The sequence below is a fragment of the Pseudomonas sp. FG36 genome, assembly GCF_057809275.1.
The window spans coordinates 1-115343 of record NZ_JBMDJQ010000010.1; the positions used below are offsets into that span (position 1 = coordinate 1).

Sequence of the window (115343 nt, forward strand, 5' to 3'; positions counted from 1 at the left end):
CCCCCCCCCCCCCCCCCCCCCCCCCCCCCCCCCCCCCCCCCCCCCCCCCCCACGGTACTATCAATACCAGCGAGGCTCACCCGCCGGGCGCTTCTTGAAGCGCTTCATGCTCCACATGTACTGGCTCGGGTACTCGCGCACATAACGCTCGACCACCTTGCTCATGGCTGCCGCCGATTCATTCACATCGGTGCTGTACATGGCCTCTGGCGCCGCCTCCAGGAACACCTTGAAGCCCGAACCATCGGGCAGGCGCAGGGCGTGCAGGAACACCCCGACCGCCTTGCCGCCGGCGAGCATGTTCGGCACGAACTTGCTGGTCAGCGCCTGGGTCCCCAGGAACGGCACGAACACGCCTGCCGACTCGGCCGGCTCCGGGTCCGCGGGAATCCCCACCTGACCACCCCGACGCACTTCCTTGATCACGCTGAGAATGCCTTCCTTGGTCGAAGGCGCCACGCGGTTGCCCATTTGCACCCGCTGTTCACGCAGCAGGTCATCCACCGCCTTCAACTTGGGCGGGCGGTAGAAGATGATCGGTTTGCACTGGTTGCAATAGAAGTGGTTGAGCACTTCCCAGTTGCCCAGGTGGCTGGTGATGCCGACCACGCCCTTGCCCGAGGCCAGGGCCTGCTCCAGCACTTCCAGGCCGTGCACTTCCTTGACCAGGTCGAGCGAGCGCTGCGGCGGCCAGATCCAGGCGCAGGCGCTTTCGACGAACGACTTGCCGATGTCCTTGAGCGCGCGGCCGACCAGTTGCTCACGCTCGGCCGGGTCCATCTCCGGGAAGCACTTGGCCAGGTTGATGCGCACGACATTGCGCGAGCCGTTGGGGATTTTCCACATCAGCCAGCCGATACCGGCGCCGACGCGCTGCACGGCGCCCCAGGGCAGCTTGGCAAACAGGCGCAGCACCCCGACCATCAGGGCGCCCTTGAACTTTTCCACAGGCGAATTCCTTATTTCAGCAAGGCGCGCATTGTACCCCGTCAGCGCACCAGCGCGGCGTAGCGATCGCAGTCGGTGGTGTGGTCCATGACCATGCCGGTGGCCTGCATGAAGGCGTAGCAGATTGTCGGCCCGACGAAAGTGAAGCCAGCCTTCTGCAAGGCCTTGCTCATCGCCTTGGCCTCGTCGGTGACCGCCGGCACGTCGCCACGCCCCTGGAAATGGTTGATCTTCGGCGCGCCGCCGACGAACGACCATAGCCACTCGGCGGGGTTATCCACAGCCAGCCAGGCCTGGGCATTGCGGCGCACGGCCTTGAGCTTGAGGCGGTTGCGGATGATGCCAGCATCCAGCATAAGCTCCTCGATGCGTTCATCGCTGAGCTGCGACAGTTTCAGCGGATCGAAGCCGTGCAGCACCTCACGATAGCGCTCGCGCTTCTTCAATACCGTGATCCACGACAACCCCGCCTGGAACCCTTCGAGCAAAAGCATCTCGAAGAGCAACGCCGGGTCGCGCTGCGGCGTTCCCCACTCGTGGTCGTGATAGGCCTGATACAACGGATCGTCGGAACACCAAAAGCAGCGTGGCATAAGGCTCCAATAACGTAGAGGGCGAGGCGAATCGGGTATACTCCCGCTCTTTACATCCGCATCCCCAGATACAGGTGAATTTCGTGAGCCAGCCTACGCCAGCCGTGCGTACCTTCCAAGACCTGATCCTCGCCCTGCAGAACTACTGGGCAGCTCAAGGTTGTGTGGTGCTTCAGCCCTACGATATGGAAGTAGGCGCCGGCACTTTCCACACCGCTACCTTCCTGCGCGCCGTGGGCCCGGAGACCTGGAACGCCGCCTATGTGCAGCCCAGCCGTCGCCCTGCCGACGGGCGGTATGGCGAAAACCCCAACCGCCTGCAGCACTACTATCAGTTCCAGGTGGTGCTCAAGCCAAACCCGGCGAACTTCCAGGAGCTGTACCTCGGCTCGCTGAAGGCCATCGGCATCGACCCGCTGGTTCACGACATTCGCTTCGTCGAAGACAACTGGGAATCGCCAACCCTCGGCGCCTGGGGCCTGGGCTGGGAAATCTGGCTGAATGGCATGGAGGTGACTCAGTTCACCTACTTCCAGCAAGTCGGCGGTATCGAGTGCTACCCGGTCACTGGTGAAATCACCTACGGCCTGGAGCGCCTGGCCATGTACATCCAGGGCGTGGACTCGGTCTACGACCTGGTGTGGGCCGACGGCCCGTTCGGCAAGGTCACCTATGGCGACGTGTTCCACCAGAACGAAGTGGAGCAGTCGACCTACAACTTCGAGCACGCCAACGTCGAGAAGCTGTTCGAACTGTTCGACTTCTACGAAAGCGAAGCGAACCGCCTGATCAAGCTGGACCTGCCGCTGCCGACCTATGAAATGGTCCTGAAGGCCTCGCACACCTTCAACCTGCTGGACGCCCGCCGCGCCATCTCGGTGACCGAGCGCCAGCGCTACATCCTGCGCGTACGTACCCTGGCCCGGGACGTGGCGCAAAGCTATCTGCAAGCTCGCGCACGCCTGGGCTTCCCGATGGCCACCCCTGAACTGCGTGACGAAGTGTTGGCTAAGCTGGAGGCTGCACAATGAGTGCTCAAGATTTCCTGGTTGAACTGGGCACCGAAGAGCTGCCACCCAAGGCCCTGGCCACGCTGGGCGACGCTTTCCTCGCCGGCATCGAGAAAGGCCTGCAGGCCGCCGGCCTGAACTACACCGGCAAGCAGGTCTACGCCGCGCCGCGCCGCCTGGCCGTGCTTATCCGCCAGCTGGATGTGCAGCAGCCGGACCGCAGCATCAACATCGACGGCCCGCCCGTGCAGGCCGCATTCAACGCCGAAGGCCAGCCGACCCAGGCCGCCCTGGGCTTTGCCAAGAAGTGCGGCGTCGAGCTGTCGGACATCGACCAGAGCGGCCCGAAGCTGCGCTTCTCCCAGCACATTCCGGGCAAGGCCACCGCCAGCCTGCTGCCTACCATCGTCGAGGATTCGCTCAACGACCTGCCGATCCCCAAGCGCATGCACTGGGGCGCCAGCCGTGAAGAGTTCGTGCGCCCGACCCAGTGGCTGGTGATGCTGCTGGGCGATCAGGTCGTCGACTGCACCATCCTGGCCCAGAAAGCCGGCCGTGAATCCCGTGGCCACCGCTTCCACCACCCGGAAAACGTACTCATCACCACCCCGGCCAACTACGTCGAGGACCTGCGCAAGGCCCACGTGCTTGCCGACTTTGCCGAGCGTCGCGAACTGATCAGCAAGCGCACCGCAGAGCTGGCCATGCAGCAGGAAGGCACCGCCATCGTGCCGCCGGCGCTGCTGGACGAAGTGACCGCCCTGGTCGAGTGGCCGGTGCCGCTGGTTTGCTCGTTCGAGGAGCGTTTCCTCGAGGTGCCGCAGGAAGCGCTGATCACCACCATGCAGGACAACCAGAAGTACTTCTGCCTGCTGGACAGCGAAGGCAAGCTGCTGCCGCGCTTCATCACCGTGGCCAACGTCGAGAGCCGTGATCCCAAGCAGATCGTGCAGGGCAACGAGAAGGTCGTGCGCCCGCGCCTGACCGACGCCGAGTTCTTCTTCAAGCAGGACAAGAAGCAGCCCCTGGAAAGCTTCAACGAGCGCCTGAAGAACGTGGTGTTCCAGGCTCAGCTGGGTACCGTGTTCGAAAAAGCCGAGCGCGTCTCCAAGCTGGCCGCCTTCATTGCCCCGTACATCGGTGGCAGCGCCGCCAACGCTGGTCGTGCCGGCCTGCTGTCGAAGTGCGACCTGGCCTCGGAAATGGTCGGTGAGTTCCCTGAAATGCAGGGTATTGCCGGCTACTACTACGCCCTCAACGATGGCGAGCCACAAGACGTCGCCCTGGCGCTGAACGAGCAGTACATGCCGCGCGGCGCTGGCGCCGAGCTGCCGCAGACCCTCACCGGTGCCGCCGTGGCCATCGCCGACAAGCTCGACACCCTGGTCGGTATCTTCGGCATCGGCATGCTGCCCACCGGCAGCAAGGACCCATACGCCCTGCGCCGTGCCGCCCTCGGCGTGCTGCGTATCCTGATCGAGAAGCAGCTGGACCTGGACCTGAATGTCGCGGTCGAGTTCGCGGTCAAGCAGTTCGGTGCCAAGGTCAAGGCCGCCGGCCTGTCCGAGCAGGTACTGGAGTTCGTCTTCGACCGCCTGCGCGCACGCTACGAGGACGAAGGCATCGACGTCTCCACCTACCTGTCGGTGCGTGCCCTGAAGCCGGGCTCGGCGCTGGACTTCGACCAGCGCGTGCAGGCCGTGCAGGCCTTCCGCAAGCTGCCGGAAGCCGAAGCCCTGGCCGCGGCGAACAAGCGTGTGTCGAACCTGCTGAGCAAGGCCGAAGGCGCCATCGCCGATCAGGTCGAGCCGAAGTACTTCGACAACGCCAACGAGTTCTCCCTGTACTCGGCCATCCAGCAGGCCGACCAGGCCGTGCAACCGATGGCGGCCGCCCGCCAGTACAGCGAAGCACTGGCCCGCCTGGCTGCCCTGCGTGACCCGGTCGACGCCTTCTTCGAGGCGGTGATGGTCAATGCCGAGGACGCCAAGGTACGCGCCAACCGTTATGCCCTGCTCAGCCGCCTGCGCGGTCTGTTCCTGGGCGTGGCCGATATCTCGCTGCTGGGGTAAGTCGTTGAAACTGCTGATTCTTGATCGAGACGGAGTGATCAACCACGACTCCGACGCCTACATCAAGTCGCTGGAGGAGTGGATCCCCATTCCCGGCTCGATCGAGGCCATCGCGCAGTTGAGCAAGGCGGGCTGGACGGTGGCCGTGGCCACTAACCAGTCCGGTATTGCCCGCGGCTACTACCCGCTGGAAACCCTCGAGGCCATGCATGCGCGCCTGCGCGCGCTGGTGGCCGAGCAGGGCGGCGAGGTCGGCCTGATCGTGCATTGCCCGCACGGCCCGGACGAGGGCTGCGAATGCCGCAAGCCCAAACCCGGCATGCTGCGGACCATTGCCGAGCATTACCAGGTGCCCCTGGCCGGCGTGTGGTTCGTTGGCGACAGCAAAGGTGACCTGGAGGCGGCCCTGGCCGTCGATGCACAACCCGTGCTGGTAAAAACCGGCAAGGGCGAGAGGACCCTGGAAAAAGGCGTCCCGCAAACTACACTGATTTTCGACGATCTGGCAGCCATCGCCAGAGAACTTATTTAAATGAGTGCGCCAGGAACGGCGCACTTTTCATTAGGCGGGCACGCCCCGCAACGGTACATGCCACTATGTCGATCCTGCAGGCGATCAGAATCTTTCTTTTTTACCTGCTGTTGGGCACCAGTTCGCTGCTGTGGTGCTCGCTGAGCTTCTTCGTCGCGCCCTTCCTGCCGTTCCCCAAGCGCTACAAGTTCATCAACGTGTACTGGTGCCGCTGTGCGTTGTTTTTGGTGCGCACGGTCCTGGGCATCGACTACAAGATCACCGGTGCCGAAAACGTGCCGAAAGTACCTTGCGTGATCCTGTCGAACCACCAGAGCACCTGGGAAACCTTCCTGCTCTCCGCGTATTTCTCGCCGCTTAGCCAGGTGCTCAAGCGCGAACTGCTATACGTGCCGTTCTTCGGTTGGGCCATGGCCATGCTGCGGCCGATCGCCATCGATCGCAAGAACCCCAAGGAAGCGCTGCGCCAGGTCGCCAGCCAGGGCGACGAGCTGCTCAAGCAAGGCATCTGGGTGCTGATCTTCCCCGAAGGCACCCGCGTGCCCCATGGCCAGATCGGCAAGTTCTCCCGCGGCGGTACCGCCCTGGCGGTCAACGCCGGCCTGCCGGTACTGCCGATTGCCCACAACGCCGGCAAGTTCTGGCCGCGTGAAGGCTGGGGCAAGCGCCCGGGAACTATCGAGGTGGTGATCGGTGAACCGATGTATGCAGTGGGCACTGGCCCACGTGCCATCGCCGAGCTGAACGACCGCGCCCAGGCCTGGAACGAAGCGACCCAGCGAGCCATGGGTTCACTGCCGCCGCTGGCGGAAAACCCGGAGCAGCAGCCAGCCTGACGATCTGTGGATAACTTGTTAGCAAGTTTTGCATGGATGATCGTGAATACATGCTAAGTTGTTGAATTAGCTGTTTATTTCCATGTATGACGTTTTTGCTAAAATCGTGCATAAGTTTTTTCGCGCTATAAAAAAACCGGCTTTTACGCCGGTTTTTTTGTGCGCTTCTCAGACGCATGGGAGCGGGCTTGCCCCCAGAGCAATCCTCACACCTTGTCGATATCCACGTCCTTGGTCTCTTTCAGGCAGAAGATCCCCACCACCAGGCTCACTCCGGTGATCAGCACCGGATACCACAGTCCATAGAAGATATCCCCGGTGTACACCACCAACGCGAACGACACCGTTGGCAGGAAGCCACCGAACCAGCCGTTGCCGATATGGTAGGGCAGGGACATCGAGGTATAGCGGATCCGCGTCGGGAACAGCTCGACCATGACCGCCGCCAGTGGCCCGTAAGTCATGGTGGCGATCAGGATCATGGCAACGATCAGCACCACCACCATCACCTGGTTCACATGCGCCGGGTCGGCCTTGGCCGGATAGCCAGCCGCTTCGATGGCGCTGCGCATGGCCGCCTCGTCGAAGCCGTTGATGGTCTTGTCACCGATGCTCACCTGCACTTCGCTGCCGGCAGCCTCGACCGAGCTGTAGGGCAGGCCCTGTTTGACCAGGAAGGTCTTTACCTTGTCGCAGGGGCTGTCGAAACGGGCCTTGCCCACCGGGTCGAACTGGAAGGTGCAGCCTTGCGGGTTGGCGCTGACGACGATGGGCGCTTCCCGGCTGGCGGCGTCGATCTGCGGGTTGGCGTAATGGCTCAGCGCCTTGAACATCGGGAAGTAGCACACGGTGGCCAGCAGCAGGCCGACCATGAGGATTGGCTTACGCCCGATACGGTCCGACAGCCAGCCGAAGAACACGAAGAACGGCGCGCCGATCACCACGCTGATGATCAACAGGGTATTGGCCTGGGCCGGGTCCATCTTGAGCATCTGGGTCATGAAGAACAGCACATAGAACTGTGCGGTGTAGAAGGTCACCGCTTGCCCGGCGTTGATGCTGAACAGCGCGGTCAGGACCACCTTGAGGTTCGGCCAGGAGGTGAACGATTCGCGGATCGGCGACTTGCTTATCTTGCCCTGGGCTTTCATTTTCACGAACGCCGGCGACTCGTGCATGCTCATGCGGATCCAGGTGGAGATCGCCAGCAGGACGATCGATAGCAGGAACGGCAGACGCCAGCCCCAGGTCTCGAACTGATCGCCGCTGATGTAGCGACTGGCCAGGACCACGATCAACGACAACAGCAGGCCGAGTGTGGCGGTGGACTGTATGAAACCGGTGTGGAAACCGCGCTTGCCGGGCGGGGCGTGTTCGGCCACGTAAGTGGCCGCACCGCCGTATTCACCGCCCAGCGCCAGTCCCTGGAGCATGCGCAGTATGACGAGGATGATCGGCGCGGCGATACCGATGCTGGCATAGGTGGGCAGCAGACCGACGGCGAAGGTCGAGAGGCCCATCAGTACGATGGTCACCAGGAAGGTGTACTTGCGCCCGATCATGTCCCCCAGACGGCCGAACACCAAGGCGCCGAACGGGCGCACCAGGAAACCGGCGGCGAAGGCCATCAAGGCAAAGATGAACGCGGTGGTGTCGTTGACCCCTGCAAAGAACTGCTTGCTGATCACCGCCGCCAAGGCGCCATAGAGAAAGAAGTCATACCACTCGAACACTGTCCCGAGGGATGACGCGAAAATGATCTTGCGTTCCTCACGGCGGCTCGGGCTGCTCGCCACCGCACCCTGTTCCTGGATGTAATCCGACATCGTTGCTGTCCTCGGCCCTTGGGGCCACAGTGATTATTCTTGTTGTTCCACTGCCGGCAGCCGCTGACCGCGCTGCCGCTGTTGCACACACCCGGGTCAGGGCGTCGGTATCGCGTTGCTGTCGCTGAGGTTGGTCTGGGTGTTGGCCCCCTTGAGGATCAGTTGTGCCGCCTTTTCGGCAATCATCAACGTGGGTGAACAGGTATTGCCGGAGACTATCTGCGGCATGATCGAGGCATCCGCCACACGCAGGCCCGGAATACCGTGCACGCGCAGCTGGTTATCCACAACATCGAGCGCACCACTGCCCATGCGGCAGGTACCTACCGGATGGAAGATGGTGGTGCCGATCTGGCCGGCGGCCTGGTGCAGGTCTTCTTCGCTCTGCAGGGCAGGGCCTGGCAGGTACTCGCGGGGTTCGAAGGCAGCCAGGGCAGGGGCCTGGACGATGCGCCGGGTAAGGCGGATGGCATCGGCGGCCACGCGCAGGTCCTCGGGGGCGCTGAGGTAGTTGGGGTCGATCAGCGGCGCGGCATTCATGTCCGCCGAGCGGATATCGATCCGCCCCCGGCTGGCCGGGCGCAGGTTGCATACCGACGCGGTGAAGGCCGGGAACCGGTGCAGCGGCTCGCCGAAGCGCTCCAGCGACAAGGGCTGGACGTGATACTGAAGGTTGGCTGTCTCTTGCTCTGGGCTCGAACGGGCGAACGCACCCAACTGACTCGGCGCCATGGCCAGTGGTCCACTGCGGTCGTATGCATAGCGCAGGCCCATGCCCAGCTTGCCCCACAGGCTGTTGGCCATCTGGTTGAGGGTGCGCGTGTTCTGGATCTGGTAGATCAACCGCAGCTGCAGATGGTCCTGCAGGTTGCCGCCGACACCAGGCATATCGTGACGCACGGCGATGCCCAACCCTTCGAGCAGTTTGCGTGGGCCGATCCCCGAGCGCTGCAGGATCCCGGGCGAACCGACCGAACCTGCACAGAGAATAATCTCGCGGCGTGCCGCGAACTCATGCCATGCACCTTGCCACAGCGCCCTTACAGCCCGGGCGCGGGTGTTGCCGAGCAACACCTGGTCGACCTGCACGCCGGTCAGCACGGTCAGGTTCGGGCGCTTGAGAATGGGCCTGAGAAATGCCTTGGCCGAGTTCCAACGCACACCGCTGCGCTGGTTGACCTGAAAGTATCCACAACCGGCGTTGTCGCCTGTATTGAAGTCGTCGATCCTGGCGATGCCGCTCTGTTCGGCCGCATCGCGAAAGGCATCGAGGATCGGCCAGCTGTAGCGCTGCTGCTCGACCCGCCATTCACCGTCTGCGCCATGGCTATCGCTGGCACCGGCATAGTGGCTCTCGCTGGCCTTGAACAGCGGTAGCACATCCTTCCATGCCCAGCCTTCGTTGCCTTGCTCGGCCCAACGGTCATAGTCGGCGGCCTGGCCGCGCATGTAGATCATGCCGTTGATGGATGAACAGCCACCCAGCACCTTGCCCCGCGGATAGCCCAGGGCACGCCCGTTCAGCCCAGGCTGGGCCTCGGTCTTCATGCACCAGTCGGTACGTGGATTGCCGATGCAGTAGAGGTAACCGACGGGGATATGAATCCAGGGATAGTTGTCACGGCCACCCGCCTCGAGCAGCAACACGCGGCAGGATGGATCGGCGGACAAGCGATTGGCCAGCAGGCAACCGGCGGGACCGGCACCCACGACCACGTAGTCGTAGACAGAATCGGCTGATGGCATGTGCAACCTCGCGCCTGATTATTATTCTTGTCCCGATCCATCTTATTGATTAATTTCGCGGAGGAAACACGAGATTTCGCGCAGCCGTTGTGCGTTTTAGCACAGCGACTATCCGATTGTGGGAGCGGGCTTGCCCCGCGATGGCTTCGACAGCCAGCACATCCAAGGACGCCCATGTTCGACTGGAACGATCTGCGGTTTTTCCTCGAGTTGCAGCGCAGCGGCCGCCTGCTTAGCGCCGCCAAGCGCCTCAACACCACCCACAGCACCGTGGCCCGGCATATCGAGAGCATCGAAAAGCACCTTGGTACCGCGCTGTTCGTCCAGCACGCCCAGGGCTACGAGCTCACCCCCTCGGGCCAGGCCCTGCTCAAGCATGCCGAAGCCATGGAGAACGTCGCCTTGCTGGCTCAGGAAGAGATCACCCAGGCCATCACGCCGCTGGGCAAGATCCGCCTTGGCGTGACCGAAGGCATCGGCATCATGTTCTTCACTCCGCGCATGAAGGCACTGTTCCAACGTTACCCGGGGCTGGAAGTGGAACTGGTGGCGGTGCCTCGGTTCGTGAGTATCCTCAACCGCGAAGCCGAGATCAGCATCCACCTGGAACGACCCAACGCTGACCTGCTTATCACTCGCAAGCTCACCGACTACCGTCTCGCCCTGTACGCCAGCCAGGAATACCTGAATCAAGCGCCACCGCTCGACACGCGTGAAGATCTGGCCCGGCACAACTGGATCGGTTATGTCGACGACCTGCTGTTCAGCCAGGAACTGCTGTTCCTCAACAGCTTCTGCCGAGCGCCGAACGTGGTGTTCCGCAGCACCAGCGTGATCGCCCAGCAGCACGCCGCCCAGGCCGGGCTGGGTATCGCCGTGCTGCCCAACTATATGGCCCGCCACGATCCCAAGCTGGTACGCGTGCTGCCCGGCGAGACCATCCAGCGCAGCTACTGGATCTGCACTCGCCGCGAGCTGCACAAGTCAGTGCGCCTGCGCGTGGTGTGGGATTACCTGCTGGCGCTGTGCGCCGCCGAACAGGATGAGTTGCTAGCCGAGTAGCGCCTTGCCGGCGAGCAGCACGGCAGCGCCGCAGCCCACCACGGCGAACAGCTGCTGCAGGCGCGGACCGGCAAGCTTGCTAGCCAATGGCCGCGCCAGCAGCAAGCCCAGCACCGCCCCTGCGGCGAACGGTGCGCCGACCCACCAATGCATCACACCCGCCACGCTGGCGCTGACCACACTGCCAGTGGACACCAGGGCGATCACCGCCAGCGAGGTGGAGACGATACTTTGCATGTTCAGGTTGGTGTAGCGGTTCAAGGCAGGAATGATCACGAAGCCGCCACCGACGCCCAACAGGCCAGACAGCAACCCCGACAGCATCCCGGTGAACGCCAGTGCCCGGGCGCAGGGCAGGGTCCAGCGCAAGCGCCCCTGCAGCGGGTTGAGCACGCAGGGCATGATCTCCCGTTCGCCGCAGGGTGACTCGCCACGCAGCTCACGTGCTGCCTTGCGCCATATCCGCAAACAGGCGTACACCAGCACCCCGGCGAAGACCAAGGCCAACGGTGTGTTGGACACACGGTGAGCGAGCATCAAGCCGAACGGCGCACAGGCAATCCCGATCAGCGCGATGAACAGTGCCGCCCGATAACGCACCAGCCCCTGGCGCAGGCCGAGCACCGCACCGACTGCCGCCGCCAACCCCACGGCCAGCAGGCCGATCGGAGCCGCCTCGACCATGCTCAGACCCAAGCCGAACACCAACAGCGGCACCGCGAGGATGCCGCCACCGGCGCCAGTCAGCGCCAACACCGCACCAATGATCGCGCCGAGCCCGGCGCCCAGCAGTTGGTGCTCGATCACTGTTGCGCCTCGACCACCAGAGGTTGCGGCCGGGCCAGCCACTCGCGGCCCTTGAGCATGGCCTTCCAGTACAGCGGCGGCAGGATCTGCGCCTTGAGCAGCCAGGCCAGGCGAGTTGGCTTGCGGCCATCGAGCAGCCACCGCGGGAAGCTCGGTGCCAGCTTGCCGCCGTAGGTGAACTCGGCCAGGACGATCTTGCCACGCTCCACTGTCAGCGGGCAGGAGCCATAGCCATCGTATTGCGCGAGGGTCGCGAGCCGACCAAGCGCGACCAGCACATTGTTGGCCACCACCGGTGCCTGCTTGCGGGCGGCGGCGGCGGTCTTGGCGTTGGTGGTATTGGCCACGTCGCCCAGGGCATGGATATTGCCAAACTGGCGATGGCGCAAGGTGTGCGGGTCGACGTCCACCCAACCCGCCGCGTCGGCCAGCGGGCTCTGACGGATGAATTCAGGCGCCACCTGGGGCGGAACCACATGCAACATGTCGAAGGCTTCGACGCGGGTCTCGGTAGTGCCGTCGGGGAGGGTGCGCACGAACGTAGCGCGCTTGTTCGCGCCATCCACCGCCGTCAGGCGATGCTGATAGTTCAGGTCGATGTCGTACTTGTCGATGTAGCTCATCAGCGCCGGTACATAGTCCGGCACACCGAACAGCACCGCGCCGGCATTGAAGAAACTGGCCCTCACGTTGCCCAGGTGGCCGCTGCGCAGCCAGTGGTCACATGACAGGTACAGCGCCTTCTGCGGCGCCCCGGCGCACTTGATCGGCATCGGCGGCTGGGTGAAAAGGGCGCGCCCCTGCTTGAGGTCCTGCACCAGTTGCCAGGTATAGGGCGCCAGGTCATAGCGGTAGTTGGAGGTGACGCCGTTGCGCCCGAGGGTCTCACTCAAGCCTTCGATGGCATTCCAATCGAGCTTCAAGCCCGGGCAGACCACCAGCTGTTCATAACTGACAGCGCGACCACCCTCGAGCAGCACCAGTTGGCCCTGGGGATCGAAGCCGTCCACCCGCGCCTTGATCCAGCGCACACCGCGGGGCAGGGTGGCGGCCATGGTCTGGGCGGTACTCGACGCCTTGAACACACCGGCACCGACCATGGTCCAGCCGGGCTGGTAGTAGTGCACATCGGCGGGGTCGATCAGGGCAATATCCAGCGAAGGATCACGGGCGATCAGGCTGGAGGCGGTGGCGATACCGGCGGCACCGGCGCCGACGATCACCACCTTGTGGTGGTCGGCACGGGAGGAATCGGCAGGGGGCAGGGCAGGCATGGCAGTGTTCCTTGGAAATCTCGTTATGGGTACGGCGTGACTTACAGCTTGTTCAGCGGGATCTTCAGATAGCTCACACCGTTTTCTTCAGGTTCGGGGAATTGCCCGCTGCGCATGTTGATCTGCACCGACGGCAAGATCAGCACGGGCATGTCGAGGGTCTTGTCACGGGCTTCGCGCATCTGCACGAAGCTGTCTTCGCTGACCCCTTGATGAATATGGATGTTGTCGGCGCGTTGCTCGGCCACGGTGGTGACGAAGCACAGCTCACGGCCACCAGGCAGGTAGTCGTGGCACATGAACAGCCGGGTCTGGTCCGGGAAGGCGAGCAGGCGACGGATCGACTTGTACAGGGTTCTTGCGCTGGCGCCCGGGAAGTCGCAACGAGCGGTGCCATAGTCGGGAGTGAACAATGTGTCGCCGACGAACACGGCGGTCTCACCCGCATCCTCGATCATATAGCTCATGCACGCCGGGGTATGCCCAGGGGTGTGCAGGGCACGGGCATGCAGGTTGCCGATGCGGAATCCTTCTTCATCTTCGAACAGCACGTCGAACTGACTGCCGTCCCGAGCAAAGCCCGGTTCGGCGTTGAACAGGGTGCCGAAGACTTTCTGTACCTGGGTGATCTGCGCACCGATTGCGATGCTGCCGCCCAGCCGCGCCTTGAGGTAGGCCGCCGCGGACAAATGGTCGGCGTGCACATGGGTATCCAGGATCCATTGCACCTTGGCATCCAGCGCCTCGACGCGGGCGATCAGCTTATCCGCCGAATCGGTGCAGGTGCGCCCGGACTTGGGGTCGTAATCCAGCACGCTGTCGATCAGCGCGCATTGCCGCGTCTCGCCATCCATGACCAGGTAGCTGATGGTCCAGGTCGCCTTGTCGAAGAACTCTTCAACGTGAAGGTTGTTGCCGATGATCATTGCACTCTCCAGTTGTCCCAAGCCTCCTTGAAGGCATAGGCAGTGGGAGGTGCTTTATCAAGATGCATGCCAGCCTTTCAGATAGACGCCTTCCCCCCGTAGGAACGGTCTCGAGCCGCGAAGGGCGCGCAGCAGCCCTCATTCCAGCAACCCAAAGGTGACAGTTCCTGGCAGTCGACTGTCAGCCGATGGCAGTGTTTGGCAGTCCTTGTTACGCTCGCCAGGTCCTTCCTCTGGTGCTGTCATGCTAGCCGCTTCCCATCCCGCGATCCTCGCGCTGGTGTCCTACCTCGAACACGATGTGCTGCCCAGCATCGTGCTGGACACCGACTACAACATCCTCGCTGCCAACGCGGCCTACCGTCGCCAGTTCGGCAATGAGGAGCACGCGCCAATCGGCGATAAGTGCCATCGGGTTTCCCATCACTATGCCGTTCCCTGCGACCAGGCGGGTGAACACTGCCCGCTGCGCAAGTCGCTGGACAGCAAGGTGCCCGAGCGTGTGCTGCACATCCATCACACTCCACGCGGGCCTGAACATGTGGATGTAGAACTGCGTCCGATCCTCGACGACGAGGGCAGGGTGGTGGCGTTCGTCGAGCGGCTGACCAGCGTCACCCTGGCATCGGCACAACCTCAACAACAGGGTTTGGTTGGCCGGGCTCCGTCCTTCAAGAACGCCGTTTCCAGTCTGCAGCGTGCCGCCCCCGCGCAGATTCCGGTCTTGCTCCAGGGTGAATCCGGGACGGGCAAGGAGCTGTTCGCCCGGGCCTTGCACCTGGGCAGTCCCCGAGCCAATGGCCCTTTGGTGGTGGTGGACTGCACCGGGTTGACCGAGTCGCTGTTCGAAAGTGAACTGTTCGGCTATGAGAAGGGCGCCTTCACCGGCGCGACTCAGCGCAAGATCGGCCTGGCAGAAGCGGCTCACGGTGGAACCTTGTTCCTCGACGAGATCGGTGAGGTGCCGCTGGCCATGCAGGTGAAGTTGCTACGTCTGATCGAGTCCGGAAGCTTCCGTCCGGTCGGCAGCACGCGCACAGTCCATTCAGATTTCCGTCTGGTCTCGGCCACGCACAAGCCATTGAAAGAGATGGCCGCCGAAGGGACATTCCGCGAAGACCTGTATTACCGCATCAGCGGATTTCCGATTCGCCTGCCGTCACTACGTGAGCGAGTCGAGGATTTGCCGTTGCTCTGTGAGAGCCTGCTGCAACGCATGGCCGGCAAGCACGCGCCCAAGGTTAGCCCTGAGGCACTCGAACGCCTCGTTCTTCATACCTTCCCAGGCAATATTCGCGAGCTCAGAAACATACTGGAGCGGGCGCGATTGTTTGCGGATGATGGATTGATTCGTCCCGAGCATCTTCCGGAGGAGCTCCATCCGACTACAACGCAACCTGTTAACCGGGGACGCGGAAGGAACAAGATGGCCGATCTGGCCCATGCCTTGGAAACCTTTAACGGCTCTCGCAGTGAGCTGGCTGACCACCTTGGGATGAGTGAACGTACGCTGTACCGTCGACTAAAGGACTTGGGGATTTCGTAGTTCCACGTGGAACATTCGTGAGCGTAAAAAAAAAGCCAATCCCTGGGGATTGGCTTTTCGTTACTGCCCGCTTATCAGAAGTCCAGGTTGGACACCGACAAAGCGTTGCTTTCGATGAAGTCGCGACGTGGCTCGACCGCATCACCCATCAGGGTGTTGAACAGTTGGTCGGCGGCGATAGCGTCCTCGATGGTTACCTTGAGCATGCGGCGCACGGTCGGGTCCATGGTGGTTTCCCACAGCTGATCCGGGTTCATCTCACCCAGCCCTTTATATCGCTGGATAGTGTGGCGCTTGGTGCTCTCGTTCATCAGCCAGTCGAGGGCTTCCTTGAACTCGGTGACCGCCTTGCGACGCTCACCGCGCTGAACGTAGGCACCTTCGCCCAACAACGTACCGAGGTTTTCGCCGAGGGCGACGACACTGCGGTAGTCATTGCTGCCGAAGAAATCACGGTTGAAGGTGACGTAGCTGGCCAAGCCGTGGGACGTGGTTTCCACCACTGGCAGCCAGATATTACGTTCCTTGTCCTCGTGCAAGTCAGCCTTGTAGGCCAAACCAGAACGCTGGCTGTTGTCCAGGCGCTGCTGGAACGCTTTGAGCCAATCATCCATCTGCGCCTTGTCAGCCAATTGCTCGACGGTAACTTTAGGCAGGTAGATGAAGTTCTCGGTCAGCTCTTCCGGATACAGACGTGACAGACGCTTCAGCGTTTTCATCACACCGCGGAACTCGTTTACCAGTGCTTGTAGCTGGACACCAGATACTGCTGGCGCTGCTTCATCCAGGTGCAGGCTGGCATCTTCGAGGGCCGATTGGGTCATGTATTCTTCCATGGCCTCGTCGTCCTTGATGTACTGCTCCTGCTTGCCTTTCTTCACCTTGTACAGCGGTGGCTGGGCGATGTAGATGTAGCCGCGCTCGACCAGCTCCGGCAGCTGACGGAAGAAGAAGGTCAGCAGCAGGGTACGGATGTGCGAACCGTCGACGTCAGCATCGGTCATGATGATGATGTTGTGATAGCGCAGCTTGTCGATGTTGTACTCTTCGCGGCCGATGCCACAGCCCAGTGCGGTGATCAGCGTGCCGACCTCCTGCGAGGAGATCATCTTGTCGAAGCGTGCCTTCTCGACGTTGAGGATCTTGCCCTTCAGCGGCAGGATCGCCTGGGTACGACGGTTGCGGCCTTGCTTGGCCGAGCCACCCGCGGAGTCACCCTCCACCAGGTACAGTTCGGAAAGGGCAGGGTCCTTCTCCTGGCAGTCGGCCAGTTTGCCCGGCAAGCCAGCGATATCCAGGGCGCCTTTGCGACGAGTCATCTCGCGCGCTTTACGCGCCGCTTCACGGGCACGTGCGGCATCGATCATCTTGCCAACCACGGCCTTGGCTTCGTTGGGGTTTTCCAACAGGAAGTCGGCGAAGTATTTGTTCATCTCCTGTTCCACGGCGGTCTTCACCTCCGAGGAAACCAGCTTGTCCTTGGTCTGCGAGCTGAACTTCGGATCCGGCACCTTGACCGAAATGATCGCGGTCAAGCCTTCACGGGCGTCGTCACCGGTGGTGGCAACCTTGTTCTTTTTCGCCAGGCCTTCCTGCTCGATGTAGCTGTTCAGGCTACGGGTAAGCGAGGAGCGGAAGCCGACCAGGTGGGTACCACCGTCGCGCTGGGGAATGTTGTTGGTGAAGCACAGCAGGTTTTCGTTGAAGCTGTCGTTCCACTGCAGGGCAATCTCAACACCCACGCCATCTTCACGCTGGACGTTGAAGTGGAAGACCTGGGAGTTGACCGGAGTCTTGTTGGTATTCAGGTACTCAACGAAAGCACGCAGGCCGCCCTCGTACTTGAAGAACTCTTCCTTCCCGCTGCGCTCATCCTTCAACAGGATACCGACGCCGGAGTTCAGGAACGACAGCTCGCGGATACGCTTGGCGAGGATGTCCCAGCTGAAGTGGATGTTCTTGAAAGTTTCAGCCGAAGGCTTGAAGTGAATGTGGGTACCGGTGGTTTCGCTGTCACCCACCACAGCCATCGGCGCTTGGGGCACACCATGGACGTAGGTCTGTTCCCAGATCTTGCCGCTACGACGAACGGTGAGCACCAGCTGTTCGGACAGAGCATTCACTACCGATACACCTACACCGTGCAGACCGCCGGACACCTTGTAGGAGTTATCATCGAACTTACCGCCGGCGTGCAGCACGGTCATGATGACCTCGGCCGCAGAAACGCCTTCTTCTTTATGCACATCGACCGGAATACCACGGCCGTTGTCACGGACGCTGATGGATTCGTCCGGGTGAATGATGACGGTGATGTCATCACAGTGTCCGGCCAGGGCTTCGTCGATCGAGTTGTCGACCACCTCGAATACCATGTGGTGCAGGCCGCTGCCGTCATCGGTGTCGCCAATGTACATGCCGGGACGTTTGCGTACGGCATCCAGCCCTTTCAGCACTTTGATGCTGGAGGAGTCGTACGTTTGATTTTCGCTCATGCCTTCACTCCCGATGGTCGTGGGTCTGGGTGATACGGCCTTGTTCCACGTGGAACAAGGCAACTGGCGTTTCCGTTTGCCAGCCTTCCCTCAGAAATTCGTGGTCTACACAGGTGATGAACACCTGGCAGTTCAATTCTTCAAGCAAGCGGCACAGGGCGCGGCGGTGTTGCTCGTCCAGCTCGGACGGCAAGTCATCCACCAGATAAATACACTGACCGCGACGAACCTGGCTGACCAGGTGCCCCTGTGCAATGCGCAGGGCGCAGACCACCAACTTCTGCTGCCCACGCGAAAGAATGTCGGCCGCATTGTTCGCGCCCAATCGAAGGCGCAGATCAGCACGCTGTGGCCCGGCCTGGGTGTGGCCCATCTGCTGATCGCGAAGGAGGGAGGCGGCGAGAACTTCATTGAGTTCCCGGTCCTTGTCCCAGCCTCGGTAGTAGCTCAGGGTCAGCCCGTCCAGTTCGACCAGTTCGCTCAGGGTCTGCTCGAAGACAGGCTTCAAGGCCTTGATATAGTTGCGACGGTATTCATCTATCTCCGCACTGGCGAGACATAACTCTCGATCCCAGGCGGCTTGCGAAACGGCGTCCAGTGTACCATGCCGCAGCCATGAGTTCCGCTGCCGCAGGGCCTTCTGCAGGCGCTGCCAGGTAGCCATGAAGCGGGGTTCCACGTGGAACACGCCCCAATCGAGGAACTGCCGGCGCACTTTGGGCGCACCTTCGAGCAGCCGGAAACTGTCCGGATTGATCAACTGCAAAGGCAGCATCTCTGCCAGTTGCGCGGCGCTGCGCGCGTTCTGTCCATCGATGCGAATGGTGAAATCCCCCTGGCGCTCCCGCGACACACCAAGGTTGCTCAAACCGCCCTCAGCCAATTCGACCTGGCCGAACACCGTGCAGGTCGGCTGATCGTACTGGATCACCGGGTTTAACCGGGTGCTGCGGAACGAACGCGCAAGACCGAGCAGGTGCACAGCTTCGAGCACGCTGGTCTTGCCGCTGCCGTTGGCGCCGTAAAGGATGTTGATGCGGGGGGAGGGTGAGAGGGTCACCGGGTGCAGGTTGCGCACCGCGGTGACCGAGAGACGTCGAAGGGACATGTCGCCTGCTACGGGTTACAGACGCATCGGCATGACAACGTAGGACGAGTCGTCATTGCCGGCTTCCTGCAACAGGGCGCTGCTGTTGGAGTCCGACAGAATCAGGCGCACCTGCTCTGTAGTCATGACACCCAGCACGTCCAGCAGGTAGCTGACGTTGAAACCGATCTCCAACGAGCTGCCGCTGTAGTCGACGCTGATTTCTTCTTCCGCCTCTTCCTGTTCCGGGTTGTTGGCCTGGATCTTCAGCTGACCGGCGGCCAGTTGCAGGCGAATGCCGCGGTACTTCTCGTTGGACAGGATCGCGGTGCGGCTGAACGCTTCGCGCAGTGCCTGACGGTCGCCGATTACCAGCTTGTCGCCACCTTTAGGCAGAACGCGCTCGTAGTCCGGGAACTTGCCGTCCACCAGCTTGGAGGTGAAAGTGAATTCACCGGTGGTGGCACGAATGTGATGCTGGCCCAAAACGATGCTGACCATGCCTTCCGGGTCTGTCAGCAGGCGCGCCAGCTCCAGGATACCTTTGCGCGGCACGATGACCTGATGACGATCAGCTTGATCGATCGGTGCCTGCATGGCGCACAGCGCCAGGCGATGGCCATCGGTGGCCACGGCACGCAAGGTGCCGGGGGATACTTCCAGCAGCATGCCGTTGAGGTAGTAACGCACGTCCTGTTGGGCCATGGCGAAGCTGGTGCGCTCAATCAGGCGGCGCAGTTTGCTCTGCTCAAGCTGGCAGGTCAGCGAGCCTGGGCCTTCTTCCACGGTCGGGAAGTCATTGGCCGGCAAAGTGGAAAGGGTGAAACGGCTGCGGCCGGCCTTGACCAGCAACTTCTGCTCGTCGACCTTGATGTCGATCAGCACATCGCTGGGCAGGCTCTTGCAGATGTCCATCAGCTTGCGCGCCGGGACGGTGATCTCGCCCGGTTCAGCCGGTTCTTCCAGCTGTACGCGGCCAACCAGTTCGACTTCCAGGTCGGTACCGGTCAACGACAGCTGCTGGCCTTGCACGACCAGCAGGACGTTGGACAGAACCGGCAAGGTCTGGCGGCGCTCGACGACGCCTGCGACCAGTTGCAGGGGTTTCAACAGGGCTTCGCGTTGAATGGTGAAATGCATGGTCTAGTCCCTTGCCTTCAAATAGCTGCGCAGACGGCCATCAGGTCGTCAGTGTACGCAGCAGGTTCTTGTAGTCCTCGCGGATGTCCGCGTCGGATTCCTTCAATTCATTGATCTTGCGACAGGCGTGCAGCACGGTGGTGTGGTCGCGGCCGCCGAACATGTCGCCGATCTCCGGCAGACTGTGGTTGGTCAACTCTTTCGACAACGCCATCGCCACCTGCCGTGGCCGCGCCACCGAGCGCGAGCGACGCTTGGACAACAGATCGGAGATCTTGATCTTGTAGTACTCGGCCACCGTGCGCTGGATGTTATCCACACTGACCAGCTTGTCCTGCAGCGCCAACAAGTCCTTGAGCGACTCGCGGATCAGCTCGATGGTGATGTCGCGGCCCATGAAGTGCGAGTGGGCAATCACCCGTTTCAGGGCGCCTTCCAGTTCACGCACGTTGGAGCGGATGCGCTGGGCGATGAAGAAGGCGGCATCGTGCGGCAACTCAACCTTGGCCTGGTCGGCCTTCTTCATAAGGATGGCAACGCGGGTTTCCAGCTCCGGCGGCTCGACGGCGACCGTCAGTCCCCAGCCAAAACGCGACTTCAGACGCTCTTCCAGGCCTTCGATTTCCTTCGGGTAGCGGTCACTGGTGAGGATCACCTGCTGGCCGCCTTCGAGCAGGGCGTTGAAGGTGTGGAAAAACTCTTCCTGCGAGCGCTCCTTGCGGGCGAAGAACTGAATGTCATCGATCAACAGCGCATCGACCGAACGGTAGAAACGCTTGAACTCGTTGATCGCGTTCAACTGCAGCGCCTTGACCATGTCGGCCACGAAGCGCTCGGAATGCAGGTAGACCACCTTGGCATTCGGATTCTTTTTCAGCAGGTGGTTACCCACAGCGTGCATCAAGTGGGTCTTACCCAGGCCCACGCCCCCATAAAGGAAGAGCGGGTTGTAACCATGCTTGGGGTTGTCGGCGACCTGCCAGGCCGCGGCACGGGCCAGCTGGTTGGATTTACCCTCGACGAAGGTCTCGAAGGTAAAGGTACGGTTCAGGTAGCTGGTGTGCTTCAAGGCACCTTCGACCTGCACCGTGCGCTGCTCGGTACGCCCGTTGACCTTCGGCGCCGTGGTGGTGTCGCTCATGCTGTCGAAGCTGTCGCGACTCGAAGGCTCTTCGACCTCGGCGACCTGCGCAGGCTCAGCCACTGGAGCATTTGCATGCTGCACCGCAGCCATCGACGGCTGCGCCTGCGTCTGCTGCGCAAGGGTCGCGGCAACGGCAGCGCTGACAGGTGCGTTGGGGGCAGCACGTGCTGCGGAGCTACGACGGCTACCGATCAACAAGGAAAGCGCAGGGGCAATGCCGCTGCCCTGTTCACCCAGCAGTTCGAGCAGGCGGCCAAGGTACTTCTCGTTGACCCAATCAAGCACGAAGCGGTTGGGCGCATAGACGCGCAACTCGTCGCCTTCGGCTTCGACCTGTAGCGGACGGATCCAGGTGTTGAATTGCTGGGCAGGCAGTTCATCGCGCAGAAGCTCCACGCACTGCTGCCAAAGTTCCACTGACACGGATATCCCCTGAGTTGAAAGCCGGATGAGGCAAAACAAACCGCCATTGTACCGGGCAGGCGGCCAGTTATCCACACGTGGTGGCGACCGCGATCACGGTAAATCTGCCAAAAACTGACGCTTACATCACTCAAGCGGTGTTGATAAGCCCTGTGGATAACGGCACCTGTGGGCTATGCACAACCCCGGGTTGAGCTCTGTGGATAAAACCTCTGTGGATAAACACCCATTCAGCCCACAGGTTGTCCTCATGGCCCGCACAGACAGAGCACCCTTTACCGACAAGGTTGTGAAGCTCTGTACAGCTTGTAAAACGTGGCCTTGGCAGGCTTATCCACAGAAGGTTGTCCAGCTAAGATCTATAAGTTCTTCAAAAAAGCTTTTTATATGCCTCTTTGTTTTTTCTGTTTGCCTGTGTTTTGTCCCCGGGTTAACGGTCATCGTTCGAGGGAGATTCGATCTACCCTGATTCGACCTTCCATAAGGAATGGCTGGTTGGAAATTGACCTATTGCCTTGCTTTCTCTAGAATCGCCGATCTCTTAAAAAGGGGGCCCTTCCGGCCCGTTGTCGACCAACCCAGGTAACACGCCATGAAACGTACTTTCCAACCAAGCACCATCAAGCGCGCCCGCACCCACGGTTTCCGTGCCCGTATGGCTACCAAGAACGGCCGTGCCGTTCTGTCGCGTCGCCGTGCCAAAGGCCGTAAGCGTCTGGCAATTTGATTTTTCGGCACAGGTGGTGAGTCAGGACTTCAGTCGGGAAAAGCGACTGCTTACACCCCGGCATTTCAAAGCGGTCTTCGACTCCCCAACCGGCAAGGTTCCAGGGAAAAACCTGCTTATCCTTGCCCGCGAGAACGGCCTCGATCATCCGCGCCTTGGCCTGGTGATCGGCAAGAAGAGCGTCAAGCTCGCCGTTCAACGCAATCGCCTGAAACGCCTGATGCGCGATTCGTTTCGCCTGAACCAGCAGCTGTTGGCTGGCCTGGACATCGTGATCGTCGCGCGCAAGGGGTTGGGCGAAGTGGAAAACCCAGAATTGCACCAACACTTTGGCAAGCTCTGGAAGCGACTGGTCCGCAGTCGGCCCTCTCCAGCGGTCGCCAATTCCGCAGGGGTAGACAGTCACAATGCGTAAACTGGCCCTCGTTCCGATCCAGTTTTACCGTTACGCCATCAGTCCACTGATGGCCAGTCACTGTCGTTTCTATCCCAGCTGTTCCTGTTACGCCTATGAAGCCATTGAAAAGCATGGCCTCTTGCGTGGTGGGTGGCTGGCCGTTCGTCGCCTGGGGCGTTGTCATCCGTGGAACGACGGCGGTTTCGATCCCGTTCCACCTGCTCCTTCCTCCCGAACTTCTTCGATAGCCGAGTAATCATGGATATTAAACGCACGATCCTGATCGTCGCCCTGGCAATCGTGTCCTATGTCATGGTCCTCAAGTGGAACCAGGACTACGGCCAGGCTGCCCTGCCGACTCAGAATGCTGCTGCCAGCAATGCTGCCCCGGCCCTGCCGGACACCGTGCCGGCTGGCAACTCCGGTGCAAGTGCCGATGTGCCGAGCGCCAATGCTGAATCCAGCCCAGCCGAACTGGCGCCAGTGGCGCTCAGCAAGGACCTGATCCGGATCAAGACCGACGTCCTGGACCTGGCTATCGACCCGGTCGGTGGTGACATCGTCCAACTGACCCTGCCGAAGTACCCTCGTCGCCAGGATCATCCGGATATTCCGTTCCAGCTGTTCGATAACGGTGGCGAACGTGTGTACCTGGCCCAGAGTGGCCTGACCGGCGCCAACGGTCCGGACGCCCGTTCCACGGGTCGCCCGCTGTACGCCGCAGAACAGAAGAGCTTCCAGCTGGCCGACGGCCAGGACCAACTGTCGGTCGACCTGAAGTTCAGCGAGAACGGCGTCAACTACATCAAGCGCTTCAGCTTCAAGCGCGGTGAGTATGACCTGACCGTCAGCTACCTGATCGACAACCAGAGCAGCCAGGCCTGGACCGGCAACATGTTTGCCCAGCTCAAGCGTGACGCCAGCTCCGACCCGTCGTCGAGCACCGCCACCGGTACCGCCACCTACCTGGGCGCGGCCCTGTGGACAGCTTCCGAGCCGTACAAGAAAGTGTCGATGAAAGACATCGACAAAGGTAGTTTGAAAGAAAATGTGACCGGCGGCTGGGTCGCCTGGCTGCAGCACTACTTCGTGACCGCCTGGATCCCGGCCCACTCGGACAACAACGCCGTCCAGACCCGCAAGGACAGCCAGGGCAACTACATCATCGGCTACACCGGCCCGGCGCTTAACGTCCCTGCCGGCGGCAAGGTCGAAACAAGCGCCATGCTGTATGCCGGTCCGAAGATCCAGTCCAAGCTCAAGGAGTTGTCCCCAGGCCTGGAACTGACCGTCGACTACGGCTTCCTGTGGTTCATCGCCCAGCCGATCTTCTGGCTGCTGCAACATATCCACAGCCTGCTGGGCAACTGGGGCTGGTCGATCATCGTCCTGACCATGTTGATCAAGGGCTTGTTCTTCCCGCTGTCGGCCGCCAGCTACCGCTCGATGGCGCGCATGCGTGCCGTGGCGCCAAAACTGGCCCAGCTCAAGGAACGCTTCGGTGACGATCGCCAGAAGATGTCCCAGGCGATGATGGAGCTGTACAAGAAAGAGAAGATCAACCCGCTGGGCGGCTGCCTGCCGATCCTGGTGCAGATGCCGGTGTTCCTGGCCCTGTACTGGGTACTGCTGGAAAGCGTCGAGATGCGCCAGGCCCCGTGGATGCTGTGGATCACTGACCTGTCGATCAAGGATCCGTTCTTCATCCTGCCGATCATCATGGGTGCCACCATGTTCATCCAGCAGCGTCTGAACCCGACCCCGCCCGATCCGATGCAGGCGAAGGTAATGAAAATGATGCCGATCATCTTCACCTTCTTCTTCCTGTGGTTCCCGGCTGGTCTGGTGCTGTACTGGGTTGTGAACAACTGCCTGTCGATCGGACAGCAGTGGTACATCACTCGTCGTATCGAGGCTGCGACCAAGAACGCAGCCGCTTGACGGGCTGCTACGCTAGCCTGTGAACAAAAACGCCCCCCTGGGGCGTTTTTGCTATCTGTCGTATTCGTTGTAGAGGTTCGAGCATGAACACAGTGCGTGAAACCATTGCCGCCATCGCCACCGCCCAGGGCCGTGGCGGGGTAGGCATCGTCAGATTGTCCGGCCCGCTGGCCCGCCAGGCCGGGCAAGTCATCACCGGGCGCAATACGCTGACCCCGCGGCATGCCCATTACGGCCCGTTCCGCGATGACGATGGCCTGGTGCTGGATGAAGGGATCGCGCTGTTCTTCCCCGGGCCTAACTCGTTCACCGGCGAAGATGTGCTGGAGCTGCAGGGCCATGGCGGCCCGGTAGTCATGGACATGCTGCTGCAACGTTGCCTGCAGCTCGGTTGCCGCCTGGCACGTCCGGGCGAATTCAGCGAGCGAGCGTTCCTCAACGACAAGCTCGACCTGGCCCAGGCCGAGGCTATCGCCGACCTGATCGAAGCCAGCTCCACACAGGCTGCGCGCAATGCCCTGCGTTCCCTGCAGGGGGCGTTCTCCAAGCGTGTGCATGGCCTCACCGAAGCTCTGATCGCCCTGCGCATCTATGTCGAAGCCGCCATCGACTTCCCAGAGGAAGAGATCGACTTTCTTGCCGATGGCCATGTGCTGCGCATGCTCGATGAAGTACGTGACACGTTATCCACAGTTCAGCGCGAAGCAGGGCAAGGCGCATTGCTTCGCGACGGCATGACCGTGGTCATCGCAGGTCGGCCGAACGCGGGTAAATCGAGCCTGCTCAACCAGTTGGCCGGACGTGAAGCGGCAATCGTCACCGATATCGCCGGCACCACCCGGGATATCCTCCGCGAACATATCCACATCGACGGCATGCCGCTGCATGTGGTCGACACCGCAGGCTTGCGCGACACCGATGACCATGTGGAAAAGATCGGTGTGGAACGGGCGCTCAAGGCCATCGGTGAGGCCGACCGTGTGCTCCTGGTGGTCGATTCGACGGCACCGGAAGCCAGTGATCCGTTTGCCTTGTGGCCAGAGTTTCTCGATCAGCGCCCTGACGTGGCCAAGGTCACCCTCATTCGCAACAAGGCGGATCTCAGTGGTGAGGTCGTGGGCCTGGAGCAAAGCGACGATGGGCACGTCACCATCACCCTCAGCGCCCGAGACAATGACATGGGCCTGGATCTGCTGCGTGAGCATCTCAAGGCTTGCATGGGCTATGAACAAACCGCCGAAAGCAGCTTCAGCGCTCGTCGCCGGCACCTGGAAGCGCTACGCCAGGCCAGTGCCCACCTCGAGCATGGCCGTGCGCAGCTGACCCTCGCCGGTGCCGGTGAGCTGCTGGCAGAGGACCTGCGCCAGGCACAGCAAGTGCTGGGTGAAATTACCGGAGCATTCAGCTCGGATGACCTGCTGGGGCGGATCTTCTCCAGCTTCTGCATTGGCAAGTGATCCCACAGGGTTCGATTCGCAACAAAGCCGCTCTCTGGAGCGGCTTTTTTTTGCCTGCGATTCGTGTCGGTACGGGTCATTGCAAGCAGGCCAGCGACCACGGACGACAAGCGCTGCGGAAAATATTTCATCAACAGCGTTCCGAACGCCTGGCTAAGCTCTGTGGAAAACTCGACCTCAGCTCCGTTGATAACCAGGCTTTTTTTCTGAGGACAAACCTGCTTGTGGGTAACAGCACGATTCATCCACAGGTTAAACAGCGGTATCCAGAGCCCCCAGGGCTACCTGGACACAGGGTTATGATTCTCTGTACACATTGAAATATATGGGCTGTAGAGACTTATGCACAGACAGGTGGGTGCATAAACATAAACATAAAAACAAAGCTTTTTTAAATTTTTCCTCTTTGTTTTCTTTTACCTGCCACTCATCCACAGCCTGGTCAAATTTTGCTCAGAAGGTTTCTTTGGAGGGCGGGAAGTCCCTATACTTGTCCGCTTACCTTCTCTATTCGCAAAAACAGGCACGAGGTGCGTGGTGGATTTCCCTTCCCGTTTTGAAGTGATCGTCATCGGCGGCGGCCATGCCGGTACCGAGGCTGCGCTTGCGTCCGCACGCATGGGTGTAAAAACCCTGCTGCTGACCCATAACGTGGAAACCCTCGGTCACATGAGCTGCAACCCGGCCATCGGTGGCATTGGCAAGAGCCACCTGGTCAAGGAAATCGATGCGCTCGGCGGCGCGATGGCGCTGGCCACCGACAAGAGCGGCATCCAGTTCCGCGTTCTGAACAACCGCAAGGGCCCGGCGGTACGCGCCACCCGTGCACAGGCGGACCGCGCCATCTACAAGGCGGTGGTACGTGAAATCCTGGAAAACCAGCCCAACCTGTGGATATTCCAGCAGTCGTGCGATGACCTGATCGTCGAGCAGGACCAGGTCAAGGGCGTGGTTACGCAAATGGGCCTGCGATTCTTCGCCGACTCCGTGGTACTGACCAGCGGGACTTTCCTCGGAGGACTTATCCACATCGGTTTGCAGAACTATTCCGGTGGCCGCGCGGGTGATCCGCCCGCCAATGCCCTGGCCAACCGCATGCGTGAATTGCCGCTGCGTGTCGGCCGGCTGAAAACCGGTACCCCGCCGCGCATCGATGGCCGTTCGGTGGACTTCTCGGTGATGACCGAACAACCGGGCGATACGCCGATCCCGGTAATGTCGTTCATGGGCAATGCCGAGATGCATCCGCGCCAGGTGAGCTGCTGGATTACCCACACCAACGCCCGCACCCACGAGATCATTGCCTCGAACCTTGATCGTTCGCCGATGTACTCGGGAGTGATCGAAGGCATCGGCCCGCGTTATTGCCCGTCGATCGAGGACAAGATCCACCGCTTCGCCGACAAGGAAAGCCACCAGGTGTTCATCGAGCCGGAAGGCCTGACCACCCATGAGCTGTATCCCAACGGCATTTCCACATCGTTGCCGTTCGACGTGCAGCTCGAGATCGTCCGCTCGATCCGCGGCATGGAGAACGCGCACATCGTGCGCCCGGGCTATGCCATCGAGTACGACTACTTCGATCCACGCGACCTGAAGTACAGCCTCGAGACCAAGGTCATCGGCGGCCTGTTCTTCGCAGGCCAGATCAACGGCACCACCGGCTACGAAGAAGCTGGTGCCCAAGGCCTGCTGGCCGGGACCAACGCGGCGCTGCGCGCCCAGGGCCGTGAAAGCTGGTGCCCGCGCCGCGACGAGGCGTACATCGGCGTGCTGGTCGACGACCTGATCACCCTCGGCACCCAGGAGCCGTACCGCATGTTCACTTCGCGAGCCGAGTACCGGCTGATCCTGCGCGAAGACAACGCCGACCTGCGCCTGACCGAGAAAGGCCGCGAACTCGGCTTGATCGACGATGAGCGCTGGGCGGCGTTCAGCGCCAAGCGCGAAGGCATCGAACGTGAAGAGCAGCGCTTGAAGAGCACGTGGGTGCGCCCGAACACGCCGCAAGGCCAGGCCATTGTGGATAAGTTCGGCACGCCATTGGCGCACGAGTACAGCCTGCTCAACCTGCTTGCCCGCCCTGAAATCGACTACGCTGGCCTGATCGAGGCAACCGGCGGCGAGAACATCGATCCACAGGTCGCCGAGCAGGTCGAGATCAGGACCAAGTACGCCGGCTACATCGACCGCCAGCAGGAAGAGATTGCCCGCCTGCGCGCCAGCGAAGACACGCGCCTGCCTGTGGATATCGACTACACGACCATTTCCGGGCTGTCCAAGGAGATCCAGGGCAAGCTCGGCGACACCCGGCCAGAGACCCTGGGCCAGGCTTCGCGTATTCCCGGCGTCACCCCGGCGGCGATTTCCCTGTTGCTGATTCACTTGAAAAAACGCGGCGCAGGCCGCGAATTGGAGCAAAGCGCTTGAGTTCCCCGGTCACCCCGCAACATGCCGAAGAGTTGTCCACAGGTGCGCGTCAGCTTGGTGTCGAGCTGACCGCGCAGCAGCACGAACTGCTGCTGGGCTACCTGGCCCTGTTGATCAAATGGAACAAGGCCTACAACCTGACCGCCGTGCGCGACCCCGACGAGATGGTCTCGCGTCACTTGCTCGACAGCCTCAGCGTCATGCCGTTTATCCACAACGACACCCAGCGTTGGCTGGATGTCGGCAGTGGCGGCGGCATGCCGGGTATTCCGCTGGCCATCCTGCACCCGCACAAGCAGGTGACGGTGCTCGACAGCAACGGCAAGAAGACGCGCTTCCTCACCCAGGTGAAGATGGAGCTGAAACTGGACAACCTCACGGTTATCCACAGCCGGGTGGAAGAGGTCCAGCCCGAGCAGCCGTTCTGCGGGATCGTCTCCCGGGCCTTCAGCAGCATGGAGAATTTCACCAACTGGACCCGCCACCTGGGTGACAGCCGCACGCAATGGCTTGCAATGAAGGGGCTGCATCCTGCCGATGAACTGGTAGCATTGCCCGCAGACTTCACAGTGGAAAGCGAGCAGGCCCTGACCGTTCCAGGTTGCCAGGGCCAGCGCCATCTGCTGATACTGCGCCGCAAGGCATGACTGGGAACACGAGCAACAATGGCTAAGGTATTCGCAATCGCGAACCAGAAGGGTGGTGTGGGCAAGACCACCACCTGCATCAATCTCGCCGCATCGCTGGCCGCGACCAAGCGTCGCGTGCTGCTGATCGACCTCGATCCACAGGGCAACGCCACCATGGGCAGCGGTGTGGATAAGCACGAGCTCGAGCATTCGGTGTACGACCTGCTGATCGGGGAATGCGACCTGGCCCAGGCCATGCACTACTCCGAGCACGGTGGTTACCAGCTGTTGCCGGCCAACCGCGACCTGACCGCCGCCGAAGTGGTCCTGCTGGAAATGCAGATGAAGGAGAGCCGCCTGCGCAACGCGTTGGCGCCGATCCGCGAGAACTACGACTACATCCTCATCGACTGCCCGCCGTCACTGTCGATGCTGACGCTCAATGCGCTGGTCGCCTCCGATGGCGTGATCATCCCCATGCAGTGCGAGTACTACGCGCTGGAAGGGTTGAGCGACCTTGTGGATAACATCAAGCGTATCGCCGCCCGGTTGAATCCGGAGCTGAAGATCGAAGGCCTGCTGCGGACCATGTACGACCCGCGCCTGAGCCTGAACAACGATGTTTCGGCGCAGCTCAAGGAGCACTTTGGCGAGCAGCTGTACGACACGGTGATTCCGCGCAACATCCGCCTGGCGGAGGCGCCGAGCTTCGGCATGCCGGCACTGGCCTACGACAAGCAATCCCGTGGCGCGCTGGCGTATCTGGCGTTGGCCGGGGAACTGGTCCGTCGTCAGCGCCGTCCATCACGCATTGCACAAACAACTTAAGGAATCCGCATGGCCATCAAGAAACGCGGTCTCGGACGTGGGTTGGATGCACTGCTCAGTGGTCCTTCCGTCAGCGCGCTCGAAGCGCAGGCTGTCAAGATCGACCAGAAGGAACTGCAACACCTGCCGGTCGAGCTGATTCAGCGCGGCAAGTACCAGCCGCGTCGCGACATGGATCCCGAGGCGCTGGAAGAACTGGCGCACTCGATCCGCACCCATGGCGTCATGCAGCCGATCGTGGTTCGCCCGATCGGTGACAACCGCTACGAGATCATCGCCGGTGAGCGCCGCTGGCGCGCCACCCAGCAGGCTGGCCTGGATACCGTTCCGGCCATGGTCCGCGAAGTACCCGACGAAGCCGCCATTGCCATGGCGCTGATCGAGAACATCCAGCGCGAGGACCTCAACCCGCTGGAAGAGGCGCTCGCCCTGCAGCGTCTGCAGCAGGAGTTCGAACTGACCCAGCAGCAGGTGGCCGATGCCGTCGGCAAGTCGCGGGTCACCGTGGCCAACTTGTTGCGGCTGATCTCGCTGCCCGAGGCGATCAAGACCATGCTCGCCCATGGCGACCTGGAGATGGGCCACGCCCGCGCCTTGCTCGGCCTCGAGGAAGATCGGCAGGAAGAAGGGGCGCGTCATGTTGTCGCACGCGGCCTCACCGTGCGCCAGACCGAGGCACTGGTGCGTCAGTGGCTCAGTGGCAAACCTGAGCCGGTCGAGGCGAGCAAACCTGATCCGGATATCACGCGTCTTGAACAGCGTCTGGCAGAGCGCCTGGGCTCGGCGGTACAAATTCGCCATGGCAACAAGGGCAAAGGCCAGTTGGTTATTCGCTACAACTCCCTGGACGAGTTGCAAGGCGTGCTTGCTCACATCCGCTGAAACAATTCCTGTTGTAGCGCGCAGTCGGAAATCACTACCCAAGAGTTGAATAGGGGTTAATCCACCCCTATACTCTGCGCGCATTTTGTCGGCACAAATTATGCCAAGTCATTGTTGACGAGGCGGTCGACTTTCGAGGAGCAGTTGTGATGGAAATCCGCACGCCAAACCGCCTGCCTTTCCATCGCTGGGCGGTTTTTCCGGTACTGCTGGCTCAATTTGTCGTACTGCTGCTGGCAACGCTGGTGTTGTGGCAGTGGAAAGGGGTGGTCAGTGGATATTCAGGCCTTTGCGGAGGTTTGATTGCCTGGCTGCCCAATGTGTATTTCGCCTGGAAGGCTTTTCGCTTCAGCGGAGCCCGGGCGGCGCAGGCCATCGTCAAGTCGTTTTACGCGGGCGAGGCAGGCAAGATGATTTTGACGGCAGTGCTGTTTGCACTGACCTTCGCAGGAGTGAAGCCATTGGCGCCGTTGGCAGTATTCGGCGTCTTCGTGCTGACCCTTTTGGTCAGCTGGTTCGCGCCCCTGCTGATGAATAAAAGACTTTCGAGACCTTAGGGCGTTTGAGGCAACCATGGCAGCAGAAACCGCTTCGGGCTATATCCAGCACCACTTGCAGAACCTGACCTACGGTCAACTACCAGACGGCAGCTGGGGCTTGGCCCATTCGGCTGCAGAAGCCAAGGCAATGGGCTTCTGGGCGTTCCACCTGGACACCCTGGGCTGGTCCGTTGCGCTGGGTCTGATCTTCCTGTTCATCTTCCGCATGGCGGCTAAAAAGGCCACTTCCGGCCAGCCTGGCGCCCTGCAGAACTTTGTCGAAGTGCTGGTGGACTTCGTCCACGGCAGCGTGAAGGATTCCTTCCACGGCCGCAGCCCGGTGATCGCCCCGCTGGCGCTGACCATCTTCGTCTGGGTATTCCTGATGAACGCCATCGACCTGGTACCGGTCGACTGGATTCCTCAACTGGCCATCCTGATCTCCGGTGATCCGCACATTCCGTTCCGCGCGGTGTCGACCACCGACCCGAACGCCACCCTGGGCATGGCCCTGAGCGTGTTCGCGCTGATCATCTTCTACAGCATCAAGGTCAAGGGCATCGGCGGCTTTATCGGCGAGCTCACCCTGCACCCGTTCGGCAGCAAGAACATCTTCGTGCAGATCCTGCTGATCCCGGTGAACTTCCTGCTCGAGTTCGTCACCCTGATCGCCAAGCCGATCTCGCTGGCCCTGCGTCTGTTCGGCAACATGTACGCCGGCGAGCTGGTGTTCATCCTGATCGCGGTGATGTTCGGCGCCGGCATCCTCTGGCTCAGTGGCCTGGGTGTGGTGCTGCAGTGGGCGTGGGCTGTGTTCCACATCCTGATCATCACCCTGCAAGCTTTCATCTTCATGATGCTGACCATCGTCTACCTGTCGATGGCTCACGAAGATAACCATTAAGACCGCCTGGCGTGTCTGATAGCCTTCCCCGCCGGTTTGGGGGGAGGGCTTAAAAAGTCCGCAAGGGCATGCTGTACCAAACGATTTGTTTTACCGCTTCAAACTAAAAACCTAACCAATACGACGTAAAAGTCGGGAGGAAAGATGGAAACTGTAGTTGGTCTGACCGCTATCGCTGTTGCTCTGCTGATCGGCCTGGGTGCTCTGGGTACCGCCATTGGTTTCGGCCTGCTGGGCGGCAAGTTCCTGGAAGGCGCTGCTCGCCAGCCAGAAATGGTTCCGATGCTGCAGGTCAAAATGTTCATCGTTGCCGGTCTGCTCGACGCCGTAACCATGATCGGTGTTGGTATTGCTCTGTTCTTCACCTTCGCGAACCCCTTCGTTGGTCAGATCGCCGGCTAATCACTCGTTCCTACGAGTTGATTGGTGTGATGGACAAAGACCGAGCGAGGTGTTGGCGTGAACATTAATGCAACCCTGATTGGCCAATCCGTTGCTTTTCTGATTTTTGTACTCTTCTGCATGAAGTACGTATGGCCTCCGGTCATCACTGCCCTGCAAGAGCGCCAAAAGAAGATTGCCGACGGTTTGGACGCTGCCAACCGCGCAGCTCGCGACCTGGAGCTGGCCCAAGAGAAAGCGGGTCAGCAACTGCGTGAAGCGAAGGCACAGGCAGCCGAAATCATTGAGCAAAGCAAGAAACGCGCTGCTCAGCTTGTCGAGGAAGCCCGTGAACAGGCTCGCGTCGAAGCTGACCGTGTGAAGGCTCAGGCTCAAGCCGAGATCGAACAGGAACTGAACAGCGTCAAAGACGCCCTGCGTGCCCAAGTGGGTGCCCTGGCTGTTGGCGGTGCTGAAAAGATCCTTGGCGCCACAATCGATCAAAACGCGCATGCGGAGCTGGTTAACAAACTGGCCGCTGAAATTTAAGCGAGGGCGATCATGGCAGAACTGACCACGTTGGCCCGACCTTACGCTAAGGCTGCCTTCGAGCATGCCCAGGCCCATCAGCAACTGGCCAATTGGTCAGCCATGCTCGGCCTGGCTGCTGCGGTGTCGCAAGACGACACCATGCAGCGCCTGCTCAAGGCCCCGCAACTGACTAGCGCAGAAAAGGCCGCCGCATTCATTGAAGTGTGCGGTGACAAGTTTGACGCCAAGGCACAGAATTTCATTCATGTTGCCGCGGAAAACGAACGTCTCCTGCTTCTGCCGGAGATTTCGACTCTGTTCGACCTGTACAAGGCCGAGCAAGAGAAGTCCGTGGACGTGGAAGTCACCAGTGCTTTTGCGTTGAACCAAGAACAGCAAGACAAACTCGCCAAGGTTCTCAGTGCACGGTTAGGCCAGGAAGTGCGCCTGCACGCGTCGGAGGATGCCAGCCTGATCGGCGGCGTCGTCATCCGCGCTGGCGACCTGGTAATCGACGGTTCGGTTCGCGGGAAAATCGCGAAACTGGCCGAAGCCTTGAAATCTTGAGTTTGAAGGGGCAGCAGAGCAATGCAGCAACTCAATCCTTCCGAAATTAGTGAAATCATCAAGGGCCGCATCGACAACCTCGATGTCGGCTCCCAAGCCCGTAACGAAGGTACCGTCGTTTCGGTTTCCGACGGCATCGTGCGGATCCACGGTCTGGCCGACGTCATGTACGGCGAAATGATCGAGTTCCCTGGCAGCGTATTCGGCATGGCCCTGAACCTGGAGCAAGACTCCGTAGGTGCAGTGATCCTGGGTGCCTATGACACCCTCGCCGAAGGCATGAGCGCCAAGTGCACTGGCCGCATCCTGGAAGTTCCGGTTGGTAAGGAACTGCTGGGTCGCGTCGTCGACGCACTGGGTAACCCGATCGACGGCAAAGGTCCTCTGGGCAACACCCAGACCGACGCGGTCGAGAAAGTAGCTCCAGGCGTGATCTGGCGTAAGTCGGTAGACCAGCCTGTACAGACTGGCTACAAGTCCGTCGACGCCATGATCCCTGTCGGCCGTGGCCAGCGCGAGCTGATCATCGGTGACCGTCAGATCGGCAAGACCGCCATGGCCATCGACGCCATCATCAACCAGAAAGACTCCGGTATTTTCTGTGTTTATGTTGCAGTCGGCCAGAAGCGTTCCACCGTTGCCAACATCGTTCGCAAGCTGGAAGAAGCCGGCGCCCTGGCCAACACCATCGTGGTCGTTGCCAGCGCCTCGGAATCCGCCGCACTGCAGTTCCTGGCGCCTTACGCCGGCTGCACCATGGGCGAGTTCTTCCGTGACCGCGGTGAAGACGCCCTGATCGTTTACGATGACCTGTCCAAGCAGGCCGTTGCCTACCGTCAGATCTCCCTGCTGCTGCGCCGTCCACCAGGACGTGAAGCGTACCCAGGCGACGTGTTCTATCTCCACTCCCGTCTGCTGGAGCGTGCATCGCGCGTTTCCGAAGAGTACGTCGAGAAGTTCACCAACGGTGCCGTAACTGGCAAGACTGGCTCGCTGACCGCTCTGCCGATCATCGAAACCCAGGCTGGCGACGTTTCCGCGTTCGTTCCGACCAACGTGATCTCGATCACCGACGGTCAGATCTTCCTGGAATCGGCCATGTTCAACGCAGGCATCCGTCCTGCCGTTAACGCCGGTGTGTCGGTATCCCGTGTTGGTGGTGCCGCCCAGACCAAGATCATCAAGAAGCTGTCCGGTGGTATCCGTACCGCCCTGGCCCAGTACCGTGAACTGGCGGCCTTCGCCCAGTTCGCTTCGGACCTGGACGAGGCTACCCGCAAGCAGCTGGAGCATGGTCAGCGCGTTACCGAGCTGATGAAGCAGAAGCAGTACGCGCCAATGTCGATCGCCGACATGGCCCTGTCGCTGTACGCCGCTGAGCGTGGTTTCCTGACCGACGTAGAAGTCTCCAAGGTTGGCAGCTTCGAGCAAGCTCTGATTGCCTACTTCAACCGTGATCACGCCGAACTGATGGCCAAGATCAACGTGAAGGGTGACTTCAACGACGAAATCGACGCTGGCATGAAAGCCGGTATCGAGAAGTTCAAGGCCACCCAGACCTGGTAAGCCGCAGCGGGGGCTCCGGCCCCCGCTTGCTAACCTGATAGGTGATACATGGCAGGCGCAAAAGAGATTCGCAGTAAGATTGCGAGCATCAAAAGCACGCAAAAAATTACCAGCGCCATGGAGAAAGTGGCGGTCAGCAAGATGCGCAAGGCACAAATGCGCATGGCTGCTAGCCGTCCTTACGCGGAGCGTATCCGCCAGGTGATCGGTCATCTGGCCAACGCCAACCCGGAATACCGCCACCCGTTCATGATCGAGCGCCCTGTAAAGCGCGCCGGTTATATCGTGGTGAGCAGTGACCGTGGTCTGTGCGGTGGCTTGAACACCAACCTGTTCAAGGCCCTGGTCAAGGACATGGGCGAAAACCGCGAACAGGGCGTTGAAATCGACCTGTGCGTGATCGGCAGCAAGGGTGCGACTTTCTTCCGCATCTTTGGCGGCAACGTCGTAGCCGCGATCAGCCACCTGGGCGAAGAGCCATCGATCAACGATCTGATCGGCTCCGTCAAAGTGATGCTGGACGCCTACCTCGACGGCCGTATCGATCGCCTCTCGGTGGTTTCGAACAAGTTCATCAACACCATGACCCAAAAACCGACGGTCGAGCAATTGGTACCGTTGGTGGCAACCCCGGATCAGGAACTCAAGCACCACTGGGACTATCTGTACGAACCCGACGCAAAAGAGCTGCTGGACGGCTTGATGGTGCGTTACGTGGAGTCGCAGGTGTACCAGGCGGTGGTCGAGAACAACGCTGCTGAACAAGCGGCCCGGATGATCGCCATGAAGAACGCCACAGACAACGCCGGTGATTTGATCAAAGAGCTTCAGTTGATCTACAACAAGGCGCGTCAGGCTGCGATCACCCAGGAGATCTCGGAAATCGTCGGCGGCGCTGCCGCGGTTTAACGGTTCAAAAATTCAGAGGATCCAGCTATGAGTAGCGGACGTATCGTTCAAATCATCGGCGCCGTCATCGACGTGGAATTCCCACGTGATGCCGTGCCGAGTGTTTACAACGCGCTGAAAGTACAAGGCGCGGAAACCACCCTGGAAGTTCAGCAGCAGCTGGGCGACGGCGTGGTTCGTACCATTGCGATGGGCTCGACCGAAGGTCTGAAGCGTGGTCTGGATGTCGTCGACACCAAGGCTGCCATCTCGGTACCTGTCGGCAAGGCAACCCTGGGCCGTATCATGGACGTCCTGGGCAACCCGATCGACGAAGCCGGCCCGATCGGCGAAGAAGAGCGTCGCGGTATCCACCAGCCAGCGCCTTCGTTCGCTGACCAGGCAGGCGGCAACGACCTGCTGGAAACCGGCATCAAGGTTATCGACCTGGTCTGCCCGTTCGCCAAGGGTGGTAAGGTTGGTCTGTTCGGTGGTGCCGGCGTCGGCAAGACCGTTAACATGATGGAACTGATCCGTAACATCGCCATGGAACACAGCGGTTACTCCGTGTTCGCTGGTGTGGGTGAGCGTACTCGTGAGGGTAACGACTTCTACCACGAGATGAAGGACTCCAACGTTCTCGACAAGGTAGCGCTGGTCTACGGTCAGATGAACGAGCCACCAGGAAACCGTCTGCGCGTAGCGCTGACCGGCCTGACCATGGCTGAGAAGTTCCGTGACGAAGGTAACGACGTTCTGCTGTTCGTCGACAACATCTATCGTTACACCCTGGCCGGTACCGAAGTATCCGCACTGCTGGGCCGTATGCCTTCGGCAGTAGGTTACCAGCCGACCCTGGCCGAAGAGATGGGCGTTCTGCAAGAGCGTATCACTTCGACCAAGGAAGGTTCGATCACCTCCGTCCAGGCCGTATACGTACCTGCGGACGACCTGACCGACCCGTCGCCAGCGACCACCTTCGCCCACTTGGACGCCACCGTCGTTCTGTCCCGTGACATCGCTTCCCTGGGTATCTACCCAGCGGTCGACCCACTGGACTCGACTTCGCGCCAGCTGGACCCGAACGTGATCGGCACCGAGCACTACGACACCGCTCGTGGCGTTCAGTATGTTCTGCAGCGCTACAAAGAGCTGAAGGACATCATCGCGATCCTGGGTATGGACGAACTGTCCGAAGCCGACAAGCAACTGGTTGCCCGCGCTCGTAAGATCCAGCGCTTCCTGTCGCAGCCGTTCTTCGTGGCCGAAGTCTTCACCGGCTCGCCAGGCAAGTACGTTTCGCTCAAGGACACCATCGCTGGCTTCAGCGGCATCCTCAAAGGTGACTACGACCACCTGCCAGAACAAGCGTTCTACATGGTCGGCAGCATCGACGAAGCGATCGAGAAAGCCAAGAAACTGTAATCCCGGCGCCCCGCAAGGGGCGCTAATCAGGTTGAGGCAAGCAGATGGCTATGACAGTCCATTGCGATATCGTCAGCGCGGAAGGAGAGATCTTCTCCGGCCTGGTCGAGATGGTAGTAGCGCACGGCAACCTGGGCGATCTGGGTATCGCTCCAGGCCACGCGCCGCTGATCACCAATCTCAAGCCTGGTCCGATCACGCTGACCAAGCAAGGTGGCGATCGTGAGGTGTTCTACATCTCCGGTGGCTTCCTCGAAGTGCAGCCGAACATGGTCAAGGTTCTTGCCGACACCGTGCAGCGCGCTGCCGACCTGGACGAAGCTCAGGCTCAGGAAGCCCTCAAGGCTGCTGAGAACGCGCTGAACGCGAAAAGCTCGGACTTCGACTACGGTGCTGCTGCCGCACGTCTGGCCGAAGCTGCAGCTCAGCTGCGTACTGTCCAGCAATTGCGCAAGGGCAAGTAACCTGGCCTTGGCCGGTCACTTCCAATGCGATTGAGTTAAAGGGTAGCCTCGGCTACCCTTTTTCTTTTCTGAATTTCCCCTTTGGTCACGTCCCTGACCGCCCAGGATTGGTAGCCAGTCAATGTCCCTCGATATCGTCATTCTCGCCGCAGGCCAAGGCACCCGCATGCGCTCCGCGCTGCCCAAGGTGCTGCATCCGGTTGCCGGCAACTCCATGCTCGGCCACGTTATCCACAGCGCACGCCAGTTGCAGCCCAAGGGTATTCACGTGGTTATCGGCCACGGCGCGGAGCTGGTGCGCGAACGCCTGGTAGCGGACGATCTGAATTTCGTCCTGCAGGACAAGCAATTGGGTACCGGCCATGCGGTGGCCCAGGCGCTGCCGGCGATCACTGCCGACACCGTGCTGGTGCTGTACGGCGATGTGCCGCTGATCGAGGTGGAAACCTTGCAGCGCCTGCTGGCCAAAGTCAGCGAGCAACAGCTCGGGCTGCTCACGGTGACCCTGCAGGACCCGACCGGCTACGGTCGCATTGTGCGTGACGCGGCAGGCAAAGTGACCGCGATCGTCGAGCACAAGGACGCCAGCGAAGCGCAAAAGGCGATCAAGGAAGGCAACACCGGTATCCTCGCCATGCCGGCCGCACGCCTGGCCGACTGGATGGGCCGCCTGTCCAACAACAATGCCCAGGGCGAGTACTACCTCACCGACGTGATCGCCATGGCCGTGGACGATGGCCTGGTGGTCGCCACCGAGCAGCCCCACGACTCGATGGAAGTGCAGGGCGCCAACGACCGCCGTCAGCTGTCGGAACTTGAGCGTCACTACCAGCTGCGCGAAGGCCGTCGCCTAATGGCCCAGGGCGTCACCCTGCGCGATCCGGCGCGCTTCGATGTACGCGGTGAGGTGACTGTTGGCCGCGATGTGCTGATCGACATCAACGTCATTCTCGAAGGCAAGGTGTTCATCGAGGACGACGTGCAGATTGGCCCGAACTGTGTGATCAAGGACAGCACTCTGCGCAAGGGCGTGGTCATCAAGGCCAACAGTCATATCGAAGGCGCGGTGATGGGCGAGGGCAGCGATGCCGGCCCGTTCGCCCGCTTGCGTCCAGGCAGCGTGCTGGAGGCCAAGGCGCATGTGGGTAACTTCGTAGAGCTGAAGAACGCCCACCTGGGCGAGGGCGCCAAGGCCGGACACCTGACCTACTTGGGCGACGCCGAGATCGGCGCCCGCAGCAACATCGGTGCCGGCACCATCACCTGCAACTATGACGGTGCCAACAAGTTCCGCACGGTAATGGGTGAGGACGTGTTCATTGGCTCCAACAACTCCCTGGTTGCCCCTGTGGAAATCCAGGCCGGGGCCACTACCGCAGCGGGCTCGACCATCACCCAGACGGTTGAAGCCGGACAGTTGGGCGTTGCGCGTGCACGCCAGCGCAATATCGAAGGCTGGAAGCGTCCGGAGAAAATCAAGAAGAGCTGAGTTATCCACAGCGATTTTTGCACAGGGCCGGCTTATGTGAATAAGTCGGCCTTTTTATTTGCCGGTTAATGCCCGACTTGACGAATCGATCGACTTAGGTTTTGATTGCAACACTTATCTTTCGAATCGAAACTTAAATCGACATGTCGAAACGAAATACACCACAACGGCGCCACAATATCCTGGCCTTGCTCAATGAGCAGGGCGAGGTCAGTGTCGACGCCTTGGCCAAGCGTTTCGAAACCTCCGAAGTGACAATCCGCAAGGATCTGCACGCCCTGGAGGCTAACGGCCTGCTGCTGCGCCGCTACGGCGGCGCGGTGACCATGCCCCAGGAACTGCTGGCCGACACGGTCCAGCCGGTGTCCCTCTACAAGCAGGCCATTGCCCGGGCGGCAGTGGAACGCATCCGCGAACACGCGCGCATCATCATCGACAGCGGCAGCACCACGGCGGCGATGATCCCGCAGCTCGGGCGCCAGCCAGGCCTGGTGGTGATGACCAACTCGCTCAATGTGGCCCGGGCTATCAGCGAACAAGAGCATGAACCCGTCCTGCTGATGACCGGTGGTACCTGGGATCCGCACTCGGAGTCCTTCCAGGGCCAGGTGGCCGAGCAGGTACTACGCTCATACGACTTCGACCAGCTGTTCATCGGTGCCGACGGCATCGACCTGGAACGTGGCACAACCACCTTCAACGAACTGCTGGGGTTGAGCCGGGTCATGGCCGAAGTGGCCCGCGAGGTGATCGTCATGGTCGAGTCGGACAAGGTCGGCCGCAAGATCCCCAACCTCGAGCTGCCCTGGGGCAGCGTGAACACCCTGATTACTGATGATCGCCTGCCCGTCGAGGCACGCGACCGGATTCAAGCCCGCGGCATCACCCTTATCTGCGCCGCTATCAGCTAGGAGCAACATCTTATGTGTGGAATCGTCGGTGCCGTTGCTGAGCGCAATATCACAGCCATTCTCATCGAAGGCCTCAAGCGTCTGGAATACCGTGGTTATGACAGCGCCGGCCTGGCTGTCCTGACCCAGCAGGGCGCGCTCGAGCGTCGCCGCCGCATCGGCAAGGTCAGCGAACTTGAAGGCGCGGTTGCCGCCGACCCGCTGGCTGGCCAACTGGGCATCGCCCACACCCGTTGGGCCACCCATGGCGCGCCTACCGAGCACAATGCGCACCCGCACTTCTCCGGCCATGAAGTGGCGGTGGTGCACAACGGCATCATCGAGAATCACGAGGAACTGCGCGAAGAGCTCAAGGGCCTGGGCTACACCTTTGTCTCGCAGACCGACACCGAGGTGATCGTGCACCTCATCCACCATCTGCTCAAGACTATCCCCGACCTCACCGATGCGCTCAAGGCCGCGGTAAAACGCCTGCATGGCGCCTATGGCCTGGCCGTGATCAGCGCCAGCCAGCCTGACCGTCTGGTGGCTGCCCGCAGTGGTAGCCCCCTGGTGATCGGCCTGGGCCTCGGTGAAAACTTCCTGGCCTCGGATCAACTGGCCCTGCGCCAGGTCACCGACCGCTTCATGTACCTGGAAGAGGGCGATATCGCCGAGATTCGCCGCACTCAGGTGCAGATCTGGGACCAGGCCGGTCAGCCGGTCCAGCGTGAGACGGTGCAGTACCACGAAGGTGCGGAAGCCGCCGAGAAGGGCAACTACCGCCACTTCATGCTCAAGGAAATCCATGAGCAACCCGGCGTGGTGCAGCGCACTCTGGAAGGTCGCCTGGGCAATGACCATGTGATGGTGCAGGCCTTCGGTCCACAGGCCGCCGAGCTGTTCGGCAAAGTGCGCAATGTGCAGATCGTCGCCTGCGGCACCAGCTATCACGCCGGCATGGTCGCCCGTTACTGGCTCGAAAGCCTCGCCGGCATCCCTTGCCAGGTGGAAGTCGCCAGTGAGTTCCGCTATCGCAAGGTGGTGGTGCAACCGGACACCCTGTTCGTCTCGATCTCGCAATCCGGCGAGACCGCCGACACCCTGGCGGCCCTGCGCTATGCCAAGGAGTTGGGCTTCCTCGGCAGCTTGGCCATCTGCAACAAGGGCATCAGCTCGCTGGTGCGTGAATCCGACCTGACCCTGCTGACCCTGGCCGGGCCGGAGATCGGCGTCGCCTCGACCAAGGCCTTCACCACCCAGCTGGTCTCGCTGATGCTGCTGACCCTGGCCCTCGGCCAGGTGCGCGGTACCCTTGAGGCCGGTGTCGAAGCCGAGCTGGTGGACGAGCTGCGCCGCCTGCCGGCACGCCTGAGCGAAGCGCTGGCGATGGATGGCGTGGTCGAGAAGATCGCCGAGCTGTTCGCCGACAAGCACCACACCCTGTTCCTTGGCCGCGGTGCCCAGTACCCGGTGGCCATGGAAGGTGCGCTCAAGCTCAAGGAAATCTCCTATATCCACGCCGAAGCCTACCCGGCCGGTGAGCTCAAGCATGGTCCTCTGGCGTTGGTGGACAACGATATGCCCGTGGTGACCGTGGCGCCTAACAACGAGCTGCTGGAAAAGCTCAAGTCGAACCTGCAGGAAGTTCGCGCCCGTGGTGGTGAGCTGGTGGTCTTTGCCGACGAGCAGGCTGGCATGAGCAACGGCGAAGGCACCCATGTGATCAACGTCCCGCACATCAACGATGCGCTGGCGCCGATCCTCTACACCATCCCGCTGCAACTGCTGTCGTACTACGTCGCCGTGCTCAAGGGCACCGACGTCGACCAGCCGCGCAACCTGGCCAAGTCGGTGACGGTGGAGTAACGCGACTGTTGTTGCAAAGGGAGGGCGCCGCACAGGCGCCCTCCCTTTATGTTGTCTTCCTTCCTCTCAAAGCCTCCCCCGCAACCTGTCCAAGCTCCATCGGGCTGAAGAGGCGTTGGTTGCGCAGACATTGCGCTCCCGTGGGATCAGCCGTTGACAGCACTGTTTACTGTTGCGACAACATGAGACCGCACCGGTCTCGTTCCCGGTGCGGTTTAAGCTCACAAGCGAGTGGGTGAGTGAGCAGGTTCAAAAACTGGCAGGGCATGACCCATCTAAGGGGAAGGAAATGGAAGAAACGATTAAATCCACGGCCGCAGACTCGCGACGCGCATGGAGCTACAACGGGGCTGTGGACGCAGGTTTTGAGCCTAATTCCTACTCTTGGAAGGATGTTCCTACCGGAACCTGGACTGCTCAACTCGACTTCAAAGTCTGGGCAGATAAACCAGCTCCAGGCTGTCTTGGATGCTACTTCACATCCCTTGCGGATGGGCGGCGCTATCTACTCTCCGCATACCGTCCCCATAGATCGGCTTCGCGGCGTTATTCTCCCGCGGATGACGGTATCGATTTTTCACAACCTGGACTCGATGGGCTGACCTTTTTGTTGGAGGTAGGAACATCGGCCACTGGGAAAACAAAATGGCTCTCTGCGGAACTCGCCACATTAGAGACTCAAGATCGGTGATTCTTGAGGTAGGCATCTGGTGCACTCAGCTACTGAGCCTTCCAGATAGGCGTGATTTATGCCGACGTCGACAGATTTCGGTTGAGCCGGCAAAAGACTGGATGGTCTGTTACAAGCTTATTTAGGAAACAACAAGGGCGCCGCACAGGCGCCCTCCCTTTATGTTGTCTTCCCTCCTCTCAAAGCCTCCCCCGCAACCTGTCCGAACAGGTAAAAACGCATATTGGATATGCAGCGCTGACGCATCGCTTAATCGAGAAACGTCATATCCTTCTGCTGCTCGATGAAGCCGTGCCTTGCGGCCTAGCGATGCAGTAACACACTGGTCGACCCAGGATGGGCGATCCGACAACAAGAACAAGAGAAGTCATCGACATGGATGTGAGATGTGATCAGCTCAAGACGCTGACGGGCACGCTGTGCCTGGCATTTGCCAGCGGCCTGCCACTGTCGGCTGCGGCGGCCTATCAGGACACTGGCCGCCTGGGCGACCCCGCCAGCTGGCGCTCGGTCGAATACCAGCAGGACTGGGGCCTGGAGCGCATGCAGGCGAGCCAGGCCTATGCCGCCGGGTTTACCGGTGCCGGGGTCAGCATCGGCGCCCTGGACTCGGGATTCGATCCCGCCCACCCCGAAGCCAGCCCCGGGCGTTTCCACGCGGTCACCGCCACCGGCCAGTACCTGGACGGTACTCCGTTCAGTGTGTCCGGGGTGCTCAATGGCGCCAACGACAGCCATGGTACTCATGTCACCGGCACCATGGGCGCGGCCCGTGATGGCGTGGGCATGCACGGCGTGGCCTTCAATGCCCAGGTATACGTGGGCAACACCAACAAGAATGACAAGTTCCTGTTCGGCACCGATCCCGATCCACGGTATTTCAAGGCGGTCTACGACTCCCTGGTGGATGCCGGGGCGAGAGCGATCAACAACAGCTGGGGCAGCCAGCCCAAGGATGTCAGCTACCAGACCCTCGGCGACCTGCGCGCGGCCTACGCCCAGCATTTCCAGCAGGCCACCTGGCTCGATGCCGCTGGCGATGTGGCGCGTCGGGGTGTGATCAATGTGTTCAGCGCCGGTAACAGCGGTTATGCCAATGCCAGCGTGCGCTCGGCGCTGCCGTACTTCCAGCCGGAACTGGAAGGCCACTGGCTGGCGGTGTCGGGCCTGGACAAGAACAACCAGCAGAAATACAACCAGTGCGGCATCGCCAAATACTGGTGCCTGGCGACTCCGGGGGCGGCAATCACCAGTACCGTGCCCGGTGGCGGCTATGCCACCTACAACGGCACCTCAATGGCCGCGCCCCATGCCACCGGGGCCCTGGCCCTGGTCATGGAGCGTTATCCCTATCTGAACAACCAGCAGGCCTTGCAAGTGCTGCTGACCACTTCGCGCCAGCTCGATGGCTCGCCGACCCAGGCGCCCAGCGAGCGGGTGGGCTGGGGCGTTCCGGACCTGGGCCGGGCCTTGCATGGCCCAGGGCAGTTGTTGGGGGAGTTCAGCGTCAACCTGGAGCGTGGGCAGGGCGATAGCTGGAGCAACGGCATTTCCGACCAGGCGCTGGTGCAGCGTCAGGCCGAGGACGTCGCGGAACGTCAGGCCTGGCAGCAGACCCTCAAGGATCGCGGCTGGGAGCATGGCCTGGCAGCGGGCGCCAGCCAGCAGGACCGCAGCGACTATGCCCTGGGCATGGCCCGTGACGCAGCGGCTGCGCAGCGGGTTTACCAAGGCAGCCTGGTCAAGTCCGGGGCCGGCTGGTTGGTGCTCACGGGTGACAGCAGCTACCGCGGCCCGACCCGCGTCGATGGCGGGTTGCTGGCGGTTAACGGCAGCCTGCAATCAGCGGTGACGGTCAATGCTGGCGGTACGGTGGGCGGCAATGGCCGGGTCGGTGCCCTGATTGCCAACGCTGGGGGCGTGGTGGCCCCGGGTAACTCCATCGGTACCTTGAATGTCGCCGGCAACCTGGACTTGCAGCCGGGTTCGACCTATCAGGTGGAGCTGTCGCCCACGGCCAGTGATCGACTCGTGGTGGATGGCCAGGCCAGCGTCGGTGGCGCCAATCTCAGTCTGGTGCCCCAGGCTCGGCCGAACCTGCTGGCCGGTGGCGTGGTCACCAGCCTGGTTGGGCGCCAGTTTGACATCCTGCAGGCGGCAGGCGGCGTCGATGGGCGCTTCGCCCAGGTCCAGCCCGGCTACCTGTTCCTTGGGACCGTGCTCGACTATTCGGCCAACGGCGTGCAGTTGGACGTGACGCGCAGCGCCGCGACGTTCGACAGCGTCGCGGCCACGCCCAACCAGCTCGCCAGTGGCGCCGCCGTGGAGCGCCTGGGACCGGGCAATCCGGTGTATGAAAGCCTGCTGCTCTCGACCTCGGCGGACCAGGCCCGGGACGGCCTGCGCCAGCTCGCCGGAGAGATCTATCCGGCGCTGGACTCGATGCTGCTCAGCCAGGGCTCGGTGTTGCGTGACGCCTTGGGCGAGCGTGTGCAAGGCGCCGCACTGCCTGCCAATGCGCCTGGCACGACGGCGCCCGAGACAGGCTCCACCCAGCTCTGGCTCAAAGGCCTGGGCAGTTGGGGGCGCATCGAGGGCGTGCAGGGCAGCGAGTCCTATACCAGCTCCCTGGGCGGCATGCTGCTGGGCCTGGACCGGGACTTCGACGAGCAGACCCGCGCCGGCCTGGCCGCCGGCTACAGCGACAGCTCCCTGGGCATGGGCGGCAGCCACTCCCGGGCCACGGTCGACAGCTACCACTTGGGCGCCTATGTCCGCCACGACGTCGACCAGCTGCGCTTGAGCCTGGGCGGCAGCTACAGCTGGCACCGCGCTGAAGTTCGCCGCGACCTGGCCTATGCCGAGGTGTCCGGCCGCCAGCGCGCGCAGATCGATGCCCGCAGTCAGCAGCTGTTTGCCGAGGCGGCCTATCGCCTGGCGTTGCCGGCGGTGCAACTGGAGCCGTTCGCCAACCTGACCTACCAGCATCTGGACCGTGATGGCTTCCATGAGAAGGGCGATGCCGCAGCGTTGCAGGCGGGCGACGAGCAGCGTGATGCCTGGTTAAGCACCTTGGGCTTGCGTGGGCGCCAGCAATGGCAAGTGGGCCCGCAGCAGGACCTGCAACTGGCGGCAAGCCTGGGCTGGCAGCACCGGCTGAGCGGAACCCAGGACCGCGAGCACCTGGCCTTTGCCGGCAGTGACCTGCCGTTCCGGGTGGAGACGGCGCCAGCCTTGCGCGATGCCGCGCTGGTCGGGCTCCAGGCACGGGTGGGCCTGACCCGCGACCTGGACCTGAGCCTGGACTACCAGGGGCGTCTGGCCAGTCGTGAACAACAGCATGGCGCGGGGCTCAACCTGCAATGGCGTTTCTGAGGCGTCGTGGCGCCAGTTGTTGCAATACGGAGTTCGACCAACGCGGTATTCAATCCATACAACTAAGGAAGGTCGTAGTGAAGCGAGTCAGACAGGATGACAGCGCACTTGGGCAGGGCTGGGCCCTGGCGCCGCTGGGGCGGGTATTGATGGGCTGGGCGGCGTTGATGGGCACGGCCCAGGCCGCGCCCTATGTGGAGAGTGGCCGCCTCGGCGACGCCAGCAGCTGGCGCAGCAGCGAATTCAAGGCCGATTGGGGGCTGGGGGCGATCCACGCCGACAGCGCCTATGCCGCCGGCTACAGCGGCAAGGGGGTGAAGCTGGGGATCTTCGACCAGCCGGTGTACGCCGCGCACCCTGAGTTCGCCGGCAAGGACAAGATCGTGACCCTGGTCACCAGTGGCATTCGCCAGTACACCGACCCCTATATTCCGGTGAAAGCCGGCGATGCCTTCCGGTACGACGGCAGCCCGTCGGTAGGTTCGGATGGCAAGCTCGGCTCCCATGGCACCCACGTCGGCGGGATCGCCGCCGGCAACCGTGACGGCGTGGAGATGCATGGCGTGGCCTTCAATGCGCAGATCATCAGCGCCGACAACGGCGACCCCGGCCCCGAGGATGGCATCGTCCTGGGCAACGATGGCGCGGTCTACAAGGCCGGCTGGGACAGCCTGGTGGCCAGCGGCGCGCGGATCATCAACAACAGCTGGGGCATCGGCATCACCGACCGCTTCGCCAAGGGCGGGCGCAATCCGGACTTCCCGCATTTCACCGTGAACGATGCCCGGGCGCAGTTCGCGCAAATCCAGCCGCTGCTGGGCACCTTGCCCGGTGGCGCCTATGACGGGGCCATCGCCGCCGCCCGCAGCGGGGTCCTGACGATCTTTGCCGCCGGCAACGACTACAACCTGAACAACCCCGATGCGATTGCCGGGCTGGGCTATTTCGTACCGGAGATCGCCCCCAACTGGATGACCGTGGCGGCGTTGCAGCAGAACCCCGACACCAGCAGCGCCAACCCGTACGTGATCAGCACGTTCTCTTCGCGCTGCGGCTATACCGCAAGCTTCTGCGTATCGGCCCCCGGCACCCGCATCTACAGCGCGGTGATTGGTGGTACCAGCCTGGAGGACCTGACCCAGGGTTACGCCAACAAAAACGGTACCTCCATGGCCGCGCCCCATGCCGCTGGCGCAGCGGCGGTGCTGATGGAGCGTTTCCCCTACATGAGCGGCGCGCAGATCGCCAGCGTGCTGCGCACCACTGCCACCGACATGGGCGCGCCCGGCATCGATTCCTTGTATGGCTGGGGCATGATCAACCTGGACAAGGGTATCCGCGGCCCCGGCATGCTGGTTACCGAGCAGGACATTCCCGAGGAGTTGCGGATCGCCGGCGGCTACGGCCCGAGCCAGTTCGTCGCTGATCTGCCGGGTGTCGGCGCCCTGGTGGATGCTGGCAGGCCTACCGAAAGGCGCTGCAACGATTTGAGCTGCGTGCTGGATCTGTGGAGCAACGATATTTCCGGGCATGGCGGCCTGACCAAGCAGGGCATCGGCACCCTGGTGCTCAGCGGTAACAACACTTACGCCGGTCCGACGCTGGTCAACCAGGGGCGGCTGGCGGTCAATGGTTCGCTGCAATCGACCGTGACGGTCAACGACGGCGGCGTGCTGGGCGGCAATGGCCGGATCGGCGCGCTGGTGGTCAATCGCGGCGGCGTGGTGGCGCCCGGCAACTCCATTGGCACCTTGCGCGTGGCTTCCGACGTGACCTTCCAGCCAGGCTCGACCTATGCGGTGGAGGTGGACAGCACTGGCAGCGACCGTCTGGTCAGCGACGGCCAGATAGCCGTGGGCGGTGCGAACCTGGCCCTGGACCTGCAGAACCCTGGCGTTTCGCTGCAGTCCCAGCAAGCCACCAGCCTGGTGGGCCGGCAGTTCGACATCCTGGATGCCGCAGGCGGCGTGCAAGGCAGTTTTGCCCAAGTTCAGTCCAACGCGTTGTTCCTCGGTGGCGGCTTGGCGTATACCGGCAGTGGGGTGCGGCTGGCGGTGCAGCGTAATGCCACCTCGTTCGCCAGTGTCGGCCTGACCGCCAACCAGCGTTCGGTGGCCGCGGCGGCCGATCGGCTCGGCGCGGGCAACCCGGTCTACGAGAGCCTGCTGTTGTCGGCCGATGCCGCCAGCGCCCAGCAGGCATTCGATCAGCTGTCCGGCGAAATCCACCCGGCGGTGGGTAACTTGCTGCTCAACGACAGCCGCCAGTTGCGCGACGCCGTGGGCGAGCGTACCCGGCTACAGGGTGTGGAAGGCCAGGACAACGGCCTGTGGGTCAAGGCCCTGGGCGCCTGGGGCAAGGCCGACGGTGATTCCGGACATGCGCGCTATAGCAGCTCGATTGGCGGCATGCTGCTGGGGGTTGACGGGCAGATGAGTGAGGACACCCGTGTCGGCGTCTTCACCGGCTACAGCGACAGCTCGCTGAGCATGGGCGATGGCCGTCATTCCTCGGCCAGCGTCGACAGCTACCACTTGGGCGCCTATGCCGGCAAGGAACTGGAGCAGCTGCGCCTGAGCGTGGGCGCCAGCCACAGCTGGCACCGTATCGAGACCAAGCGCGAATTGCAGTACAACGAGGTCAGCGATCGTCAGAAGAGCAAGCGCGATGCCCAGAGCACCCAGGTGTTCGGCGAGGCGGCCTGGAAGGTCGAACTGCCGAGCGTGGCGCTGGAGCCGTTCGCCAATCTGGCCTACGTGCATATCGCCAGCGACAGCTTCAGGGAGCATGGCGGCGCTGCCGCGCTCAAGGGGGGGCAGGATAACCGCGATGCCTGGCTCTCGACCTTGGGCATGCGGGCCGGCAAGCAACTGCAGTTGTCCAGCGGCCAGGCGGTCGAGCTTGCCGCTACCCTGGGCTGGCAGCACAACCTGAGCTCCACCGGGGCCGACCAGCACCTGGCGTTCGCGGGCCAGGGCGATACCTACAAGGTTCAGGCGCTGTCACTGGATCGTGATGCGGCGGTGGTCGGTGCACGGGTGGGGATCGCCCTGAGCCGCGAGGCCCGGGTCAACCTGGACTACAACGGATTGCTGGGTAGTCGCGACAAGAGCCACGGGGTCGGCCTGACCCTGGATTGGGCGTTCTGACACTAAGGTCTCAGTGCTTTGTAGTCAAAAAGGCCCCTGCATTCGCGGGGGCTTTTAAGTTCTGCAGGGAAGCATTTTCGGCGCAATGTGAAATCCGTAGCAGTTTGTCGTTGTAGGACGTTTCTACAACCAGCGTCTGGCATGGATCAATGTTTTCTCCCTGAGTTTGCCCTAACGTCCCCCGACCCATCAGTCATCAAGGACGACAGGAAATGCAGACGCTGCAACGAAAGCACGATATCCAGCCATTGGAAGGTAATGAAATGACTCTCCTGGTCAATGGGTTGCCCGCAGTCGCCAGTGCCGGTGAAACCGTACTCAGCGTGCTCAACGCCGTTGGCCTGCGCCAGCTGGCGCGAAACGATCATGGTCAGCTCAGCGGCGCCTACTGCGGTATGGGTATCTGCCATTGCTGCCTGGTGCAGATCGACGGGCGTCCCAAGCGTCGCGCCTGCCAGACCATCGTCAAACCGGGCATGCGCATCGAGACCGAGGTCAACCGCGTGCACGAGGAGGCCCATCCATGAGCCTTCGTCCTGTGATCGTCGGTGGCGGCTCGGCCGGCATGGGCGCGGCCATCGAGCTGGCCGAACATGGCGTGGATTGCCTGCTGTTCGACGAAGCCTCGCGCCCCGGTGGCGTGGTCTATCGTGGCCCGTTGCGCGCCGGCGTCGACCTGGGCTACCTGGGCCCGCGCTACACCAAGGCCCTGACCAAGCTGCACGAAGATTTCGCCGCCTGCGCCGAGCGCATCGACCTGCGACTGAACCATCGCGTGGTGGGCGGTGACGAGCAGCGACTGATGGTCCTCGATGGCGACGAGCGCCTGCACGAGATCGACTATTCCCACCTGCTGCTGGCCGCCGGTTGCCATGAACGCAACGTGCCGTTCCCTGGCTGGACCTTGCCGGGCGTGATCCTGCTCGGTGGTTTGCAACTGCAGATCAAGAGCGGTGTGGTCAAGCCACTGGGCAGTACCCTGATTGCGGGCACCGGGCCTTTGCTGCCACTGGTCGCCTGCCAGCTGCACGCCGCCGGTGCCAAGGTGGCGGGGGTGTACGAGGCCTGCTCGTTCAACCGCATCGCCAAGGAAAGCCTGGCGCTGATGAACAAGCCACAGCTGTTCCTCGATGGCCTGAGCATGCTCGCCTACATGAAGCTCAACGGCATCCCCATGCACTACGGCTGGGGCGTGGTGGGCGCCACGGGGGAGGGCGAGCTGCAGGAAGTCGAGGTCGCGCCCTACACCCAGGACTGGCAACCGGACATGAGCCGTGTCCAGCGCGAGCAGGTGCGCACCCTGGCAGTGGGCTATGGCTTCATCCCGCGTACCCAGCTCAGCCAGCAACTGGGCCTGGCCCATGGTTTCAGCGAGGACGGCTACCTGCGCGCCGAATGCAACGTGTGGCAGCAAAGCAGCCAGCCGAACATTCACCTGGCGGGCGACATGGCCGGGATCCGCGGTGGTGAGGCGGCCATGCTGACCGGGCGCATCGCCGCGGTTTCGATGCTCCAGCAGATGGGCAAGCTCGATGCCGAGCAGGCGATCGAGCGCCGTGAGCGCTACCTGGGCAAGCTGGCGGCGATCAAGCGCTTCCGTTCCGGGGTTGAGCGCTACACCGCCCGTGGCGCCGCGCAGGTGGCACTGCCACAGGCCGACACGGTGATCTGCCGTTGCGAACACGTGACTCGCGAGCAGATCGATCTGGCCCTGGAGCAGGGTGTGCAAGACATGGCCAGCCTGAAGATGCGCACCCGGGTGAGCATGGGCGACTGCCAGGGGCGCATGTGCGTCGGTTACTGCAGCGACCGTCTGCGCAGCGCCACCGGGCGCAAGGACGTGGGTTGGCTGCGCCCGCGCTTCCCGGTGGACCCGATCCCGTTTTCCGCATTCGAACAACTCGGCACGGAGGCCTGAACATGAACAAGCACTACGACATCATCATCGCCGGTGGTGGAGTGATCGGCGCGTCCTGCGCCTACCAGCTGTCCAAGCGCAGCAACCTGAAGATCGCCCTGATCGACTGCAAGCGCCCGGGCAATGCCACTCGCGCCTCGGCCGGCGGCCTGTGGGCCATCGGCGAATCGGTGGGGCTGGGCTGCGGGGTGATCTTCTTCCGCATGATGTCCTCGCGCAGCAAGCGCGAGGCCAATGGCGCGGCGGTGGTGGTCGATTCGAGCACACCGCACATCCTGCCGGAATGCTTCTTCGACTTCGCCTTGCAGTCCAATGCGATTTATCCACAGCTGCACCAGGAACTGATCGAACGCCACGGCATGGACTTCAAGTTCGAGCGCACCGGGCTCAAGTACATCATCCAGGATGAAGAGGACCAGCTGTACGCCGAGCACATCGTCAAACAGATCCCGCACCTGGCCGACCAGGTGCGCTGGCTCGACCGCGACGCGCTGCGCGCTTCGGAGCCGGCGGTGACGCTCAAGGCCAATGGCGCGCTGGAGTTTCTCTGTGATCACCAGGTCAGCCCGTTCCGCCTGGGCGATGCGTTCATGGAGGCGGCGCGGCAGAACGGCGTCGACCTGTATCCGAACGTGAACATCACCGGCGTGCTGCATGAAGGTTCACGGATCAAGGGCGTGCGCACCGCCGAAGCCGGTGAGTTCCATTGCGGTACATTGATCAATGCCGCTGGCGCCTGGGCGGCGGAACTGAGCGAGTGGGCGACCGGGGAGAGCATTCCGGTCAAGCCGGTGAAAGGCCAGATCGTGCTGACCGAGCGTCTGCCCAAGCTGCTCGATGGCTGCATCACCACCAGCGATTGCTACATGGCACAGAAGGACAACGGCGAGATCCTGATCGGCAGTACCACCGAGGAGAAGGGCTTTGATGTCACCAATACCTTCCCGGAGATCAACGGCTTGGTGCAGGGGGCGATCCGCTGCGTGCCACAGCTGGCGCAGGTGAACCTCAAGCGCACCTGGGCCGGCCTGCGGCCTGGGTCACCGGACGAGCTGCCGATTCTGGGGCCTGTGGATAATGTCCAAGGGTATTTCAACGCCTGTGGACATTTCCGTACCGGGATTCTGACCTCGGCGATTACTGGCGTGTTGCTGGACAAGGTTGTCCACAATGAGGCGCTGCCGCTGGATATCACGCCGTTCCTGGCGTCGCGCTTCCACAGCGCCGGGGATAAACAGCGGGCTCATGGCTAGGTGGGCTTTGCCCCGCGATCGCGTTGACAGGCATGACGCAATCGCGGGGCAAGCCCGCTCCCACGGGCGGTGCTGAAAGGTCCAGTCAGATCTGCATCGCCATCCCTTGCACATTCATCGCCGCCTGGCGCAGGGCTTCGGAGCGGGTCGGGTGCGGGTGGCAGGTGAGGGCGATGTCCTCGGCCGAGGCCGAGAACTCCATTGCCACGCAGAACTCGCCGATCATCTCGCTCACGCTTGGGCCGACCAGGTGCACGCCCAGCACCTCATCGGTCTCGGCATCGGCGATGACCTTGGCGAAGCCCTCGGTCTCATGGTTGATCTTGGCGCGGCTGTTGGCGGTGAAGGGGAACTTGCCGACCTTGTAGGCACGGCCTTCGGCCTTGAGCTGCTCTTCGGTCTTGCCGACGCTGGCCAGTTCCGGGCGGGTATAGATGACGCCCGGGATGAGGTTGTAGTTGACCTCATGGGCCTTGCCGGCGATGCGCTCGATGCACGACACCGCTTCGTCTTCGGCCTTGTGCGCCAGCATCGGGCCGGAGGTGACGTCGCCGATCACCCAGATGCCTGGCACCGCGCTGCGATGATGGTCGTTGGCGAGCATGCCGCGCTTGTCGGTTTGCAGCCCTGCGCTTTCCAGGTTCAGGCCCTGGGTATAAGGACGGCGACCGATGGCTACCAGCACGTAGTCGGCCTGCAGGGTTTCGGTGGTACCACCGGCGGCGGGTTCCAGGGTCAGTGTGACGCCGTCGGCCGCGGCCGTGGCCTGGGTCACCTTGCTGCCCAGCTTGAAGGTCATGCCTTGCTTGGCCAGGGCTTTCTGCAGGGTCTTGGCGGTTTCTTCGTCGGTGCCAGGGCAGATGCGGTCCAAGTATTCGATCACCGTCACTTCGGCACCCAGGCGACGCCATACTGAACCCAGCTCCAGGCCGATCACCCCGGCGCCGATGACGATCAGGTGTTTGGGAACCTGGGGCAGCGACAGGGCACCGGTGGAGTCGATGATGCGCTGATTATCGATGGTCACGCCGGGCAGCGGCGTGGGCTCCGAGCCGGTGGCAATGACGATGTCCTTGGCCTGCAGGGTGGTTTCGCTGCCGTCCTCGGCCTTGACGATCACCTTGCCAACCCCGTCCAGGCGGCCCCAGCCCTTGACCCAGTCGACCTTGTTCTTGCGGAACAGGTATTCGATGCCCTTGGTCAGGCCAGTCACGCTTTCATCTTTCTGCTTCATCATCTGGCCCAGGTTGAGGGTCGGCTTGACCTCGATCCCCAGATGGGCGAACTCATCGCCACTGGCTGCCTCATACAACTCGGAAGCGTGCAGCAATGCCTTGGAAGGCATGCAACCGACATTCAGGCAGGTGCCGCCCAAGGTCGAGCGACCCTCGACACAGGCCACGCTCAGGCCCAGCTGGCCCGCGCGGATCGCTGCGTTGTAGCCGCCGGGGCCGCCGCCGATGATCACCACGTCATAGGATTTCATGGGTTTCGTTACTCCGAGAGTGTGAGGAAGCGAAGAGGGCACAAGGTTAATCTGAGTGAGGAAGATTGTATACAATCCGCTGAATAGGCTGCGCCAGATAGTTCTAGACTATGGTCGTGATTACCGGAAACTTCGTACGAATGAACTACCCTGATGCGGTGACGTCCGACACATTAAGGCGTGGCGTCCCGTATCAACGAAAGGGAGGGTCATGAATGCTTGCGCAACTTCCACCTGCGTTGCAGAGCTTGCACTTACCTTTGCGCGTCAAGCTGTGGGACGGCAACCAGTTCGATCTGGGGCCGAGCCCGCAAGTCACCATCGTGGTCAAGGAACCCCAGCTCATTACCCAGCTCACCCATCCCAACCTCAACGAGCTGGGATCAGCCTTCGTCGAGGGCAAGCTGGAGCTGGAAGGTGATATCGGCGAAGTCATCCGGGTTTGCGACGAACTCAGCGATGCCTTGCTGCAGGATGAAGATGAGGCATTGCCGGCACGCACTGCTCATGACAAGACCACCGATGCCGAAGCCATTTCCTATCACTACGACTTGTCCAACGAGTTCTACCAACTGTGGCTCGACCCGGACATGGTCTATTCCTGTGCTTATTTCAAGGAGCCGGATAACACCCTGGCCCAGGCTCAGCAGGACAAGTTCGACCATCTGTGCCGCAAACTGCGCCTGCAGGCTGGCGATTATCTGCTGGATGTCGGTTGTGGCTGGGGCGGGCTGGCGCGCTTCGCCGCCCGTGAGTATGGCGCCAAGGTGTTTGGCATCACCCTGAGCAAGGAGCAGCTGAAGCTGGGCCGCCAGCGGGTCAAGGAGGAGGGCCTGGCTGACAAGGTCGACCTGCAGATCCTCGACTACCGTGACCTGCCCCAGGATGGTCGCTTCGACAAGGTGGTCAGCGTCGGCATGTTCGAGCATGTCGGCCACGCCAACCTCGAGCTTTACTGCCAACGGCTGTTCGGTGCCGTGCGCGAAGGTGGCCTGGTGATGAACCATGGCATCACGGCCAAGCATGTCGATGGCCGCCCCGTCGGCCGAGGCGCGGGCGACTTCATCGACCGTTACGTGTTCCCCCATGGCGAGCTGCCGCATATCTCGATGATCACTGCACGGATTTGCGAAGCGGGCCTGGAGGTGGTCGACATCGAGAGCCTGCGCCTGCACTACGCCAAGACCCTCAACCACTGGAGCGAGAACCTCGAGAACCAGCTGCATCGCGCCGCCGCGCTGGTGCCGGAGAAGACCTTGCGTATCTGGCGCCTGTACCTGGCCGGTTGTGCCTACGCCTTCACCAAGGGCTGGATCAACCTCCATCAGATTCTTGCAGTGAAGCCTTACACCGACGGTCACCACGACCTGCCATGGACCCGTGAGGACCTGTATCGCTGACCTGTACAGCGGCGTGCTCGTCCGGCACGCCGCTGCGCGCTACAGGATCGGTGAAATCAGGCGTGCGATGCGCATCCCCAGCTGTTGCAGACGATGGGTGTCGCGGCTGTCTTCAGCGGTGATCTCCCTGGCCTGCTCGAAATCATTCATCAGCATGAGCTCGACTTGATCGGCAAAGGCACGATCCACCGTGAGCAAAGTGATCTCGAAATTCAGGCGGAACGAACGATTGTCGAGATTGGCGCTGCCGATGGCGCTGACCTCGTCGTCCACCAGCACGACTTTCTGGTGCAGGAACCCCGGTTGATAGCGGAACATGCGCACCCCGGCGCGCACCGCTTCGAAGGCGAATAGGCTGGAGGCGGCGTAGACGATGCGGTGGTCGGGGCGTGAGGGAATCAGGATGCGCACATCGACGCCCCTCAGTACCGCCAGGCGCAGGGCGGCGAAGATGGCTTCGTCGGGAATGAAGTAGGGGCTGGTGATCCATACCCGGCTGCTTGCCGAGTGAATAGCCTCAAGGAAGAACAGCGCGCAGGTTTCCTGGGGGTCGGCCGGGCCGCTGGCCAGTGCCTGGCACAGTACGCCATCTTCGGGGTAGGCATCAGGCAGGATCAGCGGTGGTAGCTGGCGCGTGGCCCAGTACCAGTCCTCGGCAAAGGACTCCTGCAGGCAGGCCAGTACCGGGCCGCTTATCTGCACGTGGGTATCGCGCCACGGCGAGAGCTTGGGGTGTGCCCCGAGGTATTCGTCGCCCACGTTGTGCCCACCGAGAAAACCCTGCAAGCCATCGACCACCACGATCTTGCGATGATTGCGAAAGTTGACCTGGAAACGGTTGAACCAGCCACGGCGTGTGGCGAACGCTTCGATCTGCACGCCGCCGTCACGCAGCACCTGGCTGTAACTGGCCGGCAGCGCGTGGCTGCCGACGCGGTCGTAGAGCACGAAAACCCGGACACCTTCGGCGGCCTTGCGCAGCAATAGCTGCTGCAGCTCCTTGCCCAGGGCATCGTCGTGGATGATGAAGAACTGCACCAGCACGGTGTCCCGCGCCATGCGGATGGCCGAGAAGATCGCCTCGAATGTGGCTGAGCCATCGATCAGCAGTTTCACTTCGTTGTTGGCAAGGCACGGCATACGCCCGAGCTTGGGCATGGCGCGCAGGGCGGCATAACTGTCCGACTCGCGGGCGGTCAGCGCTTCCTCCACCCATGGGCGCCAGTTCAGGTTGGCCATGGCCACATGCATTTCCTGGTTGGCTTGGCGCCGTGCCTGGATGTACGCATAGAAGGAGCGGGCGCCGAACACCAGGTAGGGGATGAGGGTGAGGTAGGGGATGAACAGCAGCGACATGGCCCAGGCGATCGCACCTTGGGCGGTGCGCACGGTGAACACCGCATGCAGCGCGGCGGCCAGGCCGAGCAGGTGAATCAGACCGAGCACGTAACCGAAAAAGTAGGGGCTGTGGTAATCCATACGCATCCTGCTTGCCGAGAGTACTGCTGCTAACAGACCACGTTCGAGGGGGCCACTGCAACCCACAGGCGAATTCGACGTCTAAAGGCTCAGTCCGGCCGGAGCCGGTATTTCGAGGAGCTTTCATCCATGAAGATTCGTCTGCCATTGCTCGCCCTGGCACTGGGGTTGGGTAGCCCGCTGGTCCAAGCGCAGATGTTGCAACCCGGCTTGTGGGAGCTGACCACCAGCAATATGCAGGTCGATGGCAAGCCGTTGCCAGACATGGAGTTCATGCTCGGCCAGTTGAAGAACCTGCCGCCTGAGCAACGGGCGATGATGGAAGGTGCCCTGGCCAAGCAGGGCATCACCGTGGGCGGCAAGGGTGTGCGCTCGTGCCTGACCGCCGAGCAGGTAAAGACCAATGACATCCCCCTGCAGGACCCGCAATCGGGCTGCACGCAGAAGATCACCGAGCGTAATGGCAATGTCTGGAAGTTCCAGTTCAGCTGCCCGAAAGCCCAGGGTACCGGCCAGGCCACCTTCCTCAGCGACCGTGAGTTCCTGACCAAGGTCAACGGCACGTTCAATGCCTCCGGTGTTCAGCAACAGGGCAGCATGGACACCCGGGCGGTCTGGCTGGGCAACGACTGTGGAACAGTGAAGCCACGCAGTTGAAGTAGCGCTCACCACCGATGTTGAGTAACCGCAACCGCGTCGTGGGCATGCAGGCTCTCTGCATGTTCCACGCGCACGCTGAACCCCGACGCCTCCTCAATCTGCATCAATGCCAGGTGCAGGCGCCGGGCAGCATCCTCGCAGAACATCAGGTTCTGTCCATTGGCCAGGGCAAAAGCCTGCTCGTCGGCGCGCTTCACGGCGGTCTGCACTGCGGTGCCCAGCGCGGCTTCCGCCGCGTCGATCAGCCCTGTCAGATTCAGCGCTTCCCCTGCAAGGCGTACCTGAAGCCTGGCCATGCTCCGTTGGCTATGGGGCGTCGCGACGATCCCGTCACTGCTGCCCAGCCATTGGCGAATGCCGCGCCGATCCAGTGGCCGGTGGGCGAAGTCCCTGTCGAACTGCTCCTGGATCAACTGCCTTGCAAGTGCTGCCGAGCATGGGCACGTCGACGAGTAGGGCACATTCACTGATAGTTCCACGTGGAACATTTCATATTCCAGCTTTGCATCCACGGTCACCGGGTAGCGCTTCCAGCCAGCCAACGGGCTGATCAATGCCGACCGTTTGAGCAGATGATCAAAGGTCAGCCGCAGGTAAGCATTGTTGGACAGGCCGGTGTGGCTAAGCAGAAATGCCCGCAGTATCTGGCGTAGTAGCGGGGGTGAAAGGGGCTGTTGCTCCAGCGCCTCCAATGCCAGGTACAGCCGGGACATGTGGATGCCGCGTGAAGCACCATCGTCGAGGCTCACTCCGGCATCGGCAAATGCGGTGACGGTGCGTCCGTCGAGTTGCAGCGCGACGGCGATACCACTCATACCCACCCAGTCCAGCGGCAGTGCCTGTTGGTTGCTTTGGGCGGCGACATCGGGAAGGGATAGGCTGGTCATGGAAGAGATCCTGAACGGTTAAAGTCACTGGCAACCGCCGATGAGGCTGCAATGCAGGTTGAAGCGTTGGCCGCTGGAGCTGGAAACACGATTCAGCGTGGTCCAGCCAATACGCCGGCTGTAGCCGACCCAAGCCTCGCCGTCGCTGGCCAGGCCGGTAAAAAACGTCAATGCGCCGTGGCGGCTGTTGGTTTGTGCCCACAGCCGCTTGCTCGCAACTTCATACCCGCGCAAGTAAAAGGTGCTGCCCTCGGTTCGCACGCTGTAGTAGTTGCCCTTGCTGTCCTGGCAGGCCAGCAAGGTTGCGCTGCGGGTACACCGTGCAAGGTCGGTAGTGGGCATGGCAAAGAGCTGCTCTGGATGAACGAGCAGCAGCAGGGCGATGACGCCAGGTAGTTTCATGACGCTCTCCAGACAACCGTTCGGCGATACGGCTTGGCGAAATTGTATTGTTATAATATAACATTATGCAATGCATCGTTTCGAATGCGCCTGCCCGATGAGGTTCGTCATGCCCAACCGTCTTCCTGTCACCGTGCTGTCCGGCTTCCTGGGTGCCGGCAAGAGCACGTTGCTCAACCATGTCCTGCGTAACCGCGACAACCTGCGCGTGGCTGTGATCGTCAATGACATGAGTGAAATCAACATCGATGCCAGTGAGGTGCAACGCAATGTCAGCCTCAACCGCGCTGAGGAAAAGCTGGTTGAGATGAGCAACGGCTGCATCTGCTGCACACTGCGTGAAGATCTGCTGGAGGAGGTGGCCCGGTTGGCGGGCGAGGGTCGCTTCGATTACCTGCTGATCGAGTCCACGGGTATATCAGAGCCGCTGCCGGTCGCCGAGACGTTCACCTTTCGCGATGAGCAGGGCCGTAGCCTCTCCGACATGGCGCGCCTCGACACCATGGTCACCGTTGTCGATGGGCTGAACTTCCTTCGCGATTATCAGGCAGCCGAAAGCCTGGCCAGTCGGGGCGAGACCTTGGGCGAAGGTGACGAACGTTCGATCAGTGACTTGCTGATCGAGCAAGTCGAATTCGCCGACGTGTTGCTGCTGAGCAAGATCGACCTGATCAGCCAGCATGAGCGCGAAGAATTGACCGCCATCCTGCGCAGCCTCAATGCGCGGGCGCAGATCGTGCCGATGGTGATGGGCCAGGTGCCTTTGGCGCGCATCCTCGATACCGGCCTGTTCGATTTCGACCAGGCCGCGCAGGCGCCGGGCTGGCTGCAGGAGCTGCGTGGCGAACATGTGCCGGAAACCGAGGAATACGGCATCGCCGCGACCACCTGGCAGGCGCGCCGGCCATTCCATCCGCAGCGTTTCTTCGACTTTATCCACAAGCCCTGGAGCAACGGCCGCTTGCTGCGCTCCAAAGGGTTCTTCTGGCTGGCCAGCAAGTTCCAGGAGGCCGGCAGCTGGTCGCAGGCCGGGGGCATGATGCGCCATGGCCTGGCTGGTCGTTGGTGGCGTTTCGTGCCGCGCGAGCAATGGCCGCAGGATGAAGAGAACACTGCGGCGATCCTCAAGCAGTGGTCCGCGGAAGCGGGCGACTGCCGGCAGGAACTGGTGTTCATCGGGCAGAACATCGACTTTGTTCGGTTATCCACAGAGCTGGAAGCCTGCCTGCTCGATGACGAGGAAATGGAGTTGGGGCCGATGGGCTGGCTGCGCCTGCCGGACCCGTTTGGTGCGTGGCATGAGGACGCTGCGGCATGACTGTGGATATCCGCCAGGTCTTCGGTGAGTCACCCCAGGTGATGACGGAGATTCTCCAGGATGGGGTCAACCTCGCGGTCTGGCAGCGCCGCCTGCCGGCCCAGGTCGAAGACTTCGCCAACCTGGTGCTGAGCCTGGGCCAGCCATTGGCCGATGAGCGCGTGATCGAGGTGGATGAACGCCAGCCGCCAGCGTTGCCCGGGCTGCTCAGAGAAACCGCCGATCTGCATGGCTACGATGGCTTCGTCGCCGATGTGGCCTGGCTGGTGGCGGCCTATACCTGCCTGCTGGGTGCTCGGCGCCTGGGAGTGCGGCTGCGGGTGCTTGAGGGGGCGATGTGCCCGCGCATGCATGTGGACCATGTGCCATTGCGCCTGCTCAGTACCTACGCCGGCGCAGGTAGCGAATGGCTGCCAGAGGGAGCCATCGACCGTGCCCGGTTGCAGCTGGCGCCGCCGCCTGTGGATAACGTCCAGCGATTGGTGGCGGGAGAGGTAGCCCTGCTCAAGGGCGAGAAGTGGCTGGGCAACGAGGGCGCGGGCTTGGTCCACCGGTCCCCGCAAACACCCGCCGGGGAACGTCGCTTGCTGTTGAGCCTGGACTGGTTGGCATGAATTGCCGGACGCCCCGGTATAGACTGCCATCAAGCCCTTGCGATACCGAGCCATGTTGCAGAACATCCCCACCCATGTGATCGCCGGCCCGCTAGGTGCCGGCAAGACCAGCCTGATCCGTCACTTGCTGGAGCAACGACCGGCTGGTGAGCGTTGGGCCGTGCTGGTCAACGAATTTGGCCAGATCGGCCTGGATGCCGCCTTGCTCAGCCGTGATGAGGCGGGCATCGCCATCGGAGAGGTGGCGGGAGGCTGTCTGTGCTGCGTCAATGGCGCACCGTTCCAGGTGGGGCTCGGCCGCCTGCTGCGCAAGGCGCGCCCGGATCGCCTGTTCATCGAACCGTCCGGCCTCGGTCACCCACTCGAATTGCTGGAGCAACTGGGGCGGGCGCCTTGGACCGGTGTCCTGTCGGTCCAGCCACTGTTGATGGTGCTGGATGCCGCCGCGCTATCCCGGGGCGATACTTTGCCCGAGCCACAGCGCGTGGCATTGGCGAAGGCTGGGTTAGTGTTGATCAACAAGGCGGGGGCTGTGGACGACACTGCCCGCTTGTTGATAACTGCAACGTTACCCGGCGTTCCAGTGGTCTGGGCAGACCATGGCGCGTTACCGTTCGCTGAGCTGCCTGTTTCTCTCACTGCCGCAAAAGGTCAATCCGATCTTTCCAGCCTGCCTGTGGATAATGACTCACACTCACGGCCCGCGCTGTGGACGGATGCGCGGCAGCCTATCTGCCAGTCTCGGCAGGCGCAGGAGGACTGGAGTGTCGGTTGGCGCTGGCATCCGGATCTGAGTTTTGACGAGAGGGTGCTGCGTGGTGTGCTCAAGCAGTGGCCGTGGCGTCGGGCGAAGGGAGTTATCCACAGCATGGATGGGTGGCGGTCATTCAATGGACTGGAAGGTGGGCCGCTGGAATGGCGCCCCAGCGAATGGCGCAGGGACTCGCGCATCGAGCTGATCTTCGATCAGCCACAACCGGTGCAGGTGCTCCAGGCAGCCATTGCCAGCAGTTACCTTGCTGGCTGATCAATTGCGCCAGCGGTTATGTTCCTGGCGCCATTGCTGCATTTCGATGACGTTGTCGGTGCGTGGCGGGGTCTTGATCTCGAACGGGTAAGGTGCAAGTTCGATCTGCATGGTATGGGCGCCGAACTGGGTGACGGTGCCTGGGTGGCGTTGTTCGCCGGTGACGGTGAACTCGAAGTTGTAGATGCGCGCCAGGCGCTTTCGGCCATTGGCGTCGCGCACGAAGGCGATGCGTTTGAGCGCCACGGCGTCGTCGAGCAGTTCCAGGTCGAGCTTGGCGCAATGCTGCTTGACCCGAGCCAGGGCCTTCTCGCGAAGCCCGTGGTTGTGCCACAGCCAGGCGCCTGCGGTCGCCACCAGCATCAGGACGAAAAGGTTTTCCAGGGTCAGCATTTGCGTAAGCTCCAGACAGGTCGATCCAGCTTAACTGCGTCTCTGGCCTGTCGTACAGATGGCAATCAGGTTCATACTGCGGGCCGCACATTTCTTCACACAGTTTCGGAAGCGCCCTGCATGAAACGTACACCGCACCTGCTCGCCATTCAGTCCCACGTGGTCTTTGGACACGCCGGCAACAGCGCCGCGGTGTTTCCCATGCAGCGGGTCGGGGTCAACGTCTGGCCACTGAACACGGTGCAGTTCTCCAACCACACTCAGTATGGCCAGTGGGCGGGGGAAGTGCTTGCGCCTGCGCAAATTCCCGCGTTGGTGGAAGGCATTTCCAATATCGGCGAATTGGGCCACTGCGATGCGGTGCTGTCGGGTTACCTGGGCAGTGCCGAGCAGGGGCGGGCGATCCTGGCTGGCGTCGAGCGGATCAAGGCGGTCAATCCCAGGGCTTTGTACCTGTGCGACCCGGTCATGGGCCATGCCGAGAAAGGTTGCATCGTGCCGGCCGAGGTCAGTGAGTTCCTGCTCGAGCAGGCCGTGGCCAAGGCCGATATCCTGTGCCCCAATCAGCTCGAGCTGGACAGTTTCTGTGGCCGTCGCGCGCAGTCGCTGGAGGATTGCGTGGGCATGGCGCGTGGGTTGCTGGAGCGTGGGCCGCAGGTGGTGCTGGTCAAGCACCTGAATTATCCACAGCGCGCGGACGATGCCTTCGAGATGCTCCTGGTGACCCGCGAAGCCAGCTGGCACCTGCGTCGGCCGTTGTTGGCGTTCCCCCGTCAGCCGGTAGGGGTGGGCGACCTGACGTCAGGGTTGTTCCTCGCCCGGGTGCTGCTTGGCGACAACTGGCTGCAAGCCTTCGAGTTCACCGCCGCCGCCGTGCATGAGGTGTTGCTGGAAACCCAGGCCTGCGCCAGCTATGAACTGCAGCTAGTGCGGGCCCAGGATCGCATCGCCCACCCACGGGTACGCTTCGAGGCGCAGCGCCTGTTGTACTAGATGGCGTCGGCCTTGAGGTTCTGGTAGCGCTGCTCCAGCTCCTGGCGGATCTGCCGGCGCTGCTGGCCCTGCAGGAAGCGGCGCTTCTCTTCGCTGCTCTGTGGCTGGCGCGGCGGCACCTTCACCGGGCGCCGGTCATCGTCGACAGCCACCATGGTGAAGAAGCAGCTGTTGGAGTGGCGTACCGAACGCTCGCGGATGTTCTCGGTGACAACCTTGATGCCCACCTCCATCGAGGTATTGCCGGTGTAGTTGACCGAGGCCAGGAAGGTCACCAGTTCGCCGACGTGCACAGGTTCGCGGAAGATCACCTGGTCCACCGACAGGGTCACAACGTAGGTGCCGGCATAGCGGCTGGCGCAGGCATAGGCGACTTCGTCGAGGTACTTGAGCAGGGTGCCGCCGTGTACGTTGCCAGAGAAGTTGGCCATGTCCGGTGTCATCAGGACGGTCATGGTCAGCTGGGCGTTTCCAGGTTCCATAGAGAGCTCACGGTGAATTTGCACGGTATCGGGGCGGGTATCTGCAGACACTTCTGTTTCCCCTCTTTGAGGTTTCCCATCCTGGTACGGGACGTCGGCTGACGCTCCATCGTCACGCCAATATTGCCATCGGCGGTGTCGAATCTGCCGATCTGTTTCTGCATATTGCATTGGCAATTTGCGGCAAGGCGCGATGTTAACCTGACGACGCCCATGCAACGTGGGCTTTCGCGTCAATCACAACAGTATGTGCCTGCTCCGCGCCCAGGGTCTTCCCGGCAGAGGAGCGGTTCGCCCCCAGCATCGAAAACAAGGAGTAACACGCCATGCATGCCATCAGCTTCATCCAGGATCTGGCGGTGATCATGCTGGTTGCCGGGGTGGTCACCATTCTCTTTCATCGCCTCAAGCAGCCCGTGGTGCTGGGCTACATCGTCGCTGGCTTCATCATCGGGCCGCACACGCCGCCGTTCGGGCTGATCCACGACGAAGACACCATCAAGACCCTGGCCGAACTGGGAGTGATCTTCCTGATGTTCTGCCTGGGCCTGGAGTTCAGCCTGCGCAAGCTGTTCAAGGTCGGCGCCACGGCGTTCATCGCCGCCTTCCTGGAAATCGTCCTGATGATCTGGATCGGTTTCGAGATCGGCCGCTGGTTCGGCTGGAACACCATGGATTCGCTGTTCCTCGGGGCGATCCTGGCGATTTCCTCGACCACAATCATCGTCAAGGCGCTCAACGACTTGAAGATGAAGAACGAGCGCTTTGCCCAACTGATCTTCGGCGTGCTGATCGTCGAGGATATTCTCGGCATCGGTATCATCGCGCTGCTGTCGGGCATCGCCGTCAGCGGCACGGTGAGCTCCGGCGAGGTGTTCTCGACCGTGGGCAAGTTGTCGCTGTTCATGATCGTCGCGCTGGTCATCGGCATCCTGCTGGTGCCGCGGCTGCTGGCCTATGTGGCCAAGTTCGAAAGCAACGAAATGCTGCTGATTACCGTGCTGGGCCTGTGTTTCGGCTTCTGCCTGCTGGTGGTCAAGCTCGAGTACAGCATGGTGTTGGGTGCCTTCCTGATCGGCGCAATCATGGCCGAGTCGCGCGAGCTGCTGAAGATCGAGCGCCTGATCGAGCCGGTGCGCGACTTGTTCAGTGCCATCTTTTTCGTGGCCATCGGCCTGATGATCGACCCGTCGATCCTGCTCGAATACGCCTGGCCGATCGTGGTCATTACCCTGGCGGTGGTGCTGGGCAAGATGCTTTCCTGCGGCATGGGGGCGTTCATTGCCGGCAATGACGGACGCACTTCGCTGCGTGTGGGGATGGGGCTTTCGCAGATCGGCGAATTCTCCTTCATCATCGCTGCCCTGGGCATGACCCTGCAGGTCACCAGCGACTTCCTCTACCCGGTAGCGGTGGCGGTATCGGCCATCACCACCCTGCTCACGCCCTACCTGATCCGCGCTGCCGACCCGTTGTCGATCAAGCTGGGCAAGGTGGTACCCAGTCGCCTGGCACGGGTGCTTTCGCTGTACGGCGAGTGGTTGCGTAGCATCCAGCCCCAAGGCGAGGGGGCCATGCTGGCGGCGATGATCCGGCGCATCCTGTTGCAGGTTGGGGTCAACCTGGCACTGGTGATCGCGATCTTCTTCAGTGGCGGCTATTTCGCCGGGCGTATCGGCGTCTGGCTCAGCGAATGGGTGACGGACGCCGGTCAGCAGAAGGCGCTGATCTGGGGCGCGGCGCTGCTGCTGTCGTTGCCGTTCCTGATTGCCGCGTACCGCAAGCTCAAGGCGCTGTCGATGCTGCTGGCAGAGATGGGCGTCAAGCCGGAGATGGCGGGGCGACATACCCAGCGCGTAAGACGGGTGATCGCCGAGGTGATTCCGCTGCTGTCACTGCTGGTGATCTTCCTGCTGCTGTCAGCCTTGTCGGCGAGCATTCTGCCCACCAGCGAACTGCTGCTGATCATCGCGGTAGTGGCGGCGGTGGTGGTGGCGCTGCTGTGGCGCTGGCTGATCCGTGTGCATACGCGAATGCAGGTGGCGTTGCTGGAGACGCTGGAGAACAGCCGCGATCATTCGCACTGAGGGAGCGGATAACGCTTTCTGCGCAAGATTTCACCGTCGTCCGAGGGGATGGAGCGGTAGCAGTGTCGCCAGGCGCAGAGAGCCTGGCGATTCTACGAGTGATTGGTAGCTATAAGCCATCACTTTGTGCGGGTATTTCTCATTCAGCTTTCCAGCCAGACATCCCGCGCCCAGTGCCAGACCGATTCCCAGCTTTCCTCGGTGACGATTTCCTCTTCACCGGACCACAGCACCACGGTGCCGTCCTCTTCGACGCAGTAGAAATCGTCTCCGTCCTGGCAGATCGGGATGAGGTCGCGGGGCACGCCGGCGTCCCAGGCATTGGCCGCCACCTCCGGCAGGTAGGTGTGGGATTGCGGGTCGGTCACGGTCACCGGCTCGAGGCTGCCGTACACCACGTCACTGACGGTCAGCAGGTATTCCTTGAACACGAAGGGGATGTTGATGAACAGCTCTTCCTCGATTTCGACCAGCTGATCCTCGTCCGGCAGTTCCAGCGGCACCGGTACCGGCTCGTTGGCTTCACGGAGTTGTTCGATCACTTCTTCCACGGTTCACATCCTCTGACCTTATGACAACGCTGCGCGTTATACCCTAGTAGGCCGCTCTGGCAAAAGCAAAAACCCCGGGACAGGCCCGGGGTTTTTTCTGCAACGTGCGACGGTTAACCGTTTTGGCGGATACCGGCCAGCAGCCAAGGCTGGTTTTCGCCCTGGGCGCGAACCATGTGCCAGCTTTCGCTGAACGCTTCGCCCTGATCGAAGCGCGAAGTCTTCGACACGCCACGGAAGGTAAGGGTGGCGTCGGTCTGGTCGGCGCGGTCGTCTACGCCATCCAGTTGCACATCGAGGTCGTCGATGTAGGTGGACTGGAAGCCTTCACCTTGTTCCGCGCGTTCACGCTTGAGGAACTCGAGCATCTGCGGGGTGACGAACTCGGCGATCTTGTCCATCTCGTTGGCGTCCCAGTGCTGCTGCAGCGACTGGAAGTGCGAACGGGCGGCGGCCAGGAAGCTGGCTTCGTTGAACCAGGCCGGGGCGTTGATCGCAGGCGCGGCAACCGGTGCGGCGGAACCGCCGAAGATCGACTGCGGGGCGGCCTGCGGCTGGGCTTCGCGCTGGTACGGGGCATGGCCGGCTGCAGCGTGTTGCGGTTGCTGCTGGCGGCGGCGCGCGGCGATGAAGCGGAAGACCAGGAAGGCGATCAGGCCCATGATCAGGAAATCGAGGATCTGCATGCCATCGAAGCCGTCGCCCATGAACATGGAGGCCAGCAGGCCACCGGCGGCGAGGCCGGCCAATGGGCCCAGCCAGCGCGAGGCGCCGCTGGCGGCAGCGGGTGCGCGGCCTGGCGCGGTCGGGGCGGCGGCAGGGGTGGTCGGGGTTGCCTGGCGGGTCTGGTGGATAGGCGCGGAGCCCGAGCTCTTGCCGCCACCGAAGCGCTTGGCGTTGGCGTCGAGGCTCAGCGTCAGGCCGACGCAGAGCGCCAGAGCGATGCTAAGAAAACGTTGCATAAGTTGGGGATTCCCGTTTGTGTGGATTGCACGCGCGTCATGGTGCACATGAACCAGCAGACATAGCCAGCGACAACATGTTTCGAGCTTTTGCCTGATAGTCGGGAATGCGGACGGGCGTTGTCTGAAAGGTCATCGCGGGGCAAGCCCCGCGATTGGGCTCAGATGGCTTCCAGCTTGGCGTATCCAAGCATCAGCCATTTGCTGCCTTCGGAGAAGTTCACCTGCACCCGCGCCTGGGCACCGGAGCCCTCGAAGTTGAGGATCACGCCTTCGCCGAACACCGCATGCTGCACCCGCTGGCCAAGGCTGAAGGCGGTCTGCGGGATGCTGGCATTGGCGAACAAACTGCTCGCGGGCGTCTTCGCGCCGCCGAACGGACGGCTCACGGTATTCGACAGGCGCACTTCCTGCACCAGCCCGGACGGAATCTCGCGGACGAAACGCGACACCTTGTTGTAGGTTTCGCTGCCGTACAGGCGGCGGGTCTCGGCGTAGGTCATGACCAGCTGACGCATCGCCCGGGTGATGCCCACGTAGGCCAGGCGCCGTTCTTCTTCGAGGCGGCCGGGTTCTTCGAGGCTCATCTTGTGCGGGAACAGGCCTTCCTCCATGCCCACCAGGAACACGTAGGGGAACTCCAGGCCCTTGGCGCTGTGCAGGGTCATCAGCTGGATGCTGTCCTCGTGCTCGTCGGCCTGGGTGTCGCCGGCCTCCAGCGAGGCATGGCCGAGGAACGCCGACAGTGGCGACAGGTCGGCGTCGTCGTCGCTGGTCTCGAAGTTGCGCGCCGCGCTGACCAATTCCTCAAGGTTTTCCACCCGGGCCTGGCCTTTCTCGCCCTTTTCTTCCTGGTGGTAGATGATCAGGCCGGACTGTTCGATGACGGTCTGGGTCATCAGGTGCAGCGGCATGTCCAACACCTTGGCGGCGAGGTTCTCGAGCAGCTCGATGAAGGCCCCCAGCGCACTGGCGGCGCGGCCCTTGAGGGCCTTGGCGGCCAGCAGCTGGCACATGGCGTCCCACATCGACAGCTGGCTGTGACGGGCGTGTTCGCGGATGGCCTCGACGGTCTTCTCGCCGATGCCGCGTGGAGGCACGTTGATCACCCGCTCCAGCGCCGCGTCGTTGCCGCGGCCTTCGAGCAGGCGCAGGTAGGCCATGGCGTTCTTGATCTCGGCGCGTTCGAAGAAGCGCTGACCGCCATAGATGCGGTAGGGGATGCGTTCGCGCAGCAGGGCCTCTTCCAGCACCCGCGACTGGGCGTTGGAACGGTAGAGGATGGCGATCTCGTCGCGAGCGTTGCCCTGCTTGATGAGACTTTCGATGGTCTCGACCACGTAGCGCGCTTCGTCGTGCTCGTTGTACGCGGCGTAGAGCGTGAGCGGTTCGCCCTCGCCCATGTCGGTCCACAGTTCCTTGCCCAGGCGTCCGCTGTTGTTGGCGATCAGCGCGTTGGCGGCCTTGAGGATGCCGCCGGTGGAACGGTAGTTCTGCTCCAGGCGAATCAACTCGGCGTCGGGGAAGTCGGCGGTGTACTGGTGGATGTTCTCGATCTTGGCGCCGCGCCAGCCGTAGATCGACTGGTCGTCGTCACCCACCGCCATCAGGCTGTCGCCACCGGAGGCCAGCAGGCGCAGCCAGGCGTACTGCACGGCGTTGGTGTCCTGGAACTCGTCCACCAGCAGGTGGCGGAAGCGGCGCTGGTAATGCTTGAGCAGGTCCGGGTGGTCGCGCCACAGGTCGAGGGCGCGCAGCAGCAGCTCGGAGAAGTCGATGACCCCGGCGCGGTCGCAAGCCTGTTCATAGGCGACATAGATGTCGCGCATGGTGGCCAGGAACAGGTCGCCGCTGGCCTGGATATGCCGTGGGCGCAGGCCCTCGTCCTTCTGGCCGTTGATGAACCACTGGACCTGGCGTGCCGGCCATTTCTGCTCGTCCAGGCCCATTTCGCGGATCACCCGCTTGACCAGGCGTTGCTGGTCGTCGCTGTCGAGGATCTGGAAGTTCTGCGCCAGCCCTGCCTCCTGCCAGTGCGCCCGCAACAGGCGGTGGGCCAGGCCGTGGAAAGTGCCGACCCACATGCCGGCCGGGTTGATGCCCAGCAGTTGCTCGATACGCTGGCGCATTTCCGCCGCGGCCTTGTTGGTGAAGGTCACCGACAGGATCGAGTGCGGCGAGGCCTGTTCGACCTGGATCAGCCAGGCGATACGGTGCACCAGCACGCGGGTCTTGCCCGAGCCGGCGCCGGCCAGCACCAGTTGGCGTCCGACGGAGGCCGCCACGGCCTGGCGCTGGGCGTCGTTGAGGGAGTTCAGCAGGAGGGAGAGGTCGTCATTATGCATGCGGGCATTCTATGGCCGCGCGCAGGCAGGGGCAAACGCCCGCGCTGCAAATCACCGCACAGGCCATCTACCGTTCATCGGCGCTGCTGGCAGCGCCGCGTGGTTGAGCGGTCAGACCTGGACGGACGAGACATTTTCCAAATCATGACGTAGAGCAGTTTGGTCTGACGCGACGCTTGTGTATTCTCCCTGCACATTTGTGGTCAGCCATAACAAGAACTCAAAAGAATCCAGCCATATGACCCAGGATTGCATGGCGATCGGAGCATCGCCGGAGACGACACGGAGCGTTCGCAGGCAATTCGCCACCCAGCTGTCGATCGAGCGGACTCGCCTGCTGTACCAGGGCTCCCTGCTGCCCACTTTGTTCATGCTGCTCAACGGCCTGCTCAGCGCCTGGTTGCTGTGGAGCCCTGGGCGCTATCTGCTGGTTGGTGTGTGGATGGCCTGGCTGCTGGCACTGGTGGTGCTGCGGGTGATCCAGGTGGCGGCCTTCGAATCGGCGACACCGGTTCGCCAGGCCAAGCCAGCCTGGCGGCGGATGTTCCTGCTCGGTTCGGCGTTCAGCGGCCTGACCTTGGCCAGTGCGGTGATCGCCCTGGCGCCGACGGACAACTTCGTGCAGCAGGCCTGGGTATTCGGCCTGCTCGGGGCGGCGGCGTTGTCGGCCAGTGTCGCCTACGCGGTCAGCCTGCCGGCGTTCCTCAGCTTCGCGGTGCCGTGCCTGCTGCCGCCGATCGCGTTTCTCTTCGTCTATGACGCCGGGCACCAGCGTGGCTGGGGATGGCTGGGGCTGATCCTGCTGGTGGCGCTGATGGTGGTGGCCTGGCAGGTCAATCGGCTGATCGAGCGTGGCCTGCTGCGTCGCTTCCAGAACCAGGCCCTGATCGAGCATCTGCAGTGCGCCCAGCGCCACAGCGAGGGTCTGAACCGCAAGCTCAGCGCCGAAATCGCCCAGCGTCGTCAGGCCGAGGACGACCTGCGCCAGGCCCATGCCGGCCTTGAACAGCGCGTGGCCGAACGCAGCCATGAGCTGGACCTGGCCAACCAGGCCCTGAGCAAGAGCGAGCAGCGCCTGGCCCTGGCCCTGCAGGCCAGCGAGCTGGGGCTGTGGGACTGGAACCTGGAAACCGACGAGGTCCATCACACACAACTGCATGCCCTGTTCGGCCTTGATGCCGAGCAGGTCCGCTCGGTGCGCGCCGACCTCAAGCCGCGGCTGCACCCCGATGACCTGCCGCTGCTGCGGCGCACGCTGGTCGAACACCTCAAGGGGCGTACCGAGGACTACCGGGTCGAGTACCGGGTGCGTCACGCCCAGGGCCACTGGTGCTGGATCGAGGACCGTGGGCGGGCGGTGGAATCCGATGCCCAGGGCAAGGTCCTGCGCATGCTGGGCACCCGCCGTGACATCACCGCACAGAAGGAGCAGGAGGAGCAGCAGCGGCTCGCCGCAACGGTGTTCGAGGCAGCCAGCGAGGGGATCGCCATTCTCGATGCCGACTTCCAGCTGCTGGCGGTCAATCAGGCTTTCTGCGATGTCACCGGCTACGGCCGCGCCGAACTGATCGCCCGCAACGCCCTGGAGCTGCCCTGCAGCCGCGACGCCAGGCGCCACAGCCAGGCCATCGACCAGGCGCTGGACCAGCAGGGCCGCTGGCAGGGCGAGCTGGTCGAGGCGCGCAAGAGCGGCGAACTCTACCCCCAATGGTTGCAGCTCAACAGCGTGAGTGATGTGCGGGGGCGCATCGTCAATATCGTCGGCTTCTTCACCGACCTGTCGGCGCGCCGCGAATCCGAGGAGCGCCTGCGCTATCTGGCGCACTACGACGACCTCACCGGCCTGGCCAACCGTGCGCTGTTCCGTCTGCGCCTGCACGAGGCGGCGCAACGCATGCGCCTGAATGGCCGCAGCCTGGCGCTGCTGCACGTTGACCTGGACCGCTTCAAGCTGCTCAACGAGAGCCTGGGCCATGAGCTGGCCGACCAGTTGCTGAAGAAGATGGCCCAGCGCCTGGCCAACGCGGTGCCCGAGGCCGACACAGTGGCGCGCCTGTCAGGCGACGAGTTCGCGGTGCTGTTCGACGGCTATACCAACTTATCCAGCCTGGTGCGCGTCACCACCCGGTTGCTGGACAAACTGCGCGTGCCCCAGCGTGTGGGCGGGCACGAGGTGGTGATCAGCGCCTCGGTGGGTATCAGCCTGCTGTCCGACGCCAGCCTGGACCTCAATGCGCTGGTCAGCCAGGCCGACATGGCAAAGCAGCATGCCAAGCACCTGGGCGGCGACAGCTTCCAGTTCTATACCGAGAGCCTGCGTGCCAGCACCCTTGAGCGCCTGCAGTTGGAGAACCAGTTGCGCAAGGCCATCGACGAAGGCCAGCTGCTGGTCTACTACCAGCCCAAGCTGTGCCTGCGCACCGGTCAGCTGCACGCGGCCGAGGCCCTGGTACGCTGGCAGCACCCGCAATGGGGCATGGTGCCACCCAGCGAGTTCATTGGCCTGGCGGAAGAAACCGGGTTGATCGCGCCCATGGGCGAGTTCGTGCTGCGCCAGGCCTGTTGGCAAGCCTGCGAGTGGTTGCGCCAGGGCCTGGAGGTGCGGGTTTCGGTCAACCTGTCGGTGTACCAGTTGCGCCAGGGCAAGCTGGTCAGCCTGGTGCGCCAGGTCCTGCAGGAATCCGGCCTGGCGCCGCACCTGCTGGAGCTGGAACTGACCGAAAGCCAGTTGCTGGACAGTGTCGAGCACATCATCGCCACCTTCGAGCAGCTACACGCGCTGGGGGTGAAGCTCGCCATCGACGATTTCGGCACCGGCTACTCGTCACTGAGCTACCTCAAGCGCTTCCCGGTCGACTACGTGAAGATCGACCAGGCGTTCATCCGCGGGCTGCTTGAAGGCACGCAGGACGCGGCCATCACCCGGGCGATCATCGCCATGGCGCAGAGCCTGCAATTGAAGGTGGTGGCCGAAGGGGTGGAAACCCGTGAACAGTTGCAGTTCCTGCGCGAGCACGGCTGTGACGAGGTGCAGGGCTACCTGATCAGCCGGCCGGTCGATGCCGCGTCGTTCAAGGCGCTGCTAGGGCGTTCGACCGCCGACCTGTTGGGCTAGGCGTGCCAGGCCTGGCCCTGGCGCGCCAGCAGGCTGTTGGCCTGTTCGGGGCCATTGCTGCCGGCGGGGTAAGGGCGCGGCGCCTGGAAGTGCTCCTCCCAGCCCTGCAGGATCGGGTCGATCCAGGCCCACGCGGCCTCGACCTCGTCGCGGCGCATGAACAGCGTCGAATCGCCTTCGAGTACATCCAGCAACAGCCGTTCGTAGGCCTCCCAGCGGCGGGTCTGGGCGAAGGCCTGGGCCAGGTTGAGGTCCAGCTCGACCGGCGCCAGGCGCATGCCCTTGCCCGGGCTCTTGGTCATCATGCGCAGGCTGATGTGCTCGTCCGGTTGTAGCTGGATCAGCAGCTGGTTGACCTGGCCGCCGCTGAACAGCTCGTGCGGCACGGGCTTGAACTGGATGACGATCTGCGACGAGCGCCGCGCCATGCGCTTGCCGGTACGCAGGTAGAACGGCACGCCGGCCCAGCGCCAGTTGTCGATGTGCGCCTGGACCGCGACGAAGGTTTCGGTGTCGCTGTCGTTGTCCACGTCCTTCTCGAAATAGTAGGCCGGCACTTCCTGGCCGCCGATCTTGCCGGCGCCGTACTGGCCGCGCACGGTCTTGTCCTGGACGTCCTGGCCTGTGATGGGCTTTAGGGCGCGAAGAATCTTCACCTTCTCGTCGCGTACCGCCTCGGCCTCGAACTGCGAGGGGGGCTCCATGGCCACCAGGCAGAGCAGTTGCAGCAGGTGGTTCTGCAGCATGTCGCGGGTGGCGCCGGCACGGTCGTAGTAGGCGCCACGATTTTCCACGCCGAGGGTTTCACAGACGCTGATCTGCACATGGTCGACCTGGCCGTTGCGCCATACCGGCTCGAGCAAGGCGTTGGCAAAGCGCAGTGCCATGAGGTTCTGCACGGTTTCCTTGCCCAGGTAGTGGTCGATGCGAAAGACCTGGGATTCGTCGAACACCGCGCCGATTGCTTCGTTGATCGCGGTGGCCGACTCCAGCGAGTGGCCGATGGGCTTTTCCAGCACGATGCGTGCTTCGCTGTCGGCCAGGCCGGCGATGCGCAGGTGAGTGGCGATTGGCACGAACAGCTTGGGCGCGGTGGCCAGGTAGAAGATCCGCGTCAGGCCGCCGGGCTCGCCCAGGTAGCGGGCCAGGCGGCCGAAGTCGGCGCTCTGCGCCGCGTCCATGGGGAAGTAGTCGAGCCGCGCCGAAAAGCGCTGCCAGACGTCTTCGTCGAAGTCCTGGCGGGCGACCTGCGCCCGGCAATGGCGCTCGGCAAGCTTGACGTAGTCGTTGCGCGGCAGGTTGCGTCGGGCCAGGGCGATAATCCGCACGGCCGTGTGCAGGCGGGCTTCGCGATACAGGTGGTAGAGCGCCGGGAGCAGTTTGTGCAGGGCCAGGTCGCCCGTGCCGCCGAAGACCAGGATGTCGCAAGGAATCGTCAAACCACCACTCTCCACGTTCGATTAGCTGGGCGGGTTGGCAAGCATGTAGTATAACTACAAGAAAGCTACATCCCGGCACGCCGATCATAACCGAGTCCAGCCCGTGAATCTGTTGCAACATATCGACCAATCGCGGCACCTGCTGCGCAAATCGGAACTCAAAGTGGCCGACCATGTGCTGCTCGATCCGGCTGCCGTCATGCACAGCTCGATGGCCGACCTGGCGCACAGCGTGGGGATCAGCGAACCGACCATCGTGCGCTTCTGCCGGGCGATCGGTTGCTCGGGCTTCCAGGATCTCAAGCTCAAGCTGGCGCAAAGCCTGGCTGCCGGCGCCAGCTTCGGTCAGTTCGCCATCCATGAAGACGACTCGGTCGCCGACTACAGCCTGAAAATCTTCGACACCACCCTGCATACCTTGATGGAAGTGCGCGAGCACCTCGATCCGCAAGCCTTGCAGCAGGCGGTGACGGCCATGGCCCAGGCCCAGCGCGTGGAGTTCTACGGTTTTGGTGCCTCGGGCGCGGTCGCGGCGGATGCGCAGCACAAGTTCTTCCGCCTGCTGCTCAGCGCGGCGGCCTATTCCGATCCGCACATGCAGGCAATGTCGGCTGTCACGCTCAAGCCGGGTGATGTGGCGGTGTGCATTTCCCAGTCGGGGCGCTCGAAGGACCTGCTGATCACCGCCAACCTGGTGCGCGAGAGCGGTGCCAACTTGATCACCCTGTGCCCGAGCCAGACACCGCTGGCCGAGCTGTCGACGGTAAACCTGGCCATCGACGTGCATGAGGACACCGAAATCTACACGCCGCTGACCTCGCGCATCGCCCACCTGGTGGTGATCGACGTGCTGGCCATGGGTGTGGCCATGGCCCGCGGGCCGAGCCTGGTCAACCACCTCAAGAGCGTGAAGCGCAGCTTGCGCAGCCTGCGCCTGTCGCCCAAGTCGATCAAGGCGACCGACGACTGATTCGAGGCTGTGCTCGCATGGGGGCGGGCTGTCCCGCGCCCATGCAGATTTCATCATTTCGTCACCAATCCACCGCCAAACCGTAAACCACCGAAGCCAGTCTGAAACTCCCCGCATCCTTTCTGGGAGACAGGCAATGGCACGTGATCACGACGGTGTGTACCAACCCAACGCCAAGGCTCGCAAGCAGCAGGAAAAGGATCAGCGCCGCATGGAGTACCGCCGCGCGATCGAATGCTACTGCGACCAGCGCCAGTTGCTGCGCGAACTGGCCGACTACCCCGACCTGCAGGACCTCACGGTGTGGCAGGTATCGGCGGCAACTTCCCCGAGAAACGCTCAACAAGCCCGCTGATCATTGCACGTTCGCTGCGGATGAACGCTTGAAACGCCAGGGCCACCGGCGATTGCCGCTTGCTCCGGGACTGCACCAGGCACCAGCTGCGGTACAACGGCAGTTCTTCCACCGGCAACTCCCTGAGCATGCCGGTGGCCAGTTCCATGTTGACCGCATGACGGGTCAGCAGGGCAATGCCCAGCCCGGCCACCACGCATTCGCGCTGGGCATCGGTGGAGGCCACCTCGAGGGTCTGGGTGAAATGCACGCGCTTGTCCTTGAAAAACTCCTCGCAGGCCTTGCGGGTGCCCGAACCCTGTTCACGGATCAGCAAGGTGTGCGGCTCGAGATCCTGCAGGCGCAGGCTGTCCGGCTTGCACAACGGGTGTTGCGGCGGTGCCACGGCGATGATCGGGTTGTTCAGGAAAGGCAGGAACTCGAGGCCCATGTCCTGGGGCACCATGGACATGATGACCAGGTCGTCGCGGTTGTCCGACAGGCGCCTGATCGCCTGGGCACGGTTGACCACCGTCAAGGTGAGGTTGACCTCCGGGTGGCGCTGCTTGAAGGCGGCGAACAGGTGTGGAACGAAGTACTTGGCGCTGGATTCGATCGCCAGTTTCAGCTGCCCCTGCAGTGAGCCCTGCATGTCCGACAGCTGCATGTCGAGGTTCTCCAGGCGCCCGAAGATATCCCGGCTGGCGCGTTGCAGCGCTTCGGCGGCCTCGGTGAGGTAAAGCTTCTTGCCGACATACTCGAACAGCGGCTGGCCAACCAGCTCTTCGAGCTGGCGGATCTGTAGACTAACGGCGGGTTGCGTCAGCGCCATCTCCTCGGCCGCCCGGCTGTAGGAGCGCAAATCACACACTTCGTTGAAGATCTGCAGCTGACGTAAAGTCATACGCATCAATGACTTGCGCATTTTTTGCGGTGCTCCGGCAAAACCTTGTTACCCAACTATAAGCTTTTGCTTATGCTGCCTCTAACAAATATTGATTTTTGTTTATCGACCTTCAGCGCTAGGGTGAATATGCGACTGGCCAGCGACGTCTGGTCACGCGCCGACCGGTAGAACCGGATCGTCTGTTCCTACGGCTTTGGGAAGACTCCAGTGATAACAAAAATCCTGATCGCCAACCGGGGTGAGATTGCAGTACGGATCGTGCGTGCCTGCGCCGAGATGGGCATTCGCTCCGTGGCGATCTACTCCGACGCCGACCGCCACGCCTTGCACGTCAAGCGCGCCGACGAGGCCTACAGCATCGGTGCCGAGCCCCTGGCCGGCTACCTGAACCCGCGCAAGCTGGTGAACCTTGCTGTCGAGACCGGCTGCGATGCCTTGCATCCCGGCTACGGTTTCCTGTCGGAAAACGCCGAACTGGCGGAGATCTGCGCCGAACGCGGAATCAAGTTCATTGGCCCGGCCGCCGATGTCATTCGCCGCATGGGTGACAAGACCGAAGCGCGCCGCACCATGATCGCGGCCGGCGTGCCGGTCACCCCCGGCACCGAAGGCAACGTCGCCGATATTCATGAAGCCCTGCAGGAAGGCGACCGCATCGGTTACCCGGTGATGCTCAAGGCCACCTCCGGTGGCGGCGGGCGCGGCATTCGCCGCTGCAACAGCCGCGAGGAACTGGAACAGAACTTCCCCCGGGTGATTTCCGAGGCCACCAAGGCCTTCGGCTCGGCGGAAGTGTTCCTGGAAAAGTGCATCGTCAATCCCAAGCACATCGAGGCGCAGATTCTCGGTGACAGCTTCGGCAACGTGGTGCACCTGTTCGAGCGCGACTGCTCGATCCAGCGCCGCAACCAGAAACTCATCGAGATCGCCCCGAGCCCGCAGCTGACCCCTGAGCAGCGTGCCTACATCGGCGACCTGGCCGTGCGCGCGGCCAAGGCGGTGGACTACGAGAACGCCGGTACCGTGGAGTTCCTGCTCGCCGATGGCGAGGTGTACTTCATGGAGATGAACACCCGGGTGCAGGTGGAACACACCATCACCGAGGAAATCACCGGCATCGACATCGTCCGCGAGCAGATCCGCATCGCCTCCGGCCTGCCGCTGTCGATCAAGCAGGAAGACATCCAGCACCGCGGCTTTGCCTTGCAGTTTCGCATCAACGCCGAAGACCCGAAGAACAACTTCCTGCCCAGCTTCGGCAAGATCACCCGCTACTACGCCCCGGGCGGCCCGGGTGTGCGTACCGACACGGCGATCTACACCGGCTACACCATTCCCCCGTTCTACGACTCCATGTGCCTGAAACTGGTGGTCTGGGCGTTGACCTGGGAAGAAGCCATGGACCGCGGCCTGCGGGCCCTGGACGACATGCGCCTGCAGGGGGTCAAGACCACTGCCGCGTACTACCAGGAAATCCTGCGCAACCCGGAATTCCGTAGCGGCCAGTTCAACACCAGCTTCGTCGAAAGCCATCCTGAACTGACCAACTACTCGATCAAGCGCAAACCCGAAGAGCTGGCCCTGGCCATCGCCGCCGCCATCGCCGCCCACGCAGGCCTGTGAGGAACCGAATAATGTCCAAGAAAATCTTTGTTACCGACACGATCCTGCGCGACGCCCACCAGTCCCTGCTGGCCACCCGTATGCGCACCGAAGACATGCTGCCGATCTGCGACAAGCTCGACAAGGTCGGCTACTGGTCGCTGGAAGTCTGGGGCGGCGCCACCTTCGACGCCTGCGTGCGCTTCCTCAAGGAAGACCCGTGGGAGCGCCTGCGCAAGCTGCGTGCCGCGCTGCCCAACACCCGCCTGCAGATGCTCCTGCGTGGGCAGAACCTGCTGGGCTACCGCCATTACAGCGACGACGTGGTCAAGGCCTTCGTGGCCAAGGCCGCGGTCAATGGCATCGACGTGTTCCGCATCTTCGACGCCATGAACGATGTGCGTAACCTGCGCGTGGCCATCGAGGCGGTGAAAGCCGCCGGCAAGCACGCCCAGGGCACCATCGCCTACACCACCAGCCCGGTGCATACCGTCGATGCCTTCGTGCAGCAGGCCAAGCAGATGGAAGCCATGGGTTGCGACTCGGTGGCGATCAAGGACATGGCTGGCCTGTTGACCCCGTTCGCCACTGGCGAGTTGGTCAAGGCACTGAAAGCCGAGCAGTCATTGCCGGTGTTCATCCACTCCCACGACACCGCCGGCCTGGCCGCGATGTGCCAGCTCAAGGCCGTCGAGAACGGCGTCGACCATATCGACACCGCGATCTCCAGCTTCGCCTGGGGCACCAGCCACCCGGGCACCGAGTCGATGGTCGCCGCGCTCAAGGGCAGCGAGTTCGACACCGGCCTGGACCTCCAGCTACTGCAGGAGATCGGCCTGTACTTCTACGCCGTGCGCAAGAAGTACCACCAGTTCGAAAGCGAGTTCACCGCCGTGGACACCCGCGTGCAGGTCAACCAGGTACCGGGCGGGATGATTTCCAACCTGGCCAACCAGCTCAAGGAGCAGGGCGCGCTCAACCGCATGAACGAGGTGCTGGCAGAGATCCCGCGGGTGCGCGAAGACCTTGGTTTCCCGCCGCTGGTGACCCCGACCTCGCAGATCGTCGGCACCCAGGCGTTCTTCAACGTGCTGGCCGGCGAGCGCTACAAGACCATCACCAATGAAGTGAAGCTGTACCTGCAAGGCGGCTACGGCAAAGCCCCCGGTGTGGTCAACGAGCAACTGCGCCGTCAGGCGATCGGCAGCGAGGACGTGATCGACGTACGCCCAGCCGACCTGCTCAAGCCGGAAATGGCCAAGCTGCGCGCCGACATCGGCAGCCTCGCGCACTCCGAGGAAGACGTGCTGACCTTCGCCATGTTCCCCGACATCGGCCGCAAGTTCCTCGAGGAGCGTGAAGCCGGCACCCTCAAGCCAGAAGCCTTGCTGCCGATTCCGGAAGCCGGCGCGGTGGGGGCGGTGGGCGGTGAAGGCGTGCCGACCGAGTTCGTCATCGATGTCCACGGTGAAACCTACCGCGTCGATATCACCGGTGTGGGCGTGAAGGCCGAAGGCAAGCGCCACTTCTACCTGTCCATCGACGGCATGCCGGAAGAAGTGGTGTTCGAGCCGCTCAACGAATTCGTCGGCGGTGGCGGCAGCAAGCGCAAGCAGGCCAGCGCGCCGGGCCACGTCAGCACCAGCATGCCGGGCAACATCGTCGATGTGCTGGTCAAGGAAGGCGACGTGGTCAAGGCCGGCCAGGCGGTGCTGATCACCGAGGCGATGAAGATGGAGACCGAAGTCCAGGCGGCGATCGCCGGCAAGGTCGTGGCCATTCACGTGGCCAAGGGCGACCGGGTGACCCCGGGTGAAATCCTGATCGAGATCGAAGGCTGACAGAAGCCTTCATCTACAAGCGGTTAACCTCTGGGGAGCGGATGCTCCCCTTTTTTTGTCATTCAATCTGCACTATTTTGCAGAATTAGATGTAGGACTCTATGATTTATGCGTTTTAATGCAGATAATTTATTGAGCCTCTGTAAAAATCTGCACTATGCTGCATATCGAATGAATGGTTGACCCGTTCACATGCAGTCAATCACAGGCGGCCCATGCACAGACTTACGCTCCAGCTCCATGACGACGGCAAGTGGCAGGACGCCCTGGCAATGACCTTCGCACAGCCGGAGCACAGCCTCGCCAGCCCTTGCGAGTTTGGCTACCTGTCCGACTACGTCAGGGCGAATCCAGATGGCTATGACAGCCTGTTCTGCCAAGCGGCGAGTGCAAGGCTGCCGGTGGATTTTGGCAGCCATCGCCTGCTCCACGCCCCTGCATTCCTTTACGACATCGCCCCTGCCGGTGCCGCCAAACGCTTCCTGCTCAAGCATATTGGCCGCGAGAGGCCGGCTGGCATGGGAGAGGACCTGTTTCTGCTTGCGCGCTCCACCCCGGCGCCGATTGGTAACCTGCGCATCAAGGAGTCCTTCGAGCAACTGGATCTGGCAAACCCCATCGGTTTTATCCGCGAGGATGTCGTTTCCCGGGATCAGCGCTTTCTCGAGTACGCCTATGAGCAGGGAGCGGCCATTGGCGGTGCGACCGGTGCTGGCGGTGAAGCGCCGAAGCTGTTGATGACAGAGGACGAAAGCGGGCAGTTGTACCCGGATGCCGTGCTTGCCGACGAGCACGCCCGCCGTCACTGGTTCATCAAGTTCGCCAGAAACCAGGCACTGGTCGATGACCAGGAGATTCTGCGAGCCGAGCACCTCTACTACAAAGCCTTGCAGCGTTTAGGTATTGATACGGTAGCCAGTGAACACATGGCGTTGGAGGAGGGCCGCAAGCCCAGCCTCTGGATGGAGCGCTTCGATCGTCAGGTGTCCGCAGAGGGAGTGCAGCGCCTTGCTGTGGAGTCGATCTACTCGTTGTGCGGTGTAACCGAGCCCGGCAGCCGCATGGGCCACCTGGAGGTGATCGATACCCTTGCCGCGCTATGGCGTGAGGCCGGGCAGTCGGATCAAGTGCCTGGGCTGATTGCGGACTACCTGCGCCGCGACCTGATCAACAAGATCCTGGGCAACGCCGACAACCATGGACGCAATACTGCCATCATCCGCACCCGCGATGCGGTGCGTATGGCGCCAATCTATGACCTTGCGCCGATGGTGATGGATCAGGAGGGGGTAACCCGGACAACCAAATGGCCAGCGACGATCGAGCGGGCTGGTGAAATCGACTGGTTGTCGGTGTGCAACGCCCTGGCTACGTTCATGGACCCGGAGCAGGCGTACCAGCGTTTGCGCGAGGATGCCCGCCAGTTACTGGCATTGCCCGATATCCTGAGCGAGATGGGGTTGGCAAGCCGGGTCATGAATCACCCGGCGATTGCGCTGGGCAAGCTTGAGCGGCGGATGGCCGAGTGGGGGTTGGCATGACGGTATCCATCGATGCTCGCGGGTTGTTGATCGACGGTGTGCGTGAAGGCATCGCCGACGGCAGCCTGGAGCTTGGCGCAGCGGTCAGGCGGCTGCGTACGGAAGTGGCGAAGATGCAGCAGACCCAGTTTGCGCGGATGTGCAAGATTTCGGTCCGCACATTGATCCAGATCGAACAGGGGGAGGGCAACCCTACGCTCAAATCGCTGAACGCGGTTTTCAAGCCGTTCGGGCTGCAGATGGGTGTGGTCACGCGTCAACGTCAGATCAGATGATGGCCTTGTGGGACAAGTCTGCTCCCACGCATTACCGTGGGAGCCTGCCCCGCGATGAGATCAGCCCAGGCGACAGGCCTCCAGCGTCCTCACCTGACCTTCAGGTTGTTGGTTATCCACGCTCAACCAGCGCTCGAACCCCACCGCCACCGCCGGCCATTCGGCGTCGGTAATCGAATACCAGGTCGTATCCCGGTTGCGGTCCTTGACCACCATGTGGTTGCGGAACACGCCCTCGAACACAAAACCGAACCGCTCTGCCGCGCGCTTGGAGCGGGCATTGGCGTCGTTGCACTTCCATTCCAGCCGGCGATTGCCCAGCTCGAAGCCCAGCTTGCTCAAAAGGTAAACCGCCTCGGTGCCCTTGGGTGTGCGTTGCATGGCGGCGCCGAAGGCGATGTGGCCAATCTCGAAGCGGCCCTGTTCGGGGACAATCGACATGTAGCTGAGGATGCCTTGTACCTGGCCGTTGGCGCGGTCGATCACACTGTAGAACAGCGGGTCGCGGCTGGCGGCGTTGCCTTCCAGCCAGCGGTCGAAGCTGGCGCGCTCAGCAAACGGGCCGTAGGGCAGGTAGTCCCATAGCGCTGGGTCCGAGCCCGGACCTTGCAGTACTTCCCAAAGGTCGTTGCCATGGCGCGCCGGGTCAAGCTTCTCCAGGCGGATGAAACGGCCTTCGATGGGCTCGGCCTTGGGCGTGCCGGCGGGTTTCCAGTTCAATGCGTCGTTCATGTGCGGCCTACAGTGCTTTGCGGAATTGGATGAAACCCGGCCGCTCGGCGACCTGCTCGTACAAGCTGATGGCGGTGGCGTTGGTCTCGTGGGTCAGCCAGTGCACCTTGATGCAGCCGGCGGCCTTGGCCGTGGCGTAGACATGCTCGATGAGCTGCCGACCGATGCCCAGGCCACGTACTTCACTGTCCACGTAGAGGTCCTGCAAGTAGCAGGAGTTCTCGATGCTCCAGTTGGAACGATGGTAGATGAAGTTGACCATCCCCACTGCCTTGCCATCGACCCAGGCCAACGTCGAGTGGGTCGGCTCGTTCGCATCGAGCAGGCGTTGCCAGGTGCTGGTGTTGACTGCGTCGGGCAGTTCGGCCTGGTAGAAGCGCAGGTAGGCCTGCCACAAGGGTAGCCAGGCGGCGTGGTCGTTGGCGCCCACCGGGCGCAGGGTGATGCTGGTCATGGGCCTTTCCTTCAGAGGTCGCGCATGTGCGCGGCGAGTTGGTTATCCACAGGGTCGGCGCTGGCGGCCAGGCCTTCGCGGACCCCGGCGATGTCTTGCGCCGAACGGTTCTGGCTGAGCTTGCGTGCGCCTTGCAGGCGGGCGATCGGCAGGCGGATACCGACGATGGCGCGGAGCATGCCGTCAAGGTAGTCAGCCGGAGCATCGGTGACGCTCCACGGTGCTGCGCGGCCTTGCTCATGGCGATCGGTCAGGCGGCCGACGATGTCCAGCAATTGTGTTGGCTCGTGGATCACCTCCACCGGGCCCCAGGCATGCACCGCCATGTAGTTCCAGGTGGGCACCACCTTGGGGTTGTCCGCCTTGCTCGGGTAGTAGCCGGGGCTGACATAGGCGTCGGCGCCGGGGAATACCAGCAAGGCTTCAGCGCCTTGTGCCAGGTCCTGCCACTGCTGGTTGGCCCTGGCGAGGTGGCCGTAGACCGTGCCGAATTCGCCCTCGCCGGTGGCGACCAGCACGGGCAGATGGGTGGCCAACATCCCGTGCTCACCGTGGCTGACGAGCGTTGCCAGGCGGGTGTGCAGCATGTGCTGGTGCAGGCGGGCAAGGTCATGTTCCTGATGCGGTTTGCTGTTGTACATGCCGGTGTTCCTTGTGCTGTGGCTTCATCCTAGGCAGGCTATTGGCTCTGTGTAAGAGCCATTCGTGACTGTTTTTATAGGTCCAATACCATGAGCGAACGTACCCACGCGTTGCCTTTCGATCCGGCAGGGATCGTCCTGGACCGCCGTCGCGGGCTCAGCCAGCAGCTTTACCAGGCCTTGCGCGCGCGCGTGCTGGATGGGCGCCTGGAAGGCGGCACTCGGCTGCCGGCCACCCGTGACCTTGCGGCGGTGCTGGCGTTGTCGCGCAACAGCGTGGTGCGTGCCTATGACCAGTTGTATGCCGAGGGCTTTATCGAAAGCCGGGTAGGCGATGGCACTTATGTAAGCCGCCTGGGAAAACTATCCACACAACTGTCCACAGGGTTATCCCTAGGGTTATCAACAGACTTATCCACATTTGAAGCGTCTAATACTGAGGATTTATCCAGTTTTGCACTGTGCAGCGAGCCGTTGTTGCGTCTGAAAAAGCACCATCTGCCGCCGCCCAAAGGCGATGCACCGAGGGCTTTCAGGGTTGGCCTGCCAGCATTCGACCTGTTTCCTTTTGAGGTCTGGGCCAAGCTGCAAGCGGGTTTCTGGCGAAACCCCGGCCCGGCGCTGCTCGGCTATGGCGACCCGGCAGGGGAGCTGCCGTTGCGTGAATTGATCGCCACCTATCTGCGTCGGTCGCGGGGGCTTTCCTGCAGTGCTGAACAAATTGTGATCACCAGTGGTGCGCAGCAGGCGATCAGCCTTTGTGCACAGTTGCTTTTGCAGCCTGGTGACGGGGTGGCTGTGGAAAACCCGGGCTACCGCGCTGCCGGGCACGCCTTCGCCCTGGCGGGGGCGAGGGTCAGGGGCGTGCCGGTAGATGAAGAGGGCATGAACTGTGCGCGCCTGGACGAGCTGCCGGATTGCAGGCTGGCTTACGTGACCCCGGCTCACCAGTACCCCACCGGTGTGACCATGAGCCTGGCCAGGCGTCTGGCGTTGCTGGCCTGGGCCGAGCGCGAGGACGGTTGGGTCATTGAGGACGATTACGATGGCGAGTACCGCTACAGTGGTGCGCCTTTGGCACCGCTGGCGGCATTGGATCGGCAGGGCCGGGTGCTGTACGTGGGAACGTTCGGCAAGATCGCCTTTCCGGCTTTGCGGCTGGGTTACCTGGTGCTGCCCAGACGCCTGGTGCGGGCATTCAGCCAGGCCAAGGCACTGGCGGTGCGGCACTCGGAAGTCGGCACGCAATGTGTCATGGCGCAGTTCATGGCCCAAGGGCATTTCCAGCGACATATCCGCCGTATGCGCCGGGCGGCGCTGGCCCGCAGGAATGTGCTGAAGGCCGGTTGGCCCGTGGAGGTACCGGGGCTGGGGGCCATGCCAGACGTCGCAGCGGGGCTTCATGTGAAGGTGGCTGTGGATAACTTGGCGCGGGAGCAGGAGCTGGTGGCGCGGGCGGAGGCGGTGGGGGTGGAGCTCACTCCGCTGAGCAGCTACTGGCTGGAGGACAGCGCGGAGCCTGTGGATACCAGGGCAGGGCTGGTACTGGGATTCGCGGCAGTGCCAGAAAGGGAGATTGCGCAGGCTTTGATGCGCCTGCGCAAGGCCTGGCGAGATTGAATGGGGCTGCTCTGCAGCCCCAAAAACATCAGGTCCCCGACTTGATCCTGGTCCAGGCCCGCGTCCGCGCCCGCTCGGCATCCCGTGGCAACGGCTTGAGCGTGTACAACTTGGCCATTGCCTCCGCCGTTGGGTACAGGTTCGGATTGTTGCGGATCGCCGGGCTGACCTTGTCGGTCGCATCCTTGTTCGGGTTCGGGTAGCCGACGAAGTCGCTGATCGGTGCGATCACTTCTGGTCGCAACAGGTAGTTGATGAATGTGTGGGCATCTTCAGGGTTGGCGGCGTTCTTGGGGATCGCCAGCATGTCGAACCAGATCGGCGCGCCTTCCTTCGGCAGGCGCATGTCCACCACCACGCCGTTCTTCGCTTCGCGAGCCCGATTCGCGGCCTGGGAGAAACTGCCCGAGTAGCCCACCGCCACACAGATATCACCATTGGCGATGTCGGCCATGTACTTGGACGAGTGGAAGTAGGTTACATGCGGGCGAATCTTCAGCAGCAGGTCCTGGGCTTTCTGATAGTCGGCCGGCTTGCCGCTGTTGGGGTCCAGCCCCAGGTACGACAGCGCCAGCGGCAGGATCTCCGACGGCGAATCAAGCAGTGCCACGCCGCACTGCTTGAGCTTGGCAATGTTCTCTTCCTTGAAGATCAGGTCCCAGCTGTCCACCGGTGCGTCGTCGCCGAGCACCGCCTTGACCTTGGCCGGGTTGAAGCCGATCAGCACCGTGCCGTACATGTAAGGCACGGCAAACTTGTTGCCCGGGTCATTGGCCTCGATCAGCTTCATCAGAGCCGGGTCCAGATGTTGCCAGTTGGGCAGCTTCGCCCGATCGAGGGGCTGGAACACGCCGGCTTCTATCTGCTTGGCGAGGAACACGTTGGACGGCACCACCACGTCATAGCCGGAGTTGCCGGTGAGCAGCTTGGCTTCCAGTGCTTCGTTGGTGTCGAAGATGTCGTAGATCAGCTTGACCCCGCTGTCCTTCTGGAAGTCGACCAGGGTTTGCGGGGTGATGTAGTCGAACCAGTTGTATACCCGCAGGGTGCGCTGTTCGGCGTGTGCCTGGAGTGCGCCAGCGAACAGGCCGGCGGCGATGAGCGGGGCGAGCAGACGTTTGAGTCGGGTCATGTTCACGCTCCTGGCTGGGCCTGCTGGAAGCCTTCCAGCACATTGACCGCGTTGATGCCGATTTCCTCCACAGCGTAGCCGCCCTCCATCACGAACAAGGTCGGTTTGCCTAGCTGGGCGATGCGCTTGCCCATCGCCAGGTAGTCTGGACTGTCGAGCTTGAACTGGGAGATGGGGTCGTCCTTGAAGGTGTCCACGCCAAGGGAGATCACCAGCACATCGGCATCGAAGGCGGCGATGCGCTGGCAGGCGTCTTCCAGGGCTGCGCTCCAGGCTGCCCAGTCGCTGCCGGCAGGCAGTGGGTAGTTGATGTTGCAGCCCTCGCCGGCACCTTCGCCGGTTTCGTCGGCGTAGCCGAGGAAGAACGGGAACTCGTCCTGCGGGTCGCCGTGGATCGAGGCGAAGAACACGTCGTTTCGGGTATAGAAAATATCTTGCGTACCGTTGCCGTGGTGATAGTCGACGTCGAGGATGGCTACCTTGCGCCGGCCTTGGTCGATGAAGGCCTGGGCGGCAATGGCTGCGTTGTTGAGGTAGCAGTAACCCCCCATCACTTCGCCTGCGGCGTGGTGCCCTGGCGGCCGGCACAGGGCGAAGGCGGCATGGGCGCCTTGCTGGATCGCGGCCTGGGCGGTCAGGGCGACCTGGGCGGCGCTGTAGGCGGCCTGCCAGGTACCGGCGGTGATCGGTGCGCCGGCGTCGAAGCTGTAGTAGCCCAGCTCGCCGTGCAGGCCGCTGGGTTTGACCTGGCGCAGGGTGCGCGCCGGCCAAGTGAACGGCAGCAGATCACCTTCCTGGCCAAGCGCGGCCCAACGGGCCCAGGCGCCTTCGAAGAAATCCAGGTAGTCGGCGCTGTGGATGCGTTGCAGCGGCGCGCGGCCAAAGTCGACGGGGCCCTGCACGGGCCCGAGGTTGCGCTGCTTGACGCGCTCCAGGACGTGGTCGGCGCGCGATGGCATTTCGAAACAGGGCATCAGCTTGCCGTCGATGAGCTCGCAGCGGCCATGGTGCAGGCGGTGGTCATCGGAATAGATCGTCAGCACGTTGTTGTTCTCCGTATTCACTGGCGTGGAGCCATTTTTACGGACTGCCCGGTACTGGAGAACGTCGCAAACGGCCAAAAGGGGATCGATGTGGCCAAGCCGTCCGTAACCGGTCAACCGCGAAAATGGCTTGGCGCCACGCCGCTCCAGCGCTGGAAGGCATGTCGGAAGCTCGCGGTCTCGCTGAACCCCAATGTTTCGGCAATGCGGTAGATCGGCATCTGGTCCTCGGCCAGCAACTGCTTGGCCCGCTCGAAGCGCAGCTCGTCGAGGAGCTGTTGATAACTGCTGCCCAGCGCCTGCAAATGCCGGCGCAGTGTGCGCGACGAGCAGTTCATCTGCCGTGCCAAACCTTCCAGCCCAGGCGCGGCATCCAGTTGCCGCAGCAGCAGCTGGCGGATCCGCCCCAGCCAAGCTTGGCGGCCGGTGAACTCCAGGTTGAGGCGCCGGCAGCGTTCGCCCATGGCCTTGTGGGTGATCGGGTCGGCCAGGGGCAGGGGCATGTCCAGCCAGCGTCGTTCGAAGGCGAAGGCATTGTCGCTGGCGCCGAAGCCGAGCGGGCACTGGAATGCAGGGTCATAGAGCGCGTGGTAGCCCGGGCGCGGGTGTTCGAAACGCGCCGCCAGCAACGGTAGCTGGCGGCCGAGCAGGTCATCGCAGATCACTTTCAGCGACAGCAGGCAGAACTCGGCATTGAAGGCGGCCAGCCCAGGCGCGTCGTAATGGTCGCTGGCGCTGAGCCACACGCGCTGGCCATCGTCCACCAGGCGCAGCTGGAAGACTGTTCCCAGCAGTGCCGGAAAGGTCAGCGCCAGGCGCAGGGCGTCACCCAAAGTGGCACTGGAGAGCAAAGCGTAACCGAGCATGCCGTAGCACGACACGTGCATGCGCCGGCCGAGTTCCAGGCCGATGTCCTGGCGCCGGGCCACGGCGTTGGCGCAGACCTGCAGTTCCTGCTGGGTGGTGATGCGCGCATCGGCGTGGCCCAGGTCTGCGGGGCCTATGCCGCTGCCGGCGAGCATGTGCTGCGCGTCCACGCCGTCTTCCTGGAACACCTGGAGGATCAGCGAAACGGCGTTGAGGGTGGTGAGGTGGCTGTGCAGCATGCTCGGCATCCCGTTGAGCTGGGGAGCATTACCGAGCAAGTTGTGTGCCGTTCAGCAGGTGCCTGTTCCGTGCATAAAAAAAGGGCCCGTAGCATGCGCTCGGGCCCTTGAAAGGTTGAGAGGTGTCTAGTCCCTCGACCTGGTGAGACTGTTTGCAGCGGTCTGGGTTACGCCTTCAGCGGAACCAGACGGGGAGCGATCATGTTTTCCGGACGCAGGATGTCGTTGAGCATCTCTTCGTCCAGCAGCTTCTCTTCGCGCACCAGTTCCAGCACGCCGCGGCCGGTTTCCAGGGCGACGCGGGCGATACGGGTGGCGTTTTCGTAGCCGATGTACGGGTTCAGGGCGGTGACCAGGCCGATCGAGTGCTCGACCAGTTCACGGCAGCGCTGTTCGTTGGCGGTGATGCCGACGATGCAGTGCTCGCGCAGCATGTCCATGGCGCGTTGCAGCAGGCGGATCGAGTCGAAGATCTTGTAGGCGATCAGCGGTTCCATCACGTTCAGCTGCAGCTGGCCACCTTCGGCGGCGACGGTCAGGGCCAGGTCGTTGCCCATGATGGCGAACGCGACTTGGTTGACGGCCTCAGGGATAACCGGGTTGACCTTGCCTGGCATGATCGAGCTGCCTGGCTGGCGCGCCGGCAGGTTGATCTCGTTGATGCCGGTGCGTGGGCCGCTGGACAGCAGGCGCAGGTCGTTGCAGATCTTCGACAGCTTGACCGCGGTACGCTTGAGCATGCCGGAGAACAGCACGAAGGCACCCATGTCGGAGGTGGCTTCGATCAGGTCGGCAGCCGGCACCAGCGGCTGGCCGCTGATGATCGCCAGGCGCTGGACGGCCAGCATCTGGTAGCCCGGGTCGGCGTTGATGCCGGTACCGATGGCGGTGCCGCCCAGGTTGATTTCGGTCAGCAGTTCCGGAGCCAGCGAGCGCAGGCGCTGCAGGTCTTCGGTCATGGTGGTGGCGAAGGCGCGGAATTCCTGGCCCAGGGTCATCGGCACGGCGTCCTGCAGCTGGGTACGGCCCATCTTCAGTACGTGGTCGAACTCTTTACCTTTGGCAGCGAAGGCCTGGATCAGGCTGTCGAGGCTGGCAAGCAGGGCGTCGTGGCCCAGCAGCAGACCCAGACGGATCGCGGTCGGGTAGGCGTCGTTGGTCGACTGCGCCATGTTCACATCGTTGTTCGGGTGCAGGTACTGGTACTCACCCTTCTGGTGACCCATGGCCTCCAGCGCGATGTTGGCGATGACTTCGTTGGCGTTCATGTTGGTGGAAGTACCAGCACCGCCTTGAATCATGTCCACCACGAACTGCTCGTGGTAGTCGCCTTTGATCAGTCGTGCGCAGGCTGCGCTGATCGCGGCGTGCTTGGCATCGCTCAGGTGCCCCAGCTCACGGTTGGCGTCAGCAGCTGCCTGCTTGACCATCGCCAGGCCGACTACCAGTTTCGGGTAGTGTGACAGCGGAACACCGGAGAGGTGGAAGTTGTTGGCAGCGCGCAGAGTCTGGATGCCGTAGTAGGCATCGGCAGGGACTTCAAGGGTACCAAGCAGATCTTTTTCGACGCGGAACGATGCAGCGGAGGACATGATGGATATCATCTCGATTTTGACCCGGCACCTGCCGGAATGGCGCCAATGCTAGGGCTGCCCAGATTTTGCGGCCAATGCTGTTGCACGCTAACCTATGCGCAAACGGCATACGGTTTGATGTGACGCCGATTGACAATCGAGCGTGTTCCATTTTGGTGCACGCAGTGCGGAGTAGTCGATGAACCTCGAAAGCAAATGGCTGGAGGACTTCAGTGCCCTGGCCTCGACCCGCAGTTTCTCGCAAGCGGCCGAGCGCCGGTTCGTTACCCAGCCGGCGTTCAGCCGACGCATACGCAGCCTGGAAGCGGCGCTGGGCCTGACCTTGGTGAATCGTTCCCGCACGCCCATCGAGCTGACCGAGGCCGGGCAGCTGTTTCTCGTCACCGCGCGTACCGTTGTCGACCAGTTGAGCGAAGTTCTTCGCCATTTGCATCATCTCGAAGGCGGCCAGGGCGAGGTGATCCAGGTCTCGGCCGCGCACTCCTTGGCATCGGGCTTTTTCCCGCGCTGGGTGGCGCAATTGCGCAACGATGGCCTGAACATCGCCACGCGCCTGGTCGCCACCAACGTCGGTGATGCGGTGCATGCATTACGCGAAGGTGGCTGCGACCTGATGCTGGCCTTCTACGACCCGGACGCGGCGCTGCAGATGGACGCCGAGATCTTCCCGTCGCTGCACATGGGCAATACCGAAATGCTTCCAGTGTGTGCCGTGGGCCCCGACGGCAAGCCGCTGTTCGACCTGGAGGGAGAGGCCAGCGTGCCCTTGCTGGCCTACAGCGCTGGCGCCTTCCTCGGCCGGTCGGTCAACCTGCTGCTGCGCCAGCGCAACCTGCGCTATACCACTGTCTATGAAACGGCCATGGCCGACAGTCTCAAGAGCATGGCGCTCGAAGGCATGGGCATCGCCTGGGTCCCTAAACTGTCGATGCGCGGTGAACTGGAGCGTGGCGAGCTGGCGATCTGTGGCGGCAGCCAGTGGCATGTGCCGCTGGAAATCCGCCTGTATCGCTGTGCCCTGGTGCGCAAGGCCAACGTGCGCTTGCTGTGGCGCAAGCTCGAAGGCGGTTCAGTTGACCCAAAAGTCAGCCAAAGCCCCGAAAAATAAGGGCGACAGTTGGTCGCCGGGGGTGCCGTGACGGCTGTGCGTTACGGTATACTGCGCGGCCTTTCGACCGGATAGCTCCGGTCCAGATCAGCAAACAAGCCACGCCGGTCGTCCCGCGTGGCTTGTTGTTTTTTGACGCGCCTGCGGGCGCACAAGCGAAGAGGCTCGACGATGAGTGCACTGGTTGGCGTGATCATGGGCTCCAAGTCCGATTGGTCCACCCTTAGCCACACCGCCGATATGCTGGAAAAACTCGGCATTCCCTACGAAGTGAAGGTGGTTTCCGCCCACCGCACCCCGGACCTGCTGTTCCAGTACGCCGATGAGGCCGAAGGCCGCGGCATCGAAGTGATCATCGCCGGCGCCGGCGGCGCCGCCCACCTGCCGGGCATGTGCGCCGCCAAGACCCACCTGCCGGTGCTCGGTGTGCCGGTGCAGTCGTCGATGCTGTCGGGTGTCGACTCGCTGTTGTCGATCGTGCAGATGCCTGCTGGCGTCCCGGTCGCCACCCTGGCCATCGGCAAGGCCGGCGCAATCAACGCAGCCTTGCTGTCGGCGAGCATCCTCGGGGCCAAGCACCCGCAGTTCCACGCGGCGCTCAAGCAGTTCCGCACCGAGCAGACCGACACCGTGCTGGACAATCCAGACCCGCGTCAGGCTTGAGGCTGAAACCCATGAAGATCGGTGTAATCGGTGGTGGCCAGCTGGGCCGCATGCTGGCCTTGGCGGGCACCCCGCTGGGCATGAACTTCGCTTTCCTCGACCCGGCACCGGACGCCTGCGCCGCGCCGCTGGGCGAGCACCTGCGCGCCGACTACGGCGACCAGGACCACCTGCGCCAGCTGGCTGACGAAGTCGACCTGGTGACCTTCGAGTTCGAAAGCGTGCCGGCCGAGACCGTGGCCTTCCTCTCGCAGTTCGTCCCGGTCTATCCGAGCGCCGAGGCCCTGCGCATCGCCCGTGATCGCCTGTTCGAGAAGAGCATGTTCCGCGATCTGGGGATTCCCACCCCGGCCTTTGCCGACATCCTCTCGCAGGCGGACCTCGATGCCGCGGTGGCCAGCATTGGCCTGCCGGCCGTGCTCAAGACCCGCACCCTGGGTTACGACGGCAAGGGCCAGAAGGTCCTGCGCAAGCCCGAAGACGTGGTCGACACTTTCGCCGAACTGGGCAGCGTGCCGTGCCTGCTGGAAGGCTTCGTGCCGTTCACCGGCGAAGTGTCGCTGGTGGCCGTGCGCGCCCGCGACGGTGAAACCCGCTTCTACCCGCTGGTGCACAACACCCACGACAGCGGCATCCTGCGCCTGTCGGTGGCCAGCGAGGCGCACCCGTTGCAGGCCCTGGCCGAAGACTACGTCGGCCGCGTGCTGCAGAAACTCGACTACGTAGGCGTCATGGCCTTCGAGTTCTTCGAAGTGGATGGTGGCCTGAAGGCCAACGAAATCGCCCCACGTGTGCACAACTCCGGGCACTGGACCATCGAAGGCAGTGAGTGCAGCCAGTTCGAGAACCACCTGCGCGCCGTGGCCGGCCTGCCGCTGGGCTCGACCGCCAAGGTCGGCGAAAGCGCCATGCTCAACTTCATCGGCGAAGTGCCAGCAGTGGACAAGGTCGTCGCCATCGATGACTGCCACCTGCACCACTACGGCAAGGCATTCAAGGTCGGGCGCAAGGTTGGCCACGCCACCCTGCGCTGCCAGGACATGGCCACCCTGAAGGCCAAGATTGCCGAAGTAGAGGCGTTGATCGCCGGCTGATCGAACTTCTGCCGGGCATTGCCGCTCTGAGATGGCAACATGCCAAAGCGCTGACTAGGCTTTGGCATGTCTCATGTTCATCACAGAGGGATTGCCATGGGCATCATTGGAACCATCTTCATCGGCCTGATCGTCGGCCTGCTGGCGCGTTTCCTGAAACCGGGTGACGACAGCATGGGCTGGATCATGACCATTCTCCTCGGCATCGCCGGTTCCCTGGCCGCCACCTACGGCGGACAAGCCCTGGGCATCTACCAGGCCGGGCAGGCCGCGGGCTTCTTCGGGGCCCTGGTCGGCGCGATCATCCTGCTGGTGATCTACGGCTTCATCAAGAAACGCTGAATTCCCGCTAGAATGCCCGGCAATTCATCCTGAGTTGCCGAGCATTTTCATGCGTGCGTTATTCCTCATTCCCCTGTTGCTGGCCAGCGCCCTGGCCCATGCCGAACTGCCCGAGACCGACTGGCTGGAGCTGATGCCCAAGTCGGACCAGAAGGCGCTCGAGCAGATGCCCGAGATCGACCACAACTCCCCGGAAGCCCTGGGCACCTTCACCGCCAAGGGTGGGCTGAAGCAGAGCAAGGGCCTGCCGGCAGTGATGTACTCGACCAAGACCGTGGCCGCCATGAACGGCAGGCAGATCCGCCTGGGTGGGTATCCGGTGCCGCTGGAGAGCGATGCCAAAGGCAACAGCACGCTGTTTTTCCTGGTGCCGTACCCGGGGGCGTGCATCCATGTACCGCCGCCGCCACCGAACCAGCTGGTGCTGGTGCGGTATGCGAAGGGGCTGAAGATCGACGATATCTACACGCCGCTGTGGGTGACCGGTACCTTGAAGGTGGAGAAAGTCAGCAATGACTTGGCGGATGCGGCCTATGCACTGGAGGCGGGGCAGGTGAGGGTGGTGGAGGATGCGGACCTCTGAGCCTGGCAGAGCGTATCGCGGGGCAAGTCGGGTCGCCCCGCGATAGCGATTTCAGAGCGCTTCGCTACCGATCGCCACGCTCATCGCATGAGTCGCCCCTGGCTTGAGCACCACCACGTCATCCATCACATTCGCCGTCTCGATGCATAGCATGCGTTGCCAGCCATCGTCGGCCATGTCCGGCAGGTCGCGGGCGCGGTCGGTCCAGGGGTTCCAGATTACCGCGGTGCGGGAGCCGCCAGCCTGCAGGGTGATGCGTCGGTTCCAGTGCGGATCGACAATCGCCAGTCGCTCAGGCGCGTTCAGGTAGATGCGATCAGTCTCGCCCGCGAACCCCAGGTTGCCCTGTTGTTTGCGCTGTTCCCAGTTGGCCAGTGTTTCGATGTAGGCCAACCCGTCCACGCCTTCCACTTGCACCTGGCGCACATCGCTCACGGCAAAGTAGCTGTGCAGCGCCTGGCTCAGGGTAACGTCGGTATTGCCGAGGTTGTAGCTGGTGAGGGTGAGCTTCAGCTGGTCACCCAGCTCTACCAGGAGCTTGAGCTGGACCTCATGAGGCCAACCCGTCAGGTCACCCTGGGCTTCGGGCAATTCGAACTCGACCTGCAGGTGGTCGCCGTGTTCCTCGGCGCGCAACAACTGCCAGTCACGGCCACGCACCAGGCCGTGGGCGGGCGGCTGCTCGCCCTTGAACATGGCTTTGACCGAATCGGGATTGCGCTCGAAGATACCGAACCACGGCCAGCACACGGGAGCGCCGGCACGCACCGACTTGCCCTGGCGGAAGATGGCCTGGTCGCTCAGCCACAGCAGCGGTGGCTCGCCCAGGCGCTGATAGCTCAGGACCTGGGCGCCCTGCTGGGCAATCAGGAGTTCGGCATGATCGCTGGTGATGCGCCAGCAGTTGAGTTCGCCGTGCAGCTCGGTCTCGACCGTGAAGTTAGCCATTGCGTTCGTCTCATTGATTGTCTGTCAGGCCGTTGGACCCGGTGACGTGCAATGAGTTTACCGCTCGCCAGGCTCAGCGACGAGGTACGGAGCGGGTGCGACCACTGCCATCGATGGCGACGAACACGAACACTGCCTCGGTAACCTTGCGCCATTCGCTGGACAGCGGGTCGTCGCTCCATACCTCGACCATCATCTGGATCGAGCTGCGGCCGATTTCCAGGGTCTGGGTATAGAAGGACAGCTGCGCGCCCACGGCCACCGGGACCAGGAACGCCATGCGATCGATGGCTACCGTGGCCACTCGGCCTCCGGCGACGCGGCTGGCCATGGCGGTACCGGCCAGGTCCATCTGGGCGACCAGCCAGCCGCCGAAGATATCGCCGAAACCATTGGTTTCGCGCGGCAGCGCGGTGATCTGCAAGGCCAGGTCGCCTTGCGGGATAGGATCTTCTTGTTCGAGCTCAATCATGCCGTGGGGCCTCTGACCCGTGACGCTTCGTTGGTGGCGCAATAACGGACGCCGTAAAAACGATTCAGCAACACGCATACTACGCTGATTTCGCTTCAGGGGGCGGCCTCAGGGAAACTCTGCGAAACAGTCTGACAACGATGACCGACGTTTTCGCACAACATCCCTCAGGATAAGCAACCTTTTCCTACGAGCGGGCAGTATATATACCTGCACAGCCAGCGACGACCGCGCATTCATGAATATCTGTATGGATTTTGTACCGCTATGAGCGCGGCTCGGCAATTTGCTATCTTCGCCGACTATTCAATCCAGAAGCCGCATGCCAAGCGGTCCGCAGACCTACAAGAGAAAGAACAGCGATGACCTCCGTGCAGAGCAGTATCGAGCAGCCGTCCCGGCCGTTGTCCCGCAGTGACTACAAGACTCTCTCGCTGTCCGCCCTGGGCGGTGCCCTGGAGTTTTACGACTTCATCATCTTCGTGTTCTTCGCCACGGTGGTGGGCAAGCTGTTCTTCCCCGCCGACATGCCTGAATGGCTGCGCCTGATGCAGACCTTCGGCATCTTCGCCGCCGGCTACCTGGCCCGGCCATTGGGTGGCATCGTCATGGCCCACTTTGGCGACCTGCTCGGACGCAAGAAGATGTTCACCCTGAGCATTTTCATGATGGCCGTGCCGACCCTGGTGATGGGGCTGCTGCCCACCTATGCGCAGATTGGCCTGTGGGCGCCGATCCTGCTGCTGTTGATGCGGGTTATCCAGGGCGCGGCCATCGGTGGCGAGGTGCCGGGGGCCTGGGTGTTCGTCTCCGAGCACGTGCCGGCGCGCAACACCGGCTATGCCTGCGGCACCCTGACCGCCGGCCTGACCTCGGGCATCCTGCTTGGCTCGCTGGTGGCGACGCTGATCAACACGATCTACAGCCCCGAGGAAGTGGCGGACTACGCCTGGCGTATCCCGTTCCTGCTCGGTGGGGTGTTCGGCTTCTTCGCGGTCTACCTGCGCCGCTGGCTGCATGAGACCCCGGTATTCGCCGAAATGCAGGCGCGCAAGGCCCTGGCCGAAGAGCTGCCACTGCGTGCGGTGCTGCGTGATCATCGTGGCGCGATCATCCTGTCGATGCTGCTCACCTGGCTGCTGTCGGCCGGCATCGTGGTGATCATCCTCATGACCCCGGCATTGCTGCAGAGCCTCTACCACGTCAGCCCCACCGACTCGCTCAAGGCCAATAGCCTGGCCATCGTGCTGCTCAGCCTGGGCTGCGTCGGCGCTGGCAGCCTGGCCGACCGTTTCGGTGCCGGGCGAGTGTTCATCGTCGGCAGCCTGATGCTGCTGGCGTCTTCCTGGGCCTTCTACCACAGCCTGCCGACCCGCCCGGACCTGTTGTTCCCGCTCTATGCGCTGACTGGCCTGTGCGTGGGTATCGTCGGTGCCGTGCCTTACGTGATGGTCAAGGCGTTCCCGCCTGTGGTGCGCTTCAGCGGCCTGTCGTTCTCCTACAACCTCGCCTACGCGATCTTCGGTGGCCTCACGCCGATGGTGGTGACCGCGCTGCTGAAGTTCAGTCCGATGGCACCCGCCTATTACGTGGCGTGCCTGTGCGCCGTTGGTCTGCTGGTGGGCATCTATCTGCTTGCGCGCAAACGCTGAAACCCGCTCTAACTCCCCCTCCGCAACATCCTGTAAAGGCCATCCCGGTTACCGGTGATGGCCTTTCATCCAATTGTCACATTCGAGTCATAGAGTGTTCATGCGGCCTGCAGATACTTGGGCCCGTTCCATCTCACAACCCACGATATTCCTGCTAGGAGCAAGGCATGAAACTGAAGCGTTTGATGGCGGCCCTGACCTTTGCCGCCGCTGGCGTCGCTGCCGCCAATGCGGTCGCCGCTGTCGATCCTGCAATCCCGACCTACACCAAGACCACCGGTGTTTCGGGCAACCTCTCCAGCGTCGGTTCCGACACCCTCGCGAACCTGATGACCCTGTGGGCCGAGGCCTACAAGAAGGAATATCCGAACGTAAATATCCAGATCCAGGCCGCCGGTTCCTCGACCGCGCCACCCGCCCTGACCGAAGGCACCGCCAACCTGGGCCCGATGAGCCGCAAGATGAAGGACGTCGAGCTGCAGGCGTTCGAGCAGAAGTACGGTTACAAGCCGACTGCCATCCCGGTTGCCGTCGACGCCCTGGCCGTGTTCGTGCACAAGGACAACCCGATCAAGGGCCTGACCATGGCCCAGGTCGACGCGATCTTCTCCTCCACCCGTCTGTGCGGTGGCAAAGCCGACGTCAAGACCTGGGGTGACCTGGGCGTGACCGGCGACCTGGCCAACAAGCCAGTTCAGCTGTTCGGCCGTAACTCGGTATCCGGCACCTACGGCTACTTCAAGGAAGAAGCCCTGTGCAAAGGCGACTTCAAGCCTAACGTCAACGAACAGCCTGGCTCGGCTTCGGTCGTGCAGTCGATCAGCTCCTCGCTGAACGGCATCGGCTACTCGGGCATCGGCTACAAGACCGCCAGCGTCAAGACCGTGGCCCTGGCCAAGAAAGAAGGCGGCGCGTTCGTCGAAGACAACGAAGCCAACGCCCTGAACGGTACCTACCCGCTGTCGCGCTTCCTCTACGTCTATGTCAACAAGGCCCCGAACAAGCCTCTGGCCCCGCTGGAAGCCGAGTTCGTCAAGCTGGTGCTGTCGCAGGCCGGCCAGCAAGTTGTCGTGAAGGACGGCTACATCCCGCTGCCAGCCAAGGTGGTCGACAAGACCCTGGCCGACCTGGGCCTGTCCCACGCGGGTAACGTTGCAAAGAAGTAAGTAACTGAGGATGAGGCCGGTGCCAAAGAATGCCGGCCTCCTCCACGAATTCCTTAGTCCGAAGCCAGGGCTCCTGTGCGGCGGGCTTTTTTGCGTCACTGCACTGTCATGTTTTTGTCATACGGGACCGCTAGGGTGTGCGCATGAATGATCTGGCCAACTCCACAATGACCCAAAATTCTCCTCCCGTGCGCATTGACTTCAATACGCCCGAGTTGCAACGCAAGCGCCGCCTGCGCGCCCTCAAGGATCGCCTGACCCGCTGGTACGTCCTGGTGGGCGGGCTCGCCGTGCTGGCGGCGATCACGTTGATCTTCTTCTACCTGGCCTATGTGGTGCTGCCGCTGTTCCAGGGCGCCACGCTTACCAGCAAGAAGGCGCTGGAGCCGACCTGGCTGCAGCAGGACGCCGGTAAACCGCTGCTGATCGCCCTCGAGGAACAGAACCTCGTGGGCATGCGTGTATCCGACAAGGGCCAGGCCCTGTTCTTCGACACCAAGACCGGCAACGAACTGAAGCGCGTCGACCTGCCGCTGCCGGCCGGCGCCCAGGTCAGCTCGATCAGCACCGACCAGCCGGGCAGCCCGCTGGTGGTGGTGGGCCTGTCCAACGGCCAGGCACTGGTGTTCCACCACACCTACAAGATCACCTATCCGGACAACAAGAAGACCATCGAGGCGGGCATCGACTTCCCCTATGGTCAGGACCTGTTCACCCTGGATGACCAAGGCCGCGCGCTGGAGCATGTGAGCGTCAACGTCAACGGCGACACCTTGTTGCTGGCCGGTTCCACCGGTGCGCACCTGCAGGTGATCGAACTGTCGCGTACCGAGAACATGATGACCGACGAGGTCACTGTCGAGCAGAACCGTATCGAACTGCCGCAGATGACCGAGGTGGTGAAGAACATCTTCATCGACCCGCGCCAGCAGTGGCTGTACGTGGTCAACGGTCGCGCCACTGCCGACGTGTTCAGCCTGCGTGACAAGAGCCTCAACGGCCGCTACAAGCTGCTCGAGGACGGCAACGCCGAGATCACCGCGACCGCCCAGCTGGTCGGTGGCATCTCGCTGATCTTCGGTGATTCCAAGGGTGGCCTGAGCCAGTGGTTCATGGCCCGTGACCCCGATGGCGAGTCGCGCTTCAAGTTGATCCGCAGCTTCCAGCTGGGCAAGGCCCCGGTGGTGCAGATCGACGCCGAGGAGCGCCGCAAGGGCTTCATCGCCCTGGACAGCGAAGGCAAGCTCGGCGTGTTCCACAGCACCGCGCACCGCACCCTGCTGGTCGAGCCGGTCGCCGAAGGCGCGGGCATCCTCGCCCTGTCGCCGCGCGCCAACCGCATCATCATCGAGCAAGGCAACAAGCTGCTGCCGCTGAGCCTGAAGAACCCGCACCCGGAAGTCTCGTTCAGCGCGCTGTGGGGCAAGGTCTGGTACGAGAACTACGACGAGCCCAAGTACGTCTGGCAGTCGACCGCCTCGAACACCGACTTCGAACCCAAGCTGAGCCTGTCGCCGCTGACCTTCGGTACGCTCAAGGCCGCGTTCTACGCGATGATCCTGGCCGCACCGCTGGCCATCGCCGCCGCCATCTACACCGCCTACTTCATGGCCCCGGGCATGCGCCGCAAGGTCAAGCCGGTGATCGAGTTGATGGAAGCGATGCCGACGGTGATCCTCGGCTTCTTCGCCGGCCTGTTCCTCGCGCCGTACCTCGAAGGCCACCTGCCGGGCGTGTTCAGCCTGTTCCTGATCATGCCGATCGGTATCCTGCTTGCCGGCTACAGCTGGAGCCGTCTGCCGGAGTCGATCCGCCTGCGCATCCCTGATGGCTGGGAAGCGGCGATCCTGATTCCGGTGATTCTCGTCATCGGCTGGTTCGCCCTGTACATGAGCCCGTTCCTCGAGAGCTGGTTCTTCGATGGCGACATGCGCCTGTGGATCACCAACGATCTGGGGATCACCTATGACCAGCGCAACGCCCTGGTAGTGGGTATCGCCATGGGCTTCGCGGTCATCCCGAACATTTACTCCATCGCCGAGGACGCCGTGTTCAGCGTGCCGCGCAGCCTGACCCTGGGCTCGCTGGCGCTGGGCGCGACGCCATGGCAGACCCTGACCCGCGTGGTCATCCTCACCGCCAGCCCGGGCATCTTCTCGGCGCTGATGATCGGCATGGGCCGTGCGGTAGGTGAGACCATGATCGTGCTGATGGCCACCGGCAACACCCCGGTGATGGAGCTGAACCTGTTCGAGGGCATGCGCACCTTGGCCGCCAACGTGGCCGTGGAAATGCCCGAATCGGAAGTCGGCGGCAGCCACTATCGTGTGCTGTTCCTCGCCGCCCTCGTGCTGCTGTTGTTCACCTTCGTGATGAACACCCTGGCCGAGCTGATTCGCCAGCGCCTGCGCAAGAAATACTCGTCGCTTTGATAGAAAGGTAGAGATCCGTGAAAAAGGATTCCCTCAAAGGCTGGTTCAAGAGCGGCGCCCCCGGCGTCTGGATCAGTGGCGGCGCGGTGGCCATGGCGGTCATCATGACCGTCGGCCTGCTGGCCGTGATCGCCGTGCGCGGCCTGGGCCACTTCTGGCCGGCCGACCTGGTCCAGGCCACCTACAAGGTGCCGGACCAGGCTGACCACATCGTCATCGGTGAGGTGGTGCAGAAGGAAGAAGTGCCCCGCGAACGCCTCAAGGGTGCCGGCCTGCCGGTGCCCGACCAAGGCCCGGAGTTCATGACCCGCGAGCTGATCAAGGTGGGCAACCGCGACCTCAACGGCAGCGACTTCACCTGGGTGGTCGGCGAGTGGCTGGTCGACCAGCAGAAACCTGCCGACCTGATTGCCCTGGAGCGCCGCGAATGGGGCAACTTCTACGGCTATCTAGTCAGCGTCAAGGAAGAAGGCCGCGTGGTCGCTCAGGGGCCGGAAGCCTGGAACGAGCTGCAGGCCCGCCTCAAGCGCGCCAGCCAGCTCAACGACCAGCTTGTGAAGCTCGAGAAGAAGGACATCGGTGCCATCAACCATGGCCTGGAGCGCCTGCGCCTGCACAGCCGCAAGCTGGAACTGGACGGCAAGCTCGACGCCGCCGCCCAGGCCGACATGGACGCCGAGCGCGCCGAGCTGAACAACCGCTACAAGGCCATCGAAGAGCGCCTCAACGGCTTGCATCAGGAGTTCGCCCGCGACAGCCTGGTAGCCCGCGACGGCAACGGCCGCGAAGTGGAGATCAACCTGAGCAAGGTGGTCCACGCCATCCAGCCGAACGCCATGTCCGGCTTTACCAAGATGGGCGCCTACTTCGCCAAGGTGTGGGAGTTCCTCAGCGACGACCCGCGTGAGGCCAACACCGAAGGCGGTATCTTCCCGGCCATCTTCGGCACCGTGATGATGACCCTGATCATGGCGGTGATCGTCACCCCGTTCGGCGTGCTGGCTGCCGTCTACCTGCGTGAATACGCCAGGCAGGGCCCGGTGACCCGGTTGATCCGCATCGCCGTGAACAACCTCGCCGGCGTCCCGGCGATCGTCTACGGCGTGTTTGGCCTGGGCTTCTTCGTCTACGTGCTGGGCGGCTCCATCGACCGGCTGTTCTTCCCCGAATCGCTGCCGGCACCTACGCTGGGTACGCCGGGCCTGCTGTGGGCTTCGCTGACCCTGGCGCTGCTGGCCGTGCCGGTGGTGATCGTGGCCACCGAGGAAGGCCTGGCGCGTATTCCGCGCACTGTTCGCGAAGGCTCGCTGGCCCTGGGCGCGACCAAGGCCGAGACGCTGTGGAAGATTGTCCTGCCGATGGCCAGCCCGGCCATGATGACCGGCATGATCCTCGCCGTGGCCCGCGCCGCCGGCGAAGTGGCCCCGCTGATGCTGGTGGGTGTGGTGAAGCTGGCGCCATCGCTGCCGGTGGACGGCAACTACCCGTACTTGCACCTGGACCAGAAGATCATGCACCTGGGCTTCCACATCTATGACGTCGGCTTCCAGAGCCCCAACGTCGAGGCCGCGCGGCCGCTGGTGTACGCCACCGCGCTGCTGCTGGTGCTGGTGATCGCCACCCTCAACCTCTCGGCGGTGTGGATCCGTAACCACCTGCGCGAGAAGTACAAGGCCCTGGACCACTGATCCTGATTGCAAGCGTGCCGCCCGGATGCCGGGCGGCCCTTTGAAACGAATTGATAGCGTATGGAGTTGACCATGCAGCATGAATCCCACGCCCACGGCATCGACATGTCGGCCCTGGGCCGCGACAAGCAGAGCCTGCGCCTGGCTGAAGAGACCGTGGCCATCGAAGTACCCGGCCTGTCCCTGTTCTACGGCGACAAGCAAGCACTGTTCGACGTCAGCATGAACATCCCCAAGCAGCGCGTGACCGCCTTCATCGGCCCGTCCGGCTGCGGCAAGTCCACGCTGCTGCGCACCTTCAACCGCATGAACGACCTGGTCGACGGCTGCCGTGTCGAAGGCGCCATCAACCTGTACGGCAACAACATCTACCGCAAGGGCGAGGACGTGGCCGAGCTGCGTCGCCGCGTGGGCATGGTGTTCCAGAAGCCCAACCCGTTCCCCAAGACCATCTACGAGAACGTGGTCTACGGCCTGCGTATCCAGGGCATCAACAAGAAGCGCGTGCTCGACGAGGCCGTCGAGTGGGCGCTGAAGGGCGCGGCCCTGTGGGATGAGGTCAAGGACCGCCTGCACGAGTCGGCGCTGGGCCTGTCTGGTGGCCAGCAGCAGCGCCTGGTGATCGCCCGTACCATTGCCGTTGAGCCGGAAGTGCTGTTGCTCGACGAGCCGTGCTCGGCACTGGACCCGATCTCGACGCTGAAGGTCGAAGAGCTGATCTACGAACTGAAATCCAAGTACACCATCGTCATCGTGACCCACAACATGCAGCAGGCGGCCCGTGTTTCGGACTACACCGCCTTCATGTACATGGGCAAACTGGTCGAATTCGGTGATACCGACACCCTGTTCACCAACCCGGCGAAGAAGCAGACCGAAGACTACATCACCGGTCGCTACGGCTAAGGCCGGCAAGGTAGGAACGCCAGGGAACGACACGAACGACTTGAAGCCTGCAGCTGCTTCGCGGAGCGAAACGATGATCAACAAAGAAAGCCTTACCCACCACATCTCCCAGCAGTTCAACGCCGAGCTCGAGGAGGTGCGCAGCCACCTGCTGGCCATGGGCGGGCTGGTGGAGAAACAGGTGAACGACGCCGTCACCGCGCTGATCGAGGCCGACTCGGGCCTTGCCCAGCAGGTACGTGAAGTCGACGAACAGATCAACCAGATGGAGCGCAACATCGACGAGGAGTGCGTGCGCATCCTCGCCCGTCGCCAGCCGGCGGCCTCCGACCTGCGCCTGATCATCAGCATCTCCAAGTCGGTGATCGACCTCGAGCGCATCGGTGACGAATCGACCAAGATCGCCCGCCGTGCCATCCAGCTGTGCGAGGAAGGCGAGTCGCCGCGTGGTTATGTCGAGGTGCGCCATATCGGCGACCAGGTGCGCAACATGGTCCGCGACGCGCTGGACGCCTTCGCCCGCTTCGACGCCGACCTGGCGCTGTCGGTGGCCCAGTACGACAAGACCATCGACCGCGAGTACAAGACGGCGCTGCGCGAGCTGGTCACCTACATGATGGAAGATCCGCGCTCGATCTCCCGCGTGTTGAGCGTGATCTGGGCCCTGCGTTCGCTGGAGCGCATCGGCGACCACGCACGTAACATCTCCGAGTTGGTGATCTACCTGGTACGTGGTACCGACGTGCGCCACATGGGCCTCAAGCGCATGAAGGCCGAGGTGCAGGGCGAAGCGTTCGATGAGGGCGAAATCGCTAATGTTCCGGCTGAACCGGACGATAAATAGGATTGCTCCCGAGCATGAACGCCCGGCAACCGCCGGGCGTTTTCGTTTGCGGTCGAGCACCAGCAGGCACCCGCGAACCGTGTGAGAAGTCCCGGCGTGACCAGTGGTTTGGCAAATGGCCATCAGTCGGCGGTATGCTAGCCGGGATCAAGAGGAGTATCGATGAGTAAAGTGAATGTGCTGGTCGTGGATGATGCCCCGTTCATCCGCGATCTGGTAAGGAAGTGCCTGCGCAATGCCTTCCCCGGCATGGTGATCGAGGACGCGGTCAACGGTCGCAAGGCCATGGCCATGCTGAGCAAGGAACGTTTCGACCTGGTCCTGTGCGACTGGGAAATGCCGGAGATGTCCGGCCTCGAACTGCTGACCTGGTGCCGTCAGCAGGAAGAGATGAAGACCATGCAGTTCATCATGGTGACCAGCCGTGGCGACAAGGAGAACGTGATCCAGGCCATTCAGGCCGGCGTTTCCGACTTCGTCGGCAAGCCGTTCACCAATGAGCAGCTGCTGACCAAGGTGAAGAAGTCGCTGACCAAGATCGGCAAGCTCGACAGCCTGATGTCCAGCGCGCCGGCGCGGGTCAACTCGGCGTTCGCCAATGACTCGCTCAGCGCCCTGACCGGTGGTCGCCCGGAGGCGGCCAAGGTAACCGCTCCCGCCGCTGCGCCCGTGGCAGCAGCGGCCAAGCCTCTGATCAACGCCCCCACGCCGAAGACTGCCGCTGCGGCGGCCCAGGCTGGTCGTGGCCAGGGCCAGCTGCGCCTGTCCAGTGGAACCCAGCCGTGCATGATCAAGGCCCTGAGCCTCAAGGAAGCCCTGCTGGTGGTGCGCCGCGGCACCAACCTGCCACAGGTGCTCGAAGGTGCGGTGCTGGACCTGGAGCAAGGCGAGAATGCCGAAACCGCGCGCCTGAACGGCTACCTGCACGCCATTGCGGCGCTGGAGCCCAAGCCTGAGAGCGACTGGCTGCAGCTGACCTTCAAGTTCGTCGACCAGGATGCGCAGAAACTCGATTACCTGTCGCGGCTGATCGCCCGCGGCACGGCGCAGAAGCATTTCACGCCTGGCGCCTGATGGCCGCTTGAGCACCGCGTCGGAGCGGATGTAGTGGGAGCGGGCTTGCCCCCTCCCACGTTACATTTCCGGCATCCCGACCAACTGTCATATCCCTCTCAAATCCGGCTGCTAGGCTTCGACAGAACACAACTGTCAAAAAGCCACCATCATGCCGCCCTCCCGACTGCTGCTGTTCTGTGCCTTGCTCACGGCCTCGGCGTCGAGCCTGGGCATGACCATCTACAAGACCACCGATACCTATGGCGTGGTTTCCTATTCCGACCGACCCAGCGTGGGCGCCAAGGTTTTCGTGTTCCGCGAACCCATGGTCGAGCGCCTGGACGGCCAGGTGCGGCTGAAGACCGAGGATTTTGCCGGTGGCGTGCGTTTTGTCGCGCGCAACGAGCTGTTCGTGCCCATGGAAGTTGAACTGCGTGTGGAGCGCCTGGCCAATGCCCAGGGCGGTAACGCCTCGCGCATCGTCCGGCGCCTGGTGCCACCGCGCTCGAACCTGATCCTCAGCGTGGTGCAGGCTCGCCAAGGGGCTCGCCTCAAGTACGACACCAAGTTCCGCTACGCCATGGGCGACCCGGGCCAGCGCCCGCAGGGCTACCGTTATCCGTTCCCCTGGAAGGGCGGGCCGTTCCGCCTGAGCCAGGGCCCCAACGGCCGTTTCAGCCACTTCGGGCCCAAGGGCCGCTACGCCATGGATATCGCCATGCCCGAAGGCACGCCGATCATCGCGGCACGCGGTGGAGTGGTGGTGAAGATCGAGAACAACCAGAGCGGGCGGGGCAACAATCCGGCGGGCAATTTCGTCAGGATCCTGCACCCGGACGGCACCATGGGCGTTTACCTGCACCTGATGCGCGGCTCGGTGGTGGTAGGCGAGGGGCAGCGGGTTGCACAGGGGCAGCCATTGGCCAAATCGGGCAACACCGGCAACAGCAGCGGGCCGCACCTGCATTTCGTGGTGCAGCGCAATGTGGGGCTGGCGCTGGAGTCGATCCCGTATCAGTTCGACCGGCCGATTGGCGGGTTGCCGGACTTTACCGCAGGGAATCCATGACGCATTGCGGATCAAGCCCGCGCCCACGGAAGTAGGCGCGGGCTCTCGGGTCAATCGAGCTTGAGCACCTTGGCCAGCACGATCTTCGGCCCTTTCATCTTCTTGATGATGATGCGCAGGCCTTCGACCTCCAGCACTTCCTCTTCCTCGGGGACGCGCTTGAGGGTCTCGTAGACCAGACCGGCCAGGGTTTCCGCCTCGATATGATCAAGATCGACGCCCAGCAGGCGCTCTACCTTGAACAGCGGCGTATCACCGCGCACCAGCAACTTGCCCGGCTGGTAGGCGAGGATGCCGCGCTCGGTCTTGCGGTGTTCGTCCTGGATATCGCCCACCAGCACTTCCAGCACGTCTTCCATGGTCAGGTAGCCGATCACCTTGCCATCGGCTTCCTCGACCAGCACGAAGTGCGCACCACCCTTGCGGAACTGCTCCAGCAGCTGGGCCAGCGGCATGTGTCGGGACACCCGCTCCAGTGGGCGGGCGAGGTCTGCAAGGTCGATGGTTTGTGGCAAGTGGTCGAGCTCTGCAAGCTCCAGCAGCAGGTCCTTGATGTGCAGCAGGCCGGTGAATTCCTCGCGCTCGGCGTCATACACCGGGTAGCGGCTGAACTTGTGACGGCGCAGCAGGGCGAGGATTTCCTTCAACGGCGCATGGGCATCGATGCTGACCATGTCCTCGCGGGAGTTGGCCCAGTCGACCACCTCCAGCTCGCCCATCTCCACCGCCGAGGCCAGCACGCGCATGCCCTGGTCGCTTGGATCCTGGCCACGGCTGGAGTGCAGGATCAGCTTGAGCTCCTCGCGGCTGTAGTGATGCTCGTGGTGCGGCCCGGGCTCGCCTTGGCCGGCGATGCGCAGGATGGTGTTGGCGCTGGCGTTGAGCAGGTAGATCGCCGGGTACATCGCCCAGTAGAACAGGTACAGCGGCACGGCGGTCCACAGCGACAGCAGCTCGGGCTTGCGGATCGCCCACGACTTGGGCGCCAGCTCGCCGACCACGATGTGCAGGTAGGAGATCACGAAGAAGGCGACGAAGAACGATATGGCCTTGATCAGCTCCGGGCTGTCCACGCCGACATAGGCCAGCAGCGGCTCGAGCAGGTGGGCGAACGCCGGCTCGCCGACCCAGCCCAGGCCCAGGGAGGCGAGGGTGATGCCGAGCTGGCAGGCCGAGAGGTAGGCGTCGAGCTGGTTGTGCACCTTGCGCAGGATGCTGCCACGCCAGCCATGCAGCTCGGCGATGGATTCGACGCGGGTGGAGCGCAGCTTGACCATGGCGAACTCGGCGGCCACGAAGAAGCCGTTGAGCAGCACCAGGAACAAGGCAAAGAGAATCATGCCGAAGTCGGCGAACAACGAGGTGAGGCTGATACCAGGGGAAGGGTCCATGATGGGGTTTTTACGGGGTCCGTCTTTGAAAGGGAGAAAAAAAGTGCCAGCGATGGCTGGCACGGGGGATCCAATGTAGCGGCTGAAGCCGCAAAAGCAAAGGGCTGCAAAGCAGCCCCGGTAATGTCAGGCTTTACTTGCGACCAACTGCGCCGGCGCAAAGTGGCAGGTAAAGGTGCTGCCATGCCCCGGCACGCTGCTGATTTCCAGGTGTGCGCGATGGCGCATCAGCACGTGCTTGACTATCGCCAGGCCCAGCCCGGTGCCGCCGGTGTTGGAGGCGCGGCTGGAGTCGACGCGGTAGAAGCGTTCGGTCAGGCGTGGCAGGTGCTTGGCCTCGATACCGACCCCCGAGTCCTGCACGCTGAGGTGCGCGCCCTGGTCGTCGGCCCACCAGCGAATGCGGATATTGCCCTCATCCTGGGTGTACTTGACCGCGTTGAACACCAGATTGGAGAACGCGCTGCGCAGTTCCGACTCGCTGCCCTTGAGGCGTATGCCAGGCGTTGCCTCCAGGCTGATCCGCTGGTTGCGCGGTCCGGACAGGGCCTGGGCGTCGTTCTTGATGGCGGTGAGCAGGGTGTCGACCAGCACCGGCTGGTTGTCAGAGGGATAATCGGTGGCTTCGAGCTTGGCCAACAGCAACAGGTCGTTGAGCAGGGTCTGCATGCGTGAGCCTTGCGCGCTCATCTGCTGCAAGGCTCGGCTCCAGCGTGGGTTCACGTCCTCGACGTTGTCCAGCAGCGTCTCCAGGTAGCCGGTGATCACCGTCAGCGGCGTGCGCAGCTCGTGGGAAACGTTGGCGACGAAGTCCTTGCGCATCTGTTCCAGCTGGTGGATGCGGGTCACGTCGCGCACCAGCATCAGATGTTCGTTGTTGCCGTAGCGGGTAAGGTGCAGTTGCACACGCAGGCGGTCGTTGATCGGCGACGGGATTTCCAGCGGTTCGGCGTAGTTCTCCGACTCGAAGTACTCCTTGAAGCGCGGGTGGCGCACCAGGTTGGTCACCGGCTGGCCGCCGTCCTGCGGGGTCTTGAAGCCCAGCAGGGTCTCGGCGGCGCGGTTCCACCATTCCAGGTTGCCGTCGCTGTCGAGCATGATCACCGCATCGCGCAGCGCGGCGGTGGACTCCTGGACCCGGTCGATCACCGCCTGCAGGCGGCCACGTACGCGCTGGTCGCGGCGCTGCAGGTGATAGATGCTGTCGAACACTTCGCCCCACAGGCCGTAGCCATCGGGTGGCGCTTCATCGGGTTGATGATTGCGCAGCCAGTCGTGCAGGCGCAGCAACTGCTTCAGTGTCCAGCCCAGGTAGAAGGCCAGGCCGATGGCCAGGCTCCAGCCATAGTACCCGCTGACCAGCCCGCCGATCAGGCAGACGGTGATCAGCAGGAGCATGTGGCGAATCAGGGTCGCGTGCCAGTTCTGGTTCAATTGACAGTCCTTGTACAGCGGGCGCTGGGGCTTCGATCAGCTTTTGGTCGAGAAGCGATAGCCAGTGCCGCGGACGGTTTGTACCAGATTTTCGTAGGCTTCACCCAGTGCCTTGCGCAGGCGGCGGATGTGCACGTCGACGGTGCGCTCCTCGACATAGACGTTGCCGCCCCAGACCTGGTCGAGCAACTGGCCGCGGGTGTAGGCGCGCTCCTGGTGAGTCATGAAGAACTGCAGCAGGCGGTACTCGGTGGGGCCCATCTCGGCCGGCTTGCCGTCGATGGTCACGCGGTGGCTGATCGGGTCGAGCAGCAGGCCGCCGACTTCGATCGGCGCTTCGCTGTCGCTTGGGCCGGTGCGGCGCAGCACGGCCTTGAGGCGCGCCACCAGTTCACGGGGCGAGAACGGCTTGGTGATGTAGTCGTCGGCGCCGACTTCCAGGCCCTGGATCTTGTTGTCCTCTTCACCCTTGGCGGTGAGCATGATGATCGGGATGTCGCCGGTCAGCTCGTCACGCTTGAGGCGGCGGGCCAGTTCGATGCCGGAGGTGCCCGGCAGCATCCAGTCGAGCAGGATCAGGTCCGGCTTGCGGTCGACGATGATGGCGTGGGCCTGTTGCGAGTTCTCGGCCTCGAGGCAGTCATAGCCGGCCATTTCCAATGCAACGGCGATCATCTCGCGGATAGGCGCTTCGTCGTCAACGATCAGAATGTTTCTGCCAACCATGCTCAATTACCTCTCCCAGGAACGATGTCTTGGCCCGCATTAGATAACGGAATTATTGCAGCTGTGTGACAGGGCGTGGGCGGTTCTGGCGACATTGCGTGACTGGACTAGGCTACAAGGGGCCGCGAGGGCGGCCGCGAACACTCAATCCACCCCTGAAACAATGGTGATTCCAATGACACGACATACGCTGAGCTGGATGGCCCTTTGCGCTGCGCTGGCAGTGCCGGGGGTGGCGTCGGCTCATCACGCCATGGAGAAGGATGGCATGTGGGTCGACCACGATGGCATGACGCTGTACACCTTTGACAAGGACGCTGGAGGCAAGTCCATGTGCAATGGCGAGTGCGCCAAGAATTGGCCGCCGTTGATGGTGAAGAAGGACGACGAGGCGCCGAAGGACAAGTGGACTCACGTCACCCGTGACGATGGCTCGATGCAGTGGGCCTATGACGGCAAGCCGCTGTACACCTTCGTCAAGGACAAGAAGGCCGGAGAGACCACCGGTGATGGCATGAAGGATGTCTGGCACATCGCCAAGCCTTGATGCACCAGGCGTGGGAGCGCCGCACCGCCGCTCCCACCATTGGCCTGCACAATTTCAGCGCAGCGCGTAGTCCAGCACCACACCAATGAAGATCAACAGCCCCGCCCAGTGGTTGTGCAGGAACGCCTTGAAGCACGAGTCGCGGTCCAGCTTGCGCGTCGACCAGAACTCCCAGGCGAAGCATACCGCCGCCGCCAGCAGCCCCAGGTGGAACCAGCCACCCAGTTCGAAGCGGTTGCCCGCCAGGAGCAGGCAGCCCAGAGACAGCAGCTGCAGGCTCAGGATGATCACCCGGTCGGCCTCGCCGAACAGGATGGCGGTGGATTTCACGCCGATCTTCAGGTCGTCGTCACGGTCGACCATGGCGTAGTAGGTGTCATACCCCACCGTCCACAGCAGGTTGGCGATGTACAGCAGCCAGGCGCTGGCCGGCAGCTCGCCACCCGCGGCGGTGAAGGCCATCGGGATACCCCAGGAATACGCCGCGCCCAGCACCACCTGCGGGTAGTAGGTGTAGCGCTTCATGAACGGGTAGCAGAAGGCCAGGGCGACCGCGCCGAACGACAGCCACACCGTGGTGGCGTTGGTGCACAGCACCAGCAGGAAGCTCACTCCCACCAGCAGGGCGAACAGCACCAGCGCTTCGCGGGGCTTCACCCGGCCGCTGGCCAGTGGCCGGTCGGCGGTGCGCTTGACGTGGCCGTCCACCTTGCGGTCGGCGAAATCGTTGATGCAGCAGCCGGCGGCACGCATCAGCACCACGCCGAGGCCGAAGATCAGCACGTTGGCCAGGGTCGGCGAGCCGTTGCCGGCAATCCACACCGCCGACAGCGTCGGCCACAGCAGCAGGTAGATGCCGATGGGGCGGTCCATGCGGCTCAGCTGGATGAAGTCCCAGGCGCGCGGGTGCAGGCGGTTGAGCGATTTGAGCATTTGCAGGTACATCAGCGGTTTTCCTCCTTGGCCGCGTGCCACAGGGCGGGCAGGAACACCTCGGCCACCAGCAGGTCGAGGCCGGCGCGCTCGAAGCGCGAGCGCCGTCCCCACAGCCCGGCGCTGGCGACCTCGGCGGGCAGCCAGTCCTGTGGATAACTGCACACTTCGATAGGGTGGCGGACAAACGCCTGGTCGCAGAACAGTAGCTCGCCCAGCGAGCGGCTGCCCAGGGTCTCCAGGTCGAGCCCCCCGCGCTCCAGCGCTGTGCGGCTGGCGACGCTGCGGGCGAATACCCACGGCTGGCCATGGCCGCGCAGGTAGACCTCGCGCACCCAGCCCTGCGCGCCAGGCCGCAGGCCCAACGCGGCGCATTCATCGTCACGCAGTGGCTGCCAGCCCTCGAACAAAGGGGTGACGCTGAAGTGGTCATGGGAAAGACCGGTCAGGCGACGGGTCAGGGAGCCTTCGTCGAACAGCCAGTCCAGGGTCGGCTGGTCGGGCAGGGGCGCCAGTTGCGGATACGCCAGCCACGCGACAGCGGCTGCTTGCGGGGTTTCGTACGGCACGTCGGTATGCTTGATACAGGCCAGAGAGGCGGCGAGCTTAGCATGATTGCCGTCCTGGCTTGCATACTGCCAGCAGGCCCAGTACAAAAGCCGACCAGAGATTGCACGGTGGTCACTTGCAGGCGCGGGCGTGCCCCGCGACCCGGCCACCAGCTGCAACGCGCCAATAAGCCTGACCGAGGAACAGCACCTGATGAAGAAGTGGCAATGTATTGTCTGTGGCCTTATCTATGACGAAGCCGACGGCTGGCCGGACGACGGCATCGCCCCCGGCACCCGCTGGGAAGACGTGCCGGAAGACTGGCTGTGCCCTGATTGCGGCGTAGGCAAGAGTGACTTCGAAATGATCGCCATTGGCTGATCGCAACCCTGGCTTGAACAAGGAACGCACGACATGACGTCCCCCGTGGTGATCATTGGTACCGGCCTTGCCGGCTATAACCTGGCGCGAGAGTTTCGCAAGCTGGACGGCGACACGCCGCTGCTGCTGATCACCGCCGACGACGGCCGCTCCTATTCCAAGCCGATGTTGTCCACCGGCTTTGCCAAACAGAAGGACGCCGACGGCCTGTGCATGGCCGAACCGGGCGCCATGGCCGAGCAGCTCAAGGCCGAGATCCGCACCCACACCCGTATCAGCGGTATCGACCCAGGCCACAAGCGCCTGTGGATCGGCGAGGAAGCGGTGGAATACCGTGACCTGGTACTGGCCTGGGGCGCGCAGACCGTGCAAGTACCCGTGGAAGGCGATGCGGGCGAGCTGGTCTTCCCGATCAACGACCTTGAGGACTACGCACGGTTTCGTGTCGCTGCCGCAGGCAAGCAACGGGTGCTGATCCTCGGCGCCGGCCTGATCGGCTGCGAATTCGCCAACGACCTCACCTTGGGCGGCCTGCAGTGCGAGGTCGTGGCGCCGTGCGAACAGGTAATGCCGACCTTGCTGCACCCGGCGGCGGCCGCCGCCGTGCAGGCGGGCCTGGAAGGGTTGGGGGTGCGTTTCCATCTTGGCCCGGTGCTGACCCGCCTGCAACGTTCGGGGGCGGCTGTGGAGGCGCACCTGTCCGACGGCAGCGTCATTCCTTGCGACCTGGTGGTGTCTGCGATCGGCTTGCGCCCGCGTACCGACATGGCGGCGGCAGCGGGTCTGCAGGTCAACCGCGGGGTGGTGGTGGATCGCCAGCTGCGTACTTCTCACGCCAACATCTTCGCCCTGGGCGACTGCGCCGAGGTCGATGGCATCAACCTGCTGTACGTCATGCCCTTGATGACCTGCGCCCGCGCCTTGGCCCAGACCTTGGCCGGCAACCCCACTGCAGTGGCCTATGGCCCGATGCCGGTCACCGTGAAGACGCCGGCCTGCCCGCTGGTGGTGTCCCCGGTGCCGGCAGGCCACGAGGGCACCTGGGTGGTGGAAGGTAGCGGTGGCGACCTGAAAGTGCTCTGCCATGGCGCCGATGGCCAGTTGCTGGGCTACGCCCTGACCGGCGGCGCGGTCATGGAGAAACTGGCGTTGAATCGCCAGTTGCCACCCTTGATGGCGTAAATAGCGGGCGTTCTGTCGGAATTATCCTGTTCTTGCCGCGACAATGGCCGCCCAGATACTGGCGCGGCCCCGGTCGGCGTGCCATCCTCACTGGCGTCTGCCGCAGCCTAGAGCCTGCGGTGCCTTGAACGCTGCTCCCTTCGGCAGCACGGCATAACAACAAGAAATCCCGTCAAAGAGGCTTCACTATGCGTAAACCAGAACTCGCCGCCGTCATCGCCGAAAAGGCCGATCTGACCAAGGAAAAGGCCAACCAGGTCCTCAACGCGATTCTCGACAGCATCACCGGCGCACTCGACAAGGACACCGTCACCCTGGTCGGCTTCGGCACCTTCGAAAAACGCCATCGCGGCGCTCGCACCGGCAAGAACCCGCAAACCGGCGAGCCGGTCAAGATCAAGGCCAGCAACACTGTCGCCTTCAAACCGGGCAAGGGCCTGCGTGACAGCGTCAACGCACCGGCCAAGCCTGCCAAGAAAAAGTGATCGACAAGCCATCGAGACGGGCGCCTTAAGGCGCCCGTTGTGTTTCTGGTAAGCAAATGCGGCGAACTTGCATAAACAGGGCGATAAACGGATAAACTGCGCGACTCAGTCATTTTTCACTCGAGGCGCGTTGATGAAGTTTCGTTTTCTTCTCTGGGCCATGGGCTTGCTGATGGCCAAGGCCAGCCGCAACAACCCGGCGTTCCAGCAGCAGCTGCAGGACAAGGACCTGGTCTTCCAGATGCAGACGCTCGACGGCAAGGTTGCCCGGCACTTCATCGTCAAGGACCTGCGCATCAGCAGCAAGGGCGGCCTGCACCCGCAGCCGGCGTTCGCCATTGCCTTCAAGGATGCCGCGTATGGCTTTGCCACGCTGCAGGCCGGTAACAAGCAGCTGGCGTTCATGCAGGGGATTCAGGAGAAGAACATCCAGATCAAGGGCAATCCGGCGCTGGTGATCTGGTTCCAGGGCTTGATGAAGTACCTGAAACCGAAGAAAAAAAAGGGCTGAGATCGCTGGGGCTGCTTCGCAGCCCATCGCTGCGGTTCGTCGCCACGACAAGCCAGCTCCCACAAAGAGCGGACTGGCCGACAAAAAGGGGCGCTAGGCGCCCCCACCACATCAATGCGGCGCGTGGAACTGCGACGCCAGCTCGCGTAGCAACGCCTCGGCCTCCAGCACCTTGTTCACCACCTCTTCGGCCTTGTCCCGGGTCAGCCCCAGGCGCTCGAGCAGGGCATCCGGGATCTCGTCCTTCGGCCCCGAGCCGATCCCCCGGGCGCGTAGCAGGCGCGTCGCCAGGCACACCAGGTTGGGGAACGCCGCATAATCGCTGTCGTACGCCGGATCGTGCTGGAAGCGCAGGGCTGTGGACAGTTCATCGGGCATGTCCCACAGCTTCATCAGCCAGGCACCGATCTGTTCACGGCTGATCCCCAGCAAGTGCTGCTCCACATAGCTGTGGCACAGGTGCGGGTTGACCTCCAGATGACGGCAGATCAGCGAGAAATGCGGAGGGAAGACATGGGCCAGCAGCAGATAGCCGAAGTTGTGCAGCAGCCCGGCCAGGTAGGTAAGGCCTGCTTCCGGGCGTTCGGCGCGCGGCATGGCACGGGTCAGACCCTCGATTACGGCAGCGGTATAGATCGACTGCTGCCAATACGGCGTGGCCTGTTGCGGGTGGTCCTTGGGCAGGCTCAGGGTCTTGCCCAGGGCCAGGCCCAACGCCAGGTTGATCACCAGGTCGAAGCCCAGTACCCGCACGATGGCGTCTTCCACCGAGCGGATCTTGCCGGGTGACGCGTAGTAGGGCGATGCCGCCCAGCTGACGACCTGCGCAGCCAGGGCCGGGTCGGTTTCGACCACGCCGGTGATGTCGTCGATGCTGGCATTGGGGTCGACACGCAGCTTGATGATCTTCTGCGCGGTGTCGGCCAGCGGCGGAATCTCGATGGTCTGCTCCAGGCGTTGCTGGATGCGCCGGGCGGTGAAGGCCTGGACTGCGCGAATGACTTCCTTGGGAGGGCCGTCCAACTGATCGAAACTGAGGCGAATATCGCTGATTGGCTGGCCGAAGGTGCTGGCGCTGGCCTTGATCAGCA

At 62.7% G+C, this 115343-nt stretch carries 102 protein-coding genes (1 of these 102 running past the window's edge); 65 read left to right on the forward strand and 37 right to left on the reverse strand.

All coding sequences use genetic code 11. The features are described from left to right. Positions 1-60: 60 nt before the first annotated feature. A complete protein-coding gene (locus ACODS9_RS10120; protein ID WP_258599658.1) occupies positions 61-948 on the reverse strand; it encodes a lysophospholipid acyltransferase in 888 nt (295 codons plus the stop codon). A 41-nt stretch (positions 949-989) separates the two neighbouring features. Next, positions 990-1541, reverse strand: a complete 552-nt coding sequence (locus ACODS9_RS10125) for a DNA-3-methyladenine glycosylase I (protein WP_046853579.1) — start codon at positions 1539-1541, stop codon at positions 990-992. Between the two features lie 83 nt (positions 1542-1624). On the opposite strand from ACODS9_RS10125, the gene glyQ reads away from it, so the two are divergent. The 4 genes from glyQ (at position 1625) to ACODS9_RS10145 (ending at position 5991) form a co-directional block, all read left to right on the forward strand. After that, positions 1625-2572, forward strand: coding sequence for a glycine--tRNA ligase subunit alpha (gene glyQ / locus ACODS9_RS10130; protein WP_023629852.1), 948 nt, complete (start codon positions 1625-1627; stop codon positions 2570-2572). Further along, complete coding sequence (gene glyS / locus ACODS9_RS10135; protein ID WP_401108084.1) at positions 2569-4623, forward strand: glycine--tRNA ligase subunit beta; 2055 nt, start codon at positions 2569-2571, stop codon at positions 4621-4623. Before glyQ ends, glyS begins: the two co-directional genes overlap by 4 nt. A 4-nt stretch (positions 4624-4627) precedes the next feature. Further along, positions 4628-5155, forward strand: a complete 528-nt coding sequence (gmhB, locus tag ACODS9_RS10140) for a D-glycero-beta-D-manno-heptose 1,7-bisphosphate 7-phosphatase (protein WP_401108081.1) — start codon at positions 4628-4630, stop codon at positions 5153-5155. Positions 5156-5220: 65 nt separating this feature from the next. Further along, the gene (locus ACODS9_RS10145) at positions 5221-5991 is read left to right on the forward strand and encodes a lysophospholipid acyltransferase family protein (protein ID WP_489093852.1); all 771 of its coding nucleotides are present in this window, start codon (positions 5221-5223) and stop codon (positions 5989-5991) included. Positions 5992-6197: 206 nt separating this feature from the next. On the opposite strand, the gene ACODS9_RS10150 is transcribed toward ACODS9_RS10145, so the two are convergent. Continuing rightward, complete coding sequence (locus tag ACODS9_RS10150) at positions 6198-7817, reverse strand: MFS transporter (protein WP_489093853.1); 1620 nt, start codon at positions 7815-7817, stop codon at positions 6198-6200. A gap of 96 nt (positions 7818-7913) precedes the next feature. Then, positions 7914-9563 carry a GMC family oxidoreductase gene (locus ACODS9_RS10155; protein WP_401108076.1) on the reverse strand — a complete coding sequence of 550 codons (1650 nt, stop codon included), beginning with the start codon at positions 9561-9563 and terminating at the stop codon, positions 7914-7916. A 174-nt stretch (positions 9564-9737) separates the two neighbouring features. Between ACODS9_RS10155 and ACODS9_RS10160 the strand changes: the two genes are divergently transcribed. Further along, positions 9738-10625: a LysR family transcriptional regulator gene (locus ACODS9_RS10160; protein WP_046857656.1), complete on the forward strand. Its 888-nt coding sequence runs from the start codon at positions 9738-9740 to the stop codon at positions 10623-10625. Here ACODS9_RS10160 and ACODS9_RS10165 read toward each other — a convergent pair. Genes ACODS9_RS10165 through ACODS9_RS10175 form a run of 3 tightly spaced genes read right to left on the reverse strand, consistent with a single transcriptional unit; the run spans position 10614 to position 13632 of the window. Next, a complete protein-coding gene (locus ACODS9_RS10165; RefSeq protein WP_401108073.1) occupies positions 10614-11432 on the reverse strand; it encodes a sulfite exporter TauE/SafE family protein in 819 nt (272 codons plus the stop codon). The genes ACODS9_RS10160 and ACODS9_RS10165 overlap by 12 nt on opposite strands. Beyond that, the gene (locus ACODS9_RS10170; protein WP_489093854.1) at positions 11429-12706 is read right to left on the reverse strand and encodes an NAD(P)/FAD-dependent oxidoreductase; all 1278 of its coding nucleotides are present in this window, start codon (positions 12704-12706) and stop codon (positions 11429-11431) included. Before ACODS9_RS10170 ends, ACODS9_RS10165 begins: the two co-directional genes overlap by 4 nt. 41 nt (positions 12707-12747) lie before the next feature. After that, positions 12748-13632 carry an MBL fold metallo-hydrolase gene (locus tag ACODS9_RS10175; RefSeq protein ID WP_401108067.1) on the reverse strand — a complete coding sequence of 295 codons (885 nt, stop codon included), beginning with the start codon at positions 13630-13632 and terminating at the stop codon, positions 12748-12750. A 244-nt stretch (positions 13633-13876) separates the two neighbouring features. Between ACODS9_RS10175 and ACODS9_RS10180 the strand changes: the two genes are divergently transcribed. Further along, positions 13877-15178 (forward strand): sigma-54 interaction domain-containing protein, encoded by a 1302-nt coding sequence (locus tag ACODS9_RS10180; RefSeq protein WP_401108064.1) that lies wholly within the window; start codon positions 13877-13879, stop codon positions 15176-15178. A 74-nt stretch (positions 15179-15252) separates the two neighbouring features. On the opposite strand, the gene gyrB is transcribed toward ACODS9_RS10180, so the two are convergent. From gyrB to dnaA, 4 genes are read right to left on the reverse strand one after another with little or no spacing between them, the layout of a single operon-like run. Continuing rightward, complete coding sequence (gyrB, locus tag ACODS9_RS10185; RefSeq protein WP_401108062.1) at positions 15253-17673, reverse strand: DNA topoisomerase (ATP-hydrolyzing) subunit B; 2421 nt, start codon at positions 17671-17673, stop codon at positions 15253-15255. Between the two features lie 4 nt (positions 17674-17677). Next, positions 17678-18781 carry a DNA replication/repair protein RecF gene (recF, locus tag ACODS9_RS10190; RefSeq protein WP_401108059.1) on the reverse strand — a complete coding sequence of 368 codons (1104 nt, stop codon included), beginning with the start codon at positions 18779-18781 and terminating at the stop codon, positions 17678-17680. Between the two features lie 15 nt (positions 18782-18796). Further along, entirely contained in the window at positions 18797-19900 is a 1104-nt protein-coding gene (gene dnaN, locus ACODS9_RS10195; RefSeq protein ID WP_046853565.1) for a DNA polymerase III subunit beta, read from the reverse strand. A gap of 40 nt (positions 19901-19940) precedes the next feature. Continuing rightward, on the reverse strand, positions 19941-21467 hold the full coding sequence (gene dnaA / locus ACODS9_RS10200) for a chromosomal replication initiator protein DnaA (RefSeq protein WP_401108053.1): 1527 nt from the start codon (positions 21465-21467) through the stop codon (positions 19941-19943). A 592-nt stretch (positions 21468-22059) separates the two neighbouring features. On the opposite strand from dnaA, the gene rpmH reads away from it, so the two are divergent. From rpmH to hcnC, 26 genes are all read left to right on the forward strand, one after another. Beyond that, positions 22060-22194 carry a 50S ribosomal protein L34 gene (gene rpmH / locus ACODS9_RS10205; RefSeq protein WP_003253163.1) on the forward strand — a complete coding sequence of 45 codons (135 nt, stop codon included), beginning with the start codon at positions 22060-22062 and terminating at the stop codon, positions 22192-22194. A 13-nt stretch (positions 22195-22207) separates the two neighbouring features. Beyond that, positions 22208-22609: a ribonuclease P protein component gene (rnpA, locus tag ACODS9_RS10210; protein ID WP_031314399.1), complete on the forward strand. Its 402-nt coding sequence runs from the start codon at positions 22208-22210 to the stop codon at positions 22607-22609. Continuing rightward, a complete protein-coding gene (yidD, locus tag ACODS9_RS10215) occupies positions 22602-22847 on the forward strand; it encodes a membrane protein insertion efficiency factor YidD (protein ID WP_312657397.1) in 246 nt (81 codons plus the stop codon). The genes rnpA and yidD overlap by 8 nt, the downstream gene beginning before the upstream one ends. A gap of 2 nt (positions 22848-22849) precedes the next feature. After that, a complete protein-coding gene (yidC, locus tag ACODS9_RS10220; RefSeq protein WP_401108050.1) occupies positions 22850-24532 on the forward strand; it encodes a membrane protein insertase YidC in 1683 nt (560 codons plus the stop codon). A gap of 83 nt (positions 24533-24615) precedes the next feature. Further along, positions 24616-25989, forward strand: coding sequence for a tRNA uridine-5-carboxymethylaminomethyl(34) synthesis GTPase MnmE (gene mnmE, locus ACODS9_RS10225; protein ID WP_023628555.1), 1374 nt, complete (start codon positions 24616-24618; stop codon positions 25987-25989). A 537-nt stretch (positions 25990-26526) separates the two neighbouring features. Then, positions 26527-28419, forward strand: a complete 1893-nt coding sequence (gene mnmG, locus ACODS9_RS10230; RefSeq protein ID WP_489093855.1) for a tRNA uridine-5-carboxymethylaminomethyl(34) synthesis enzyme MnmG — start codon at positions 26527-26529, stop codon at positions 28417-28419. Continuing rightward, positions 28416-29066, forward strand: a complete 651-nt coding sequence (rsmG, locus tag ACODS9_RS10235) for a 16S rRNA (guanine(527)-N(7))-methyltransferase RsmG (RefSeq protein ID WP_102683387.1) — start codon at positions 28416-28418, stop codon at positions 29064-29066. Before mnmG ends, rsmG begins: the two co-directional genes overlap by 4 nt. 18 nt (positions 29067-29084) lie before the next feature. Further along, entirely contained in the window at positions 29085-29876 is a 792-nt protein-coding gene (locus tag ACODS9_RS10240) for a ParA family protein (RefSeq protein ID WP_023628558.1), read from the forward strand. A 9-nt stretch (positions 29877-29885) separates the two neighbouring features. Further along, complete coding sequence (locus tag ACODS9_RS10245; RefSeq protein ID WP_023628559.1) at positions 29886-30758, forward strand: ParB/RepB/Spo0J family partition protein; 873 nt, start codon at positions 29886-29888, stop codon at positions 30756-30758. Positions 30759-30907: 149 nt separating this feature from the next. Then, positions 30908-31315, forward strand: a complete 408-nt coding sequence (locus ACODS9_RS10250; RefSeq protein ID WP_011536507.1) for a F0F1 ATP synthase subunit I — start codon at positions 30908-30910, stop codon at positions 31313-31315. Positions 31316-31331: 16 nt separating this feature from the next. Next, a complete protein-coding gene (gene atpB, locus ACODS9_RS10255; RefSeq protein WP_023628560.1) occupies positions 31332-32201 on the forward strand; it encodes a F0F1 ATP synthase subunit A in 870 nt (289 codons plus the stop codon). Between the two features lie 144 nt (positions 32202-32345). Then, positions 32346-32603 (forward strand): F0F1 ATP synthase subunit C, encoded by a 258-nt coding sequence (gene atpE, locus ACODS9_RS10260; RefSeq protein WP_003097235.1) that lies wholly within the window; start codon positions 32346-32348, stop codon positions 32601-32603. Positions 32604-32660: 57 nt separating this feature from the next. Further along, positions 32661-33131 (forward strand): F0F1 ATP synthase subunit B, encoded by a 471-nt coding sequence (locus ACODS9_RS10265; RefSeq protein WP_023383136.1) that lies wholly within the window; start codon positions 32661-32663, stop codon positions 33129-33131. Between the two features lie 12 nt (positions 33132-33143). Further along, positions 33144-33680 (forward strand): F0F1 ATP synthase subunit delta, encoded by a 537-nt coding sequence (locus tag ACODS9_RS10270; protein ID WP_023628561.1) that lies wholly within the window; start codon positions 33144-33146, stop codon positions 33678-33680. Positions 33681-33701: 21 nt separating this feature from the next. Then, on the forward strand, positions 33702-35246 hold the full coding sequence (gene atpA / locus ACODS9_RS10275; RefSeq protein ID WP_038707082.1) for a F0F1 ATP synthase subunit alpha: 1545 nt from the start codon (positions 33702-33704) through the stop codon (positions 35244-35246). Positions 35247-35294: 48 nt separating this feature from the next. After that, on the forward strand, positions 35295-36155 hold the full coding sequence (atpG, locus tag ACODS9_RS10280) for a F0F1 ATP synthase subunit gamma (protein ID WP_023628562.1): 861 nt from the start codon (positions 35295-35297) through the stop codon (positions 36153-36155). Positions 36156-36182: 27 nt separating this feature from the next. Continuing rightward, positions 36183-37559, forward strand: a complete 1377-nt coding sequence (atpD, locus tag ACODS9_RS10285; protein WP_023628563.1) for a F0F1 ATP synthase subunit beta — start codon at positions 36183-36185, stop codon at positions 37557-37559. 44 nt (positions 37560-37603) lie between these two features. Then, positions 37604-38023: a F0F1 ATP synthase subunit epsilon gene (locus tag ACODS9_RS10290; RefSeq protein ID WP_011536500.1), complete on the forward strand. Its 420-nt coding sequence runs from the start codon at positions 37604-37606 to the stop codon at positions 38021-38023. A 121-nt stretch (positions 38024-38144) separates the two neighbouring features. Continuing rightward, on the forward strand, positions 38145-39512 hold the full coding sequence (gene glmU, locus ACODS9_RS10295) for a bifunctional UDP-N-acetylglucosamine diphosphorylase/glucosamine-1-phosphate N-acetyltransferase GlmU (protein WP_489093856.1): 1368 nt from the start codon (positions 38145-38147) through the stop codon (positions 39510-39512). A gap of 143 nt (positions 39513-39655) precedes the next feature. Further along, positions 39656-40423 carry a DeoR/GlpR family DNA-binding transcription regulator gene (locus tag ACODS9_RS10300; RefSeq protein WP_401108042.1) on the forward strand — a complete coding sequence of 256 codons (768 nt, stop codon included), beginning with the start codon at positions 39656-39658 and terminating at the stop codon, positions 40421-40423. A gap of 12 nt (positions 40424-40435) precedes the next feature. Continuing rightward, positions 40436-42271, forward strand: a complete 1836-nt coding sequence (gene glmS / locus ACODS9_RS10305) for a glutamine--fructose-6-phosphate transaminase (isomerizing) (protein WP_267300620.1) — start codon at positions 40436-40438, stop codon at positions 42269-42271. Between the two features lie 1066 nt (positions 42272-43337). Beyond that, the gene (eprS, locus tag ACODS9_RS10310; protein ID WP_489093857.1) at positions 43338-46337 is read left to right on the forward strand and encodes an autotransporter serine peptidase EprS; all 3000 of its coding nucleotides are present in this window, start codon (positions 43338-43340) and stop codon (positions 46335-46337) included. A gap of 149 nt (positions 46338-46486) precedes the next feature. After that, entirely contained in the window at positions 46487-49486 is a 3000-nt protein-coding gene (locus ACODS9_RS10315) for an autotransporter domain-containing protein (RefSeq protein ID WP_489093885.1), read from the forward strand. Positions 49487-49698: 212 nt separating this feature from the next. Further along, entirely contained in the window at positions 49699-50013 is a 315-nt protein-coding gene (gene hcnA / locus ACODS9_RS10320; protein WP_401108038.1) for a cyanide-forming glycine dehydrogenase subunit HcnA, read from the forward strand. Next, complete coding sequence (gene hcnB, locus ACODS9_RS10325; RefSeq protein WP_367857484.1) at positions 50010-51404, forward strand: cyanide-forming glycine dehydrogenase subunit HcnB; 1395 nt, start codon at positions 50010-50012, stop codon at positions 51402-51404. The genes hcnA and hcnB overlap by 4 nt, the downstream gene beginning before the upstream one ends. A 2-nt stretch (positions 51405-51406) precedes the next feature. Further along, a complete protein-coding gene (gene hcnC, locus ACODS9_RS10330) occupies positions 51407-52657 on the forward strand; it encodes a cyanide-forming glycine dehydrogenase subunit HcnC (RefSeq protein WP_401108036.1) in 1251 nt (416 codons plus the stop codon). An 85-nt stretch (positions 52658-52742) separates the two neighbouring features. On the opposite strand, the gene lpdA is transcribed toward hcnC, so the two are convergent. Then, positions 52743-54143 carry a dihydrolipoyl dehydrogenase gene (lpdA, locus tag ACODS9_RS10335; RefSeq protein WP_489093858.1) on the reverse strand — a complete coding sequence of 467 codons (1401 nt, stop codon included), beginning with the start codon at positions 54141-54143 and terminating at the stop codon, positions 52743-52745. 215 nt (positions 54144-54358) lie between these two features. On the opposite strand from lpdA, the gene cfaB reads away from it, so the two are divergent. After that, positions 54359-55543, forward strand: coding sequence for a C17 cyclopropane fatty acid synthase CfaB (gene cfaB / locus ACODS9_RS10340; protein WP_489093859.1), 1185 nt, complete (start codon positions 54359-54361; stop codon positions 55541-55543). Between the two features lie 39 nt (positions 55544-55582). Here the strand turns inward: cfaB and cls are convergent, their stop codons facing one another. After that, complete coding sequence (gene cls / locus ACODS9_RS10345; protein ID WP_489093860.1) at positions 55583-57022, reverse strand: cardiolipin synthase; 1440 nt, start codon at positions 57020-57022, stop codon at positions 55583-55585. A 129-nt stretch (positions 57023-57151) separates the two neighbouring features. Between cls and ACODS9_RS10350 the strand changes: the two genes are divergently transcribed. Next, positions 57152-57679: a DUF3617 domain-containing protein gene (locus tag ACODS9_RS10350; RefSeq protein WP_401108026.1), complete on the forward strand. Its 528-nt coding sequence runs from the start codon at positions 57152-57154 to the stop codon at positions 57677-57679. Positions 57680-57687: 8 nt separating this feature from the next. Here ACODS9_RS10350 and folE2 read toward each other — a convergent pair whose 3' ends face one another. Beyond that, a complete protein-coding gene (gene folE2 / locus ACODS9_RS10355; protein ID WP_489093861.1) occupies positions 57688-58569 on the reverse strand; it encodes a GTP cyclohydrolase FolE2 in 882 nt (293 codons plus the stop codon). Between the two features lie 24 nt (positions 58570-58593). Continuing rightward, positions 58594-58971 (reverse strand): hypothetical protein, encoded by a 378-nt coding sequence (locus ACODS9_RS10360; protein WP_023629677.1) that lies wholly within the window; start codon positions 58969-58971, stop codon positions 58594-58596. A 109-nt stretch (positions 58972-59080) separates the two neighbouring features. Here ACODS9_RS10360 and zigA point away from each other — a divergent pair, with 109 nt between their 5' ends. From zigA to ACODS9_RS10375, 3 genes are read left to right on the forward strand one after another with little or no spacing between them, the layout of a single operon-like run. Beyond that, positions 59081-60289: a zinc metallochaperone GTPase ZigA gene (zigA, locus tag ACODS9_RS10365; RefSeq protein WP_489093862.1), complete on the forward strand. Its 1209-nt coding sequence runs from the start codon at positions 59081-59083 to the stop codon at positions 60287-60289. Beyond that, entirely contained in the window at positions 60286-60903 is a 618-nt protein-coding gene (locus ACODS9_RS10370; RefSeq protein ID WP_489093863.1) for a DUF1826 domain-containing protein, read from the forward strand. The genes zigA and ACODS9_RS10370 overlap by 4 nt, the downstream gene beginning before the upstream one ends. A 52-nt stretch (positions 60904-60955) precedes the next feature. After that, complete coding sequence (locus ACODS9_RS10375; protein ID WP_489093864.1) at positions 60956-61930, forward strand: CobW family GTP-binding protein; 975 nt, start codon at positions 60956-60958, stop codon at positions 61928-61930. On the opposite strand, the gene ACODS9_RS10380 is transcribed toward ACODS9_RS10375, so the two are convergent. Beyond that, positions 61931-62323 carry a DUF3301 domain-containing protein gene (locus ACODS9_RS10380; protein WP_023629680.1) on the reverse strand — a complete coding sequence of 131 codons (393 nt, stop codon included), beginning with the start codon at positions 62321-62323 and terminating at the stop codon, positions 61931-61933. A 120-nt stretch (positions 62324-62443) separates the two neighbouring features. Between ACODS9_RS10380 and pdxY the strand changes: the two genes are divergently transcribed. After that, positions 62444-63316, forward strand: coding sequence for a pyridoxal kinase PdxY (gene pdxY / locus ACODS9_RS10385; RefSeq protein WP_046857627.1), 873 nt, complete (start codon positions 62444-62446; stop codon positions 63314-63316). Here the strand turns inward: pdxY and ACODS9_RS10390 are convergent. Further along, positions 63313-63798: an acyl-CoA thioesterase gene (locus ACODS9_RS10390; protein WP_217867714.1), complete on the reverse strand. Its 486-nt coding sequence runs from the start codon at positions 63796-63798 to the stop codon at positions 63313-63315. The two genes, pdxY and ACODS9_RS10390, sit on opposite strands and share 4 nt — an antisense overlap. A gap of 326 nt (positions 63799-64124) precedes the next feature. On the opposite strand from ACODS9_RS10390, the gene ACODS9_RS10395 reads away from it, so the two are divergent. Continuing rightward, on the forward strand, positions 64125-65885 hold the full coding sequence (locus ACODS9_RS10395) for a cation:proton antiporter (RefSeq protein WP_046857625.1): 1761 nt from the start codon (positions 64125-64127) through the stop codon (positions 65883-65885). A gap of 143 nt (positions 65886-66028) precedes the next feature. Here the strand turns inward: ACODS9_RS10395 and ACODS9_RS10400 are convergent, their stop codons facing one another. From ACODS9_RS10400 to uvrD, 3 genes are all read right to left on the reverse strand, one after another. Continuing rightward, positions 66029-66436: an SMI1/KNR4 family protein gene (locus ACODS9_RS10400; RefSeq protein WP_023629684.1), complete on the reverse strand. Its 408-nt coding sequence runs from the start codon at positions 66434-66436 to the stop codon at positions 66029-66031. 113 nt (positions 66437-66549) lie between these two features. Beyond that, positions 66550-67398, reverse strand: coding sequence for a Tim44 domain-containing protein (locus ACODS9_RS10405; protein ID WP_046857624.1), 849 nt, complete (start codon positions 67396-67398; stop codon positions 66550-66552). Between the two features lie 161 nt (positions 67399-67559). Continuing rightward, a complete protein-coding gene (uvrD, locus tag ACODS9_RS10410) occupies positions 67560-69743 on the reverse strand; it encodes a DNA helicase II (protein WP_401108007.1) in 2184 nt (727 codons plus the stop codon). 253 nt (positions 69744-69996) lie between these two features. On the opposite strand from uvrD, the gene ACODS9_RS10415 reads away from it, so the two are divergent. Further along, positions 69997-72858: a putative bifunctional diguanylate cyclase/phosphodiesterase gene (locus tag ACODS9_RS10415; RefSeq protein ID WP_489093865.1), complete on the forward strand. Its 2862-nt coding sequence runs from the start codon at positions 69997-69999 to the stop codon at positions 72856-72858. Here the strand turns inward: ACODS9_RS10415 and zwf are convergent. After that, positions 72855-74297 carry a glucose-6-phosphate dehydrogenase gene (gene zwf / locus ACODS9_RS10420; RefSeq protein WP_217867708.1) on the reverse strand — a complete coding sequence of 481 codons (1443 nt, stop codon included), beginning with the start codon at positions 74295-74297 and terminating at the stop codon, positions 72855-72857. The genes ACODS9_RS10415 and zwf overlap by 4 nt on opposite strands. 103 nt (positions 74298-74400) lie before the next feature. Between zwf and hexR the strand changes: the two genes are divergently transcribed. Further along, positions 74401-75267, forward strand: a complete 867-nt coding sequence (gene hexR, locus ACODS9_RS10425) for a transcriptional regulator HexR (protein WP_023630201.1) — start codon at positions 74401-74403, stop codon at positions 75265-75267. Between the two features lie 136 nt (positions 75268-75403). After that, positions 75404-75622 carry a PA3496 family putative envelope integrity protein gene (locus tag ACODS9_RS10430; protein ID WP_081941302.1) on the forward strand — a complete coding sequence of 73 codons (219 nt, stop codon included), beginning with the start codon at positions 75404-75406 and terminating at the stop codon, positions 75620-75622. Here the strand turns inward: ACODS9_RS10430 and ACODS9_RS10435 are convergent. Continuing rightward, positions 75564-76526, reverse strand: coding sequence for a LysR family transcriptional regulator (locus tag ACODS9_RS10435; protein WP_401108001.1), 963 nt, complete (start codon positions 76524-76526; stop codon positions 75564-75566). The two genes, ACODS9_RS10430 and ACODS9_RS10435, sit on opposite strands and share 59 nt — an antisense overlap. Before the next feature lie 189 nt (positions 76527-76715). Here ACODS9_RS10435 and ACODS9_RS10440 point away from each other — a divergent pair, with 189 nt between their 5' ends. The 4 genes from ACODS9_RS10440 to ACODS9_RS10455 all read left to right on the forward strand — a co-directional run bounded on the left by ACODS9_RS10440 (position 76716) and on the right by ACODS9_RS10455 (position 81767). Next, a complete protein-coding gene (locus tag ACODS9_RS10440) occupies positions 76716-78131 on the forward strand; it encodes an acetyl-CoA carboxylase biotin carboxylase subunit (RefSeq protein WP_023630199.1) in 1416 nt (471 codons plus the stop codon). Between the two features lie 11 nt (positions 78132-78142). Then, complete coding sequence (oadA, locus tag ACODS9_RS10445; RefSeq protein WP_489093866.1) at positions 78143-79951, forward strand: sodium-extruding oxaloacetate decarboxylase subunit alpha; 1809 nt, start codon at positions 78143-78145, stop codon at positions 79949-79951. A 215-nt stretch (positions 79952-80166) separates the two neighbouring features. Continuing rightward, entirely contained in the window at positions 80167-81492 is a 1326-nt protein-coding gene (locus tag ACODS9_RS10450; protein ID WP_401107997.1) for a type II toxin-antitoxin system HipA family toxin, read from the forward strand. Beyond that, positions 81489-81767: a helix-turn-helix domain-containing protein gene (locus tag ACODS9_RS10455; RefSeq protein WP_401107994.1), complete on the forward strand. Its 279-nt coding sequence runs from the start codon at positions 81489-81491 to the stop codon at positions 81765-81767. The genes ACODS9_RS10450 and ACODS9_RS10455 overlap by 4 nt, the downstream gene beginning before the upstream one ends. Before the next feature lie 60 nt (positions 81768-81827). Here ACODS9_RS10455 and ACODS9_RS10460 read toward each other — a convergent pair whose 3' ends face one another. From ACODS9_RS10460 to ACODS9_RS10470, 3 genes are read right to left on the reverse strand one after another with little or no spacing between them, the layout of a single operon-like run. Then, the gene (locus tag ACODS9_RS10460) at positions 81828-82499 is read right to left on the reverse strand and encodes a GNAT family N-acetyltransferase (RefSeq protein ID WP_401107992.1); all 672 of its coding nucleotides are present in this window, start codon (positions 82497-82499) and stop codon (positions 81828-81830) included. Positions 82500-82506: 7 nt separating this feature from the next. Continuing rightward, positions 82507-82953, reverse strand: coding sequence for a GNAT family N-acetyltransferase (locus ACODS9_RS10465; protein ID WP_489093867.1), 447 nt, complete (start codon positions 82951-82953; stop codon positions 82507-82509). 11 nt (positions 82954-82964) lie between these two features. Beyond that, positions 82965-83594: an FMN-binding negative transcriptional regulator gene (locus tag ACODS9_RS10470; RefSeq protein ID WP_489093868.1), complete on the reverse strand. Its 630-nt coding sequence runs from the start codon at positions 83592-83594 to the stop codon at positions 82965-82967. Positions 83595-83684: 90 nt separating this feature from the next. Here ACODS9_RS10470 and pdxR point away from each other — a divergent pair, with 90 nt between their 5' ends. After that, positions 83685-85214: a MocR-like pyridoxine biosynthesis transcription factor PdxR gene (pdxR, locus tag ACODS9_RS10475; RefSeq protein ID WP_489093869.1), complete on the forward strand. Its 1530-nt coding sequence runs from the start codon at positions 83685-83687 to the stop codon at positions 85212-85214. Positions 85215-85242: 28 nt separating this feature from the next. Here the strand turns inward: pdxR and ACODS9_RS10480 are convergent, their stop codons facing one another. The 4 genes from ACODS9_RS10480 to aspA all read right to left on the reverse strand — a co-directional run bounded on the left by ACODS9_RS10480 (position 85243) and on the right by aspA (position 90087). Further along, positions 85243-86346, reverse strand: a complete 1104-nt coding sequence (locus ACODS9_RS10480; RefSeq protein ID WP_046857614.1) for an extracellular solute-binding protein — start codon at positions 86344-86346, stop codon at positions 85243-85245. A 2-nt stretch (positions 86347-86348) separates the two neighbouring features. Then, positions 86349-87389, reverse strand: a complete 1041-nt coding sequence (locus ACODS9_RS10485; RefSeq protein WP_401107980.1) for a histone deacetylase family protein — start codon at positions 87387-87389, stop codon at positions 86349-86351. 113 nt (positions 87390-87502) lie between these two features. Then, the gene (locus tag ACODS9_RS10490; protein ID WP_046857613.1) at positions 87503-88495 is read right to left on the reverse strand and encodes an AraC family transcriptional regulator; all 993 of its coding nucleotides are present in this window, start codon (positions 88493-88495) and stop codon (positions 87503-87505) included. A gap of 167 nt (positions 88496-88662) precedes the next feature. Further along, entirely contained in the window at positions 88663-90087 is a 1425-nt protein-coding gene (gene aspA, locus ACODS9_RS10495; RefSeq protein ID WP_031314847.1) for an aspartate ammonia-lyase, read from the reverse strand. 181 nt (positions 90088-90268) lie between these two features. On the opposite strand from aspA, the gene ACODS9_RS10500 reads away from it, so the two are divergent. The 5 genes from ACODS9_RS10500 (at position 90269) to ACODS9_RS10520 (ending at position 93880) form a co-directional block, all read left to right on the forward strand. Beyond that, positions 90269-91198: a LysR substrate-binding domain-containing protein gene (locus ACODS9_RS10500; RefSeq protein ID WP_401107977.1), complete on the forward strand. Its 930-nt coding sequence runs from the start codon at positions 90269-90271 to the stop codon at positions 91196-91198. A 171-nt stretch (positions 91199-91369) separates the two neighbouring features. After that, a complete protein-coding gene (gene purE / locus ACODS9_RS10505) occupies positions 91370-91861 on the forward strand; it encodes a 5-(carboxyamino)imidazole ribonucleotide mutase (protein WP_031314848.1) in 492 nt (163 codons plus the stop codon). An 11-nt stretch (positions 91862-91872) separates the two neighbouring features. Continuing rightward, positions 91873-92955, forward strand: a complete 1083-nt coding sequence (locus ACODS9_RS10510; RefSeq protein ID WP_046857612.1) for a 5-(carboxyamino)imidazole ribonucleotide synthase — start codon at positions 91873-91875, stop codon at positions 92953-92955. Between the two features lie 96 nt (positions 92956-93051). After that, complete coding sequence (locus tag ACODS9_RS10515) at positions 93052-93297, forward strand: GlsB/YeaQ/YmgE family stress response membrane protein (RefSeq protein ID WP_023629866.1); 246 nt, start codon at positions 93052-93054, stop codon at positions 93295-93297. Between the two features lie 49 nt (positions 93298-93346). Continuing rightward, positions 93347-93880, forward strand: a complete 534-nt coding sequence (locus ACODS9_RS10520) for a DUF3299 domain-containing protein (protein WP_489093870.1) — start codon at positions 93347-93349, stop codon at positions 93878-93880. 51 nt (positions 93881-93931) lie between these two features. Here the strand turns inward: ACODS9_RS10520 and ACODS9_RS10525 are convergent, their stop codons facing one another. Both ACODS9_RS10525 and ACODS9_RS10530 read right to left on the reverse strand, forming a co-directional pair. Further along, positions 93932-94828: a D-hexose-6-phosphate mutarotase gene (locus ACODS9_RS10525; protein WP_401107972.1), complete on the reverse strand. Its 897-nt coding sequence runs from the start codon at positions 94826-94828 to the stop codon at positions 93932-93934. A 73-nt stretch (positions 94829-94901) separates the two neighbouring features. After that, positions 94902-95300: an acyl-CoA thioesterase gene (locus ACODS9_RS10530; RefSeq protein ID WP_003253317.1), complete on the reverse strand. Its 399-nt coding sequence runs from the start codon at positions 95298-95300 to the stop codon at positions 94902-94904. Between the two features lie 362 nt (positions 95301-95662). Between ACODS9_RS10530 and ACODS9_RS10535 the strand changes: the two genes are divergently transcribed. From ACODS9_RS10535 to ACODS9_RS10570, 8 genes are all read left to right on the forward strand, one after another. Then, positions 95663-96952, forward strand: a complete 1290-nt coding sequence (locus ACODS9_RS10535) for an MFS transporter (RefSeq protein ID WP_023629869.1) — start codon at positions 95663-95665, stop codon at positions 96950-96952. Between the two features lie 167 nt (positions 96953-97119). Next, positions 97120-98118: a phosphate ABC transporter substrate-binding protein PstS gene (locus ACODS9_RS10540; protein WP_023629870.1), complete on the forward strand. Its 999-nt coding sequence runs from the start codon at positions 97120-97122 to the stop codon at positions 98116-98118. A gap of 143 nt (positions 98119-98261) precedes the next feature. Next, the gene (locus tag ACODS9_RS10545) at positions 98262-100550 is read left to right on the forward strand and encodes an ABC transporter permease subunit (protein WP_367857464.1); all 2289 of its coding nucleotides are present in this window, start codon (positions 98262-98264) and stop codon (positions 100548-100550) included. 17 nt (positions 100551-100567) lie between these two features. Then, positions 100568-102238: a phosphate ABC transporter permease PstA gene (gene pstA / locus ACODS9_RS10550; protein ID WP_489093871.1), complete on the forward strand. Its 1671-nt coding sequence runs from the start codon at positions 100568-100570 to the stop codon at positions 102236-102238. 72 nt (positions 102239-102310) lie between these two features. Beyond that, complete coding sequence (gene pstB, locus ACODS9_RS10555) at positions 102311-103144, forward strand: phosphate ABC transporter ATP-binding protein PstB (RefSeq protein ID WP_031315066.1); 834 nt, start codon at positions 102311-102313, stop codon at positions 103142-103144. A gap of 73 nt (positions 103145-103217) precedes the next feature. Beyond that, positions 103218-103988: a phosphate signaling complex protein PhoU gene (gene phoU / locus ACODS9_RS10560; protein WP_023630537.1), complete on the forward strand. Its 771-nt coding sequence runs from the start codon at positions 103218-103220 to the stop codon at positions 103986-103988. 162 nt (positions 103989-104150) lie between these two features. Then, complete coding sequence (locus tag ACODS9_RS10565) at positions 104151-105062, forward strand: response regulator (RefSeq protein ID WP_489093872.1); 912 nt, start codon at positions 104151-104153, stop codon at positions 105060-105062. A gap of 151 nt (positions 105063-105213) precedes the next feature. Further along, positions 105214-106113 carry a peptidoglycan DD-metalloendopeptidase family protein gene (locus tag ACODS9_RS10570; RefSeq protein WP_489093873.1) on the forward strand — a complete coding sequence of 300 codons (900 nt, stop codon included), beginning with the start codon at positions 105214-105216 and terminating at the stop codon, positions 106111-106113. A gap of 50 nt (positions 106114-106163) precedes the next feature. Here the strand turns inward: ACODS9_RS10570 and ACODS9_RS10575 are convergent, their stop codons facing one another. The 3 genes from ACODS9_RS10575 to phoB form a co-directional block, all read right to left on the reverse strand. After that, on the reverse strand, positions 106164-107504 hold the full coding sequence (locus ACODS9_RS10575) for a hemolysin family protein (RefSeq protein ID WP_046857605.1): 1341 nt from the start codon (positions 107502-107504) through the stop codon (positions 106164-106166). A gap of 126 nt (positions 107505-107630) precedes the next feature. After that, positions 107631-108902 (reverse strand): phosphate regulon sensor histidine kinase PhoR, encoded by a 1272-nt coding sequence (gene phoR / locus ACODS9_RS10580; RefSeq protein ID WP_489093886.1) that lies wholly within the window; start codon positions 108900-108902, stop codon positions 107631-107633. Between the two features lie 72 nt (positions 108903-108974). Next, the gene (gene phoB, locus ACODS9_RS10585; RefSeq protein ID WP_003253341.1) at positions 108975-109664 is read right to left on the reverse strand and encodes a phosphate regulon transcriptional regulator PhoB; all 690 of its coding nucleotides are present in this window, start codon (positions 109662-109664) and stop codon (positions 108975-108977) included. A gap of 175 nt (positions 109665-109839) precedes the next feature. On the opposite strand from phoB, the gene ACODS9_RS10590 reads away from it, so the two are divergent. Beyond that, complete coding sequence (locus ACODS9_RS10590; protein ID WP_486977249.1) at positions 109840-110211, forward strand: COG4315 family predicted lipoprotein; 372 nt, start codon at positions 109840-109842, stop codon at positions 110209-110211. Positions 110212-110265: 54 nt separating this feature from the next. Here ACODS9_RS10590 and ubiA read toward each other — a convergent pair whose 3' ends face one another. Together ubiA and ACODS9_RS10600 are read right to left on the reverse strand one after the other, a co-directional pair. Continuing rightward, the gene (ubiA, locus tag ACODS9_RS10595; protein ID WP_489093874.1) at positions 110266-111156 is read right to left on the reverse strand and encodes a 4-hydroxybenzoate octaprenyltransferase; all 891 of its coding nucleotides are present in this window, start codon (positions 111154-111156) and stop codon (positions 110266-110268) included. Further along, positions 111156-111713, reverse strand: a complete 558-nt coding sequence (locus ACODS9_RS10600; RefSeq protein WP_367857461.1) for a chorismate--pyruvate lyase family protein — start codon at positions 111711-111713, stop codon at positions 111156-111158. The genes ubiA and ACODS9_RS10600 overlap by 1 nt, the downstream gene beginning before the upstream one ends. A gap of 193 nt (positions 111714-111906) precedes the next feature. Between ACODS9_RS10600 and ACODS9_RS10605 the strand changes: the two genes are divergently transcribed. The 4 genes from ACODS9_RS10605 to ACODS9_RS10620 all read left to right on the forward strand — a co-directional run bounded on the left by ACODS9_RS10605 (position 111907) and on the right by ACODS9_RS10620 (position 114252). Further along, positions 111907-112074, forward strand: a complete 168-nt coding sequence (locus ACODS9_RS10605; protein WP_023532601.1) for a rubredoxin — start codon at positions 111907-111909, stop codon at positions 112072-112074. Between the two features lie 33 nt (positions 112075-112107). Then, a complete protein-coding gene (locus ACODS9_RS10610) occupies positions 112108-113256 on the forward strand; it encodes an NAD(P)/FAD-dependent oxidoreductase (RefSeq protein WP_401107961.1) in 1149 nt (382 codons plus the stop codon). A gap of 188 nt (positions 113257-113444) precedes the next feature. Then, a complete protein-coding gene (locus ACODS9_RS10615; protein WP_046857600.1) occupies positions 113445-113741 on the forward strand; it encodes an HU family DNA-binding protein in 297 nt (98 codons plus the stop codon). 133 nt (positions 113742-113874) lie between these two features. Next, a complete protein-coding gene (locus ACODS9_RS10620; RefSeq protein ID WP_198755103.1) occupies positions 113875-114252 on the forward strand; it encodes a helicase in 378 nt (125 codons plus the stop codon). 111 nt (positions 114253-114363) lie between these two features. On the opposite strand, the gene ACODS9_RS10625 is transcribed toward ACODS9_RS10620, so the two are convergent. Beyond that, positions 114364-115343: the 3' portion of an aminoacyl-tRNA deacylase and HDOD domain-containing protein gene (locus ACODS9_RS10625; RefSeq protein WP_489093875.1), read on the reverse strand. Its footprint extends 424 nt past the window's final position; only the last 980 of its 1404 coding nucleotides appear in the window; its start codon lies beyond the right edge, outside the window — the gene reads right to left on this strand; it ends in the stop codon at positions 114364-114366.

Coding starts and splice junctions, on each gene's coding strand:
- ACODS9_RS10125 (WP_046853579.1), bottom strand. CDS start 1,541: ATGCCACGCTGCTTTTGGTGTTCCGACGATCCGTTGTATCAGGCCTAT.
- glyS (WP_401108084.1), top strand. CDS start 2,569: ATGAGTGCTCAAGATTTCCTGGTTGAACTGGGCACCGAAGAGCTGCCA.
- ACODS9_RS10145 (WP_489093852.1), top strand. CDS start 5,221: ATGTCGATCCTGCAGGCGATCAGAATCTTTCTTTTTTACCTGCTGTTG.
- ACODS9_RS10150 (WP_489093853.1), bottom strand. CDS start 7,817: ATGTCGGATTACATCCAGGAACAGGGTGCGGTGGCGAGCAGCCCGAGC.
- ACODS9_RS10155 (WP_401108076.1), bottom strand. CDS start 9,563: ATGCCATCAGCCGATTCTGTCTACGACTACGTGGTCGTGGGTGCCGGT.
- ACODS9_RS10160 (WP_046857656.1), top strand. CDS start 9,738: ATGTTCGACTGGAACGATCTGCGGTTTTTCCTCGAGTTGCAGCGCAGC.
- ACODS9_RS10170 (WP_489093854.1), bottom strand. CDS start 12,706: ATGCCTGCCCTGCCCCCTGCCGATTCCTCCCGTGCCGACCACCACAAG.
- ACODS9_RS10175 (WP_401108067.1), bottom strand. CDS start 13,632: ATGATCATCGGCAACAACCTTCACGTTGAAGAGTTCTTCGACAAGGCG.
- ACODS9_RS10180 (WP_401108064.1), top strand. CDS start 13,877: ATGCTAGCCGCTTCCCATCCCGCGATCCTCGCGCTGGTGTCCTACCTC.
- gyrB (WP_401108062.1), bottom strand. CDS start 17,673: ATGAGCGAAAATCAAACGTACGACTCCTCCAGCATCAAAGTGCTGAAA.
- recF (WP_401108059.1), bottom strand. CDS start 18,781: ATGTCCCTTCGACGTCTCTCGGTCACCGCGGTGCGCAACCTGCACCCG.
- dnaN (WP_046853565.1), bottom strand. CDS start 19,900: ATGCATTTCACCATTCAACGCGAAGCCCTGTTGAAACCCCTGCAACTG.
- rpmH (WP_003253163.1), top strand. CDS start 22,060: ATGAAACGTACTTTCCAACCAAGCACCATCAAGCGCGCCCGCACCCAC.
- yidD (WP_312657397.1), top strand. CDS start 22,602: ATGCGTAAACTGGCCCTCGTTCCGATCCAGTTTTACCGTTACGCCATC.
- yidC (WP_401108050.1), top strand. CDS start 22,850: ATGGATATTAAACGCACGATCCTGATCGTCGCCCTGGCAATCGTGTCC.
- mnmE (WP_023628555.1), top strand. CDS start 24,616: ATGAACACAGTGCGTGAAACCATTGCCGCCATCGCCACCGCCCAGGGC.
- ACODS9_RS10240 (WP_023628558.1), top strand. CDS start 29,085: ATGGCTAAGGTATTCGCAATCGCGAACCAGAAGGGTGGTGTGGGCAAG.
- ACODS9_RS10245 (WP_023628559.1), top strand. CDS start 29,886: ATGGCCATCAAGAAACGCGGTCTCGGACGTGGGTTGGATGCACTGCTC.
- ACODS9_RS10250 (WP_011536507.1), top strand. CDS start 30,908: ATGGAAATCCGCACGCCAAACCGCCTGCCTTTCCATCGCTGGGCGGTT.
- atpB (WP_023628560.1), top strand. CDS start 31,332: ATGGCAGCAGAAACCGCTTCGGGCTATATCCAGCACCACTTGCAGAAC.
- atpE (WP_003097235.1), top strand. CDS start 32,346: ATGGAAACTGTAGTTGGTCTGACCGCTATCGCTGTTGCTCTGCTGATC.
- ACODS9_RS10270 (WP_023628561.1), top strand. CDS start 33,144: ATGGCAGAACTGACCACGTTGGCCCGACCTTACGCTAAGGCTGCCTTC.
- atpA (WP_038707082.1), top strand. CDS start 33,702: ATGCAGCAACTCAATCCTTCCGAAATTAGTGAAATCATCAAGGGCCGC.
- atpG (WP_023628562.1), top strand. CDS start 35,295: ATGGCAGGCGCAAAAGAGATTCGCAGTAAGATTGCGAGCATCAAAAGC.
- atpD (WP_023628563.1), top strand. CDS start 36,183: ATGAGTAGCGGACGTATCGTTCAAATCATCGGCGCCGTCATCGACGTG.
- ACODS9_RS10290 (WP_011536500.1), top strand. CDS start 37,604: ATGGCTATGACAGTCCATTGCGATATCGTCAGCGCGGAAGGAGAGATC.
- glmU (WP_489093856.1), top strand. CDS start 38,145: ATGTCCCTCGATATCGTCATTCTCGCCGCAGGCCAAGGCACCCGCATG.
- ACODS9_RS10300 (WP_401108042.1), top strand. CDS start 39,656: ATGTCGAAACGAAATACACCACAACGGCGCCACAATATCCTGGCCTTG.
- glmS (WP_267300620.1), top strand. CDS start 40,436: ATGTGTGGAATCGTCGGTGCCGTTGCTGAGCGCAATATCACAGCCATT.
- eprS (WP_489093857.1), top strand. CDS start 43,338: ATGGATGTGAGATGTGATCAGCTCAAGACGCTGACGGGCACGCTGTGC.
- ACODS9_RS10315 (WP_489093885.1), top strand. CDS start 46,487: ATGGGCTGGGCGGCGTTGATGGGCACGGCCCAGGCCGCGCCCTATGTG.
- hcnA (WP_401108038.1), top strand. CDS start 49,699: ATGCAGACGCTGCAACGAAAGCACGATATCCAGCCATTGGAAGGTAAT.
- hcnB (WP_367857484.1), top strand. CDS start 50,010: ATGAGCCTTCGTCCTGTGATCGTCGGTGGCGGCTCGGCCGGCATGGGC.
- hcnC (WP_401108036.1), top strand. CDS start 51,407: ATGAACAAGCACTACGACATCATCATCGCCGGTGGTGGAGTGATCGGC.
- lpdA (WP_489093858.1), bottom strand. CDS start 54,143: ATGAAATCCTATGACGTGGTGATCATCGGCGGCGGCCCCGGCGGCTAC.
- cfaB (WP_489093859.1), top strand. CDS start 54,359: ATGCTTGCGCAACTTCCACCTGCGTTGCAGAGCTTGCACTTACCTTTG.
- cls (WP_489093860.1), bottom strand. CDS start 57,022: ATGGATTACCACAGCCCCTACTTTTTCGGTTACGTGCTCGGTCTGATT.
- ACODS9_RS10350 (WP_401108026.1), top strand. CDS start 57,152: ATGAAGATTCGTCTGCCATTGCTCGCCCTGGCACTGGGGTTGGGTAGC.
- folE2 (WP_489093861.1), bottom strand. CDS start 58,569: ATGACCAGCCTATCCCTTCCCGATGTCGCCGCCCAAAGCAACCAACAG.
- ACODS9_RS10360 (WP_023629677.1), bottom strand. CDS start 58,971: ATGAAACTACCTGGCGTCATCGCCCTGCTGCTGCTCGTTCATCCAGAG.
- zigA (WP_489093862.1), top strand. CDS start 59,081: ATGCCCAACCGTCTTCCTGTCACCGTGCTGTCCGGCTTCCTGGGTGCC.
- ACODS9_RS10370 (WP_489093863.1), top strand. CDS start 60,286: ATGACTGTGGATATCCGCCAGGTCTTCGGTGAGTCACCCCAGGTGATG.
- ACODS9_RS10375 (WP_489093864.1), top strand. CDS start 60,956: ATGTTGCAGAACATCCCCACCCATGTGATCGCCGGCCCGCTAGGTGCC.
- ACODS9_RS10380 (WP_023629680.1), bottom strand. CDS start 62,323: ATGCTGACCCTGGAAAACCTTTTCGTCCTGATGCTGGTGGCGACCGCA.
- pdxY (WP_046857627.1), top strand. CDS start 62,444: ATGAAACGTACACCGCACCTGCTCGCCATTCAGTCCCACGTGGTCTTT.
- ACODS9_RS10390 (WP_217867714.1), bottom strand. CDS start 63,798: ATGGAACCTGGAAACGCCCAGCTGACCATGACCGTCCTGATGACACCG.
- ACODS9_RS10395 (WP_046857625.1), top strand. CDS start 64,125: ATGCATGCCATCAGCTTCATCCAGGATCTGGCGGTGATCATGCTGGTT.
- ACODS9_RS10405 (WP_046857624.1), bottom strand. CDS start 67,398: ATGCAACGTTTTCTTAGCATCGCTCTGGCGCTCTGCGTCGGCCTGACG.
- uvrD (WP_401108007.1), bottom strand. CDS start 69,743: ATGCATAATGACGACCTCTCCCTCCTGCTGAACTCCCTCAACGACGCC.
- ACODS9_RS10415 (WP_489093865.1), top strand. CDS start 69,997: ATGGCGATCGGAGCATCGCCGGAGACGACACGGAGCGTTCGCAGGCAA.
- ACODS9_RS10430 (WP_081941302.1), top strand. CDS start 75,404: ATGGCACGTGATCACGACGGTGTGTACCAACCCAACGCCAAGGCTCGC.
- ACODS9_RS10435 (WP_401108001.1), bottom strand. CDS start 76,526: ATGCGCAAGTCATTGATGCGTATGACTTTACGTCAGCTGCAGATCTTC.
- oadA (WP_489093866.1), top strand. CDS start 78,143: ATGTCCAAGAAAATCTTTGTTACCGACACGATCCTGCGCGACGCCCAC.
- ACODS9_RS10450 (WP_401107997.1), top strand. CDS start 80,167: ATGCACAGACTTACGCTCCAGCTCCATGACGACGGCAAGTGGCAGGAC.
- ACODS9_RS10455 (WP_401107994.1), top strand. CDS start 81,489: ATGACGGTATCCATCGATGCTCGCGGGTTGTTGATCGACGGTGTGCGT.
- ACODS9_RS10460 (WP_401107992.1), bottom strand. CDS start 82,499: ATGAACGACGCATTGAACTGGAAACCCGCCGGCACGCCCAAGGCCGAG.
- ACODS9_RS10465 (WP_489093867.1), bottom strand. CDS start 82,953: ATGACCAGCATCACCCTGCGCCCGGTGGGCGCCAACGACCACGCCGCC.
- ACODS9_RS10470 (WP_489093868.1), bottom strand. CDS start 83,594: ATGTACAACAGCAAACCGCATCAGGAACATGACCTTGCCCGCCTGCAC.
- pdxR (WP_489093869.1), top strand. CDS start 83,685: ATGAGCGAACGTACCCACGCGTTGCCTTTCGATCCGGCAGGGATCGTC.
- ACODS9_RS10480 (WP_046857614.1), bottom strand. CDS start 86,346: ATGACCCGACTCAAACGTCTGCTCGCCCCGCTCATCGCCGCCGGCCTG.
- ACODS9_RS10490 (WP_046857613.1), bottom strand. CDS start 88,495: ATGCTGCACAGCCACCTCACCACCCTCAACGCCGTTTCGCTGATCCTC.
- aspA (WP_031314847.1), bottom strand. CDS start 90,087: ATGTCCTCCGCTGCATCGTTCCGCGTCGAAAAAGATCTGCTTGGTACC.
- ACODS9_RS10500 (WP_401107977.1), top strand. CDS start 90,269: ATGAACCTCGAAAGCAAATGGCTGGAGGACTTCAGTGCCCTGGCCTCG.
- purE (WP_031314848.1), top strand. CDS start 91,370: ATGAGTGCACTGGTTGGCGTGATCATGGGCTCCAAGTCCGATTGGTCC.
- ACODS9_RS10510 (WP_046857612.1), top strand. CDS start 91,873: ATGAAGATCGGTGTAATCGGTGGTGGCCAGCTGGGCCGCATGCTGGCC.
- ACODS9_RS10515 (WP_023629866.1), top strand. CDS start 93,052: ATGGGCATCATTGGAACCATCTTCATCGGCCTGATCGTCGGCCTGCTG.
- ACODS9_RS10520 (WP_489093870.1), top strand. CDS start 93,347: ATGCGTGCGTTATTCCTCATTCCCCTGTTGCTGGCCAGCGCCCTGGCC.
- ACODS9_RS10525 (WP_401107972.1), bottom strand. CDS start 94,828: ATGGCTAACTTCACGGTCGAGACCGAGCTGCACGGCGAACTCAACTGC.
- ACODS9_RS10530 (WP_003253317.1), bottom strand. CDS start 95,300: ATGATTGAGCTCGAACAAGAAGATCCTATCCCGCAAGGCGACCTGGCC.
- ACODS9_RS10535 (WP_023629869.1), top strand. CDS start 95,663: ATGACCTCCGTGCAGAGCAGTATCGAGCAGCCGTCCCGGCCGTTGTCC.
- ACODS9_RS10540 (WP_023629870.1), top strand. CDS start 97,120: ATGAAACTGAAGCGTTTGATGGCGGCCCTGACCTTTGCCGCCGCTGGC.
- ACODS9_RS10545 (WP_367857464.1), top strand. CDS start 98,262: ATGAATGATCTGGCCAACTCCACAATGACCCAAAATTCTCCTCCCGTG.
- pstB (WP_031315066.1), top strand. CDS start 102,311: ATGCAGCATGAATCCCACGCCCACGGCATCGACATGTCGGCCCTGGGC.
- phoU (WP_023630537.1), top strand. CDS start 103,218: ATGATCAACAAAGAAAGCCTTACCCACCACATCTCCCAGCAGTTCAAC.
- ACODS9_RS10565 (WP_489093872.1), top strand. CDS start 104,151: ATGAGTAAAGTGAATGTGCTGGTCGTGGATGATGCCCCGTTCATCCGC.
- ACODS9_RS10570 (WP_489093873.1), top strand. CDS start 105,214: ATGCCGCCCTCCCGACTGCTGCTGTTCTGTGCCTTGCTCACGGCCTCG.
- ACODS9_RS10575 (WP_046857605.1), bottom strand. CDS start 107,504: ATGGACCCTTCCCCTGGTATCAGCCTCACCTCGTTGTTCGCCGACTTC.
- phoR (WP_489093886.1), bottom strand. CDS start 108,902: ATGCTCCTGCTGATCACCGTCTGCCTGATCGGCGGGCTGGTCAGCGGG.
- phoB (WP_003253341.1), bottom strand. CDS start 109,664: ATGGTTGGCAGAAACATTCTGATCGTTGACGACGAAGCGCCTATCCGC.
- ACODS9_RS10590 (WP_486977249.1), top strand. CDS start 109,840: ATGACACGACATACGCTGAGCTGGATGGCCCTTTGCGCTGCGCTGGCA.
- ubiA (WP_489093874.1), bottom strand. CDS start 111,156: ATGTACCTGCAAATGCTCAAATCGCTCAACCGCCTGCACCCGCGCGCC.
- ACODS9_RS10605 (WP_023532601.1), top strand. CDS start 111,907: ATGAAGAAGTGGCAATGTATTGTCTGTGGCCTTATCTATGACGAAGCC.
- ACODS9_RS10610 (WP_401107961.1), top strand. CDS start 112,108: ATGACGTCCCCCGTGGTGATCATTGGTACCGGCCTTGCCGGCTATAAC.
- ACODS9_RS10615 (WP_046857600.1), top strand. CDS start 113,445: ATGCGTAAACCAGAACTCGCCGCCGTCATCGCCGAAAAGGCCGATCTG.
- ACODS9_RS10620 (WP_198755103.1), top strand. CDS start 113,875: ATGAAGTTTCGTTTTCTTCTCTGGGCCATGGGCTTGCTGATGGCCAAG.